Origin of the sequence: Persicobacter psychrovividus, from assembly GCF_036492425.1 — a bacterium.
Taxonomy (GTDB): Bacteria; Bacteroidota; Bacteroidia; order Cytophagales; family Cyclobacteriaceae; genus Persicobacter; species Persicobacter psychrovividus.
In genome coordinates, this window is sequence record NZ_AP025292.1 from 1,959,050 (window position 1) to 2,074,392 (window position 115,343).

The window sequence follows — 115,343 nt, forward strand, 5'->3', positions numbered from 1 at the left end:
TTCAATCAGCTCTTTAGGAATGGCCGCAATGTTTACCGGCACGAAAGGTTTAGACCGACGATTGGAATTAAAATGTATCGCTTTAGCAACCAACTCTTTACCTGTTCCCGTCTCGCCTGTTATCGAAACCGTGATATTGGTTTTTACGGCCTTTTCCAGCAGCTTGAAAAGCTTATGAATGGCGGGCGAATTACCAATAATGGTGCGCTCAAACTCATATTTATTGGCCACCTCCCGACGCAGATTCTCCACCTCCGCTTTTAAGGAAGCGCCGTCAAGAGCATGCCGCACCACATGCCACAGTCGATCTTTGGTTTCCCCATCTTTCGGCAGGTAGTCGTAGGCTCCTTTCCTGAGGAGCGACACCGCCGTTTTTACATCTTCCTGCCCACTGATAATAATTACAGGGACATCAGGTAACTGAGATTTAATGGTATTCAAAATATGCTCACCGTCCATGTCTGGCAATGAGTAATCGAGGGTAATCAGGTCGGGCTTCTCATTCAGGTGATTGATAAGTTCTGTCCCAGTATGAAAAATTTTGAGCTCATAATCGGGGTTCAATGACAAAATATGACTTAAAAAAACGGAATAAGACAGATCGTCCTCCACAATAAATATCGTCGCTTGTTGATTGTCGGGCATAGTTACAAGGTTTGTATTATTACCGAAACCTAAAGAAAATTGTTTGCTGATTTCATCATATATTTCCCATAATGGGAATCAGTATTCCAAAATTTGAACAGGAGCAAAATCAGCAAAAATGCTTTCACGATCGATAAGATATGATTATCGCTATTGAGCTTAAAAAAAAGCAAGTTTTTACTTACAAAAGGTCAAGATATTCATGTAACTTTCGAGCTGATTTTGCAATCAATATCTTTAGCATCATTATGGAATTTGACATTATTATTGTGGGCGGCGGCATTGTTGGCCTGGCCACAGCCTTAAAAATACTGGAAGCCGAACCGACGACCAAGCTGCTTATTCTGGAAAAAGAAAGCCAGCTTGCCGCACACCAAACAGGTAATAATTCCGGGGTAATTCACTCTGGCTTATATTACAAACCTGGTAGCCTGAAGGCGATCAATTGCAGAAAAGGTTATGACCAACTCCTGGCTTTTTGCGATGCGCAACAGATCGACTATGAGCTTTGCGGAAAAATTGTGGTGGCTACGGAGGAGAATCAGGTTCCGTTGATGCATAATCTTTATGAAAGAGGGTTGCAAAATGGCCTGGAGGGGATGAAAATCCTCTCTGCTGACGAGCTCAAGGAATACGAACCGAACGTTAATGGCGTGGCGGGTATCTTTGTACCGCAAACGGGCATTATCGACTATAAAGAGGTGTGCCTGAAGTATGCGGATGTGATCACGGAAAAAGGCGGGCTGATCCATTTGAACGAGAAAGTTGTTGATGTCAAGGAGCACAATGGCCAGTGCATTATCAAATCCGATAAACACGAATACCGCTCCAAGCTATTTGTAAACTGCGCGGGATTGTATTCAGATAAAATCGCACGAATGACGCAACCAGAGGTAGACCTGAAAATCATTCCTTTCCGTGGTGAGTATTACAAACTCAGCGAAGAGAAATCAGCATTGGTCAAAAACCTGATCTACCCTGTCCCTGACCCTAACTTTCCATTTTTGGGAGTGCACTTTACACGCATGATCCGAGGTGGTGTAGAGGCGGGGCCCAATGCAGTTTTAGCCTTCGGCCGTGAAAGCTACAAAAAGCACCAGATCAATATGGGCGAACTACTTGAAATCCTATCTTTCAAAGGGTTTCGGAAGGTTGCTTCAAAATTCTGGAAAATGGGCATGGGAGAAATGTATCGTTCCTTCTCTAAATCCGCCTTCACAACTGCTCTTCAAGCACTATTGCCTGCCGTAAAGCAGGATGATTTAGTCGTTGGTGGCGCGGGCATCCGAGCACAGGCCTGCAACAAAGACGGTAGCCTTGTCGATGATTTCCAGATTTTTGAAACAGACCGCGTGGTGAACGTTTGTAACGCCCCATCACCTGCCGCTACGGCCTCTTTGGCAATTGGTGAGACCATTGCCAATAAAGCACTGAACAAACTGAAGGCAAAAGCGCTTTAAGCCCTTCTTTTTCCTGACTGACAAATACTGCACTCAAGTTTATATTAACAACAAAGCCGCCTTAATGGGCGGCTTTGTTTATTTATTCTTCACAAACTTACTACTCCTAACCATCCGTTCCAAAAGGGACGGAAAAAAGCGCTTAATCCAAACGCCGAGTTTTTCTTTGGACCGTCCTAAAACAATCTCCTGTTTATCTTTTTCTATGGCTTTAATAATGGCCTGTGCACAATCCTCAGGGGCCATTCCCAGTTTTTGACCTTTATCCATTTTCCGATTTTCAGTACCATCACCTTTCACAGCGTTGATCGAAAATCGGGTGCGAACGTAAGCCGGGCAAACCAGTAACACTTTGATCAATGGGTAACATTCTGCACGCAAGCTGTCGAAAAAGCCATGGAGGGCATGTTTGCTTGCCGCATAGGCGGTGCGGTTGGGAATACCAAACTTACCTTGCACACTACTGATCACCACAAATTTTCCGCCTTTACTGGCCATAAACCGAGGCACAATCAGTTTGGTCAAATATGAATAGCTCATGAAATTCACCTGCATAATTTTCTCAAACACCCAATATTCCAACTCTTCAAAAGAGGCTCGTTGCCCCAGGCCTGAAGAAAAAACGACGACATCTATTTTCCCATTTGCCCATTCAAAAACCTCTTCTACAATATCAGGAAATGCGTCGGGCTGTTCGAGATCCAAGGGTTTGACCAACAAATCTTTCTCGACGTACACGACTTCCTTTACAGCGGAATTCAGCTTTCTTTCATCGTGAGAAGAAACTATGAGGCGGTCCTCATTACCCAGAAACTGATGTGTGAGTGCCTGCCCGATACCCGAGGAAGCACCAATTACCCAAACTGTTTTAGAAGCCATAAAAGATCAAGTTAATAATTACCACAAATTTCGAAAAAAAATTCAGCATTAGCCCATGCGATAATCATTCAATTTACAAGCATTTCAGTGACAAAGCCCATTTTATTATTGTGATAAAATTAATACAAAATAGGCTAAATTCAATATCAAGACCGATTAATATCCAGGCTGCCTCCAGCGGGGATCAATCTCCAGAGAAGAAAAAGACTGAAAAATTGTTTTACCAGGGTTACCTGTAAATTTAAAGTGGTGTGTCTGGTTATACTGCGCTCCAAGTTTCGACTTTAACTGAAGGTCAAAATTATTTTCTCCTGATTTTAAAGGAGCACGCGTATAATAAATCGTGTGTGGCAGGGTTTGCCAATTTCGGGTATCCGCTTTCTCGGTAAGTGCATTCAAAATTCCGAGCGCAAGTCCTGCGTTTTGATTTTGCTCGCGCATGCCATATTCGGCAGCTTTCTTAAGGGCTACACGCATCAAACTTTTACTGAACTCCAATAACATCCGTTCCTGCAAGGTTTTAAAAGCAATGGCATTAACATCTTCCACTTCATTCATTTTCAGATTCAAGCCTTCCCCAGTCAGTGTACCTCCACTGAAAACCGTTGGGCGTTCTACATATTTCGGGAATGCCACGCGAATGAAATTCAGATCTGTCAGGTCGTTGTTCTTATTATCGCCAGGAGAATATGGAAAGGCAAAATTCAGTCCCAAATCCTGATTGGCAAAGGTCACCATTCCAGTGTTCGATCCCAGGGTGAAGTTTACGCTCCATTCCGCTTTTACCGGTCCAAGTCCATTATTCCAGAAGAACACCAGCTCCCCTGCTCGCTTGCGATAATCTTTCGGCAATCTGTAGTCAATATTAAATGCTTTACGGTATTGATCGGCCTCATCGGGAAAACCAGACAGGAGCGCCGTCCGAATCAGATCTTCTTTCAACTGATAGGGCGCATCAATATTAAAAAGCTTCTTGTAATCATTCTTATAGATCTCATAAGCGTTTCGGTAGGCAATAAAGGCGTTGTTGTAGTCTTTATCAGCATCATAACAAATGCCCATCAGGGTATGAATGAAAGCGTCTTTGCGGTATTTTCTTTCCGATTTATATTTATCAGAAAGCGCATACTGACGGATATCCAGGCGGCGGCACTCTACCAAGGCCTGCTCTGTTTTACCCATCATCATATAATTCAATGCCTTATAATAAAGAATCAGCAAATGCTCGTGGTCTTCGCCTGGGTAAGTGGTAACCATAGGGTTGGAAACCATCGCCAGGGCTTCTTCGCCGACACTTTTACGGTGATCTTCCCCAAAAATATAGGCCTTCTCAAGATAATTATTACTGAGTTCATAATTGCCCATCATCGAGTTCACCACTCCCTGATTGACAAGGTACAAGAAACGGTTTCTGCCTTCCTCCCCTTTTTTGTCAGAAGAAAGCGTTTTCTCCGCGGCTTCTAATTTACCTTGCTGGAATTCAGAATTGAATTTCTGGTTGGTCTGATAATAAGTAGCACATGAGGATAAACCGATAAGGATTAAGAGTGCGAAAATACTGGAGCGAATCATTAAGAAAAATAAAGGGTGTTGATAATTTTAGTCACAATTAAGGTAGCCAAAAAAGCACAAAAGGAAGAAAAAATGAAACTTCATTTTCCCTTCCTTTCAAATTTATCAATGACTACGAATCATTAGTTATTGATATACTTTTTAATCTCTTTATCGTTCAACCAAACTTTTTCGTTGGTTTCAAGATTTACCAATTCCAAATTCACTTTGTAGTTGGTCAACTTTTTCTTTCCATACTGATCCGTTACGGCAGTCATTACGCCGAACATCATATAGTCAGCACCCAATTCTTTACCCCAACCTTTAGCGGTCTCTTTGGATGCATAATCAGACTGATCTGCACGTTCTTCACGTAATTTCTCACGGAAAGAAGCATCTTGCACTACACGAACACGTCCGGAGTTGATAAACTCTTTTTCCATATCCTTAATAAATACCTCAGGATCAATGTGCTCTGCCGTTTTATTTTTCACAGCACCGATAATCACAACAGGCTTTTTACCGGTTGCTTTCAGGTGCTCTTCCGCCCATGGACGAGTCATAACATCTGAAATCATTTCCTGAGCCACCATGCGTGAATCGGTATCATTCCAGCGGCCACTCAAATCAATTTGCTGATCAGGAGAAACACGCGTAACAGTGTGTGGCTGGCATCCCCATGCCAGGGTTGCTACAATTGCAGCAAACAGAAAATTACGAAGGGTTAATTTCATGTTAATAGGTTTATTGATTTAAAAATTATATTTAATCTTTATATTCCAGAATCTGGTGGTGAGTGTATTTGGCACAGCAAATTGCGTTCCATCATTGGTTGATACCCAATTATAAGAAATCACATTATCAATACCAAAAGCATTGAGCACCTCCAAGCCTAACCAAATCGTGTTCGAATCATCTTTTTCTGCGGCTTTTTCGCTGCCCAAATGAAACACTTTATAGAAGCCTAAATCCACTCGGTTATACGGCCTACCTTCTAAAGAGTTACGATTTTCTAAATTGTTTGGCGGACTGAACGGTAAGCCGCTGCCATAGAAGTACCTTACAAAAACCCGCGCAGTAGGAATGTTCGGTAGATGATCCTGAAAAAACATGCCAAATCGAAATCTTTGGTCAGTAGGACGCGCCTGCCACCCTATTTCGGGAATTTTCTCTTCTGTCTGCAAAACGCCCAAACTCACCCAAGATTGTGTTCCAGGAATAAATTCACCACTCAAAAACACATCAGCGCCAGCGGCATATCCCCACGATTGGTTCTCTCCCCAATATCTTAGTCGTACATTATCGATATCATAAGGCACCAGGTCAGTCATATACTTAAACCACACCTCAGACACCAATTTAAAAGGCCTATCCCACATGTCAAAAACATGATCGAAGCCCGCTAAAGTGTGCCATGATTTTTGTGATAATAAATTTCTATTGAGGCTTCCGTCGAGTCTTCGCATTTCCCGGTAAAATGCTGGTTGATCATATTTTCCCGTCGAAAACCGCAATACCCATTCTGGGGCAGCAGGCAGCTGATAAGAGGCCTGCAATCTCGGGTTCCACAGTAATTCACCACTTTGTTGCACATAAATCGAGCGCAGGCCAGTGGTCAGTACCAGGCCTTCTGTCGGCGTCCAGCGGTGCTGGAGGTAAGTCGATAAGGTAAATTTATGAATGACATGATGCTCATCAATTTTATCGTTAATCGCAAGGCTGTCGGCCTGCTGGGTAATCTGATATTCATCCACCCGATCGTCAAAAGCTTGCCCGCTCCATTCCATGCCGAAAGTCAGACTGTTTTTATCGTTCAGCTCCACGGCGTGATGACTCTGCAAATTGGCGACCTCACCAGCCAGGGCATTTCGGGCATAATTGAAATCCGAGCCCGCCCCAACCTGCGTTGCACAACCGTTAATGCTATTGTCACCAGCCACATCACAGAGTCTGTAATAACTTTGCAAATTCACATATTCCCGTTCACGGGTCAAAAAGCCCGAGGCAATAAATTCTGACCGCCATTTACTGTTCCATTGGCGGATTAACCTAAGCCCCGTCTGAAAAGTACTGTAAGTCATTTGCTCCCGTCCATCAAATGCTACCAGGAAGTTAAACATTTGGTCCAGCGTCCCGAAAGAAGTCCGCTTTGTGGTGGGCGCTACCGAGTACTGATTATTCGCATAGCCCATCAGCACCTCTAAATCTGTGTATCGATCCGTGGCATGTGCATCCCCCGAAAGGCGATAATGCCCAAAAGCCTGCACATCAGTAAATCGCGGGCGGTATTCTCCTTGGGTATCGAGCCCACCGAGCAAATAGTCTGTTCTTTTATGTCGAGCACTGACAATCCAGCCTCCACGGTCATTGATCTTCTGCTCAAAGAAAGCGTTGCCTCCCAACAAGCCCAGCTCAACACTTCCTCCCGTTCTTTTGGGCTGACGGTAGGAAATATCCAAAACTGAGGCCATTTTGTCTCCATAGCGCGATTGCCATCCCCCTGCGGAAAAGGTCAGGTCGCCAACCATATCCGCATTCACAAAACTCAACCCCTCTTGTTGCCCCTGACTTGCCAACATCGGACGGTAAATCGGTATATTATTGACATAAACCAGGTTTTCGTCAAAACTCCCTCCACGTACAGAATAAGAAGATGAAAGTTCAGAATTACTCGACACACCTGGCAATAGCGCAATAACCTGATTAAATTCCCCTCCGACTGAAGGCATATTCACGGTTTGCCGTGCATCTATGGTTACTGCTCCTGCCTGCTGCCGCACCTCTTCCCATTTTTGGGCATCGATCCGGACATCCTCCAACTGCTTGGTTTCAAGCTGAAGCGTAAAACTCTGGTTTTTACTCCAATCATCTCGCGCAACGGAGAATGTGGCATCTTTCACATTCAAATAATAAAACTGAAGTTTAATCACCGACAATTCATCGGGCACCTGAATTGAAAATCGGCCCAGGGAGTCGGTTTGTGCAAGGCCTTTAAAGTTCATCGCTTTAATCTGCACCCAGGGAAGGGCTCCCCCCTCCTGATCCATCACTTTCCCTTTGAACATCTCCTGACCGAAAGTCAGTGATGGAAAAGATAAAATCAATAAGAAGGTAAGTACAAAAACAAGCCCATTCGGGCGTTTAAAAAATGGCAATGACATACAGGACGTTCAAATAATCAATAAAAATCAATCCGTAAAAATAGAAAAGGCGATTGTATTCACCACAATCGCCTTCGCTTTATTTTTAATTTTAATACTAAAGTTGACTCAATGATGCTATTGTCTCTTTAGGATCATCAGAACCAAAAACGTAGCTACCTGCTACCAAAGCATCAACTCCTGCTTCAACGAGCTTGGGAGCGGACTCCGCATTCACGCCGCCATCAACCTCGATCAAAGCTTTACTGCCCGATTTTTCAATCAAAGCCTTCAACCGTTTCACTTTATCATAAATTCCAGGAATCAACTTCTGCCCACCAAAACCTGGGTTTACGGACATCAGTAACACAAGATCCAAATCAGCAATCACCTCTGTGAGCACCTCTACTGGCGTATGTGGATTCAAGGCCACACCCGCTTTCGCCCCAGTACTGTGAATTAACTGAATATCCCGATGCAAATGGCGACACGCCTCATAATGCACAGTGATATAATCTGCTCCTGCTTTGCGGAAATCCTCCACATAGCGGCCAGGATTTTCGATCATCAAGTGAACATCCTGTATTACCTTGGCATGCCTGTTAATAGCATGACACACTGGAATACCAAACGAAATATTGGGAACGAACACGCCGTCCATAATATCAATATGCACCCACTCGGCTGCACTTTCATTAACTAACTCTACGTCTTGCTGCAAATTTGCGAAATCAGCAGCCAATAAGGAAGGGGATACGATTGTACTCATATTGTAAAGATAAATAAAAGCTTAAACGATTTCCCAACAAACCGATCGTTGTTTATCCACCAAATCCTTTAAATCCGACTTTCTTTTCCTCGATTCAACTAAATACACCCTTTTTCGCCACTGTTCTGCAGCAGCAGGAGGGCAATTGGGCTGATCAATTGACAAATACTGAAGAGATATTAATATCTCCCAAATATGGACTTAGCAAGTCTGGGTTTTTAAAAGATTTGATATCGGTGAGCAGGTTAGATTCTGGATCGTACCATACTTCAACAAAAAACTGACCTACATAATATAGGTTCACTTTTTGTTTTTCCTCATCACGATAGGCGATCAAGCGACCAAACTCTTTTGTGTATTGGTACTTAACCTTAAAAGACAATTGATTGAAATAATATAATAGCATCATGCCTTTATAATTATAAATATGATGCCAAACGACAAGCAGGCCAACTTGAGGGCTGAAACAAAGTATATTAATGACGAAATGGGATAGTCTCGTCCCGAAAAAAAATTACTTTTCCCATATTGGGAACATTTTATTGGCTCAAAGCCGTTTTGAAGCGGCAAAAATTTGGTATATTCATTAAACTAAAAATAACAGCCCAACATGAGTCAAGCACTAAAAGCGTCTTTTCAGGACGCAATTTCCGCATCACAGCAACTTAAAGAGCGACCATCAAATCAAGATTTATTACAACTTTACGCCCTTTACAAACAGGGCACCGAAGGCGACAATCAGCAAACGCCACCAAGTGGTTTTGATTTTAAAGCAGCAGCCAAACATAAAGCCTGGCAACAACTTGAAGGATTGGCACAGGAAAAAGCCATGGAACAGTATGTTGCTTTGGTTGAAAAACTCAAAGGCTAACCACCTGCAAACAGTTTGATCGGCCGACCCGCGCTGAACTATAACTATATTTATAATATACATAAAATTATTAAAAATACGAATCCTGCAATCCGCTAAATTGCAGGGCATCAGAAAATACGCCGATTGGTTTCGGGGTATTTTTTTTTATTTTTGCGGGAAATCAAATCGTAATAATGTGGCACTATTTTACCAGCCTGAAATTCGATCGGGCGCACATTTCCTGGAGATAGAAGAATCGAAGCACTGTATCAAAGTGTTAAGGATGAAAGTGGGCGACACTTTCCACCTGACCGACGGAAAGGGCTATATGTTCAAGGTGGAGATCACCGATGCGAACCACAAAAAAGTCGCTTTCAAAATTCTTGATCAAAAAGAGCTTACCTTCCTCAATGATTTCCATCTTGAAATTATCGTGGCGCCAACCAAAAACCTGGATCGCCTGGAATGGTTTGTTGAAAAGGCAACGGAAATTGGTTTACATCAGCTGAGTTTTGTGATCTGCAAGCATTCAGAACGAAAAATCCTGAAAACCGACCGACTGATCAAAAAGGCGGTTTCAGCGATGAAACAATCCAAAAAAGCCACTTTACCTTATATTAAGGAAGCGGAATCGTTCAAAAAATGGATGTCGGACCATACCGATGAGCAAGCGGAAAAATTTATTGCCTATGTTGACAAAGGACATGAGTCGCATTTAAAAAACGCCCTGACTGCTGGAAAAAAATACCAGATCCTGATTGGCCCTGAAGGGGATTTTGCACCAGATGAAATTGAATTAGCCTTTAAGCATGGCTTTCAGCCGGTCAGTCTTGGCCCGAGTGTATTGCGCACAGAAACCGCCGCACTGATGGCCACCACGATTGCCAATTTAATCAATCAATAAAAAAAGCGAATGGAAAAGAGCTCTTTCCATTCGCTTTTTGTTTATAGCCCCTCCAGGTGGGACCGATCATCAAAAACCTGAATTTTTGCACCACTCCCCTCTTCCCAGTCAACCACATAAAGGGTCAGGTTGGAATGCGTGAATTTGTCCATATTCGTCAGGCTGTCATTTACAAACCAGCCCAGCAGAATCCGAATCGCCCGCCCATGCATGGCGATCAGCACCTCTTTGGTATCTGCTTCGGAAAGAATCTTTTTCATCGCCTCCTGTTGCCGATCTGCCACTTCCTGCAAAGTCTCGCCACCTTCATAATAAGGCGTTAAATCGCCCGAAGCCCAAGCATTAAGCAAATTTTTATATTTGGCTTTTTGTTCATCAGAAGGTGTTTTCCCTTCGCACACTCCCCAGGAAATTTCATTCAGCCCCGCATGCGCTTCCGTCGGGAAACCCGCAGCGGTAAACTGAGCGACCGTTTCTTTGGTGCGCTTGAGTGCAGAAGTATAAACCTTATCAAAAGGGTGATTCTTATACTTCTGATAAAATGCATCCGCTTGCTTCCTTCCCAAATCATTCAGGGAAGAATCCACACCGCTTCCCTGCACAATTCCCTGCTTATTGAGGTCGGTTTGCCCATGACGAATGATGTAAAGTCTTTTGCTGTTCATAAATTGGCTATTTTCTTTCTGTTATTGCTATACCACGAGGGAGGAAATATTATATTTACCTTTTCACTGCGATTTAGACCACAAAACTAATACGGATGTTTCGAAATAACCTAAACCTTGAAACTTTAAATCAAATGAACCAAGGGACCCTCATGGAAACTTTTGGCATACAATATACTGAAATAGGAGAAGACTTCCTCAGGGGCAGCATGCCCGTAGGGCCAAAAGTGCTACAACCGATGGGTTTATTACATGGGGGTGCGGCGGTGGCTTTTGCAGAATCCCTGGGTTCAATGGCCGCTTATTTATGTGTGGACTTCAACAAGCAACACTGTGTTGGGCTTGACATTAATGCAAATCATATCCGTGGTGTTCGGGAAGGTATGGTTTTTGGGACAGCTAAGGCAATTCATATTGGACGTACCACCCAGGTGTGGGAAATAAAAATTACTGACGAGCAAGAGCGGCTTGTGAGTATCCATCGTCTGACGGTTGCGGTGATTGACAGAAAATAAAACAGAATGCCTTAAACTATTGGTTATTGCTTACATGAATAAAAACCTTTGCAAATCCACAACGGAAGTCAATATTAATATCAGCACCTTCGAAAATGCCATAGCCTGGGCATTGAACGAGGGCTATGGCATTGCCTGTTACCGCCTGCCAGAATCTGCCTGTTTTCAGCTGATGATCGACATCAGTGGCAAGCCTATGCGTTGCCAGGAAGAAATTGAGCAGCTCCCCACGGGGTTTATCTTCAGCCCTTTTGATAATCAGGAGCCCAGAGATGCCTTTTACCTGACTGCCCACCTGATGCTGAAAAGCGGCGAAAACGAAGCTTCTTGTAATGCTGAGGAGTATTATCCGCAGCGTGATGCGCTGAATCAGTACTTACAAAACACCGCAGAAACACCTCCGTTTCGCTATCATCAGCCGACAGAAAACAGCGACCCGGCCATTACGCCGAGAGCGGAATTTATTCGCCTGGTTAATGAAGGCATTGAGCAAATAGAAAATGGGCACTTTTTGAAATTTGTACCCTCACGGACAAAAGCAGTTTCGCTGGCGCAATTTCAGCTGGTGGAAAACCTCAAGCAAATGGCTACCGAGTACCCCAATGCTTTTGTGTCCTTCGTTTCGATTCCTGACGTTGGCAGCTGGATTGGTGCTACGCCCGAAATCCTGATGCATATGGATCAGCAGTCGGTTTTTCATACCGTGGCATTGGCAGGTACACAGCCTTTCCCTGAAGATGGCGACCTGAAGAATGTTGCCTGGCGCCAAAAGGAAATCGAGGAACAGGCACTGGTGAGCAGGTATATTATTAATATCCTGAAAAAACTAAGAATTCGGGAGTTTATTGAAAAGGGACCAAAAACCGTGAAGGCAGGCAACCTTATTCATCTGAAAACCACTTTTGAGATCGACACCAAGACGATCAGCTTCCCCGATCTGGGCAATGTTATGCTGCGCCTCTTGCATCCCACCTCCGCCGTTTGCGGCATGCCTTTGGAGGCGAGTGAGCAATTCTTGAAAGCGGAAGAAAAATACGACCGCGCATTTTTCGCTGGTTACCTTGGGCCTATTAATGCCGAGGGAGAATCTTATGCTTTCGTAAATTTAAGATGTATGCAAATACTGGGTGACCACGCGATTCTATACGCCGGTGCAGGCGTTACGGCAGATTCTTCCCCAGAAAAAGAATGGACAGAAACAGAGCTGAAGTGTAATACGGTTGGCAAAATTATTCAAACACCACGTGAGTCAAACTAATCTTCGGCAACAATTATGTACCGCTGAAAGCACTGAAGAACAAAGTGCTGTTCTAAAAAACACCCAGGCATTTTGTCCAATGCCCTGGGTTCACCTGCATGTTTACACCGATGGAAAGGTAACACCATGCTGTTCAAATTTCCTGCATTACGGGCGGGTGAACGAACAATCGCCAACAGCCATTTTTAATGGGCGCCCCATTCGTGCTTTTCGGCTGCGAATGCTCGAGGATAAAAAAGAAAAGCGTTGCCAGTCCTGCTATCAAATTGAAGCGGCGGGCGGAAAAAGCATTCGTCAGGATACGATTGAAAGATACGCCGGGCAGCTGCCTGAACTCCTTCAAAACACCGATGAAAAAGGCACTTTAAAAGGTGGCACCCCGCTATTTTACGACCTGCGGACTTCAAATCAGTGTAATTTACGTTGCCGAACCTGCTATCATGGCAATAGTTCCAAATGGTTCAAAGAAGCGGAGTTACTGGGCAGAACTGCCGCTCCTCAGGCAAAAATTTCAGCTTTCGAAAAAATTTCCTGCGCCGATTATATTGCAGAAACCCTCCCTGGCGTTGAAGAATTTTATTTTGCCGGAGGCGAACCACTCATGATGGAGGAACACTGGCAAATATTGGATCAGCTGATTGCCATGAAAAAATTCAATACCCTGCTTCGGTACAATACCAACCTTTCGACCCTCCAATACAAAGGGCGCAATATTATCCCCCTATGGCAGCAATTTGATCATTTAGCGCTGGGCATTAGCATCGATGCCTTTGGGGCCGCCGGTGAATATATCCGCAAAGACCTCCGCTGGTCTAAATTCATGGAAAACATCCAAACGATCAAAACACTGCTGCCAAATGCCGTACTTCGTTTCGAACCGACTGTCAGTCTGCTCAATATTTTCCGACTGACCGCTGATCATCAGCAGGCGATCGATCAGGGGTGGATCTCGCCGAACGCCTGGCATTTGAATATTCTCCAACGACCTGACCTGTTCAGTATTCAAACTTTACCTGCCGAGCAGAAGCGTCAGGTAGAAACACAAATCAGGACATTTTTGGATCGATCAGACAGTGTCCTCAATAATAGTACAAAAGAAGCTTACGAGGGCGTCATCGCTTTCATGAAACAGGCAGATCTATCGTCATACCTACCCGCTTTTCAGCAAGAAATAATACAACTCGATCAGCTTAGAAAGGAGTCGTGGGCCGATGAACTACCGGAACTTTCGGTGCTCATGCCAGCCGATTAGCAGACAAAGGAAGTTAAGGGCAAATGCTGAAATGATCACATAGGGACTTCCCTGTGGCCAAAAACTTTGCACATATTTCCCAAATCCACCAACCACTCCGCCGATCACCATTCCAGCTTTCACCCAGTTCGACGAGGCACGAAAACCCGCAATACCGAAAGCAAGCGGCAGCACAAAAGCACCGGCATACACCGACAATCCGAGCAGTAAAGTGCCGATCACAGAGTTAATTTTCCAGGCAATGATAAAGCTCAGCAGGGAAAATATCAGCATCCACCAACGGGTACTTCTGATCCTTGGCTCATGCTTCCCTTTTCTGATTTGCTGAACCACCAGGGCGGCGGTTAGCAAGGTGGTATCCGCAGAGGAAAGCACTGCAGACAGCAAGGCCAAAATCAGCCCCAGGCTAAGCCAAACGGGCAGATGATGCTTGGCCGCAAGCACAAAAGCATCAAAAACATGGGCCGCCTCCGGATAGAGGGCCGCGGCGTGCATTCCCAGATAGGGAATGATAAATGCCAAAGGCAGGATCAGTAATGCCGACGCTAAAACCGACTTCCTGGCGACCTTTTCATTTTCAGCACAGAAAATCCGCGAATAAATATCTGGCCCCACCACAAAAGTACTCGCATAGGTGAGCAGTAATAACAGCAGATCAAGAGGTGAAAAATGAGCATCAAAAGGAAAAGATGCAGAAATATCGGGCAGCGGCGCGGCAGCAGGGCGGTTCCCCCACATAACAGCGGTCATGATTAACATGGACCAGATCAAAAGCCCTTGCCAAATATCTGTTTTTAAGACTGACCATTGCCCACCCAAAGCGGTATAGCCAAAAATAAGCGCCGTCGCCCCTACCTGAGTAGGCAAAACAGGCCAGTTCATCCATACCGAAAGAATTTTGGAAGCTCCAATAATCTGAGCGGCCACAATCCCCAGCCAGGCCAGGGCAATCAAACCGCTGGAAAGGCGCTCGGCACCGCTTCCATAAAAGTCCCCAATCATCTGTGGCAAAGTAAGCTTCCCCATTTGCTTGATCCGTCCTGCAAAAGGGTACAAAACAGCCAAGCCCAGGGCACCACAAAGCAACAACCAAGCTGCCGACCAGCCCTGTCGCTGCGTAAGCTCCATGGTTCCTATAATGGCGGAGCTCCCCAATACCGTGGCCAGCAAACTGCCGGTCACATTAAAAGCCTTTCCGGCTCCTCCTGCCACAAAAAAATCCTTTGGCTCGGTAATTTTCTTTGCTGACCGCCAGGCAACCAACAATAGGAGGACCATGTACGCCCCCAGAACAATCGTTAACATTAATCTCTTTTTCTCTTAAAATATCTGCTCAAAGGCGTAAAATAAAACAAAAATAGTGACATTTAAGGCTAATTTGACTGCTTACAGTGCCAAAGATCATATGGATTCACAATCAAAAGAGTTTTTAATCGCCGAATGCCCCCTGAATGCCGATGATGCGGCAGCAGATAAAGTGTACCTGTCGGCCGTCGCTATTTGGGTGTTTGTCAAAAGCAAAAGTTACTCCTTCCCGCTCAACAGCCTGAAAAGCCTCTCGGTAGAAGTGCGAAAAAAAATGGGCTGGGTGTTTGTCGGAAGCATCCTTATTCCTCTGACCACCGTGGCCTACATGACCCACAATCTTGGCGGTGGCATTACCGCCCTGATGATTATGACCGCAGGAATTCTGGTCTTCTATTATGGATGGGTGGGACAGCCGATGCTCATCATCAATGGGGAAAATTATGAGCGCAGGTTCCCCCTCAGCACGCCACATCATGCACTCAAAAAGTTCATCCCCTGGACCAACAGGCATGTCGAGCCGTTGAAGAAAAAAACCGTCTTCCTCGAATACCCCATTCAATTTTGGGCACAGGCACAGCAAGAACAGGCCATTATGCTGCCGCCACAGTCCCCCCTGCACTTTCGGCCACCACACCCCTCTGCGCCTGAAAGCATCCTGCTGAAGCTCAATTACACTGGATTTGACGAACAAATCACCTTTATTATTGATGACAATAACCAGCAATTACAGCTTTTTGGGCAAGGTGTGTTCCCCTTAACACATTGCCAAACCATCAATAAAACAGGCTTTTAATCACGCCCGAAGAAGATAAAATCAAAATTGAATACACTTTTCACTCAAATAAAGAAAAATTAAGTAATTTTGTAACTTGATTGAATTGTGGGTTACGACCAATTGTAGTCGGTATCCATCTAAGTTTTTGAATGAATCAACAGCTTGTCTGTTTGTAAATATTACCCTTGAAGTCAATGGCAAATAGCCAAATAAAATCTGATTACCAACCGATTGAGGAGGATTTATCTCGGTGGCCAGTTGTAAAATTGGCCCGAAATCGAAAGGAGTTTGTACAGTCGGTAGCTGAAGAAAGTATCGAACGACTTCTTAAAAAGAGTAAATCAAGTGCCGCAATTATTGAGGAGTTGGAAACGACCGTCTTTAAAGAAAGGCTACGTGTAAAGCAAAACCCCTGGGATGTTGACCCTGAGGACGACCGCCGATTTTGGAATAGCCTGCGTTCTGAGTTGGCAAAGATCTCCACAAAACCAATTGCCGAAGAAGAAAAAATCGGCCAATTGCGTATCATGGTACGCAAAATTGTCGAGCGGTATGCGGAAGAAATCGCCGGGAACTTCAAAACTTCCCATTACCGCCTGGCACGTACCGTCATTACCTTCGGACTTACCCGCCTGCTTAATGCGGCAAAACTGCACAAATTCAGCGGCATTTTCCGAAACGATTACTCTCTTGGCGACAAGATCAAAATAAAAGGCAACAGCGAAAAAATCCGTGAACTTGCTAAAAATGGAACAATCATCCTCGTTCCTACCCACTTCTCGAATCTGGATTCCGTACTGCTCGGCTATGTGATCAACAGGTTGGGCCTGCCTCCTTTTATCTATGGCGCAGGACTGAACTTGTTCAACATCAAGATTTTCGCCTATTTCATGGACAGTCTTGGTGCCTATAAGGTTGATCGCCGCAAGAAGAATCATATGTATTTGGAAACGCTGAAGACCTATTCGTCGCAGGCGATCCGATACGGGGCACACAGCCTCTTTTTCCCAGGAGGAACCCGCTCGCGGTCGGGAAAAATGGAAGACAAACTCAAGCTTGGCTTGCTCAGCACCGCTTTGGAAGCCCAACGGGTAAACTTCACCGAGGAAGGCGACAACAAAGATCGCAAGGTCTTTATTGTGCCGTTGGTTATCAACTACAATTTTGTGCTTGAAGCCCCCGAACTGATTGACCAGTATTTGAAAATGAAAGGTCAGGAACGTTATTATGTGGAGAACGATCAGTATTCAAACTCTTATAAGATTCTGAAATTCTTGATCAAATTTTTCACCAAAGGCTCCAGCATTTCTGTTTCTTTGGGCGACCCGATGGATGTTGTCGGCAACCAGGTAGATGATCAGGGCATAAGCCTCGACGCTAAAGGAAACAAGGTGGATATCCGCGACTACTTCCTGAAAGATGGCGCCATCAATATTGATGCGCAGCGTGAGCACCAATACACAAAAATGCTCGGCAAAAAGATCTCGGAAGCCTACTATAAAAATAACTGTGCAATGGGCAGCAACCTTTGTGCTTTTATTGCTTATCAGATACTGAAAAAACGCCACCCAAGGGTTGACTTCTTCAATCTGTTGCGTTTGCCTGTGGAAGAACTGATCCTTGATTATGATCACTTCAAGGAGAATTTTATCCGTCTTCGCTCAGAAATTATTGCCATGCGCGACCGTGGAGAGATCAGTATTGCCAATCATTTGGAGAACAAGGATTTCGATATTGAAAAAATGATTCAGTCGGGCATAAACAATGTGGGTATGTACCATACAAAACGACCGCTGATCATGGCTAAAGATGGTAAAACCATCACGACCGAAGACATGAACTTACTTTTCTACTATCATAACCGACTTGACGGTTATGGCTTGGAGAAATTAGTCAAAGCGTAATTCTACTGATTAGCGAAACAATTATGAGCAAAACGAATAACAGCAAGCCCGTTGGCGTAATAGGATCTGGTAGTTTCGGTCTCGCAGTAGCCAATTTACTGGCGGAGAATTCCGATGTACTGGTTTTCACCCGTAAAGAAAAAGTGGCGAACACCATTAATCAGGACCGATTTTACAACAACCAAACAATTTCAGACCGCATCACGGCGATCAACAGCTATGAGCAGATTGCCAATACCTGCGACATTATCTTCCCGGTGGTCCCTTCCGTCAATTTCCGGGAGATGATGCGAAACCTTTCACCCTTTCTGCGCCCATATCACATCCTGATTCATGGCACCAAAGGGCTTGATTTGCCAACGCATATTCTTGAAGATACCGAAGCCAAACAGGCGGTAACCCGCGCCAATGTTAAAACAATGAGCGAGGTGATTCAGGAAGAGTCTGTAGTCGTTAGAACAGGTTGCCTTGCGGGCCCCAACCTGGCCAAAGAGCTCTCAGAAAAATACCCTGCCGCTACTGTGGTGGCCAGCTATTTCGATGAGGTCATTCAGGAAGGACAAAGGTTGTTGCGTTCCGAACGGTTTCAGGTTTTTGGTTCCAAAGAATTAATTGGTATTGAGCTTGCGGGTATTCTGAAAAATATCCTGGCGATTGCTTCAGGTGCCATATCTGGTTTAGGCTTTGGCGAAAATGCCCGAGGCCTGCTCATCAGCCGTGGGTTGGTGGAGTTTATCTATTTGGGGAAAATGCTCGGAGGTAATACCGAGGCCTTTTTGGGCGTGGCCGGTGTAGGCGATTTAGTAACGACCTGTACGAGTAAGCTGAGCCGTAACTACACGGTAGGTTATCGTTTATCAAAAGGCGAAAGCCTGAAAGAAATTATGGAGACCATGGACGAGGTCGCTGAAGGAGTAAAAACCGTCCGGATTGTAAAAAAACTTTGTGAACACTACGGTGTTCGTGCCCCAATTACGGAAAGTATCTATCGTGTACTTTATGAAGATGAGACCGTTGAGCTCGCCCTTCGAAAACTGATGAAAATCCCTTTTCATAACGATATTGACTTCCTCTAATTCATCTAACAAAAAAAGCCAAACAACCCACGTTTGGCTTTTTTTAAACCTTTCCGCTTATTTTTTTCGTTTGGCATTGAAATAAATAAGTGCTACTTGATCATTAATTCCTCTAATTTTATATCTTGATTTAAGCATTTTTTAAGTGCCACTAACAATCACCTACAAGAAAACGTTATTGTTGTTGGACAAAATTAAGATATTTATTGGATCACCTTTACCAAAAATCACCACTCCGCACCCTGTTGCTAACAAGTATTTTGTTGGCATTTTTCAGTGTGCTTCCGGGGATCCAAAACCTTGCACTTGCCCAATCTGGGATGGGGCATCATACCTATCCTCCTACTGATCAATTTTCCATCGCTCCAGACAGCACCTCAAAGCAGTATTATCATATCCCAAAATCCGAAGTTATGAAACCCGAAGAGGTTAACCGTAACTTTTACCTCAAGCTCAAAAACAACTGGAGCAAATCCTGGATTGGAAAAGGGATCATGGATGCTTTCATCACCATTCCTGCGGCAAAAAAAATTGTATCAGATAAGCAATCCACCGAGCGATTTAGTGAATACGAAGGAAAAACCATTTCCAAAATCACCATCAAAAAGGTGGGCGTATTTATGGAGGATGTGGATGACACCACCAAAATCGCTACCGATAAATGGATAAAAACCTATAATAAATCGCACATCAATACGGTAAACTGGAATATCAAAACCAACCTAATTGTTCAGGAGGGAGACCAGGTGGACAAAGAAGTTATTGCTGATAATGAACGGATTCTGCGGAGTTTATCTTATATCCGTGATGCACGATTCATGATGAAACCCGACCCTATGGACAGTACGCAAGTACATCTGGTCGTCGTTACGCAGGATATTATGCCACTGGAAGTCGGGCTGAACCCACAGGGCTTCGACCGTGGGAATTTCACATTGGGGCACCGTAATATGCTTGGTACGGGAATCAGGCTACGGAACACCGTTTATCTTGAACAGGAATTTCGGGAGGCCACCAGCGATACCGAGGCCATTCAGCGAGGCCACTGGGGGTACAGTGCAGCTATGGCGATACAGAACATTCGTCGATCATTTATTGACGTGAACCTTGATTTCAGAAAAACTTTCACCCAGGACCGCCTGGCTTTCAATGCCTATCGGGGCTATGTTACACCCGAAAACAATTATGCCGGTGGAACAAGCCTTGAGTATCAAAGGCATAATGCCAATATTTATGTCAAATCGAAAGAAGCCTTTGAAAATATTGATTATAATTTTGTAAGCCATGATTATTGGGTCTCCAAAGCTTTTCGGTTTCCCTGCCGGAACCCCACGGATAGAAAACGACTCATTGCAGGTGCCCGTTATGCACAAATTCAGTATTTCATGCGCCCTGAAGTTAATGACACCCTGAATTTCGGCTTCCATAATCAGGATGCTATCTTCTTCAATTTTGGTTATTCCAACCGAAATTATTATACCGATAAATTCCTTTATGAATTTGGTCGAAATGAGGATATTCCCTTCGGGATGAGCATTGAGGTGATTGGCGGAAAAGAATTTGGCGAGTTTAATCACCGGCATTATTTGGGCTTCAAATATGCCCATGGTCGCCCGTTTAAAAAACTGGGCTACCTACGCTGGAATTTTGAACTCGGTCAATACTTCGGCCCTCAGTATTATAATGAAGGGGTATTAAGAATGGGGACTCAGTTCTTCTCCAAGCTGATCAATAAAGACGGGCTGAGAATGCGACAGTTCCTGACAGTAGAATATGTTTCGGGCCTTAACCGTCGTCCGGATGATCAGCTGATCCTTAATGATGAAGAACTCAGAGGCTTTAGAACCAACACTGTCGGCGAACAGGAGCAATTTATCATTAAGCTTGAAACGATCAAATACACCAATTTCCAGCCTTTCGGGTTCCGGATGGCCTTTTATGCCTTTGCAGATATGGCGGTGATTTCGCAACAGAACTCACAACCATTCAAAGGGGATTTTTACGGCGCTTTTGGTGCGGGAATCAGGATGAGGAATGACCATTTCACCTTTAAAACCCTGCAAATAAGATTGGTCTATTACCCTAAAACTCCTGCCGGATTGCCGAACTTCAATCTACATATGGACAACCGAATCTCCGAACCCTTCCGAGATTACCGTGTAGAAAAACCATCCATCGTTCGTTTTAATGAGCGATTTATCCAGTAACAAAAAAGGAGTGTAACCATTCGTTACACTCCTTTTTTTGTATGCTTTTATTTGCCGAAATCTATTGGTACATCGTCAAATCAACCAGTCTGATGTCCACCCTTCGGGCTTTTTCTTTACTCACCTGCTCATCTTTAACGGCTCCGTAGCCTTTGGCCTTAATTCGTCGGCGCACAAGCCCACGATGGTTAAAATAATTCAGCACCTCGATCGCTCGTTCATTGGACAGCTTTTCATTGAGGGCCTGATCACCGTCTTGTGAGGCATGGCCCGCAATTTCAATCCCGAGGTCTTTATGCTTATTCAGTTGCTCCAAAAGCAACTTCAGTTCAGCAATATATTTTTGATCCATTTTTGAGGAGTTTGGCGCGAAGAACACCTGAAATTTCTTACTCAAAAGTTGTTTATCAAACCTTGACTCCAATACTTTTGGCGCTTGTTTATTTGCACGGTATTTCGCCGCCTCCTCTGTTACAGAGAGCGTAGGCAAAGTAAAAATCTCTTGCCCATCGACCACTTTCTTTTCCAGGTGATCCAAATCTGATTCGTCATAATAGTAAATGCGCTTGGCAACATCCATTTGCTCATCCTCAGCTTCAAAATTCACCAGATCAATCGGCTTCACCTTAAAGGCCAAATCAAGGAGATAATCCATGGCCACGCTGTCTTCAGAAGCCACGATCATATCCATCATATCATACATATCAAGGCTGTCGTTCTGTACCAGTTGGGATTCTTTGAACAACTTCGAGTTTATGACTGATTTGGTCTTTTGCTCCACATCGTAAAATTTATTCTTCACACTGACTTCCTGCCCTACTGTTACCCCAAATTGCTTGATGGCCTTCAGTTGAATCATTTGGTAAAGTTCATAAAAATACGTCTGGTTAGGGATATTGACATTAATTGTGTAAGGCATAAAATCCTCAGACTCAATGATCATATCATAATTCTGTCCGGGAGGCAAAATAATCAAAAAGTTCCCGGTGTTTGGGTTGGGATCATAAACAAAATCCACCGACTCTTTCGTCTTTTTATTGACCATTTTGATCGATGTTTTAATCGGGTTACCATCCTGATCAACAATTTTTCCTTTCATCATCGTCAGTGGAATATTGGCTTCCTGCTCTGGCATATTGAAATAATAAATATCCTGAAGCCCCTTTCCTCCTTTGCGGTTGGAAGAGAAATAGCCTTTTGAGCCATCGGCAATTAAAGTAAAATAGCTGTCGTCGGCAGGTGTGTTGATCGGATAACCCATATTTTCCGGACGGGTCCATTCTGTTCCTCGAAGTACTGATCTGAAGATATCATTTCCTCCCATGGTCTCATGTCCATTGGAAGTAAAAAACAGGGTGATATTATCAGGGTGAATAAATGGCGCATCCTCATCAGCGGCACTATTAATTTTCGGTCCGAGATTTTTAGGGCGTCCCCACTTTCCATTAGTATCCTTATCCACACGCCAGATGTCCATCCCGCCGTAGCCACCTGGGCGATTACTTGCAAAATACATCGATTTGCCATCAGAAGTTACCGACAGGGTGGTTTCGTGAAAGGTAGGGGTATTAACTACCGAAAGCGATTTTGGCTTGGTCCAGCCGTCATTCGTTCGCATCACTTCATAAATATCCCCTGTATTCGATGACCCTCCCATATAAATCAGCATCTGTTCGCCATCCGGAGAGATACCCGCAGTACCAACATTAAACCGGGCATTGGTTTCGATCTTCACTGCTTCGGGCGCTTTCCAATTGCCTAAACCATCCTTGGTGGTCATCATGATGCTCTCCACCATCGTGCGTTTTTTAGCATCCGGGTGCAGCACGGTATAAGCCATAATAGATTCGTCAGCAGAAACAACAGGATTGTATTCCGTAAATTCACTATTCACCTCGAAACCAAAATCATGCACCTCAATTTTCCGTGCCTTACCGATAAATTTCTTTGCGTTTTTCAGCGCTTTTTCGAAAGCCTTCGCTTCTTCTCTCACCTTAGGATCCCGCACATCCATGCGCTTTTTATAAGCACTGAAGGCTGTTTGTGCTTCCGCAATTTGTTCGTTAAGATGATAGAGTTTAGCCAAATCAAGATAAGCCCAACGGGGGAACTGATCGGCGTTTAGCGTCAGTGCTTTTGACAATGCCGGAATTCCTTTGATCCGCTCATTGACGTTATCCGACGAAGCATAACTCATTCCAAGTCCATAAAAAGTTTTAGGGTTTTGCGCCCCCTTTTCAATGGCTTGCTCAAAGAAATTGATGGCCTCGGTATATTGACGTGTACGATAGAGCTTTTCCGCTTTGGACTCCAAAGAGCTCACTGATTGTGCATGAACATTCAGCGACATTGCTATCCATGCCAATAGCAATACCAAAAAACATTTAGGTTGATGCATATTGAGTATCTCTTTTTTATTAGGGTTGAGTAAGTTGTTTTTTATTTTCCTCCGCCTTTATTGCCCGAATTCGGTACAGTAACGGCGGATGAGAGTAATTTAATGCTACAAAATATGGATGGGGATTCAAACTACTCAGGCTTTTTGTTGATATTTTTTTCAAACCTGAAATTAAATCATCACCCGAATGGGTATGCGTTGCGAAGGCATCTGCTTCGTATTCATTTTTTCTGCTCAACAGGTTGCTGAAAAAACCAAGGATATAATTCAGCGGAGAGAACAGCAGGCTGAATACAAACAAATTAATACCAATCGCATATCCCTGCCCACCCATTGCTTCGGTGAATACGGGTTCAGTAACCATGTAAAAGAACAGAAAAATCATCAGTCCCATTTGAATGGCACCCAGCAAAAAACCCTGATAAATATGTCCTTTTTTAAAATGGCCAACCTCATGGGCAAATACCGCAACAATTTCTTTTTCTTCCAGCTCGTTCATCAGCGTATCAAATAATACCAATCTTTTGAAACGCCCCAATCCGGCAAAGAAAGCATTCGCCTTCGTAGATCGCTTGGAGCCGTCCATCACAAATATATTCTGCAAAGGAAAGGTAACCGAAGCGGCGTAATTGGTGATGGCAGAACGCAGCTGACCATCTTCAAGCGGTGTAAACTTATTAAACAATGGCATGATTACCGTCGGGTAAAGCACATTCATAGTAAAAAGGAACACCACCAATACCAACCAGAACACCGGCCAGTAAGCGGTACCATAACCTTCTACAAAAGCCACCAACAACGACACCAAAGCGCCGGCCAGCAGACCACCGATGATATAGCCTTTGAGTTTATCCAGCCAGAAGGTTTTCGGGGTCATCTTATTGAACCCATACTTTTCCTCAATACGGAAGGTAGAATACCATTCAAACGGCAAAGAAATAATGTCGGAAAAGATCGCGATAATGCCAAAAAAAGCAAGTGTTTCTAAAATAGCACTGTCGGTATATTGATGGATAAGTGCGATCAGGTCACCAAAAAGGCCAGTGAAAATCACCGTAAGTGTAATGGCCAGCGAAAGCAGTCCCGACCAGAAGCCGACCTGTTTCAATGCTTTATGGTAAGCCAATGCCCGCTGACGTTCGGAGGCGTCATATAGCCCTTCAAGCTCCTGTGGTACTTGCTGTAATTCATGACGACCATTCAACCACGAAAGCCACTTCTCTACGATATAATTAAACAAGAGCACCCCAACAATAATCCACTTCAACAAAAAGGCATCCATAAAGAACAAGACAAAAAGTTTGATAAATTTTGAGCAAATTACTTCAAAATTTATTACATCAATAGATCAAAAAAGAAATTATCGTTTTTTTAAATCACATTTCACTTAAAAAGCCGGACAAGGAATCTGTCGGATGTGCTTTGCAGGCTTTCTTTTATCGCCCAAAAACACCACATAAGTCACGGATACTTCATGTGCTCCACCCGAACGACTTGACAGTCCTGAAATGGTATAGTCATAACTGTAACCGAAATTGAATCCATTCCACTCAAAACCTACAAGCCCCACCATCGAATCGCTATTATTATGATCACCGGTCGTTCTTACGGGAATCCCTCGGTACCAAAGCCCAAGAACTATGGGCGAAAGATGTGCATACAACCCTAAATCGAGCTGATCAAATTTCCCTTGTAATTTGTACTGAAAAGTTGGCGTAATGGCATAATCCCGAGCCGAGTACCCGCGGCCCGCTTTTTTACTGATCACAAAGCGGTACCCACCATGAGCACTGAATTTCATCGGTAATTTATCGTCTGAATTATCAATTGCGGAAAGATTGGGTTGCAGTAAATGATAGGCACTCACCCCAAGCCAGGCACTTTTCGAATAAAGCACTCCCCCGAGCCCCAAGTCCATAAAGCCATTATTCACCCCCGTCAGTGAGGGGTCAATCCCCTGCCCCGGAGGTAAAATCTCTCCCGTACCCGGATCTATCTGACTGCCGAATACCAGATTAGAATAATTGGCATTCTGTGAGGTATAAGACAGCTGCACTCCCGGGCGAAAAGATAAATTTCGTGAAATCGGCAATTGATATGCATACGTCATGGCGATCATGTTTGAACTGACCGAGCCGAGCCCTATTTGGTCGCCAACGGCCAGCAATCCAATCCCACTGTTATAATCATCAATATAATGATCAACATAGGCGGAATAAGTTACAAAACTCCCGGGCAATGAAGGCCACTGGTTTCTGTAATTTAGACCGAAACGGGTCATTTGGGTATTGCCGGTAAATCCGGGATTCAGGTACAGCGGAGCCGCATAAAACTGGCTGAACTGCGGATCCTGGGCATGGGCTGAAAACGCCCCACAAATTAGAAGGCCGAACAAAAAAAGATATCGAAGAGGCTTCAATAGCAACATAGAATTAAAGTTGATGGGCATGATATTTTTACGAGATTGATGTCCGTAAAAGACAATCCCCTCCTAAAAACCTTTTACAAAGATAATAGCTCTGTGAATGAAAACTAATCTGTAATCAGATTACAATAAGAAAAAAAATACTTTACATTCCTTAATGTTAATGATTATTTTTACATTTCAGATCTTCAATTAATACCATAATCCGCCAACCTTCGTTACTTAATTGAACGAATTACACGATTTTTACATGAACATCCGCCTATACCACCTGCTCATCACCTTACTGATGATCCCCTCATTTGTCTATGCACAAGGGCAAAGCCAACGCCACTGGTTTCTTCACAACCAGCAATGGGATTTCTCCAAAGGAGGACAATTCCCTCAGGCGCCGCAAAATATCAACGCCCTCAACACCTCGGGAAACACCTCCGTGGCCATTGATGGGTTTACTGGCGACTGGTATTTCTATACCGATGGGCAAAACTTTTTCTACAGGGATGCCTCCGGAGCCACACAAACCGTGAACCTGCCTCAGAAATCCACCAACAACAATCAGCGGGTGGTCTCGGCGCCTGAAAATGGAAATGTTGGGGCTGATTACCTGTTCTGGGTCAATAACAATGGCAACCTTTACCAGTATCGCGTAGCAATTGATGATGCCACCAATACGGCTTCCGCTCCTGTGCTCGACCCGGCAACGCCTATCAAAACCAATGTAGGCCCTGCCATGACGGTTATTTCTCAGGTGGCGCAAGGCAACACCCTCCTGTATCTGCTGATACAAAACACCACGGACCGCTCATTGGCCTTGCTTGACATTTCAGATAATCTAAACGAATTAGAACGAACTGAAACTTACGGTGCGACCTTCCAAAATTTTGAATGGACACCACCCACCACCAAGCAAATTCCAAACCCTGCCGACCCTTCAGGGCAACCGCTAACGATCTTTATTGCCGGTAAAATCGCCCTCACTCCCCTGTCAGCAAATAATATTTTCTTCGCTGATTTTTGGTTTGAGGTGGATCCTGCTATCGGTGCAGATCAGCTGATCTCCAAAGCCGACGAGGAAGTATTCAACAGGGATGCAGTCAGTTTTTATGACACCGAATGGGCGAATGACTCTACCCTGCTTGTTAGTGCGGACAATGCTATTTTAGAGGTGGACATTAACGCCATGGTCAGCAATGGGAATTATAACAATATCCTCGAAGGAACAGGCGCAAACAATATTAAGGGGATTCAGATGGGGCCCGATGGTTTCATCTATTTTCTACATGGTGGTAATCAGCTCGGCCGACTGCGCACCACAGACGACGGCCGGATCATCGATCGTTTCATCGATATCAACCACACTTTTGGCAATGGCAGTGCGGTATCCAATAATGCAGATCAGTTTCCGCAATTTGCCCCTCCACGTGTTGAGAACATTCAGGTCGCTTTAATCCCAACAGACGAAACCATCTGCGATAAACAAAAAAATCAATTACATGCTGAAGTTACGCGCAACGGTGCACCCATCAGTGCCGACAACTATTTTTGGCTGGACGACATTGGTATTGCCGGAGTAATCCCCACTTTCACGCCACAGGATGCCCCCTCGGGCAATGCAAACATTGCGGTAGAGGTTGGCGGCGTGATCTACACTGGAGGTGGCACTTATAATACCGCGCAGAATGAGCTCGATGAGAACAGCATTATCAAAGACACCAGTCAAGACCTGAGCCAGCAACAAGGCGGAGGAGGCCAAGGCGGTGGCGGCGGTGGAAATGCCGTAGGGATGAGATATGTACAGGATACCCTGATGTGTGCACCGCCTTTTGTTGCTTGGGCCAATGACAGCAATATTGATGCGGTGTATTGGTATAATCGAAGCCAAAACCCGAGCGACAGCATTATGGATCCAGGCAATTACTGGGTAAAAGCCTATAGCGGCGGTTGCCATGTAACTGCAACGGTACAGGTCAGGATGATCAAAGAGGAAGATGGCGGTGGCTATGTGAATGACACCACGCAAATGGACAATATCGGCCAGTGGTATTTTGGAAATACACCTGGGCTGGATTTTAATACAGACAAATTTGGCGATCAGGCACCACAACCCATCACGGCTGAAGGTTTAAACATGAGCGCTGAAGATGATGTAGAAACCGTTTATGATGCCAACGGACGGGCATTTTTTGTTACTGACGGTGATAGGCTGTGGATAGCTACGGATACCTCAGGCACCAACTTTCAAGAAGTGACCGGCCTGAAAATTGGTGGAGATGCCCAGTTGGGGTCATCTGTTGCTGTGGTTCCTGTTCCAGAAGACGACACCAAATATTATGTTTTCGCCACCAAAAAGAAAGACAACACCCCTGCGGAAAGCCGAGAATATGAGGTACGCTACTCCTTAATTGATATTGCAACTTTCGACCAAAACACCCGCTCCATTGTGATTAAGGCGATTGCAAATGATATTCTGCTGATGGAAAGTGCTTCACGGCGACTGATCAGCGATAATAATTACCTGATCGCTCATGAGTACAACAACAGTAATTTTCGTGTTTTCCCCGTTTCGGCGCAAGGGCTCGGTAATCCCGTGATCAGCTCTGTTGGCCGAAGCCATACCGACGAGCTATTGGTCAACTACGGTGAAATTGGGATTTTCGACATTCCTGATGTTGGTCAAGTTACAAAGGTGGCCCTCGCCGTTAAAGATGAAAACGACGGAAAAAACTACCTGGATCTTTTCGATTTAAACCCCAAGCTGAATGATTATGATTCTACCTTGGTTACTGGCGACAGTGCCCCCGCCTATATCCCTACTGTTGGTGAAGATATGCTTTACAATCCAATTGCTGTTCCTTTGGGAGAAGATGCACTCGAAGCCTACGGTCTTGAATTCAATGGAAATTTTGTGATGGTTTCCCTGAAAGGCAATGGAAACTCCAAAGTTTTTGGGGCAAGTCTCGACTACCCTATTTTCAGGGAAAATGCACAAGACGAGCTGAAATCCGAAGCAGAGCAAATCAATGCCATCATCAAAACCACCTCGGATGCTGGCGGAACGATTGGAGAAATATCTACAGCACCCAACAACACTATTTATATTGCCAATCAAAACAGCACGACCCTTAAAGAGATCAATGGTATAGGCCTCACAGAAGGTGGGCAACTTAACCTGACCATCTCAGATAGTCAGCTCACCCTGGATTCAAACAGCAAACTGGGACTGCCGGCATTTACTTTACAGGGCGGATCGGGATCGGGAGGCGAACCATCCCTTGAAGCGGAGGATGTTTGCCTTGGAGATTCGGCCACTTTTTCCCTAAACATGGGGGATTACTATACCACCGCACCAAATTACACCCTTGAGTGGAGCTTCGGCGATGGTAACAGTGCCGTGATTGATTCCACCACGGAAGCAACACACCTTTACGCCAATGCCGACACCTATTTCTACATCGTCAATTGGAAAAACCATTGCAGTACTGGAAATTACAGTTTCAACCCTGTTTTAACCGACACCATCACGATCAACCCTGCCGTTCCTGACGATCAGTGGGGAGTGCTTGATGGCGAGAAAATTTGTCAGGACAAAGAATTTACTGCCTTTATTGGTGATGACACTGGGTTTTCTATCAGCTGGGAAAACCGAGGGCTCCCAGTTTTTGATACCAACACCATTCAGGTAGATACTGAAAATGAACTTTTCCATAATGAATTTTTCCTCATCAAGGTAGAAGATCCCAATGGTTGCCTTGCGGAGAAGGAAGTCTTTTTTGAATCTCCGCTCGTAGATGCTGGCTTCCCCGACTCCACCTATTGTAAAGGCACCTCAGATGTTATTCTGAGTTCAGGTATCTCTGTTTTATACGACTACCGGTGGGCGGTAGAGAACAACCCTGCCAACACGCCTAACTATGGTCCGAAGGAAAATAAAAACACCTTCCCGGTGGATACCGATGTTCCTGGTGATTTTGTTTACTATATGGAAGTGACCGACCCTGACGACCCGACCTGTATGGTCGAGATCAGTGCAGCTATTAAAGTGGTCGATATTTATGATGAAGAACCAACCATTACCGATGCTACAAGTTGTGGGGATTTAGGAGAAGCTGTATTTCAACAGGGAAATATTCCTTTTGACCGATTGACCTTCCTCTGGAGTCCTGATGCCGTAAATCAGACACAGGCTTCGGCCTCAACAGTAACTTTCGAGGCTGAATCTGGAGGTTATACCGCTACCCTTACGGATAATCTCTACAAATGCGAAACCGTTGTACCGGTCAACATTGGCAACGACGACATCACATTTACATTATCCATCGAGGAGAATTGTAGCAGTGCAAACTATGGAAAGATTACCATTAACGGATTAGCAGACCCCGGCACCTATACCATTGCGCTCAAAAATGTAACCACAGGAGATTCCACCATCGTTGCGATCAACAATATCTTGGCAACAAACCCTGGTGATTATCAGGTGGTCGCCTTTAAAACGGCCACGCCAAGCTGCCAGTCAGCCGAAGGCATCAAATTAAAAGAACCCGACCTAAATTTGGCCTTATCTTCTGAAGACCTCAAAGGGTGTATTGACACACAGGGTGTAGCGTTTAATGTGAGCGCTTCAGGCAGTGACTTCTCAGCCACTTCCACCTTCAGCGGGACTTACCTCCCAGACAACAGTACGATTGTGCTTCAGGATGGCGAGAATTTCCTGACCAATGAAAATGCCGACTCGCTGATGGTAACCGTAAAAAGTAATCAGTGTGAAGTGAGCAAATCAATTCCTGTCGAAATTTCGGCTGGTCCTGAAGATTTCAACATCGACCGTCAGGGGGACAAATGTGACGGTGAAATTACCCTTACAGCCGATCAGCCAGATTATAGTTACTCCTGGAAAGATCCCCTGAATAATATTGTTGCACAAGGCGCCACTTTCATCGCCACGGTCAATGCGGAAGTTGGTGATTACACCATCACGGCAAGGGATAAAGCCACAGGGTGTACAACTGAGAAAACCGAAAATATTGAGATTGCACAAAAAATTGGTTTGGCACTTACAGGAAAAACACGCTGTGAAGGGTCTGATGAACCCATCAATGTGGCATCCAATACGGATTCCAAATTCAATGAGGAACTGAGTTATGAATGGTTCGAAGGCATATTACCTAATGGCAACAAACTGAACGATAGCGAGAACACGATTAATTACACCGGCGCTGACTCTGTCGTTTACCTGATTGCTACTTCTACGGCTTCTCAGTGTAAAGATACCGCTACATTCAACATTCTTGAACTGAAAGCAACCCTGATCAATCCACAGGTGTTGGGAATCAACCCTGCTTATTGTTTCTTTGACGATGAGCAAATCCCATTGGACTCCGTGATTTATCCTGGAAAGTTTGAAACTTACGAATGGTTTAATTTAGACAATAATAATGTCATCAGTATTGAACCTGCACTTCCGATCGATGAAAACGAGGACTTGATCGGTCAGATAGAAGGAACCTTCAACAACGCTGCGGGTTGCCCCGCCACCATGGTGTTCAATGTCATCAACCGATGTACCCCGACGGTGGTTTTCCCAAATGCTTTCGCACCAAAAGGGAACTTTACAGGGGACAAAGCGGAGCGAGGGAAAATATTCTCCGTGGAGTATGAGAAAAATCTCGACCCGAATAAGTTTGTCATTGAAATTTATAATCGATGGGGAGAGAAAATTTTCCGATCTGATGATTATATCACCTTCAAAGAAGATGGTTGGGACGGCTTCGACCGTTCGGGCAAAGAGATGCCTGCTGGCGCATACTCCTATGTGGTCAGGTTTGGAAGCATCACCGAAAATTCTCCCATTGAAGAAAAAAGAGGAAGTGTGTTGCTGATCAGATAATCAATTTCAGTGATAACACATGGTCTTTTTCAATAAAGATAATAAGCGAAGGGAACCGATAATTCCCTTCGCTTTTTTATTTTTGCACAAACAATAACACTATGATCACAATAATATCTCCTGCCAAATCTCAGGATTTCACTATCGATATCAGAACTGAAACGGCCTCTCAGCCAAACTTCCCCAAAGAAGCGGAAAACCTGATCAGTGCCCTAAAAAAATATAAAAAAGAAGATCTGATGAGCCTAATGGACATCAGCCACAATCTGGCAGAGCTCAACTTTGACCGCTACCAGAATTATCAGCCCGCTTTCAATACCGAAAATTCCCGTCAGGCATTATTGGCCTTTAAGGGTGATGTGTATACAGGCATTGATACTTCATCCCTCAGCGATGAAAATCTTCTGTTTGCTCAACAACACCTGAGAATCCTCTCTGGCCTGTATGGTTACCTTCAGCCCCTTGACCTTATTCAGCCCTACCGCCTGGAAATGAAGATCAAGCTGCCTGCAAAAGGAAAAAATAACCTTTATGAATTTTGGGATGACAGGATCACCAAAGCACTCAACAAAGACCTTAAAGCGCAGAAATCTCCTGTGTTAATTAATTTGGCCTCTAATGAATATTTTAAGGCCGTCAAGAAAAAATTAGTGGAGGCGACCATCATTACGCCAGTATTTAAAGAAAAAAAAGGCGACAACTATAAAGTGATTGCCATCTTTGCCAAGAAAGCAAGGGGGAAAATGGTGCGCTATATTATTGATCATGAAATTGAATCCGCAGAAGAGCTCAAAGCTTTTGATGCCGATGGCTATCAGTTCAATCCATCGCTGTCAAAAGGTAATGAATGGGTATTTACCCGCGGATAAAAAAAACCTGAGTCTTTCGGCTCAGGTTCTTTTTTAGTCTTCTATAATCACATTCACCTTATTGATGCGGTGATGAATCAGCTTTTCGATATAATCGGCTCCCCATTGATTGCTCATCTCACCCTTTTCAGCACGCACATAATAGCGTTTTGTGTCGAGTTTCTTGAAGGTCACGCGTCCTTTTTGGTCAGAAACCTGTGTTTCCTGAATGGGGTTTATATTTTTGGTGTAATCGGCTTCATTGTTATAAAGGGTTACTTTCGCCCCTTCTACGGGATTACCATTTTTATCCAAAATGGTCATTTTTACCTGTGTGCTGATAATCTGTGCCTGCGCCATCATACCCATCAAGCAAAAACATAGAAAAAAAGCTAACTTTTTCATCGTTGTACGCTATGTAGTGAATAATATTAAAAATCATTACAAAGAAAACATGAAATAGGCATTCAAGCAAGTATGCCTATTTTTGATTCCCCTTTTTTCGGTCGAAAAACACCTTCTGAATCCATCGTGGAAGAAATACCGCCCCCAAAAACAAGTAAGGGTAATAGGCCAGAAGCCGCCACAACAGGCTGGTACCAAAAGTAAACTCGCCCAGAAAATGCTGAAAAAACAGCCCGTAAAAATACTCCGCAGTACCGCTGCTTCCTGGCGTGGGTGATATCAGCATGACAATCCACATGATCAGCTGTCGCCCAAAAATAAACAGGTGTTCCTTAATGCTCAGCAGAACATACCCCCCCATCACCGCATTGAGCATCAGGTAGCGGGCAACCCATACAAACACCGTAGCAAGCACCACTTTAAACCAATAAGTTGCAGGCTTACCAATCAATTCTTTGGCGCCAAGGATCATTTCATCACCTTGCTTATTGGCCCTGGCACGGTATCTCCTTAAAAATCCCCAACTGGTGATTTTCAATAAAAGCCACTTGAAGCCTCTTGGATGCACCAATAAAGCAAAAGACATGACCAAAGTATAAATGGCAATCAAGGAATAGGAAGTCCAGAAAATGACGGGTAGGCTCTTCCCCAGGGCATCGGTCGTAATGCCATCAAAAATACTCCCATGAGCAAGGACAATCACCAATGGGGCGAAAACGACGAAAAACAGATTATCCAGAATGGCCGTCAGCATCACATAAGCCAGCGCGCGCCCGAAACTTAGGCCTTCTTTCATCAGAATAAAAACAGCCACCGCACTGCCTCCAACAACAGAAGGCGTAACGGCACTCGAAAACTCCCAAAGAATAATGACATAAAAGGAGGAGGTCCAGCTGAGTGATTTCCCCGTAAGGGTCCGAATACGATAGATGTATCCCGCATCCCGAAAAAGAATTACTATCACGGCAAGCACGAGGGAAAAGACCGACAAGGGTTGCAGCAACACTTGCAGGTTTTCCACACTTACGTGATCATCTGAAAGAAATAACCAAACAGAAATTGCCAGTCCGATCAACACTGGAATCCATATTTTATTCGGGTTAAGCGTCGAAAATGCTTTCTTGTTAGAAATTTCCATTATTTATATAGGTTCAACCCAAAAACTGTTAAATCCTGCACCGATGGTCAGGCTTAACTCCTGCCACTGTGCCAATTCCAAGATGGCCAGGAACGTGAAAATCATCCCTATACGATTACCCACTGCCATGAACAGCTCTTCAAAATTTTGCTTACCCTCCGCTTTCAGCAGGCTCAGCAGCCATTCCTTTTGACCTGAGATGGTATAATCATAAGGCGTAATTTGATGTACGTGTTCTTCCTCCTGGGCTTCCTTTCTGCGCATCACTTGCTGATAAACTTTCAATAATTTATACATATCAAGATTGTGCATCTCCATTTCCGTGGCGTATTCAGAAGCCAGTTCCTGCTGCTCGGCGATGATATTCCCCCGCTTTTGCTTGCCCAGCTCCCGCTCCTCCATCTTACGGAAATCTTCCATAACAGATTTATACTTTTTATAAGCCAGCAAATGTTGCATCAATTCCTCCCGTGGGTCGATCTCCTCCCCTTGCTCATCAAGCTCTGGGCGGGGCAACAACATTTTGGATTTTATTCGCATCAGCGTCGCGGCCACCACCATAAAATCGGAAGCCAACTCCACGTCCAGTTTGTTCATCGCATCGAGGTAGGATAAAAAGTCGGCAGTGATCTTTGCGATCGGAATATCATGTACATCCAGCTCATCGCGCTGGATAAAAAATAGTAATAAATCGAAGGGTCCCTCAAACAAGGGTAATTTAATTTCGAAAGACAAAAGATATCGTAAATTATAACCGTGAATAAAATTTAACCGCAGAAGACCTACAAATTTATCACTCCAAAGACAATTTTCAGCAACTTGCCAGATAAACAGTCATTTTAAACAAGTAATTAAAGATGTAAGAAAGTAAGTGATTATGGCTTTCAGCAAAGAAATTAACCGATAAAAAACTTTCATCGAGGATTTCTTGCCCTAATTTAGTACATTCTAAAAACATCACCTATTTTTGTATGTTCAAGTCCACTTAATTTTTAGGACTGAGAATTTATAAATTGCTCGCTTAGTCGGGCAAGGAAAAATAATTCATTATGCTTATAGAGCCAGGTAAACTATTAAAAACAATCAACAGTCCGGAGGACCTAAAGAAATTCGATAACAAGCAGCTCCATCAGGTACGTGATGAGTTGCGCCAGTTTATTATCGATAATGTTTCGGTCTATGGAGGGCATTTTGGTGCAAGCCTTGGAGTCGTTGAGTTGACTACCGCTTTGCATTATGTCTTTGATACCCCAAAAGATCAGTTGATCTGGGATGTGGGGCATCAAGCCTACGGACACAAAATCTTGACTGGCCGTCGTGAGCAATTTCATACCAACAGACTATACGGAGGGCTTTCGGGATTCCCCAAACGCAAAGAAAGCGAATACGACACCTTTGGGGTCGGCCACTCCTCTACCTCTATTTCTGCGGCCTTGGGAATGGCTGTTGCAAATAATCAATTCAAAGACGACCGTCATCACATTGCTGTAATTGGCGATGGAGCCATGACTGGCGGAATGGCTTTTGAAGGCATGAACCACGCCGGAGATCTTCAAGACTCCAATTTATTGATTATCCTTAATGATAATAATATGTCGATCGACCCTAATGTAGGGGCACTGAACGACTATCTGACTAATATTACGACCTCAAAAACTTACAATAAAGTAAAAGATGAGGTCTGGGATTTGCTGGGCAAAATTTCCAAATTTGGACCTAATGCGCAAGAACTGGCCTCAAAAATTGAGAACAGCACCAAGGCGTTTTTCATGCGCCACAGCAATCTTTTTGAGTCTTTCAATTTGCGCTATTTTGGGCCTGTTGACGGGCATGATCTCGATCATCTCGTTACCGTCCTCAAGGATCTGAAAGATATCAAAGGCCCGAAATTATTGCATGTCATGACCACCAAAGGGAAAGGTTATGCTCCTGCAGAAAAAGATCAGACCAAATGGCACGCCCCAGGAACTTTTGATAAGGTTACGGGCGAAATCCGCAAAAAAATCATTACGGATCCACAACCCCCAAAATTTCAGGATGTATTTGGCCATACCTTAGTTGAGCTGGCCAAAGAAAATGAAAAAATTATGGGAATTACCCCTGCCATGCCGTCGGGTTGTTCTTTGAACATCATGATGCGGGAAATTCCTGATCGTGCTTTTGATGTTGGTATTGCTGAACAGCATGCCGTTACATTTTCTGCGGGCTTGGCCACACAGGGAGCGGTTCCATTTTGCAATATCTATTCTACTTTTATGCAAAGGGCGTATGATCAGGTGATTCATGATGTCTGTATTCAGAATTTGCATGTGATTTTCTGCCTTGACCGTGCGGGATTTGCGGGTGCAGATGGGCCAACACACCACGGTGCTTATGATTTGGCTTTTATGCGTTGCATTCCAAACATTACGGTAATGGCACCAATGGACGAACAGGAATTGCGCAATATGATGTATACTGCGCAACTGAAGAAGAATGCCATGCCATTTTCTATCCGATACCCTCGAGGGCAAGGTAGTATGCCAAACTGGAGAACACCGATGGAAGAAATTCAGATTGGACAAGGTCGGACGGTTAAAGAAGGAAATGATATCGCTATTTTGTCCGTAGGTCCGGTGGGTAATTATGCTTTGGCCGCGGCAACGCAGCTGAAGAAAGATGCCGACATTGCCGTTTATGATATGCGATTTGTAAAACCCCTTGACGAAGCCATGCTTCACGAGGTGTTCTCAAAATTTGACAAAGTAATCACGGTGGAAGACGGTTGCCTGATGGGTGGTTTTGGGTCTGCGGTCTATGAATTTATGGTCGATCACCAATATCACGCAAAAATCAAACGTCTGGGTATTCCAGATGCCATTGTAGAACACGGTACGCAACAAGAGTTACACAAAGAGTGTGGTTTTGATGCTGAAGGTATTGCTGCCACTGTATGTGAAATGCTTGAGTTGGTGCCCACCTCTCAAAATCAATTAATTTAAAGGGAAAGCCCTTTTAGCCGAAAATATGTCTAAAATTAATTTTTATACCCAAGGAGAAGGATTCCCTGTAATCCTTCTTCATGGGTTTTGTGAAACTTCCAAAGTCTGGGAAGCATGGGTAAAATTGTTACCCAATAAATTCAAAGTTTACGTTCTCGATTTACCAGGTTTTGGTAAAAGCCCTCAGGTAGATGCCACCTCATTAGCGGACATTGCCAAAGAGGTGAACGCCCTGATGGAGGCTGAAAACATTGAAAAAACCATTATGATAGGCCATTCGCTCGGAGGCTATATCACTTTAGAGTTCGCGCAGCTTTTCCCTGAGAAGCTTAAAGGGTTTGGGCTTTTCCACTCCACTGCCTACGAGGACGATGAAGAGAAAAAAGCTAATCGTACCAAAACGATTGAATTTGTGGCAGAGAAAGGTGTCCGAGCATTCTCTAAAGGATTTGCCAAAAATCTTTTCGCCCCACAAAATATTGACAAATGTGCTGAAGACATTCAGCTGGTTGCTGACCTCTGTGCTGAAACTTCAAAAGAAACTTTTTGTCAATATGCCAGCATGATGCGCGATCGTCAGGACTACAAACCCACTTTAGAAGCCTTTGACCGACCGATATTTATCATCACGGGAAAAGAGGACCCTATTTTGGACCTGCAAGAGCAGAACGTTCAGGCTCGTTTGAGTCAATACATCACCCTTCACCTGATCGATGAAACCGGCCACATGGGTATGTTTGAACAACCAGAAGAAACGGCCGCCATGGTCAGTGGCTTTGTAAATGCAGTGAGTAAATTTTAATCGCATACAATCCCTTTATTTCCTTATGAAAAAATCCTTATCATTTTTTCTCATGCTCCTGTGCATGGGCTCAGTCGCGTTCGCTCAATCCAAAAAATCACCCACTTTAGATCAGATTTTTAAAGAAGGAATCTTCCGTGGGCATTCTGTCTATGGAATCAACTGGATGAAGGATGGCCAATATTACAGCAAATTAGTTCGTGAAATGGGGGCTGAAAAGGTCGTCAAAATGGACATTCAAACGGGCCAACCTGTCGGCACGCTGGTTTCTTCCAAAGTACTTACCGATTTATTGGGTAAAGAACTTCATATCGATGGCTACCACTTCAGTGCCGACGAGCAAAAAGTGCTGATCGAAACGGAGCATGAAGCCATTTACCGTCGTTCCTCAAAAAGTCACTATTTTGTATATGATCGTCAGGCCAACACGGTTGTACCTTTGGCCAAAGGGGAAAAGCAGTCTTTTGCAACTTTTTCTCCAGATGGGAAAATGGTGGCCTTTGTAAGAAGCAACAACCTCTATGTAACAAACCTGTCTGATATGAAAGAGCAGGCCATTACCACTGATGGCCAGTTTAACAGCCTCCTGCATGGTATGGGTGACTGGGTTTATGAGGAAGAATTTTCATTGGCTAAAGCATTCAAATGGGCACCAGACAGTAAAAGCATTGCTTATTTGTCTTTCGATGAATCGGAAGTCAAGCAATATACAATGCCAATTTATGGCACATTGTACCCTCAGCAATATACCTTCAAATACCCAAAAGCTGGGGAAAGAAATTCCGAGGTATTCCTTTCAGTTTACCACTTGGACAATCAGAAAAGTACCGAAATTCAAAAAGGGAAAGAAAAGGACATCTACATTCCTCGCATTTACTGGAGTGCTGACGGCAAGTCTTTATCCTACATTTGGATGAACCGCCTGCAAAATCACCTGGAGTTACGTAAAGCCAACGCCTTCACCGGGGAGTATAGCCTATTACTGAAAGAAACCAGCAAAACATATGTTGACCTTGATTTCAACGATCAGATTTACTTCTTAAAAGATGGTTCTTTTATCAGAACCTCTGAAGAAAGCGGCTTTAAGCATATCTATCTTTTCAATAAAGAAGGGCAGCAGCTTCGCCAGATTACCAACGGCCAATGGGAGGTTTCTTCTATCGTTGGTGTTGATAAAACGCATAAGAAGATTTACTATTTGTCAAAAGAGGAAAGTACTATTGCTGACCAATTTTATGTTATCGGGTTTAATGGCAAAGGCAAAAAGAAATTAAGTACTCGGGAAGGAAATCACTCCGTTAATTTCTCCAATGATTTTAAATACTACATTCAATACCAATCCAATATTCACCAGCCATTGCGCGTTACCCTTCACAACGCCAAGGGCAAAGAATTGAAAGTACTTGAAGACAACCAGGCGCAAAAGGCTACTTTTGATAAATTCGATCTCGGACATAAAGAGTTCATGACTGTAAAAGCCGCAGATGGCCAAACGGATTTGAATGCTTACATGATCAAACCTTCAAATTTTGACGCCAGCAAAAAGTACCCTGTACTGATGTTTGTATATGGTGGCCCAGGAAGCCAGATGGTACAAAATAAATTTCCTTCTTACCGTGACGCATGGTACGGTTACCTTGCTAACCAGGGCTATTTGATCGTATGTGTTGATAACCGTGGTACAGGAGGAAAAGGTCGTGATTTCAAACATATCACTTATAAGGACCTCGGGAAATATGAGTCTGAAGATCAGATTTACGCAGCAAAACAACTGGCCAAGAAGTCTTTTGTAGATGCGGAAAGAATCGGTATTTGGGGATGGAGCTTCGGTGGTTATATGTCGTCATTGTGCTTAATGAAAGGTAATGACATCTTTAAAACCGCTATTGCAGTGGCTCCTGTTACCAACTGGAGATACTATGACAGTATTTATACGGAGCGCTACCAATCTACGCCACAGCTGAACCCACATGGTTATGATGATAATTCACCAGTATTCCATGTTGATCAACTTAAAGGAAATTTCCTATTGGTGCATGGTACTGCTGATGATAATGTTCACTTTCAGAACGCTGTGGAATTGGAAAACGCATTGATCAGCGCCAACAAGCAATTCCGTACTTTCTATTATCCGAACAGAAATCACGGAATTTATGGCGACAATGCCACAAGGCATTTATATACAATGATGACGAACTTCCTTTTGGAAAAACTTTAATGGCCATCATTGATTAAGGAGAAAGGGATGCTTTTAAAGTGTCCCTTTTTTTATGGGAAAAAGTGGAGGTGCTCCCCCACTCTGTTAATTTTGACGATTTTGAATCTCCTCAAATAAATTGATTGCCGACAGTTGATCGTCCAGTTTTGGTTGCTGAGCTTTGTGATAGCTCATGATCTCGTCAGCATAATTAATATCCTCTGAAAGCTTTTTCACCAACGACTCCAAGGCCTCGTTTAAATCTTTCATTGAATTCAACAGGTGGTCTAAATTGTTATCTTCCATCGTTTTAATGTTTTTGTTTGATAATGTAATTGCAATAACTTTGCCTAAAGCTTATGAACCATCAGCAAACAGACCAACAAAACAATATTGGGACATAAGAACTTCTATTTTTACCATTAGAGGATTGAGCGCATTAGACCATGAGCACTGAAGAAGAAAATTTCCCAAAAAAGTACGCGATTATTGATATTGAGACTACAGGAGGGAATACCAAGGGAGAAAAAATCACAGAAATCGCCATTTTTATCCATAATGGAACGGAGATCATTGACGAGTACAGTAGCCTGATTAATCCCGAAAAAAAAATCCCTTATAATATCACTCGCCTGACGGGGATTACCAATGAGATGGTCATGGATGCCCCAAAATTTTATGAGGTGGCCAAGAAAATTGTGGAAATTACTACGGGCTGTATTTTTGTAGCGCACAATGTGGGCTTCGATTACCAGTTTGTGAGAAGTGAATTTAAGAGCCTTGGCTTTGAATACAAACGAGACACCCTCTGCACTGTAAAACTCAGCAGGGCTATTCTTCCTGGTTTCCCATCGTACAGTCTGGGCAAATTAACACAGCAGCTTGGCATCAATATCACGGATCGCCACCGAGCCTTTGGAGATGCAAGAGCAACGGTATCCCTTTTTGAGATTTTACTTCGCAGGGGGGAAGGCAAGATTCAACAATCGTTACCAGACATCCATGCTTACAAGAATCATTTACATCCACAGTTCGACCGTAATTCACTCGATCAGGTACCTGAGGAACCTGGCGTCTATTACTTCAGGGATGAAGGTGGTCACCTGCTCTATATTGGCAAAAGTATCAACCTGCACAAAAGGGTGCTCAGCCACCTGTATAATACCAAAACCAAAAGGGCCATTGATCTAAAGTCAAAATTGGTCTCTATTGATTTTGAACGTACAGGAAATGAATTGTGCGCGCTGCTTTTGGAAAGTAACGAAATCAAAAAATTCAAGCCACCCTATAATCGCGCACTCCGCAGAAGTAAGTTTAATTATCAGCTTTATGCGGGTTATAATTTACAGGGCTACATCACCTTCAGTATTAATAAAACAGACCCGAATGCCACTCCGCTATTTCAGTTCTCGAACCGACATGCTGCTCAGGAGTTCTTGTTCAAGGCCATCGAAAAATACCAGCTGTGCCAAAAGCTGTCAGGCGTTTATAAATCAAAAGCGGAATGTTTCAATTACACCTTGAGGCAATGTTTTGGGGCCTGTATCGGCGAGGAAGCGGTAGAAAGTTATAATGAGCGTGCGACAAAGCTGATTGAGCGGTTTCAATATGATCACCCCAACTTCATCATTATTGAAGATGGGAGAAATGAACAAGAATGGGCGCTTATCAGCGTTGAAAATGGGCTGTATCATGGGTTCGGATATATTGAAAAGGAGTGCTATAAAAATGACCCTGCCTACCTGCTTGATTTTATTAAGACCTACCCGAACAACCGTGACGCTCATACGATCCTGTTGGGGTATATTCGCCGAAAAAAGAAAATACGAAGCCTGAAATATTAATTGTCCTGTTACTGCTCAGGCAAAAAAAGCCCTTGAAAGATCATTCCTTCAAGGGCTTTTTATTTATTTCAACAGGGTGACATCCCCTACTTTGCTTACTCTATTTCCGTCTACTGTTCTTGCACTCAGCTTAAAAATATAAACACCAGCAGGCAGTGCATCTCCACTATTAAAGTAGTATCCATTCCATCCGATTCCTTTTTTCTCGGTCTGGAAGATCAACTGCCCCCAGCGGGTGTACACTTCGAGCTTATAACCTTCCTCTACCACATTTGGTGCGTAAGGCGCGAATACCGAGTAGTTACGGTCTTTACTGCTGGTCTCGGAAATATTACCAGAATTCGGACCGTCCTGACTCGGTTGGAAAGCATTCGGTGTTTCCACTTTTCCACCTTCCCGAATCTCTACAGGCTGCTTGATGGTTGCGGAACCAACACAGCCAAATTCGTTGGTGGCACTCAGCGTAATGAAGAAATCACCTGCCTTACTGTAACTGTGCTTCACATCAGAAGGCACATCTTCACCTGATGTTCCATCTCCCCAATCAATATCATAAATATTATTGGATCCTGTTGTAAAGTTGACGATCTGAATATCGGCATCAGGTAAGAATACCCGCTCACGATCAACCCTAAAGTTTACCGTTGGCGAAGGATATACGACGATGGTATCCCGCTTGAAATAAGCACCATCGGTAATAGAGTTCGTCGCTTGCAATGAAACATAATAAGTTCCAGGGTTTTCATATTGGTGTTTCGGGCTTTCATCTTCAGAAAAATTCCCGTCCCCAAACTCCCATCGGTATTTGGTGAACTCATCAACATTACGTGAGGTGTTTGTGAAGTTGACATCCACAGGAGCACAGCCTACTTTAGGATCAGCGATAAAGTCCACAATTGGGTTCGTGCTTTGCAAATTAACCAACTGCGTCACCTCTGCATTACAGTGCTCCGTTGCCACCATCAGCGTAATATTATATACGCCTGGCTTATCAAATTTCACCGCACCAATCTGAGGCCCCACATGCGCTTCCTGCCCTGCAACAACCCATCTGTAAGTCCAGTGCTCAGGCACCTCTCCATTGTAAGTAGTGTTCACAATATTGAATTCATTATCAGGCCATAATTGGGTGTTGTCTTTTGCATCAACATAAAAAGAAGATACCACCTGCGGATAAACCGTGATCAATTGGGAGCTTCTATCAGTACAACCAAAAGCATCGTTAGCCACCAAAAGGACTTCAAACATAATATCCTCCGTTGTATTATTCTGCAACTCAAGGAAAGGGTTTTCGAGGTTTGAGGTAAAGACCACTTCATCGGTCAGTACATTTTTCACCGTCCAGGTATAGGTGTCTCCTTCCGTTTTATTCACCAATTTTGATTCATTTTCGGCACTTGCTCGGAAAGGTGCACAACCCTCCGTCGAAGTCAAATTAAAATCTACCACTGGTGTAGGATTCACTCGAATATCCTGACTGCTACTCGCCGAACATTCAGTGACTGGATTAGAAACCGTCAATTTAATGGCATGTCGGCTTTGCAGGAATGGAGAACTGTTGGTATAAGTATGGGTAACCTCTTCGGTATCCAATACCTCAATTGTTCCGTCCCCAAAATCCCAGGTATAAACCAATGCAGGATTAAATGCCTCAATTTTAAACCTGCTCACAAATGGAGAACAACTGACAGCCTCACCCACCACTTCAAAATTAGGATTAAGCATATCCACCTGCTGAATTAAGACTGGGCTCACACCCACACAACCACCCGTAAAGGTAATAGCTTCAGCATAAACTTCGTCCTGATCATTGATGCGGCTATAAACAAAGCTATTTCGATCCTGATTTGCCGTGAACTCCTCGCCGCTTACATGAAATAGGAAGGTTTGAATATTCAAATCAGCATCAGCGGTAAATAATACCTCTTCCCCTGGACAAAGAATCTTTCCTTCTTTGTTTCTTACCAGTTCAACTTCAGGCAAAGGATAAACACGAATCTTTAAGGAATCCGAAATTCGGGAACAACCCACACCTGCAACCTGAGTTACTTTCAGTGAATAAATTCCTGATGTATTCACCGTGATCTGATCAGCAGTTTCACCCGCAATCTCTTCTTCATCCTTGAGCCACTGATAAGTTACCGCTTCGGCAACTTCGCTCGTCAGGTTTACATCAAGCCCTTCACAGAAAGCTTTAGGCCCTCCAGCAGCAATAGAGACTGTCGGAGAAATTTGTAGCTGAATTTCACTTGTTGAAAGGTCAGTACATCCAAAACTGTTGGTTGTCTCCAGGGTAATGGTATAATAACCCGCTTCCTTATAGGTATATTCAAGGGTTTCTCCATACTGATTTAGGGTATTGTCACCCATATCCCAACGGTAACTTTCGATATCGCCGATAGAAGTGGAAGCATCAAAATTCGCTGGCGCTCCCTCACAAAGTAATGCATCATTCACGAATTGACTGACAGGTCGAGGAGTTACAGTGATTAATTTTGACTGTGAAATATCTGGACAGCCAAACTCATTTTTGGCAAAGTATCTAACTTCCCAAATTTCTACCGCCTGGGTAATATTATCGAAAATAGCCTGATCGTCTGCTACCTCAAAGTCTATCCAGTCATCTGTTCCCTGAATTCGTTTTTGATATACTCCAAGCTCAGGCGCATACCCACGAGAATTATTGAGGAACTTCACATTTAAAGGTGCGCAACCCACATTATCCAACAGCTCTATATTGGAAAGAATCTGAGGGTAAATTTTAATCTCCTGCTCCTGTACTGATTGACAAAAAGGAGCCGATACCGTCAAGCTGACGCGATAATTCCTAATATTGGCATAAGAAGGGTTTTCATAAATATGTTTCACCTCAAGATCATCCGTAACTACAGAACTACCATCTCCAAAGCTCCAGGTATAAACCAGGCCGTCAATTTTATCGGTATTCCCAAGATTCTGACGACGGAAAGTGTATTCCGTACCAGAGCAAGAAGGTTCCGGATGATTGTCTGGCCCGATAATGTTAAATTCAAATTCCAACTCAGGATTCACTTCTATTGTAGCAACTTCTTCACGCGAACAATTTAAATCGGTTGTTGCGGTATAAATCACCTCATAAGAAATTAGCGCTCCAGATTTATTTTGGAAAACAAACTGTCCTTCTTCATCCCAAACTAAAGGAGCCTGTGTGCTTGGGTCACCAGCAATCTGATAAACCCAGTGATCCTTGGCAGGGTCATGCCCTTGCGAGGCATTCACCAGTTTCACCTGCAACGGCGTACAGTCAGAGGTTGGGAGCAAGTTAAAAGCCAACAATGGCTTGGGGTTCACGGTGAAAGTAACTTCTACAGCTTCAGACTCACATCCATTCACCGTTTGTGTGGCATAAATGGTGTAAGTTCCCGCGTATTGCGTATCCACATCTTCGGCATCCGGTGTAAAGGTATTTCCTGCGCCAATCAATGAACTTGCGCCAAGGTAGCTGCTGCTATACCATTTAATGTCTGTACCTGTGGCCTCCAAGGCCGCAAGTGGCTCTTCCTGACAGTAAACCAATTGACCTGAGATTTCAGGCTTTTCAGGTGTAGGCTTCACCTTAATATTAAATGACATTGGGGCGGTGTAACACCCCTGGTTACTACCAATCACTGTAATTTGAGCAATCACATCGAGGGCTGTTTCATTAATACTGGTAAAAGCAGGGATATTTCTTTGTCCGTTTTCACCAAGTCCAATAGAGGTATCGGTGTTCGTCCAAGTATAGGTTTCTGCGCCAGAGAAAGGAGGTACAATAACCAAATTATCAGGGCAAACTTCCATATCATCAAGCGCTGTTACATACAGGGTTGGACGGACAAAAATCGCCACCTCTTTTTCCTCTGATCGACATAATTCCGCACCGTCCTTGGTGATTAATAAGGCAATACGATATACCTGTTCCTGAACGGTAGTGGAACTGTTCACCAACTGATCGGTAACGATTAACTCTCCAGCGCCATCAACAGCCTGCGTACCACTCGAAGCACCCGAAACATTTGAATTGTCCACCTTCTGATAATCAAACTTCACCTGATATCCCGCCAAAGCAGTCACGGCGGTATTCATTTTAAACGTTCCTTCCTCTTCATTACAAATACGGTCAGTCACGGCGGTTACATCAAAAATCAGGCTTGGCCAAACGACCACCTTTTTCTCGATCGTCTCCCCTTGACAGCTCCCATTTTCGGTCATGGTTTTAAAGAAATAAGTAACCGTCTGAGGTGATGAAGTCAGGTTCGTCAATTGCTCTGCAACAATATCGCCTGGCTGTCCAAAACGTTCAAAATTGGAATACCCCAACACATTAGGGTCAGGACATTCTGCCCGATATGAGATTTTCAGTCCTGCAACATTGGTCGTCGAAGATAACTCAAATGCCGTTCTGCTTTCAGAACAAATTATTGGCTGCTGATTATCTACAGCCACCTGCATGGTAGGGTAAACTTCAACAACCGTTGCTTTAGCTTCTCCGGAACAATCATCAAAATAAGGTGCCAAATTATAGGTTACCGTTTGTACCTCATTGGAAGCGTTGACCAGTACGTCGTTAATGTGTACCTCTCCACCAATAAATTCAATATCAATATTCGATGTAAAACCGGTCACATCAGCACTTGAAGCTACGGCTGTCCCCTTCAGGCTAACCTTACTTGTTGGCAAATAAGCATTGGTAACATTTGGAGAGCTGACCATAATATCTGTCGTTCCATTGTTACACAATATCTCCACTTCATTCTTCAGACTGATTACAGGTACTGGACGAACGATCACCTCCTTGGAAACCGACAATACTTTATTGTTATCACATCCTTGTACAGATGGCGTTACCGTGTACACCATTTTCTGAGGCTCACTGGTTTTATTTCCCAACTCACCAGAAAAGCTGTATTGATCTGCCACGGCAAAACTATTTTGAACGCCACTTCCCAAAATGGTACCGAAGCCATTTTCAGACTCCGAGGTATAAGTATAAACCATTTTAAAGTCAGGTAACAATTCGGTATCTGAAGTCATGTTTACAACCACATCGTCCCCAGAGCAAATTTCAGTTTTGTCCACCGTAAGTTGTGCTATTGGTGTTGGATTGACCTTCACCGTTGTACTTGCCGACAAGCCGGGCGTTGAGCAACCTACCCGCCAAGGAGTTACTTCAAACTCAAAATTGATCGGTGCCTGAGTTGTATTTTCAAGCACCTGAGCGATGGACGAATAGTTTGTCAATTCGATCACATCACCATTTTCATCCACTTGCGGAACGCCGTCTTTAGTAAAGGTAAAGTAAGAGTTATTCGCAGGTGTAATTGGGGTTTTTACCAAAACAGCGGTAGTTCCTTCATCGCAAATGTCTGCACGATTATTTTCCAATTCCACCACTGGTGTTGGGTAAACCGTTGCTGTAACGGCCACAGGCTTTGACACACAACTTGCTGATCCATCGATACTGTTAGCTGCCGTAAAAATAATTTCAAGCCCCTGATCAAAAGTGGTGCTATTGGCGAGTACAAAATCAAAATCACCCGTTCCACTGTCAGCAACAGGAAGCCCATCAATATTTGCATTTCTTACCAGTTCCCACTGAAAAACCTCTGCTCCCTGGCCTGTTTCCGCCGTAGGCGAAATAAGCAGTTGCGTACCAGCGCACACCTGATATTGAGTAATCATGTCTGCTGCGATTCCTGGGCGTGTAATAAGGTCAAAAGTAACCTTTGTCCCGTTTTCACAGGCCTGTCCGTTTACAACCAAAGGATAAACCTGATCCTGATCCCGAACTGGGTGAGCAAACTTATTACTCACCTCTGTCTGGTAAGTATCATCCAAAAACCATTTAACAATAATTGCGGCATCATTTGTTCCTTTCACATCCTCATCATAGGCTGTCAGGTTAATCGTTGAAATCTCGCCACCAGCGTCATCGGAACACACTTCATAGGTTTGCTCAAAAGCCTCAGGCAAAGGAAGAACCGTTAGCGTTGCCTCCTCTCCTGGCTCAGGTCGGGCAGTGGAATTACAAGTATTGGACGCACTACCAATGACAACACTGTATCTGAAGCCGTCTTTATTACTGACATTTTTCACCAACAGCACTTCTTCATCAGCACCTTCATAATCTGGGTTGGTAACATCAATATCGGTCCAGGTTAACCCGCCATCGGTACTGACTTCCCACTGATAAGTTGGCAAAAAGGTATTCAACGCATCGGCAAAAAACTCTGCTTTTTCACCATAGGCATTACAGACCGTCTGCGAGACCAAAGGCACCCGCAAGGAAGGCTTTTTATTAATGGTCAATACGGCGTTTTCTGATCGTTTCCAATCATCATCACATTCCCCCTGGATCATTGCCCTGAAATTGGCATTGTTATTTTCGTAAACAACAAAAGGTGTTTCAATGGTTAGGGTTAGCGTATTGGTTCCTGAAAAGTCTGATCCTTCAGGCAGATCGACCCATGCACGCTGACTGGAGTCGTAACGTTGCCATTGAATTCTTGGCGGATTGGAAGGATCATAAGGCTCAATTTCAATGAACAACTGAACCGAAACATCCTCACAAATCTCCTGATTCTGAGGATCTTTAATGATTTCTGTCCTTGGCTTAATATTAAGCGTAACGATATTACTCGTTTCAATTCCCTTACAGCCTTGGATTTCCAGACGGAACTGAACATCATTCAGCACCTCGTAAACGGCATTTCTGATTTCCAGCGTTGGCTTGTCAATATTCGCAAAATAAGTTGCCCAGCTATTTCCATTGCCATCATCAAAATCAAGGATGGACTCAAAAGTTGCTCCATCATCCATACTGAACTGCCAGTAGTAAGCAGAGCCTTCTGTTATATCTGCCTCAATGGTTACATCCCGTGCGCCATCACAAATATCTACAGGAGCAATGGCAATTGTCGGTGTCGAAATTGAAGGAACAACTTCAACCCGCACCTGCTTTTCGGTTTGACATTTATAAGCATCTCCCGTAATTTCTGTGGCAATAATATCGTAAAAGCCTTCCTCTACGGTAACTTCCGTATGGCTCAATTCATCCGTGATTAAGAAGTTTGTTTCATTATCATGTGTTCCGCTGCTACCTCCAGTTACATTGGTGGCACTGAAAGCATAAGAATAATCATAACCTTCACTTGAGGAAACCAATAAATCAATTTGTGTATCACTACAAATTTTACTTTCAGCAAGGGTGGTTTCAAAAACTGGCGATGGGGTAACCTCCACTTGTCGTTTCACCAAAACGGTACAACCCGTAATCGGATTTCCAGACCCATCGACCAATATATTTCCACTACCATCCTTCTGAATCGTTTTCACATTCACCAGAATGTCAATCAAGCCTGTATTACTGAAGGTTAACAATTTCTCATCACCAGTAGCACCATTTTCTATGATATAATCAAAAGAAGCTACCCATTCATAGACATAATCATCAGTGATATATGGGCTAATCTTGAATGGAATTTGCTCCCACTGGCAAAATTTATCTTTATCTGAAATAATATTATGTTCAATTGGCTCAGGATTGACTACAATTTGTTTTTGCGCCACTGGGGATGCACAAACCAAACCACTCGAATAATTTTGCTTAATCTGCAGCTCCAAATCAAAAACACCCGCATCCTGGTATTCCACAAAAAATGCTTTGGCAATGGTAATTTCGGAATAGATGACCTTTGCCGGGTCGTCAGGAGAAATACTGTATTCGTAAGAATAATCTGGCGAATAAACACCATTATTAAAGGCGTAAACAAAGTTTGGCTTAAGGCCTGAATCCATACAGAAGCTTTCCTCCCCTGAAAGCAAAGGCATTTCAGGAACTGCATTTACTTTAACTTTTTGGGTAATTGTCGCAATGTCACTTCTTAACGGACTCACACAACCGTACTCATCCTCTACCTGCGCAAAAAGTGTTTTTTCACGGCTGGTAGGATAAGGAGGAGTATCTGGGTAGATGGCGGCATAATCAGCATGATTCTTATCGATGACCAAACCTGTGGCCTTCTGAACGAAATTCCCACCGGTGAATTCACTCCATCTCACTTCAGCCAAAGCACGACCGTCTGCAGGAAGGTTTACTTCCGAGCCTACAATAATGTCATCACCATAACAAACATCTAAATTATCGTCTGCCTTTATTTGAGGCAATGCCAAAGCGGTAATATCAATATTAAATTCCGCATAACACTCATCGCCTACGGTAGAGATAAAATTATCCTTAACAAAAAATTTCAAATCATACGTTTCCCGAGCATCAGCAAAAATCACCTCCTTTTGGAAATTATAAATTTCAGAAGGATTTGATTCTGTAATGTTATTCAAAAACCAATCATAAGTATAACTATTATTTCCACCTGATACCTCGGCACGGAATTGTTCATTAACATTTGAACAAATATTAACATCGCTTACCAGGCCTGCAATTTCAATTTTAGCATTATGCTGAACCTCAACAGTTTCCCCGAAATTAGCCTGAACATCGACATCACAAACAGCCACAACATTGGTAGGAAAAACCCTTAAATGTGCGTGTACAGAATCAGTAAACGCTGTATTCGGGGTATACTGATTACCTGCGATTGTTCCAAATTTATTGGTATCATCGGAAAGTAATACCCAGTCAAAATCGTCCGTATTGGCGTTCACATCGGTACGCTCTGCATTCAGTAAAACCTGCGCGTCATAACAAAAACGCTCATCAACAATTGGATTTACTGCAGGCGTTGGATAAACATGAACTGGAATTTCTATGGTCGCCACCTGACAGGCAGGTTGGTTATCCAGGTTTTTAGCATGGAATTCAAGAATAATGTCTTTGTCTTCGTCATTGACTGAAGGCACATAAAAGTTCTCGAAATGCTTGGAGGAAACCACCGGGGACTCATTTCCATCGTCATCCAATTTATACTTTCCATTAGCAGACTTCAATGACCAGAGAATTTCTTTCTGCCCTGTATAAGTCAAATTGATGTCCGTCGCCATTTGCTTCAAATCCAATTCAAAGGCACCACAAGCATCAATGAAATCTCCTGTTACCAAATCCGAAGAAACAATCGGTGACTCATCAACCACCTGCTCTCCTACTACTTTGGAATAATGACAACTGATCCCATTTGGAGAAGTAGCCTCCACAATTACCCGAACTTCAAAAACTCCAAAATTATTGTATTGATAGCTCGCTTCATTGTCTGCCCCAGCGTTATTGCCTGGTACCACTGCGACAACCGTGTTGTTGGCTTTATTTTTTATCTCCCAAGAATAATGGATTGGGCTTAAATTTCCCCAAGCTGTGTTCTCCTCAAAATCAATGGTAATCCCCTGACAGATTGGAGAGAAAGAAAGCACTTCGATATCTGGCAATGGCAAAACATGGATCGTTTTGTTAACGATTGCTTCGCTACATTCTCCTGAATTATTTGAATTTCGAAGGCGCATACGCACAACAAATTCTCCTTCCTGGTCAAATTTATAACTACTCGACTGGCTGTTATTATTATTAAAGGTATTACCCGCCAATTGATGCTCCGCTACCAATACGGCAGAAGTCACTTTATTAATCACAGAGAAATGCACTTCGTCGTAATTGCTCCCTGGAATATCATTTTTCCAATAAGCCTCCGTGCCAACATAATAAAACTCATCTGTCGCACAACTATTATCAAATGCCGTTCCGTCGCCATTCAACAAACCTGCGGGAATGCTTACGCCAGATTGGTCTGCAAAGGTCAATATCGTTCCTTTAGGCGCATCAGGATCAATTATAATTTCTTCCGAAACCGTGGCTACGGTACAAAAATGACCATCTGCATGTGTTTCTGTAACCGTCAGGGTAAAAATAAAGCTCCCGTTCAAATTTCCATCAGGAATAAAGAAAGGGGTTTCCATGGTTGTGGCTCCCTGACCATTTCCTCCATTGGTGGTAAACAAATAATCAGAAATCGGGAAATCACCTTCCCGGTCCCAGCTCCATTCAAAAGTAAGATTTCCATTGTCTCCCTTATTAATGGTTGATACCATTTCAACAGGAAAACCAGGACAGATGGTCTGAGCTGCAACATCTACCGAAGCAGAAGGGTTTTCATAGACTTTGACCGTAATATCCTCTACCATTTGGCAGGATGCCCCACCCATAGAATGATTAAAGCCTTTGTCTGTGATGGTTAACTGATAAACATTATCAATATTGAGATCAGGGTATTGGCCATTCGGAACATTAACAGGATTACCTGTTTGAGCAAACCCTTTCGGGCCCGTCCATCGATACTCCAAATTCTCCGTTCCTCCTGAAGCTGTACCATCAAGTGTGATGGTCTCTCCGTTACAGAGCAGTTGATCTGCCCCTGCATCAATAAGAACTTCGGGGTTTACAATAATATTAAGTTCCGCAGACTCCTCTTCACATTTCGACGCAAAATCATCGTCCTCTACAAAGCGCGCCCGGATCGAAAATTTTCGATCTCTATCCTCTGCGCCATAAACAAAAGAAATATTAGCACCCTCACTTGCAGGTACTGTCCAGGTTTTACCATAATTCCCCGAAGCAAGGTCATAGGGTCGATATTCGATCAGGCGCTCTTCGCCATTGACCGTGAAAGATCGTTTTGCCCCGCTTACAACAAAAGTAAAAGGTTCTTCAAAACATATTTTCGCTGTTTGGCCAACGTTTGTAGATTGAATTTCTATATAAGCAGCAGGTGTTGGCACCACTGGACGAACATGCGCCGTAATTGTGTTTGAAGTCAGGACAGCATCACACTCATCTTTGGCGATACGCACAAACTCATACACCCCTGGTGTTAAATCTGGTGAATTGTTATAATTTCTGTTATTGGAAACTACGACAGGTGCAGCACCATCTTTGGAGCGAGTCCAAGTATAAGTTATATTACCACGGCCACCTTTTATTTCAGCCCCTTTCAAATCTCCAGGGGAAGTGTTAGCGCAGAGCTCAATCACCGATTGATCGTTATGATCAAAACGGATGTTGTTACTTCTCATTCGAGGATGAACGATAATATCAACCTCTGCTGAAATGGACTCACAAAGGTTATTCACACACTCATTCCCTGGCGTTCCGCCATTATCACAATCTCCTGAAGATACAATTCTTCTAAAGGAATAAGTAACGGCATTATCTGTCGTATTGTCCAACACAGGCGGGTCATAATTAACATCATTTGCGCCTCCGATATCCGACCAAGCGCCACCATTATAGCGTTGTTGCCACTGATAAACATAACTGCCATCGCCACCAGTTGGGGTAGAGCCTGTAATTAATGCAGGGTCAATTCTATTTCCCGTCTGATTTGTATAACAAAGTTCCTGATCATCATTGATGGTGTTGTTTTTTACTTCAGGGTAAATTGTCAAAATAACCTCACGGGGCAAACTCTCACAATCTTCTCCTGCACCAGCATCGTAAGCTTGTGTTACCCAATAAGTGTAGGTTTTGACACTTCCTGGATTAGGATTGAAAGGATCTGAAAGTGTTCTATCGGGGTTAGCGGGATCGAAATTAGCCCCTGTACGAACAGGTGTTAATGCTACCGCAGAAAGAGTTGGATCTTCTTCATACCATCGGATTACTGCTCCCGCCTGACCGTTGGCCCTCAGCGTTGGATCTCCACCAACACAAATTTTCAAGTCCGCTGCCAATGGAGGGTTTGGCGCTTCCACGGTACAAATGGTTCTTGTCCACAAGTCCACGGGATCCTCTTGCCATGCGAAATCGTTTTCATTAAACGAACCAACAGGGACTTCAGACCCTGCTGCGCCATAAGGGTTACAGACGTTCCATGAACGAAGACGAACCGAAAAACATTCATTGGCTCCAGCATTTGCTGGAAAACGAATTGGAAGCGTCTCGCCACCGGGGTCAGTCGAATTTGCAATCCAAGTTACTGGACCATAATATACCCCAGTCATGGGTACACCTCCTACGGTTACATTACCACCAGTAACACCATTGGTCTCTCCATATACATATTGTACCCAACGCCCGTGTGTGTTGGGGTTCAAATCTTCCTGCGGGTTCGTTGTACAGTTCCACACGGTTAAATCTGCCAAAAAATGAGCATTGGTATTACCCGCACACATATCGTAATCTCCACCTGCTGGAGAATTAAACAAACCTGAGCCCCCATTTCGAGCATCCTCTTCAGCGATCGAATTTAAAAGAGCATTATCCTCTGTGTCCCAAACGGTTACACGGTTACCTTCGGCTGAAATTAAACATACTGTTCCATTTACGACAAGGGTTACTTTTGGAAGATAAGTACAGCTCTGTTGCGCCGCATCAATATTATTGCCTGATGGAGCAGCACTACCATTGTCATAATCGTAGGTATGTTTCCGATCCACAATACCATAATAGGCGGTATTAAATGAAATATTGGTAAGATCGATCCGTTCTATTGTACCATCATCCCAATTGATTTCGATTTTGCAATTGGCGGCCTCAGCAGCTGACAAACGCCAACCAAAAGTCCAGTTTACCTCCGCCGAACCGGAACAATTATCGATTGGATTTTCAAAGTTATTAAAAATCGACGGTGCCCCTGCGGGTGAACCGATCGTGTTACAATCTTGCGCATACACGGGATTATAGGTACTTAAAAATACCAACGCAAAAAGAAGGGACAGAAAAACAGGTAAAGTCTTTCCCATAGTATATAGGTCAATGTTGATTACAAAATAATTAAACAGGCTACTGTATATAGCCTTAATACTCAGAGCGGGCAAAATAATAACCCTTCAAAAAAGTTGGGCTGATGCAAGACTTCCTGTTTCTTTCAACAAAAGAAATAATGCAATCCCAAAAAAAGGCTTTAGCCCTTAACAACATTAAAAATTAATAAGGTAACAATCAATACTATTAAAAATTAAATGTCCTGAGCCATCAAATCATTGATATTGTATTAATTTTTAACAAAATATCACCAATGAATATTGACTTGAAAAGTGTGAAATTTTGGGGAAGCCAATTGCCTTACGAATTGATAAAAAAATGGACGAAGTATGGTTTAGCCCTCAATTAAGCGCTTTAGCTAAAATTAAAGTAGCGTTTCCTGTTTACGACAAGAACTTTTACGCCACTTCTTCCCGTTCCTTTGCACTCTCCCAACACTCAACGCCTTCTGTTATGCCAACCTCGTCAGCAACAAATACAGGTGACTTCCCGGTCTTTTTTTGCATTTTGTAATCGGCTAAAGCTTTGAATGCTATTGGGGATAAACGAATAATTGCATAAATATTGACAATCGCCATCAGGGCCATGAACAAATCAGCCAAAGCCCAAACCGTTTCGGCATTCACCATTGCTCCGAAAACCAACATTCCCAAAACCATCAGGCGATACAACAGGCTCAGTTTCTTGTCTCCTCGGTGCATAAAACTGATATTCGATTCCCCATAAAAATAATTGCCCACAATAGAGCTGTAAGCAAAAAGCAAGATACAAAGCGCGATAAAACTGCCCCCCCAATCACCTACTTGGGATTGCAGGGCATTTTGAGTCAGTTTTATGCCATCGTGCGTTCCGATGGTATCCACACCTGAAACCAAAATCAAAACTGCCGTCGCGGAACAGATCAGGATGGTATCGGTAAATACACCCAACGTTTGGATTAGCCCCTGCTTCACAGGGTGACTTACCGAGGCCGTTGCCGCTGCATTAGGTGCTGAACCCATACCTGCTTCGTTGGAAAACAGTCCCCTTTTAATTCCCTGCATCAAGGCCGCTCCTAATGCACCAGAAGCCAAGGGACGCAAGCCGAGCGCTGAATCAAATATCAAAGAAAAAACCGCTGGAATAGCTTTATAGTTAATCGCCAACACATAAAAAACCACCATCAGGTAGGCAATGGCCATTACAGGAACAATCATTTCTGAAACGACTGCGATACGCTTCACCCCACCCATAATCACCGGCGCGGCTACCAGGACCAATAAAATTGCCATATAAGAGGTTTCGATACCGAAAGCGCCATGAAAAGCGGCAGCGATTGTATTGGCTTGAACAGCATTAAAAATGAAGCCAAAACAAATGGTGATCAATACTGAAAAAACCACTCCCAGCGAACGGTTCTTCAGGGCCTTTTCAATATAGTAAGCCGGCCCTCCACGGTACCCGTCATCCGTTCGTTCTTTATAGATCTGCGCCAGGGTGCTTTCTACAAAAGCGGAGGCTGAACCGATCAGCGCAATAAGCCACATCCAGAAAACAGCACCGGGTCCACCTGTACCAACGGCAATTGCAACACCTGCCAGGTTCCCTGTACCCACCCTTGAGGCGGTACTCATACAAAAGGCCTGAAAAGAGGAGACGCTGTTTTTTCCACCTTCGGAACGGCCGTCAGCCAGCAACCGAACCATCTCCCCGAAAAGCGTAAACTGCACAAATTTGGAACGGACCGTAAAATACAATCCGGCTGCAATGAGTAACACGATTAAGACATAAGACCAAAGAAAATCATTGGACGCATTGATAAAAGCTACTGAATAATCGCTAAAAGTACTCATTAAGGATGTTAGCATAATTGATAAAAAAGGTAATGGATTTTAATGAAGCCACAAAAATACGTTTTATTATTAAAAAGGCGCCTATAATGGTGAATTATCAGCATATAAAATACGCCCACCTTTAATAGCGTATTCAAAATTTGCCTGCCCTCCTGCAAATTCAATGAACACAAATTGATTTTCACCTATTTTTCAACAGCAGCAATATCTCAAACACCAAATAATCCCTCCCTACTGCCCCAATACACCAAATTTCCATGATGAATCCCCAATTTTAAACCCGCTCTAATCTGGCCTGTCTGTCGTTAATTTCCTGCGCCGCCATCGCCCATTCAACGCCTGTATCCTCCCTTCGCAGGCCAATAAAACCTTTCAGAAGATAGTTAATTCCATTTTGGATTTATCCGCTTATATTTAAATAAAAAAACAGCCTTTATGAAAAAAATTTGTTTTGCAATAGCACTGCTATTTTGTGGTATGACCAGCCATGCACAAAAGAAAAGTGCCATTGATGCGCAAGTAACGCCCAACATCCTAAAAGGGCAGATGAATTTCTTTGCCGCTGATGAGTTGCAAGGTCGCGACTTGGGATCTGTGGGTATTGATATCGCTGCAAGGTACCTATCAACCACCATGCAAAGTTTTGGTGTATCCCCTTATAAGGAAGGAAAAGACGGCTATTTTCAACCCGTGGAATTGCAGGAATTCAAGGTACCGAAAGTGCAGTTTGCAGTAGAAGGATTAATGGGCACTTCTGCCATTACCATGAATCAGAAAAATCTGAACTTTGACGGTGACGCCCTGTTTTTGGGCTATGCCACACCCGATGAATTCAAAGAGTCCCTCGTCAAAGGCAAAATCATTTTAACCTTTTCAGGTACAAAAACTGACCAAAGTATTGGAGCCGCAATGAAGCAATACCAAATACTGGAAGCCGCTGCAAAAAAAGCCGGCGCCAAAGCTCTGGTACAGATTTTCAGGGGGGCAGTGACTGACTGGCATAAGCTTGACCATTATTTCAACAGCCCAAAAATGGTCGTTAAAGGACAGGTGCCGAGGGTAAGAAATGATTTCACCTCGATTTTCGTGCATGAAAACGACCAGCCTTTTCACGGCATCCTGGGGCAGTATTACAAAGTACAGCTGAAGGTGGATGCTTCTGGGCTACACATGGTTCAGGATGTTCCAGCAAAAAATATCATTGGGATTGTGGAAGGAACAGACAGCAAGCTGAAGAATGAATATGTTATTTATACGGCCCACTATGATCACCTTGGTCTGGGAGAAAAAAATGCAGAGGGCGATTCCATTTACAATGGCGCAAGAGATAATGGTGCCGGCGTACTTTCCGTGCTGAATGCGGCTGCTTATCTGGCCAAACACCCCACCAAAAGATCGGCAATGTTCCTCTTTCTGACAGGCGAAGAGAAAGGCTTGCTCGGAAGTCAGTATTATGTTGAAAACCCAGTGATTCCACTAAAGCAATGTGTCTATGTGATGAATAATGACAATGGCGCCTGCAACGATAAAAGCATTATTACGATTGTAGGGCTGAACCGCACCACGGCAACGCCTCACTTCCTGAAGGCAGGAAAAACCTATGGACTCAAACCTATGGGTGACCCTACCAAAGAGGGCCTTTTCAGAAGATCTGACAATATTTCCTTTGCTGAAAAGGGGATTCCTGCCCCAACACTCAGCTTAGGCTTTACAGGTTTTGATGAAACGGTGATGCATTATTACCATCAGACCGACGATAATCCCGCAACCATTGACTATGATTACCTGACTAAATTTGTGCGAACTTATATTTACGCTGGCGCACTGATAGGCAACGACAAAAAAACACCTGAATGGACCGTTGGCGACCCGTATTTTAAAGCGGGGCAAAAATTGTATCAACCATAAAGGCTGACAATGCAAAATAAAAAAGGGGCTGTCGCATGACGCTTTTCATAAATCAAGACACCAGATCATCTTTATTCACGCTTCAATTTCCTCCGCACAAACTCCATATCTATTTTAAAAACCCTCTTTGGGAAAATGTCCCATTAGGACAATTTAAAACAGCTTCGGCTTATGGCTCAGCGAAAAACGACGGAATAAAACTGGTGACTAATTACGAAAAACGAATAATGCAACAGCCCCTTTTACCTATACTCTGAATATCTTAATCCAAAGCCTCCACAATCAAATTGTGGTTGGTATAAATACAAATATCTGCAGCAATGTGCAACGACTCCTCTACCATCTCTTTGGCCGTGAGGTTTGGCGCGTGTTTTTTCAAAGCCAATGCCGCCGACTGCGCATACATTGACCCTGAGCCAATCGTTGCCACACCATTATCTGGCTCCAGCACATCACCCGTTCCGCTGATCACTAAAACCTCTTCTTTATTGGCGACAATCATCATGGCTTCGAGGCGGCGCAAATAGCGATCCATTCGCCAGTCTTTGGCCAGCTCAATCGCTGCACGTTTCATATTGCCTTTAAAAGCCCCAAGTTTTTCATCAAAGCGCTCCATAAGCGTGAAAGCGTCGGCAGTAGAACCTGCAAAGCCCAGAACAATCTTGCCATCCTGTAATTTACGGATCTTGCGAACGTTGCTCTTGGCCACCGTATTACCCATCGTCGCCTGACCATCGGCACCGATCGCTACCTGACCATTATGCACAACGGCACATACCGTTGTTGATTTTATTTTTGGTAAACTCATGTTTTTCTTTTTTTATTTAACCAAAGCCATAGCATTGGCTTAACAGACATCACCTATTGCAATAGGTTGATGTGTTGGTTTAATGAATTCTTTCAGCAACTAAAAAAACCGCATATTTTCGCTCCCCAAAAGACCGCTTCATGCCACAATTTTCAAGTCAAAAACTGTGGAAATATGTATCATCCGTGGATCGAAAAACAGGGTTGAGCACCGCAGACGGTGCCCCCACAATTATCGGTTGTTTATTTAAACTTGCCCTTGAGCATCGCTAATTTGGCTTGCAAATCGCCGTCGGCAGATTGCTCCTGACGATTACTCCCCTGGCGTCCTCGTGGTCTTTCATTATTACGACCTTGATTGCGCCCTTGTTGCCCACTTCTTTCGTTGTTTCGCTGTCCCGATCTTTGACCACCACGCGAAGGTTTTTCATTGCTGAAAGGATCCGACTTCATCGACAAACCAATACGTTTGCGGCCTTCATCCACCTCCATAACCGTAACCGTTACCTGCTGATGAACCTTCACCACTTTAGAAGGGTCATCGACAAATTTATCCGACAGATGACTAACGTGCACCAGGCCATCCTGATGTACCCCAACATCTACAAAAGCACCAAAAGCAGTAATATTGGTCACAATACCTGGAAGTTTCATACCCATTTTCAGGTCCTTGATTTCCGAGACATTTTCATCAAAAGAAAAAGCTTCAAACTGCTCACGCGGGTCACGGCCCGGCTTGTCAAGCTCCTGAATAATATCCTCAAGCGTTGGCATACCCACCGTTTCAGAAACATAGTTTTTCAGCACAATCTGCTTGCGCAAAGCGGCATCTTCCATCAGTTGCTTCACCGAAACCCCCAAATCTTTGGCCATCTGCTCCACGAGTTTGTAGCGCTCAGGGTGAACCGCTGAACTGTCCAAAGGATTTTTGGAATCGCGTACGCGCAAGAATCCTGCCGCCTGCTCGTAAGCCTTTGGCCCAAGGCGAGGGACGCTTTTCAATGCCGAGCGGTTCGCAAAAGCCCCGTTCTCATTTCGGTATTTAATGATATTCTCCGCCAGGGAAGGTCCAAGGCCAGAAACGTAAGTCAGCAATTCTTTTGAAGCGGTATTCAGCTCTACCCCAACGGCATTTACACAAGAGGAAACCGTATCGTCAAGGCCTTTCTTAAGGAGGGACTGATCCACATCGTGCTGATACTGGCCAACACCAATGGATTTGGCATCAATTTTCACCAATTCCGCCAATGGGTCCATCAAACGGCGACCAATAGAAACAGCACCACGAACCGTAATATCATGGTCAGGGAATTCCTTCCGAGCCACTTCCGAAGCAGAATAAATAGAGGCGCCACTCTCGTTCACCACTACCACCGTTACGTTCGGGATTTTCAGTTTTTTAACAAAGGTTTCCGTTTCGCGGGAAGCCGTTCCGTTGCCGATTGCGATGGCTTCCACATGGTATTTTGCAGCCCAGGCCATCACGGTTTGCTCCGCTTCAATTTTCTGACGTTGCCCACCAGTAGGAAAAATGACCGTGTGGTCTTCCAGTTTACCCTGTGCGTCAAGCATCACCACTTTACAGCCTGTACGGAAGCCTGGGTCAATCGCCAGAACACGCTTCTGCCCCAAAGGAGAGGCCATCAGTAATTGGGCAATATTCTCCCGAAAAACGCGAATGGCTTCCTCATCCGCCGACAACTTGGTGGTCATGCGGATCTCCGTTTCCATAGACGGGCGCATCAAGCGTTTGTAGGCATCGCGGGTGGCCTGTTGTTGCTGCTCCCCAACGGCGCCTCCGCGGGTAACGAACATTTTCTCGAGGGTGAAAATCGCATCCCCTTCCTCAGGTGTAGATTCCAGGGTAATAATTTCCTCTTTCTCCGCACGGCGCATGGCCAAAATACGGTGAGAAGGTGCCGACTTCAAGTCTTCATCCCACTCAAAATAATCTTTATATTTTTCTCCGGCAGCTTCTTTCCCAGGAATCACACGGGCATGGAATCGCCCAGATTTCTGGAACAGCTCACGAATTTCGGCACGGGCTTCCTGGTCTTCATTCACCCACTCGGCCATAATATCCCTTGCACCGGCCAATGCGGACTCAAGATCTTCTACGCCTTTTTCTTCATCAATGAAGGTTTGCGCCAAAGCCTCAAGGTCAAATTCTTCCTCTCCGAAAATCTTTTCCGCCAAAGGCTCAAGCCCCTTCTCGCGTGCAATGGTCGCACGGGTTCGGCGTTTAGGTTTGAAGGGCAAATAAATGTCTTCGAGTGCCGACATGGTTTCAGCCTCCATCAGCTGAGCGCGCAGTTCATCCGTCAATACTTCCAAATCCGTCATCGACTTCAAAATAGCCTCACGGCGCTTATCAAGCTCCCGAAGTTGCTCCATCCGATCCCTCACCGAGGCGATCTGCACTTCATCAAGTGTGCCGGTAACTTCCTTTCGGTATCGAGCAATAAAAGGTACCGTCGCACCTTCATCCAACAAGTTTGCCGTATTGGCCACCTGTTGTTCTGATATATTTAACTCCTGCGCAATGGTCAGGAAATATTGTTTTGACATGTTGGTATTTTTGAATGCTTAGTTTGCAAAAATAACCAAAAGGGGCAATGGTCAAAATCTTCATGCACAGTATTGCCTCAGAAATATTCGTTTTATGAGAAGTGTCGGTATGAAAAACACCCCGCTCAGGGCGAATTTTGCCTGTTAACCACGCGATAAATCCTGAGGTGAGATTTTTTTCCCAATGAGGTACCTTCCCGAGCTAAAAAGGTCAATATTGGTCTTTTGGCGGACGCCCAAAACCACATAATCTTCCTTAATTTGCTGAAAAGAATAAAATGATGACCACCCTCGACCGACTAAAAAAACATTGGCAGAATATCCTGATCGGGATTTTCTTTGTCCTGATGCTCGTGCTTCCTTCATTTAGAATGTTTGTTTCCAGTAATTTTCAGCGACTGTTACTGCAATCGAGGATTCTTCAGCCTGAAGAAGTACAGGCTTCCGCAGCCCTGCCGAGGGTTCCCTATCAGTGGAGCATCACCGATCAGGCAGGAAAAGAAGTGCCCATGAGCCAATTCGAAGGAAAAACAATCTTTCTGAATTTTTGGGCGAGCTGGTGCCCTCCCTGCGTGGCTGAGCTACCGGATATTTTGTCGCTGATGGAAAAAACTGACCGTTCAAAAGTCGCCTTTATTCTCCTGAATATGGACCGGAAACCCGAAGCCCTTGAGCGGTTCATGAAAAAGAAAGGCTATGATTTTCAGTATTACCGCATGCATTCCCCGCTGCCAGAGCTCCTGCAAAGCCAGTCATTGCCGACCACTCACATTATATCTCCCGAAGGGAAATTGCTGACCACCAAAAAGGGCATGGCCTATTATGATACGGAGCACTTTAAAAATTACCTTGAAAACGGGGGAAGATAGTCTTTAACAAGAAAGAACAGCTTTTTCAGCAGGGATCAAGGGCTTATTTTTGCGAAATCGGTGTTTTTATACCATTATTGCAAAGAGGACCATCATTGCTACTGTGTCAGTAAAAATAAAAAATCTAACCCGAACATTTGGCCAACAAAAGGCGGTCAATAATATTTCCTTCGAGGCGCATCCTGGGGAAATCCTGGGATTTCTCGGCCCGAACGGTGCGGGGAAATCCACCACCATGAAAATCGCCACAGGCTACCTGAGCCCTACCGAAGGCACCGTGGAGGTTTGTGGGATTGATGTGGTGAAACACCCCCTGAAGTCGCGATCAAAAATTGGCTACCTGCCCGAAAGCAACCCGCTGTACTATGAAATGTATGTGCATGAATACCTGCGTTTTGCCGGAAAGCTACACGGCTTGAAGGGCCCCTATCTATCCAAAAGAATCCATAAGGTGATTTCCCTTTGTGGGCTGGAGCGGGAGCAGAACAAAAAAATCGGTCAGCTTTCAAAAGGCTATAAACAGCGCGTGGGGCTTGCTCAGGCGTTTATTCATGACCCAGAGGTGCTTATTCTTGATGAGCCCACCACAGGCCTTGACCCCAACCAGTTGATTGAAATTCGGCAACTGATAAAAACGGTCGGCAAAGATAAAACGGTAATCTTTTCCTCCCATATTATGCAGGAGGTTCAGGCACTTTGCGACCGAGTGATTATCATTGATCAGGGAACAGTACTCACCGACCACCCCATTGATCAGCTTCAATATAAAGCCGACGAACAACATATATTACTGGAAACACAATTTGAGGCCGACCTCTCCCCGATTCAGGAAATAGATGGTGTGGATCAGATCGAGGAAATTTCTCCTTTGAATTACCGCATCATTGCACATAGCAATCAGGATTTGCGCTACTTCATTTTTAAAGTTTGCGCACAACAGAACATCCCCTTGGTGGGGCTTGCTCAGGAAAAATGGTCCATAGAAAAAACTTTTCAGGCCCTTACAGCACATTAATACGGAGTGGCTATTTGCCCACAGATTAGGCAGATATTCACAGATCATTTTTTCGGTCCATCACTATTTCGGGCATCTCGCCTGGAATCGCCCAATGGTTGCAGGCTTTAATGCTTGACTCAAATCCCCCTTTCAATAGAAGAGGACAAACCAAAATAAGGTAAAACTAACTATAAATCATGCTTCAGATATTTGCTAAAGAAGTAAAAAATTTCCTCAGCTCCCTGATTGCCTATATGGTGATGGGGGTGTTTCTGGTCATCACCGGGCTGATCGTCTGGGTTTTCCCCGAAACGAACGTCCTCAGTTATGGCTATGCTGAACTTGGCCCGCTTTTCAATCTTGGCCCCTATGTACTGATGTTCCTCATTCCAGCCATTTGCATGCGCACATTTGCTGAAGAAAAGAAAACAGGAACCCTTGAGCTTTTGCTTACCAAACCCCTGAGCGACCTGCAAATCATCTTGGGGAAATTCACCGCCTCCTGGTTCCTGGTGCTTTTGGCCATCCTGCCCACGAGCATTTATTGCTACTCCCTTTACCACCTGGCATCACCTGTGGGCAACATTGATTCCGCAGGCATAACAGGCTCCTATTTTGGGCTGATCCTCCTGGCGGGCGTATTCACAGCCTTTGGCGTACTGGCTTCCTCCATTTCCGAAAATCAGATTATCGCCTTTATTTTGGCTGTTTTTATGTGTTTCATGATGTATGCTGGCTTTGATTCGATCAGTAACATCAACATCTGGAGCGATTATTCCCCTATCATTGCACAATTGGGTTTACTGTCCCATTATCAGGGAATGAGTAAAGGACTGATCGATTCGAGAGATCTGTTTTATTTTTTAACAGCTATGATCGTTGCTTTGCAACTGACACGCATGAGCCTTGGAAGTAGAAAATGGTAGATTTTAAAAAGAAATTCCACAGTCTAAAAGTCAGAGATATTCTGATTACTTTGATTGTCATTATGCTGGCCACCAACCTGAATCTGCTGGTGAGCAAGCACTTTTTTCAGGTGGACCTGACCTCAGAGGGACGTTACACCCTTAGTAATGCCACAAAAAATATTCTTAAAAAGCTGGATGATATCGTGTATGTCGATGTGTACCTCGATGGTGATTTCCCGGCAGGATTCAAGCGCCTGCAAACCAGTATCGAGGAAACGCTTGACGTTTTTCATTCTTATGCAGGGGATAAAATCCAGTACCGATTCATTGACCCTTCTTCAGCAAAAAGCAGCCGGTCAAAAAACGAGTATTATCAATACCTGGCCAATATGGGCATTCAGCCCACCAATATCCATGCGACGGAAAATGGCAAGAAGATCGAAAAAATCATCTTCCCGGGGGCTATTATTTCCTACGGCGGTAAAGAGCTCGGCGTCATGCTTTTTAAGGGCAACAAATCAGCGCCACCGCAGGAGCGTCTAAATCAGTCGGTGGAAGGAGTGGAATATGAACTGATTTCGAGTATAAAAAAACTGACACAACGAAAGCGCAAGCATGTGGCGATTTTGAGCGAAGACAGTCATATTCGTCCCAATGAATTGGCGGGGCTTCAGGCATGTCTGAAAGACAACTACGAGCTCACCATTTCCACCCTGCAACAGTTACCAAACCTGATGCCTTTCGATGCCGTGCTATTACTCCGTCCGAAATCCAGCTACATTCCACGTCAGGAATATGAACTTGACCAATATGTAATGAATGGTGGTAAACTGCTCGTTTTTGGCGAAGGGTTTAAAATTGATACCGACAGCCTTAAATCAAGCGGACGCGCCTTCGCCACGCCTATTCAGGGCGGTATTGACAATTTGCTTTTCAAGTGGGGCATCAAAAAAGATGGCAACATCATTCAGGACCTGAATGCCGGAACCTACCCGATAGTTACCGGAAATATGGGAGATCAGCCTCAAATTCAGCTGATGCCTTTCCCCTATTATCCATTGATCAATCAGTTTGGGAAAAACCCGATTGTCAATAACCTTGACGCCATCAAGATGGATTATGCCTCGGCACTGGATACCGTGAAAGTTGCCGGAATCCGAAAAACGCCACTGATGTTTTCATCACCATATTCACGGACCGTTCAGGCTCCGGTACTTATTGAATTGACCAATATGCGTGGGCAAATTGACCCGAAGAAATTTAATCAGGGGCCCTTCGCTACAGCTTATCTTTTGGAGGGGAAATTCACCTCTATTTATAAAGACCGGTTCCTGCCGGGCTTTGCCAATTCAAAAACTTTCAAAGCGGAAACCGCCGACAACAAAATAATGGTGGTAGGTGATGCCGATATTTTGCTGAACAAAATCAACCCCCGAGATGGGCAGCCGGTTCCGCTTGGGGTAGATCCGTACAGTCAGCAGGATTACGCCCATGCCGATTTTATTAAAAACAGCCTGAGTTATTTACTTGATGACAATGGGATTATTATCGCCAGAAACAAAACACTGAAAATCCGTCCGTTGGACAAGGTGAAGGTGCTCGAAGAACAGACCTTCTGGCAGACCCTCAACATTGCCTTGCCAGTACTTTTGATACTCCTCCTTGGAGTGATATGGTATTTTGTCCGTAAACAACGCTATTCAAAATTTTAATCCATGCGTACCAACACACAATTACTGATCATACTTATTGGGCTGATCGCCTGGCTGGTGATTGACCTGACGATGGATTTCGGTAAAAAAACCGAATTTGCCAATTTACAGGAATTTGCCGTAACGGATACTGCCGACATTCAGTCCATCACGATCCAAAACCAACAACAGGTGTCCTATCTCAAAAGGGAACAAAACTCCTGGACGATCAACAATAAACCTGCTGAAGATGGCATGATTAAGGTGCTCCTGAGCATTTTGCATCAGGTAGAAGTAAAGCGACTGGTGCCTAAAAATGAAGTTCAGCAGGTCAATGCCACTTTGCAGAAAAGGGGAATTCAGGTAACTGTAAATACCGATGGCAAGGACTTTTCCTTTGTTACCGCTGGTAACCAGGACCGCACGGTTTCCTATGGCCAGATTGATGACCAAAGGCCAGCGACTCTTTACCTGCCAGGCTACAACAGTTATGTTACTGGAATTTTTGAGGTACAGCCCAACGATTGGCGACACCGCGCAATCTTCCGCAGCAGTGCCCATTCACTGAAATCTGTCACGGTTTCCTATCCGAACAATCCCGCTGAAGGCTTTACCATCCTGCCCGACGAACAAAAGTGGAAGGTGGATCACTACCCGGCAGCCGACCCGAAAAAAATCTTTGAATACCTCTCGCAATTTGGCTATTTTCAGGTGGATCAGTATATCGATAAAGGGCAGGTTCCTCAGGTGGATGAATTACTTCAAGGTGAGCCATCGCTTGTACTGACCATTGATGATATCAACCCTCAACAAAAGGGAACGCTCGAACTCTTTGAGACCCCTACCAAAGAAAAGCTGATGGCCGGTTTACTCAACCATCAGCAAATTGTGCTGATTGATAAAAAGCGTGTTACGGGCATCTTCAAGAAGAAACAGGACTTTAAAGCCGACAGCAGCAAATAGCCTTTCGGGAACATCACATTTAACAAGCACCTTCATTTGGAGGTGCTCCTTTTTTGATATAATTCTGCGGATTTACTTCGGTTTACTCCTACACATCGTTAAATTAAGTAAAGAACAAAGCTTAATACAGCCATGACGACAAACAACATCAAAGACCTACTGGAGCAAATGTGGCGGGATTATTCCACCATGAATCCGCAGGCCTACCGCATTTATCACAGCCTGCTGGAGAAGGAGGACAAGATTGTCAATGACCACATTGCCCTCCGTACCTTCAATGATCCGCGCATAGGCATCGACGTCCTTAAAAAGCCCTTTATCGAAAGCGGATATGTATATAAAGGGGAATACCATTTTACGGCAAAAAAACTGTATGCCCAGCACTTTGAACACCTTGACCCACTGATGCCGAAGATTTTTATCTCGGAACTGAAGCTCGAAGAATTTTCTGATGAGCTGCAACAGACCGTCCGGGGGCTTATCGACCAGGTGCCCGAAGAGCTTTATCAGCGGTTTGATTTCGTGAATATTGGCCGACCGTGGGATTTGGATTTCAAGACCTACGAAAAGCTGCTCGCAGAAAGTGAATATGCCGGATGGGTATCGGCTCATGGCTTCCGCCCGAATCACTTCACGATTTTCGTTAATCATTTAAAATCCATCCCTTCGCTTCGTGGGGTGAATGATTTCATCAAACGCATGGGCTTTAAGCTTAACGACAGCGGAGGGGAGATCAAAGGCTCTAAGGAAGTGATGTTACGACAATCTTCCACACTTGCTGATCGTGTGGCTGTGGCCTTTAGTGATGGTGAGCACGAGATTCCGGCTTGTTACTATGAGTTTGCTTACCGTTACCCCAAAAGCAATGGCGTGCTATATACCGGCTTTGTGGCACAGTCTGCGGATAAGATTTTTGAGAGTACGAATAAAAGTCAATAAATGAAAAAAAGGGCACTGAAATTAATCAGTGCCCTTTTTGTTGTCTTTAAACCTCAACTTAATCTACATTATCATGCAGAAAACGGTTGTTGTTTGAAAGTTTGTTATTTGAATTCACCTGATAACGCGAACGTTGCTCTTCTTCCTGTTGCGTACTTGGCGTAGGATTCAAAGGCGCATTACGGCGCATATAGGCAGGTTTGGAAATCAATTCCTTATAGTCTTCTTCTTCGTCATTGCGTGGCACCTGATGCCCTTGCATTTCCAGCTCACGACGACGGCGGTCAGCTTCAAGTTTTCTGCGACGTTCCGCCATGATATCTACATCTGTAAATCCGGCTTCATTGCGCTTCACCTCAATCGTCTTGTCGTCATCACGCAAATCGTAAGTAACAAACGGGCTGCCTTCTGGCTCCTTGGATTCCACTACTGGAGGGATTCCAAAACCGTTAGGGTTGGTCAGTTCCGTTGGCGCTTCTTTTTTCTCAATTTCAATTTGCCCTACAATCGGGGCAGCTTGCGGCTGTGCTATTGGCTGCTGCTGTTGCTGTACCGGCTGCGCCTGAGGAACAGGAGCTGCTACGGGCTCAGGAACAGCGTTCGTCATGTTCACTACCTGCTCGTGCGCTACTGGCTCAGCAGGAATTTGCTCCGCAACGGGTGCCGGAGGTGTAACAACAGTAGCCTGCTGAGGTTCAACCACTTCAGTAGCTACTGCCTGACGGCCTGCTACATCAGCAATTTTTTTTTTAATTTCATCAACTGCAGGATGATCTGCCTCTCCAGAATTTTGCTCATCGTCAAAACCGGTAGCAATCACCGTAACACGAATCTTCTCTCCCAACTCAGGAACAATTCCGTGACCCCAGATGACATCATCAGCATCCTCGCCGGCACGTTCCTGAATAAATTCAGTGATGTCCGCCAATTCCTGCATATCTAATTCCGCATCTTCACCAGACATGATCGACAATAGCACACGGCGTGCGCCACGAATGTCGCGGTTGTCCAATAATGGAGAAGCAATGGCCATTTCTGCTGCACGCAAGGCACGATCTTCACCGTGAACCTCTGCAGAACCCATTACCGATGCCCGAGAATCTTTCATGACAGTTTTAACATCCTCAAAATCGACGTTAATCTCAGCATGTACAGAAATGATCTCTGCGATAGATTTAGACGCTGTGGTCAGGATTTCATCTGCTTTAGCGAAAGCTTCACGAACTTTCATGTTCGAGTAGATGTCTTTCAGCTTATCGTTCAAGATAACGATGACCGTATCACAATATTTTTTTAGCTCTTCGATTCCTTCCTGGGCACGACGCTGTTTTGAACGCCCCTCAAACTTGAATGGGAACGTAACAATACCAACGGTAAGGATGTCCATTTCACGGGCAACTTCAGCAATAACCGGAGCTGCTCCAGTACCTGTACCTCCACCCATACCAGCGGTAATAAACACCATTTTGGTATGCTCGCCAAGCAATTCGCGAATCTCATCTTTGTTTTCCTCCGCTGCCTCACGGCCACGCTCAGGTTTTGCTCCGGCACCCAAACCGGCAGTCAGACCAACGCCAATTTGAAGTTTGTTAGGAACAGGGTTATTTTTCAATGCCTGTGCATCGGTATTACACACGATAAAATCAACATCGGTAATACCGAGATTGTACATGTGCTTCACGGCGTTTCCGCCGCCACCACCGACACCAATCACCTTGATGATCGACGATTTCTCTACGGGTATATCAAAAGTATAGGAAGTATCACTCATTATGCTATCTCTTTATTGCTGTAAAACAGCCCTTTTTTTTCTAATAATAAAAACCTCAAGGCTTAAACCTCTTCATCTTCGACCAAAAAAGTTCTCACCTGATTGAACAGCTTATTGAACACGTTGGTCTTTTTCTCTGGCTCCGGTGCCGCTGCCTGAGGTTGTGGTTGCGCCACTGGGCGGGTCGTTCTTCGCCCTCCCTGGTGGGTGGTTGTCGTTGTGGTTGCTGTTCTTGCTGCAACAGGTGCAGGACGAACAGGTTCCTGCTCAATAGGGGCAGGCTGTACAACGGCAGGTTCACTCACCTGTGCTTTCTTCGATCGGATTCTGATGTATCGATCCTGACGCTCATCAATGGATCTGAAACCTGCCAAAACCAATCCCATTGCGGTGGCAAAGATTGGGCTTTTCACCTCTTCGGTTTCACTTTTGCCAAGGTACTCGTTCGGGTATCCGATCCGTACTTCGAGGCCTGTCATGAGTTCCATCAGTGGTTTCAGGTTATGAAGCAAAGCCCCACCGCCTGTAATGACGATTCCTGCGGAAAGTTGCTTGGCGCAACCGCTATCCAGAATATGGTGATGGATCAGCTCAATGATTTCTTCCATTCTTGAACCAATCACACTTGAGAGGTTTTTCACAGAAATATCCTTGCTTGCCCGTTCACGAAGACCTGGGATAGTCACCAATTCGTATTCCGAAGCTTCATCGGGCATGGCCGAACCAAATTTGGTCTTCAGTGCCTCTGCTTGCTGGGTCATCACCTGCAAACCTTGTTTGATATCATCAGTGATAATATTACCTCCCAAAGGAATGACTGCGGTATGTCGGATAATATTATCATGGAATATAGCGATGTCCGTTGTTCCACCACCAATATCGACCAAACAAACACCTGCTTCCTTCTCCTCTGAACTCAAAACGGCCATTGCGGATGCCAAAGGTTCAAGGATTAACTCCCCTCTTGTCAGTGCTGCTTGCTCAACACATTTATCAATATTTTTAATTGCGGTGGTTCTTGCCGTAATGATATGGAAGTTACCTTCAAGCTTGATGCCCGTCATACCAACAGGGTCACTCACCGACTCGTTATGGTCTACCACATAATCCTGTGGCATGGCGTGAATAATCTCACAACCGGGCTGCACCACAAGGCGGTGCATATCGTTCTGAAGATTTTCTACATCTTCTACAGAAATAACCTCCTCAGAATTTTCACGGGTAATCGACCCATGCTGAAAGCTACTGTTGATGTGTTGCCCTGCAATACCTACATTCACTTTGGAGATATTGACATTGGATTCTTTGGAGGCCTGACTGATCGCCTTTTCAATGGCTTCAGTGGTACGGTCAAGGTTACTGACAATCCCACGGATTACACCGTCGGAAATTGCCTTGCCCACACCGAGTACTTCAAGCTTCCCATTTTTATCTTTGCGCCCAACAACCGCGCATATCTTTGTTGTCCCGATATCTAATCCGACAACAATTTTCTCTGTACCTTCCATTTACCGCAATTTATTTTCAGGAGGAATAACCTCTGTAATCAATTGATATTATCAAAAAAAGACCATTCTGTCTATAAGTAATAAAAGTAATTCATTATTCACAAACTATTTGATCTTTATATTTTAAATTGATTTTATCATATACCCCCCAACCTTTAGAGGGGATGACATAATCATAATAGGCTTTCAATTTTTTGAGCTTTTCGTCAATGGAAACGGGTTTCCCGAAGACGATCCGCTCGTCCCCCACTTGGGGGTACATCGTGATCTGGCAATCCTGATCCACATGCAACTGAGCAATCTGCGCCCGCAAAAAACGGTCGTTATGGATATCAGTTACCAAATCCAGCAGCTCTTTGCGATATTTCAAAGTATCCTGATTTTGCAGGATAATTTTATCGACAAAAGCGCCATCAATCAATAAGACCCTTGCCGTGAATTTATCAGAAGTTGGCAACAACTCCCGGTGTTCACTCAGGTAGGCATCTTTGGCCACCGGCCGAATTAATCGCGCCATCAGCCGTTTTTGTTCCACATCAACGTAAAGGTCACCATCATAATCCCGACTGACATCCGCTTTCGAAACAAAAGGATGATCTTTGATTCGGCTCTCCAGCTGTCGCAGGTTTACCTTGCCATTTTCCACCCCCAAAAGCTGTTCCCTGCCTTTGTCCGTCATCAAACGCTCGACCTCCTTATCATTGATAAAGAACTGGTCAAAAGATTTATCTACATTGATTTTCACATGGTTTACAGGCCTTTCACTTGGACGCACAATCACCAAAAAATACCCCAGGCCAGCCACTACAGCAAACAGGATTATTTTGGGAATCAGCTTTAATTTTATCCGACCGCTCATGTATTAAATTCTCCGTATGTTAATCTTAAAATATACTGCAAAGCGCCCTAAAAACCCTTCTACATCAAAATATAAGACGATTTTTAAAAAAGAGGAACTGTTCATTTATTATTCGGATAAAAAAAATCAAAGGCAGTGCCTCTTCATTATTATAACCCTTAACAAATCAACTACTTAGCCAATTCATTTTCAAAAATCGCTTTGATTGGCAGCACCAAACGATCGATATCTCCCGCTCCGAGGGACATTAACAGGCTGGGCTGATCCAAGATAATTTGTGGTACACAATCCGCCTTTTTCAGAATTGCACAATCACAATTTTTCATCATTTTTTTTATAGCCGCTGAAGTCACCCCTTCTATCGGTTGCTCCCTTGCCGGGTAGATGTCCAAGAGGTAAACTTTGTCTGCTTTCGACAGCGCCTCGGCAAATTCCGCCATAAAATCCTTTGTTCGGGAAAAAAGATGGGGCTGAAACAAAACCGTCAGTGGTCGTTCGGGGAACAATGCCCGCACCGACCTGATCGCAGCCTCGATTTCTTCCGGATGATGGGCGTAATCGTCGATATATACCGCTTGCTCTTGCTGTACAATATATTCGAAACGACGCTTGACCCCACTGAAACTTTCCACACCATGTTTCACCTGATCGGGAGTAACGCCATTTTGCAAGGCAATCGTGATGGCCGCCAACATATTTTCAACATTATGAAAACCGGCCACCTTGAGGATGAGCCCCGCTATTCGAAGATCGTCAGCAACATAATCAAACACAAAACAACCATTGGCCACATGTACATTCTGGGCATGCACCGCCCCGCGATCAAGACTATAGTCAATCACCTTTAAATCCGGACGGTGATCTGCGAGCGAACGGATCGACTCATGAATGACCAGTCGCCCATTTTCTGGAAGGCGGTCAATATATATGCTGAAAGCCTCCAAAAGTGCCTCATGTGTTCCGTAGATATCCAGGTGATCGGCACCTGCGGAAGTAATAATGGCCTCATCGGGAAACAGTCGGTGAAAGGAGCGATCAAACTCATCGGCCTCCACCACACACTTCACCTCATCGGTACCTTCAGGCAATAACAAATTAGACTGATAATTGACACTGATCCCACCCAAAAAAGCGGCGGTATCCACTTTGCCGTCTGTCAGAAGGTGTGCCAACATCGTGGAAGTAGATGTTTTCCCGTGTGTACCGGCAACGCCTATCGTATGTAACTGCTGCGTAATTAAGCCCAGCACCTCAGACCTTTTATAAAGGCGATGCCCCTGCTGCTGCAAATAAACCAACTCTTGGTGATCGGCAGGAATAGCTGGGGTATAAATCACAAGGCTGTCCTCCTGCTTGGCTTTTACTGCTGCAGGAATCTGTTCGACATCTTCTGTATAATGAATCCGCATCCCCTCTGCTTCCATTTGCAAAGTCAGTGGGCTTTGGGTCTTGTCATAACCGGACACCTGTGCCCTCTGATGCTGATAGTAACGAGCGAGCGCACTCATACCGATCCCTCCAATTCCAATAAAGTAAACGGTACCGAATTTATTCGTTTTCATCTATGATTCTATAATGCGTTCAACCTGATCAACAATGTCAGCCGTAGCAGAAGGCCTGCCCTGCGCCTTTATGGCCGTGCCAAGTGCCTGCTGTTTTGCAGCATCGGCAAGAAGGTCGAGGGTAACAGTCGCCAGCGATTGCTTGGCCTCCACATCTTTGACCATCAGTGCGGCATTTACATTCACCAACTGCAAGGCATTCTGTGTCTGATGATCCTCAGATACATTCGGTGACGGCACAAAGACAGTCGGCTTGCCCACCAGGCACAATTCAGAAACAGAAAGTGCTCCGGCGCGGGAAATCACCACATCTGCAGATGCATAAGCCAAATCCATTTCACGGATAAATTCATGGGGGTGAATCCCCGCTGTATCCATTTGGGAAAGTTGCGCCTGTATGTTGCTGAAATAAAATTTACCGATTTGCCATAACACCTGAACCCCTGCCTGCTGATATTTATTCACATCCTGCAGCATGGTCTCGTTGATCGTCCGCGCCCCAAGGGATCCGCCCAAAATCAACAATACCGGCTTTGTAGCAGAGAGTCCGAAATGTGCAAGTCCCGCTTCACGCTTACTTTCTGCCCCGATAATATCAGAACGTACCGGATTACCCGTAATCACGATCTTCTCTTTCGGAAAAAAGCGCTCCATATTGGGCGTTGCTACACAAACGGCATCCACTTTATCGGCGAGCCATTTGTTCGTCAGGCCTGCAAAAGCATTCTGCTCCTGTATCAGTGTAGGGATATTCATTCGGGTGGCCATTTTCAGCAATGGTCCTGAAGCATACCCGCCAACACCAATGGCTACCTGCGGCTTAAAATCTTTAATAATGCGTTTAGCTTTCATCATGGAACTGATGAGCTTGAAAGGAAAGGCCAAATTATCCAAAGTCAGCTTGCGCTGAATACCACTGATCCAGAGCCCTTCGATTTTGTAACCGGCCTCGGGAACTTTGGTCATCTCCATACGGCCTTGCGCGCCTACAAACAGAATAGACACCTTGGGGTTTCGCTTCTTGATCTCGTTGGCGATAGCGATAGCTGGGTAGATATGTCCTCCGGTACCACCTCCGCTAATAATCACCCGTTCAAGGGGAGTTGACTGGTTCATTTTGGTTATAATTATAACTTCGAGAAATTTTTTTCATGGCAAATTACGATACTGCAATAGGAATACCAAAAAAAAGGCATCATTGAATGATGCCTTTTTTATTATATGAAAAAGATGAATTAAAATACACTTTTCTTTATGTTCTCATGCTGAATTTTTTTGAACCCATTCGTACGGGTGCAGTCTTCTGCTCTTCAGTATCACCTTCTTCAACTTCAAAGTCAGGTGTTTCAGCACTGCGGCTTACACCCAGAACAATTCCTATAGAAGCACCAATAAATAATAGAGAAGATCCCCCCATACTAATCATAGGCAAAGGTAAACCGGTAACAGGCAACAAGCCCACGGTTACCCCCATATTCAGGAAGGCCTGAAAAACAATACTGAACCCAATGCCCGCCGACAATAAGCCGCCAAAGGGCTGTTGGGTATAGGTTATCTGCGCAAAACATCGCCACAGAAAAAGCAGGTAAACTGCAATAACGAGGAAGGCGCCAAAGAGCCCATACTCCTCGATGATGATGGCAAAAATGAAGTCGGAGTAAGGGTGCGGCAGGAAGTTTTTCTGTTCACTGTTCCCCGGCCCCAGACCAGTAACCCCTCCATTACCAATGGCCACATAACCCATTTTCGACTGAAAGCTCGCCTGTGTCGGATCATGTACTGCCTCCCAGTATTTTTCAACCCGACTAATGGCCGTATTTCCCCTTGACCCGAAGGCATAAACGATGGTTACTGCCATCGGAATGACCACACAACAAATCAGGAATGGTTTCATCAGCGGCACACGACCAACAATCATCATCACCCCGACGGTCATCAATACCATCATGGCGGTAGAAATATCCGAAAGTCCAATAAGCCCCACAGGGATCAGGGAGAAGATCAAAAACTTAATTGTAAACGGCCAGCTGCCTTTGCTTTCTGCCTGATTCTGATGGCGGGCCAGCATGGCGGAAAGGAAGATCAGCAATGCCAGTTTGGCAAAATCGGCAGGTTGGACGGTTACCCCAAAAATACTGACCCAACGTTTGGCCTCATTCAGTGAAGAACCAATCACTTGCCCTAAAATCAGAAAGGCAATAGAGAAAATATAGAGCAGGCCGTTGACTTTCCTAAACCAGCGATAATCAAAACGATGAAAGATATACATGGCCCCCAATCCGAAAATAAATTTCAGTCCGTGGGAATAAAGGTAGTGCTCTGTATTGCCATGCATTTTCTTGAAGGCAAGGGTACCAGTAGCACTATACACAGAAAGGATACTTACAAAAGTCCAAAACAGCACACAACCCAAAATATATGGGTCGCCGCTGATTCTCCAGTTTTCGTAATAGAGTAATTTCGAACTAATCCTCTTCAGTAACTTCATCTATATCAATATTTTGAATAGTTCATACTTTATTTTCCATGGCCAAAACAGCCTGACGAAAACAATCGCCACGATGCTCATAGTTGTCGAATAAATCGAAGCTTGCACATGCAGGCGAAAGCAACACAACATCCCCATTATCAGCCAATTGCTGAACTTTCAATATACAATCTTCAAGATTATTCGTATCGAAAACAGGTAATTTATCTGAAAAGAAATCCAGCAAAGGCTGATTGTCTGCTCCAAGGCAAACCAAAGCCTTTACATGCTGCTCTACCAGTGAAGCAATCAACTGATAATCATTACCTTTATCCTTCCCTCCGGCTACCCAGACGATCGGTTGTTTAAAGCTGTCCAGCGCATACTTTACAGCATCAACATTGGTCGCTTTGGAATCATTGTAATACGCTACGCCATTGATATTGGCCACAAACTCCAGACGATGAGCCACCGCAACAAAAGACTTCAGGCCTTGTCTGATCTCACTTTTGTTCAATCCTGCGTGCTGCGCCAACAATACTGCTGCCATCGCATTCTGCACATTATGAGGCCCCTGAATGGTCAGTTCGTCAAGTTCAAATTCAAAATTTGCTGAAGGAATTACCATCCGGTCTGTTTCCACAAAAGCCGAAGCATTTCTCGATGACAGGCTGAAGGTTTTCAGGTTGGCTTCCACTTTGCCTTTTTGCAACCCCTCGGCAATGGCTTCGTCTTCCTTGAGCACGATCAGCGGATGATCCACCGTCATGTTCTGAGCAATACGCATTTTGGAAGCGATATAATTTTTCATCTTATGATCATAGCGATCAAGATGATCGGGCGTAATATTGGTAATCACGGCGGCATCAGCCTTGAACCTGCACATGCCATCGAGCTGAAAGCTACTCACCTCCAAGACATACCAGTCAAATTCATCAGCAATAACCTGCTGCGCCAGGGAGTAACCCACATTGCCCGCCAATCCAACTTTATATCCTGCAGATTTCAACAGGTGATAGGTCAGCATGGTGGTGGTGGTTTTTCCATTGGTTCCGGTGATCGCCAAAAACCGCGCTTTGGTAAACTGAAAAGCAAATTCAAGCTCACTGATCACCTGAATTTCTTTGGCCACCAATTGCTGAATCAGTGGTGCAGTATCAGGAATTCCGGGGCTTTTCACCACTACATCCGCCGCCAAAATTTTCGCTTCGGAATGTTGCGTTTCCTCATAGTTCACACCCGCAGCAGTCAGGGCATCTTTGCGCTCCTGTGTAATTTTTGAAAGGTCAGAAAGAAACACTTCATAACCTTTCGCTTTCCCAAGCAATGCCGCGCCGACACCGCTTTCTCCGCCTCCTAAAACAACTAACTTTTTCATGTTAGCGAACTTTTAAGATGGTTAATGAAATCAGTGCAAACAAGATCGCCACAATTAAAAAGCGCATCACAATTTTTGCTTCTTTAATGCCTTTTTTCTGATAGTGGTGATGGATCGGCGCCATCAGGAAGATCCGTTTCCCAGTACCCGTTTTGCGTTTTGTGTATTTGAAATAGCCTACCTGCATCATGACCGAAAGGCTTTCAATCATAAAGATGAAACATACCACCGGCAACAAAAATTCTTTACGAATAGCAATGGCCAGTACGGCGATAATTCCTCCAATGGCCAACGATCCCGTGTCACCCATAAATACCTGTGCCGGAAAAGCATTATACCACAAAAAGCCAATACATGCCCCGGTAAAGGCCGCAAGGAAAATCACCAGCTCGCCAGAATGCGGGATATACATGATATTGAGATAATTGGAAAAGATCACATTCCCCGACAGGTAGGTGAATATCAGTAAAGTGGTGGACGATATGGCGGAGGTACCCGCTGCGAGCCCGTCAATTCCATCCGTCATATTGGCACCATTGGACACCGCAGTGATAATAAACGTAACGGCCAACACAAAAATAATCACTTCAAACCCTTTCGGCAGGAATGGAATTAAATCTGAATAAACGATATCATTGTCCTTCACAAATGGCATGGTCGTTTTTGTAGATTTAATATCTTTATAGGAATCAGTTACCGTTGTTACCGGCTGACCTTCAGTGCCGTAATATTGCCTTACCTCCACATCAGGGTGATAAAACAACGTCAGGCCGACGATCAAGCCAATCCCCACCTGCCCTACAATTTTAAAGCGACCAGCGAGGCCCTCTTTATTTTTTCGGAAGACCTTGATATAATCATCCAAAAAGCCGATCCCGCCAAGCCCAAGGGTAGTAATGAGCAATACTATGATATAAATATTGGTCAGATTAGCGAACAGCAACACAGGAATTACAATGGCTGAAATGATAATCAGTCCACCCATTGTAGGTGTACCAGCCTTCTCTGATTGCCCATCGAGCCCGAGCTCGCGAACAGTTTCACCAATCTGTAATGACTGTAATTTTCGGATGATTCTTTTTCCGAAGGTAATGGTAATAATCAAAGAGACGATCATGGCCATTGCAGCCCTGAAAGTAATGTAGTTAAATAATGAGGCGCCAACAAGGTCAAACTCTTTATCTAAGAAATTGAATAAATGGTATAGCATCCGAAAAATCGGTTAGTAATTTTCTAAATCAATAATTTATTTTTTGCACAAGAAACTCCTGCCTGATGTTAAACCAGAATTTCCTGTAATATTTCGCCGTCGTCAAAGTGGTGTTTCACCCCATTGATCTCCTGATAATCTTCATGGCCTTTCCCAGCAACAAGCAAAATATCTTTTGGTCCGGCAAGCATATTTGCCGTACGAATGGCCTCTTTTCGATCCAGAATCTGCAAGGCTTTTGGTCGCATGGTGATGGTCAAGCCCGCCTCCATATCTTTTAAAATCTGCGCAGGGTCTTCCGTCCTTGGATTGTCCGAAGTCATCACTACCTTGTCTGAATATTTAGCTGCAATAGCCGCCATCTCAGGGCGCTTGGTTTTATCGCGATCTCCGCCACAACCCACCACAGCGATAATCTGCTGATTGTCCTGACGCACCGCCTGAATGGTTTTCAATACATTTTCCAGCGCATCAGGCGTATGGGCATAATCTACAATCGCCACTTTATTTAGCGGATTTGGAATGAGCTGAAAACGCCCCTTTGCCCCCTGAAGCATTGAAAGTTCAAGCAAAATCTCCTGTGTTTCCACTCCGAGTAATTTTGCCACACCGTAAGCCACCATGAGATTGTAGCCATTGAACTCCCCTACCAGTCGGAAAAATACCGGCGTTCCTTCAATCTCCATTTCCAGTCCTTCAAAGGCATTGTTGACTATCTTAGCCGGAAAATCAGACAATCCCTTCAGGGCATAAGTATAATGAGTCGCCGCACAATTCTGCAACATTACCAAGCCACGTTTATCGTCAGCATTTACCAGCGCAAAGGCATGCTTTGGCAACTGATCGAAAAGCATTTTTTTGGCAAAAATATACTCCTTGAAGGTATGGTGATAATCGAGGTGATCGTGAGAAATATTGGTAAATACTGCACCATCGAAATCAAGTCCCGCAATCCGATGCTGATGAATTGCATGAGAACTCGCCTCCATAAAACAGTACCGTACACCCTGATCGGCCATATTGCGAAGCAACTGATTGATCTGCAAGGCGTCGCCTGTCGTGTGTGTCGACTGAATTTCCTGCTCATCAATCTTATTCACTACCGTAGAAAGCAAACCTGTCCGGTAGCCCAGTCTTCTGAATAAATCGAAAAGCAATGTAACCGTTGTGGTTTTGCCATTGGTGCCTGTTACGGCCACCAACTTCAGGTCCCTGGAGGGGTGATCGTAGTAATTACAGGCCATCAGCCCAAGTGCTTTGGCGGCATTTTCTACCTGCACATACACCACCCCTGAGGCGATATCGGCAGGTAAATCTTCACAGACAATCGCTTTAACCTTCCGTGCCACCGCCATTGGAATATAATCGTGTCCATCTGTCTGTGTCCCTTTTTGGGCAATGAAAACATCTCCTGCTTCCAGTTTTCGGGAATCAAATTGCAGCTGCTGAACCTCAACATCCACCTCCCCGATGACTTTTTTACAGCGTACGCCGTTTAGTATATTTTCGAAATTCATTACCACGATAGTTGTAGTTGTATTTGACTGCCCGATTTAAAAGTTGCTCCTGGCGCACGGCTCTGTTTCACCACTCGGCCCTCGCCCTGATAGCTGACCCGAAGGCCTTGATTTTCCAGTAAATAAATGGCATCGCGGAGGGTCATCCCCTTCACGTTTGGCACTTTGGATTGCGCCAACGCATTACTGACCAGCTGAATGCTATCCCTGACAATACGGGTGCGCACCCACTGTTCATCATGTGTTGATTTATCCAAGATGGGCAGTTTAAAATAATTATCATTCAAATACCTCAAATCTTTTTCATAGCCTGCCCGAATCACCGGGAAGCGTTTGTTGGTGGTGGAATCATTCAACACCAACGGCTTATGAATATCTAAATCTGTGGCAAAGATCTTATCAGCGATTTCTTTAAACACCGGCGCACAGGCAGAGCTACCGTAATTATAGCCTCCCTGCGGTTCATTAATCACCACGATACAACTGTATTTCGGCTTCTTGGCAGGGAAGTACCCCACGAAAGTGGTGTAATATCTCCGGATATAGCGGCCATTATGCAAGACCTGAGCGGTGCCTGTTTTTCCGGCAATCTTATAGTGGTTGTTCCTGATATTTCGACCCGTACCATTTTCCACTACACCTTCCAGCATCTGCTGAACTTTATGCAGGGTTTCTTCACTGCAAATGTGTTTGCGCATGACCTCCGGCCCAAATGTTTTCAGTGTACGCCCACCGTTGGAGATACTCTTGACAATCCGCGGACGCAACATGGTTCCATTGTTGGCCACAGCATTATAGAGTGTCAGGGTTTGCAATGGGGTAATTTGTACCTCATAGCCAATCGACATCCAGGGCAATGTGGTCCCTGACCAGTCCTTTTCTGTAGGCTCTTTGTAGAACGGTGTTCCATATCCCTGAAGCTGAAAACCGAGTTCGTCAAGAATCCCTGTTTCCTTCAGGTGCTCGATATATTTTTTCTCGTTGAGGCCAAACACACGGTCGATCAAACGCGACACCCCAATATTGGAAGAGTGCTCAAACACTCCCTGAATCGTCAGGTTGCCATAGCCCCCTACTTTGGAGTCGCGCATCACGGCATTTTTCGCAAAACGGTACTCCCCATCACCAGTATCGATGGTATCGGTGAGGTTCAGCTGTTTTTCTTCGAGAAGCGCGATCATGGAAGCCAGCTTGAAGGTAGAACCAGGCTCATGTTTGCCCTGCTTCCCCACGGCGTAATTATAAGATTCGATATAATTTCCGTCGGCATTTTTCGTAAAGTTGGAAATTGCTTTCACCTCGCCAGTGGCGGTCTCCATTACAATTGCGCAACCGTATTTAGCTTGCACTTTGGCCAGCTGCCGTTTCAATGCCGCCTCGGTTACATCTTGAATATTGACATTAATTGTCGTATGAATATCATCCCCATTAATAGGTTCAAGCTCATTTTCGTCGTGGATCATCCGCCAGGCACCACCTGCTACTTTACGGAATTTACCGAAGCCATCCACACCTCGCAGGGTTTTGTCGAAGCTGTATTCCAAGCCCGCCCCCACATGGTTATCATTAATATAACCGATGGTTCGGTAAGCCATAGACTTAAAAGGTGTATAACGCTTATTGATGGTTTCAAAAATTACCCCACCGCGGTTTTTCCCTCGGCGGACAATCGGCCAGGCCTCCATCTTACGGCGTTTCAGGTGATTGATCCGCTCGTTACTGATGCGTACATACCTGCGCTTTGATTTTCTCGCATTCACCAAAATGTGCTTATACTGCCATTTGGATTTTTTAGGAAATTCCTGAGAAAACAGCAACGCAAGGGAGTCAATTTTTGCATTGAAAAGCTCATCAGAAGCGACAGTAGGATCCATGGCCACCGTATAAAATGGCACAGAAGTCGCCAGCAAGCTCCCGTTGTCGGAATAAATATTCCCCCGGGTAGGCTCAATAACTTTGGAAATCTGCTTTTCGGAATGGCGGAGTTTATCCCAGGTGGATTGATCCCATTGCTGGATACCGCGCACCTGATACAAGATCACAAGCCCCGAAACAATCATCCCAAGCATCACTAAAAGAAGGCGTAGTTGAATGGATTGTTTTATGTTTTTCACTGCTCCTTGATGACTATTTTGTATGGTGGTACTTCACTCTCTTCCAACCCCAACGGCTTGACACGTTTGGCCACTTCTGACTGTTTACTGTCATACATATAAGAATATTTCATGGTCGTGTACCTTGAGCGCAGGTCAAGCACCTCCTGCTTGAGTTTATCAATCTTGCGGGAGGTTTTTTCTGTGTAGTGGCTATTAAAAATATAAATTACCCCAAGCAACAGAAACAACACCCAAGGCTTGAGCAATTGAAGATCGATCCCGTTGCGGCCCAGATAAGACTGCTTGAAAGAATCTTCAATGGCATTCCAAAGCCCTTTTTTCTTCTTCTTTTGTTTCTGCTTTTTGGTCGTTACCTTAGGCGGTGACGGCTTGGGTTTTCTGAGGGTGTTTTCGGCCATTTGATCAAATAGGTTTATCGTTTAACAGCGACACGCAATTTCGCACTTCGGGCACGGGGATTGCGTTGCAACTCCTCCTCATCCGCCACAATAGGCTTTCGTGTTACAGGATCAAGCGGACGGATATCGTTGCCATAAAGGTCCTTCTCTACTGCCCCATGAAATTTCCCTTTGGCAATAAAATTCTTCACCAGGCGATCTTCCAGCGAGTGATAAGACATTACCACCAAACGTCCACCGGGGCGGAGTGCCTCTGCCGTTTGCTCCAAAAACTCCTCGAGCACTTTCAATTCTTCATTCACCTCAATGCGAATAGCCTGAAATACCTGCGCGTAAAAGCGGTTTTCCTTGCCTCTTGGCGCAAAATTTTTCAGGAGTGTTTTCAGCTCTTCAATGGTGTTGATTTCGGTGGTTGATCGTGCAGAAACTATCGCGCGAGCCACGGTTTTGGCATTTCGGATCTCTCCGTACATGCCCAATATTTTATGGAGTTCCTTCTCTTCGTATTCATTGATCACCTCCCAGGCAGAAAATTCCTGGCTCTGATCCATCCGCATATCAAGGCGGGCATCAAAGCGAGTGGAAAAACCCCGAGAAGGCTCATCGATCTGATGGCTCGAAATTCCAAGATCGGCCAAAATCGCATCTACTTTGCCATTGACCTTGTACATCTTCAGGTAGCGCACCAAGTGTCTGAAATTGGCAGGTACAAACTGAAAGCCATCATGGTCAATCATGTCGACATTTTTTGCGGCATCCTCATCCTGATCAAAAGAAAACAATTTCCCGCCTTCTATTCCCTTCAAAATCTCCTTGCTGTGTCCGCCGCCACCGAAAGTTACGTCCACATAATTGCCTTTCGGATCAATTTCCATGGCATCGATGCATTCTTTCAGCATTACTGGCAGGTGGTATTGTTCACTCATTGTTTTCCTATCAAGATTAATATAATATTATCGAATTCATGCTTTGCCCAAAAGTAATACAGGGCGCATGTATCCCAAAATGTAAGCACAAAGGTAAAATTTCGGACAATTTTTTCATGCCTTGAATCCATATTTTCCGAAAAATTAATTTCCCACCGATTTTACACTGCAAAGATACAGGATAAAAGCCCACTCTACGGGCTGAATTAATTAATTTTATTATCTTTCTGCGAAACAGCATAAAATCTAATCGATGAAAAAACTCCTTTACCTTTTTTCGGGCATGTTCCTCCTTGGGGCTTGTAATACCCAAAATGAAACGGGCAAGCAACAAATACCTTTCGGTAATTACCGCGCTACCATTCATACCCAGCATAAAGACATCCCTTTTCAGTTCAGTATTGAAAAGAAAGATCAGCAATCGGTGGTTTACCTTATTAATGGTCAGGAAAAATTACCCATCAATGAATTTTACCTTCAAGGGGACTCCCTCCATTTGCCGATGCATATTTTCGAAAATTCGATCTCTGCAAAATGGGTAGGCGACCATCTCGAAGGGACGTTTAAAAAACCACAGGCAGATGATTATCTGCTGCCATTTACAGCCTTCCCAAATAAACGATACCGTTTCCGTCCGATGGTCAGTGATAAAAAACAGACTGGTGCCGACTTCAGCGGAAAATGGAAAACACACTTCAGCCATAAGGCAGATTCTGTTTTTGCCATGGGGATTTTCAAACAGCAAGGAGATAAGGTTGAGGGGACTTTCAGAACCACCACAGGCGACTACCGCTTTTTGGCAGGTAACGTGCAAGGCGACTCGCTTTATATGTCGGCTTTCGACGGGGAACACCTGTACCTCTTTGAAGCACAAATGCAGGGAGAAAAAATTCATGGAGAATTTTGGTCGGGGCGTGGGTTCCATACCCAGTGGACGGCAGAAAAAGACCCTGAATTTGAATTGCCAGATGCTTATTCACTCACGAAGCTGACCAATAAAAATCAGGCATTTGATTTCAGCTTCCCAGACCTGAACAATAAAATCGTTCATTTTCAAGAGGACGCCCGCTTTAAAGGAAAGCCTACTGTGGTGCAGATTTTCGGATCGTGGTGCCCGAACTGTATGGATGAAACAGCCTTTATTGCAGACTGGTACAAGAAAAACAAAGATCGTGGCGTTGAGGTGGTGGCCATTGCCTTTGAGCGAAACGACAATTTTGAACATTCAAAAAAGCGGGTGGAAAAAGTGGTGCGCAAATATCAGGCGACCTATCCGTTTGTCATTGGTGGGGCACGCAAAAATGCAGATGCAGCCATGCCTATGCTCGAAAAAATCAAATCGTTCCCAACCACTATCTTCTTAGACAAAGAAGGAAAAGTGTATAAAATTCATACTGGATTTAATGGCCCAAGTACAGGGACATACTATGAAGATTACATCAAGCATTTCAATGAAACTGTTGACCATTTGCTTCAGTAAATCATCTTTTAAAAAGGCTTTTAACTTCCACGGTTGAAAGCCTTTTTTTCACCTTCTATCCCCTGCCCCAACATTACCCATGAAAATCTATATTGTTGTACTACTGCTGTTTTTGTTGTCTTTCAGTGCAAAATCTCAGGGCTTTACCGCCGCACAGGTCGATGCTGCCAACACAGGAAAAAATGCCTGGTACATGAGCAAAAAATCCAGGCAGGTTTTACTCCACCTCAACCTTGTCCGTACCGACGCCACCCTTTACCTCGACACCTATTACCAGAGCTATAGATTAGCGCGGGAACTTCAGCACTACCCACCAAACAGCCCAACGTATGTAGCCTCCTTGAGTCGGGATGCGCAAAAGGTTAAAAATCTTCCTTTACTGAAGCCCAGCTTCTGGATGACCCTCAACGCGAAATGGCACGCTCGCTATATGGGCAGAAAAGGTAAAACTGGGCATAGTTCCCCAAACCGTCCTTCTTTCTCCTTCTGGTTGAAATTTCTTCGTGCAGACACAATGGATGAAAATTGCTCTTATGGTTTTAACGACCCAATTGCGATTAATTTCCAATTACTGATTGACGACCATACGCCCTCGCTCGGACACCGAAAAGCCATCTTCAACAAAACGAGCAACCATGTTGGGATATCGATAAAAACGCACCAGAAATATGATTACAACTGTGTGCAGGATTTTTATGGCAAAAAAAAGCGGTAAGCCCCTTGTGCTACCGCTAACCTCTAATATCTGATCACCTTTTTTCTGAATGCATCATCAGCTGAGGGCTATTTATCACGAAAGGGAAATAGGCTTCCCCGATAATGACGCCCTCAAATTATTTCTTCCGAAGCATGGTGAACTCCACCAGCTGAATCAAAGAAGTTTTATATTCCGATGCAGGGAAGTCCTCAACAATCGCCAAAGCCTCTTTAAGGTATTGCTCCATTTTTTGCTGAGCGTATGCAATCCCACCAGACTGATGCACGAAGTCTATCACTTTGCGGACTTCTTCAGGATCGTCCGTTTTATTTTTTATTTTATGGAGTATTTTTCGGCGGGTAGCCCAATCGGCATGTTTCAAGGCGTGAATCAGCGGCAGGGTCATTTTCTTCTCCTTGATGTCGATACCCCGCGGTTTCCCGATCTCCTCTTCACCAAAATCAAACAGGTCGTCTTTAATCTGAAAGGCCATACCGACCTTTTCTCCGAACTGGGTCATCTGCCCGATAACCTCTTCAGAAGCGCCAGCACTTGCCGCCCCCACCCCACAACAAGCCGCAATTAATGAGGCCGTTTTCTGGCGGATAACTTCATAATAAACTTCTTCGGTAATGTCGAGCTTGCGGGCCTTCTCCATCTGAAGCAATTCCCCTTCACTCATTTCCTTTACGGCCGTACTCACGATTTTCAGCAACTCAAAGTCCCCATTTTCCACCGACAGCAACAGTCCGCGAGAAAGCAGGTAATCGCCGACCAACACGGCTACCTTGTTTTTCCACAAGGCATTAATCGAGAAAAATCCCCTTCTGAAATTGGCATCGTCCACCACATCATCATGCACCAGGGTCGCCGTATGCAACAATTCAATCAGTGCAGCACCACGATGCGTCGCTTCTGCCACCTGCCCAACAGTGCCAGCAGACAGAAAAACAAACATCGGCCGCATTTGCTTCCCTTTGCTTTTAATAATAAAGTTGGTGATCGTGTCCAACAATAGCACCTTTGTTTTCATGGATTTTCGGAAATTCTTCTCGAAAACCTTCATGTCTGCAATGATGGGTTGTTGTATATCCTTAAGTGTCAATTCCATATGTTTGCTTCTCCACAATCGAATTTGTAACAGGACAGACCCACTGTGGGTAATGAATCTATCTTAAAAAATTACTAATCCTTTGTGGAGTTAATTTTTCTTCCTAAATCAAGGAATAAAAATACGAGCATTATTTACGATAAAAAAACAATAAAGCAATTATGAACCAAAATCTATTGAAAACCCCTATGAATAAGGAAGATGGAATTAGGCTTGCAGCGCCTGAAGAAGGCTATTTCAATGTGATCGATTACCGTTTTCGGAAAAATAACACCCCGAAGCCGATCATCGTTTTCCTTCACGGATTCAAGGGGTTCAAGGATTGGGGGCATTTCAATGTAATGGCGGACGCCTTTGCCAATGCTGGTTTTGTGTTTGTTAAAGTAAATGTTTCGCATAACGGGACTTCGCCTGATGCCCCAACAACATTCGTGGACCTCGACGCTTTTGGAAATAATACTTTGAGCATGGAACAGCGTGACTTTCGGGCCACTATCGACTGGCTCTTCAGCGGAAAATGCAGCATTCCGAAAGGGGAAATGGATTTGAGCCAGCTCTTTATTTTAGGACACAGCCGAGGAGGAGGCGGGGTGATCAATTACGCCTGTGCTGATGAACGTGTGAAAGGAACATGTGCGATGGCGCCTGTGCATTCTTACGACAGCAAATGGTCTGAAGAAGGAAAGAAAGCCTGGCAGCAACAGGGGGTGATCTATGTTTATAATGGCCGAACGAAGCAAAATATGCCCCTGAGTTATGACACGGTGCTGGATTACTACGCCAATATCGACCAGCTTGAGGTGCTCAAAAGTGCGAAAAACTGCCCCTCGCCGATCCTGATTATTCATGGCGATGCCGACGAAACCCTGGCGGTGGAACACCTTGAGGATTTTAAATTCAACAACCCTTTAAGTAAAAAAATGATTATTGAAGGGGCCAATCACGTCTTCGGAGGGAAACACCCCTACGAAGGCAATACATTGCCCGAGCACACTGAACTGCTGAAAAATTATGCGACGCAGTTCTTTATGGCCATTGCTGAGAAGTAAAATCAGCCCATAAAAAAACGGCTCAAGATCGAGGTCTTGAGCCGTTTTTCTTTGTCAGCCTAACGATCAGCTGTTTTGCAAAGCTTCCAAATCCCTGATCAGGATTCGTCGACGATCAAAGGTAATCAGGTTTTTCTCCTTCAATTCATTGAGGATCGTCGTTACCGTCTGCCTCGATGTACCCGTAAGCTTGGCAATGTCTTTATGGGTAAAGTGGTTTTTTACCATCACTTCATAACCCACTTTTTGCCCTTTTTCTTCCGCCAGGTCTGTCAGGAACTCCACAATACGTGTTCGGGCGTCTTTAAATACCAGGGCATCGATTCTGCGTTCGAGCTTCCGCAGCCTGAAACCAATCAGTTTGATCATTTGCAAATTCAACGGCTGATTGGAGCGCATCATCTCCTGCAGGTCTTCGATACTCATTTTACAAAGCTGAGTATCGTTATCCATCGCTTGCGCAAAGTCTGCACGACGGGTTTCTCCCGCCAGGGCCATCTCGCCAAAGACCTCTCCCGCACCTAAAATAGCCCGCACAATCTCTTTGCCATCAGCGGTGTACCCACCGATTTTTACGCGCCCCTGAGCAATCAAATAGATTTGATCCGAAGGATCTTCCTCCATATATATAAAAGCATCTTTGGCAAACTCATTCAGGCTGTGTTTCTCATCCATCATTGCGGCCTTTCGGGGGCACAAAATCTTGAACAGATCAACCTCTTCTAAGTACCAAATTTGACTATCTCCCATGATTTATAAGTTGTATTTCTTCTCTAAAATTACCGATAAAGGTGAACATCTTTATCAACTACGTTTTATACTACAAAATCGCCGTTTTTTCTGTATTTATTACTTCAGAATTTGAGGCCTCCCGCGTATTTTTTGTTTTTTCGATCAGTGGGCTACGCAAACTGAACAATGAATACAGGGCTGTCAGTAGCACCACTACGGCTACGGCCTGATGAATCACGCCCATAAATACAGGAACATTCATCAATAAGGTACCTATACCCAAGGCCACCTGAAGAAGAATTATTCCCATCAGTGCATAAACACCCCTGCGCTGTCGGTTGAGCAGGTCGTCGGTTCGATAAGCATAAACACTCATGCCCACAATGCCTAAAAACAAGGCTATCCCGAGGTAACGGTGAACAAACTGCACCCCTGCGCCATTGCTCAGGAAATTATTGATCCATGGCGACATTGCCGTTACGCTTTCCGCCACCCATCGCTCGCCCATTTTGGGAAAGGTATTGTAAATATGTCCAGCCTTCAGCCCAGCGACAAAAGCACCGTAAATCAGTTGCAGGCCTATTGCTCCTATAAATACCTTCATCAGGTTACTTGCTTTGCGCTGCTGAGAAAGCACCAGGCTTTTTCGGAACTGATGGTGCTTCACCTGAAGGGCAGTCCAGAAAATGACCGCCATAGTAATGAGGGCTAAAGAAAAGTGCGCCGCCAGTCGATAATGGCTCACATAAGGCCGATCCACCAAACCTGACTTCACCATATACCAGCCCATGAGTCCTTGCGAAAATCCAAGTGCCAGAATCCATAAACAGCGTTTCATCAGGCCATTTTTCAGTTTACCCATGAGTGCAAAAGCAATAAAGGGGATGAAAAACACCATGCCTATAACCCTGCCCAACAATCGGTGAATGTATTCCCACCAAAAGATCGACTTGAAATCGGCGAGTTCAAAATGGTAATTGAGCTTCTGAAATTCTGGGGAGTTTTGATATTTGGCAAATTCGATTTGCCAGGCGGTATCCGTCAGCGGGGGCAGTGTACCCGTAATTGGCCGCCAGTCGGTCATGGAAAGTCCCGACTGCGTCAGGCGGGTGATTCCCCCGATGACCACCATTAAAAAAATCAGGGCGCAACCTGAGAGCAGCCACCAATAAACGCCTTTTAGTGAGGTAGATTGATTCATGGGAGTGGTTTGTTTGATTGATTAATAATTTGTCTTCAATACAGAGAATCTTTTGTTAAAGGGGCATTCCCTATTTTCTCTCTGCTATTTTCAACATAAGGGATCATTCAAATGTAGAGCAAAAAAATGAATTTCATCCTTTTTACAGATAGAAAAAAGCCCTTGGCAGGCTAAAAAATATTGATAATGTTCATGTAATTATCTATAAAAAAAACAGGCGAAAAGGGCATCTTTCTCCCCCCACAACCCACAAATAATGGCCAGATATTGCTTTTAACCGCCGTACTGCCCATCACTTGTCCGCACAGGGATACCGCAGCGCCAACCCTCAGGCCGTAGGGTATATCCCCCTTTTAAACAATCGCCCGTATTGGCGGCTTATTAAAGCAAAAGAATCAGTCGGTAAAATTTATCTTTGAGAGTAACGCAATCTGATTCTTTGTACTATATTGCGCAAAATCATTTTAATTTAAATTATTCCAATCACCGAATGTCAAAAGTTCTTATTATTGGTGCTGGGGGTGTGGGTAATGTCGTAGCTAAAAAGTGCGCCATGCTTCCAGAGGTTTTCAGCGAAATTATGCTTGCAAGCCGTACTAAATCCAAATGCGATAAAATTGCATCAGAAATCAAAAATCAAACCGTTCGTACGGCGCAGGTCGATGCCGACAACGTGCCAGAATTGGTGGCTTTGATCAATGGTTTCAAACCTTTTATGGTGATCAATGTCGCGCTGCCATACCAGGATTTAACCATCATGGATGCATGTTTGGAAACAGGTGTTCACTATATGGACACCGCCAATTATGAGCCTAAGGATGTTGCCAAGTTTGAATACAGCTGGCAATGGGCGTATCAGGATCGATTCAAGGAAAAAGGCTTGATGGCCTTGTTGGGCTGCGGTTTCGACCCAGGCGTAACGGGTGTTTATACGGCTTATGCGGCCAAGCACCATATTGATGAAATCGAGTATTTGGATATCGTGGACTGTAATGCGGGCGATCACGGCAAAGCATTTGCGACGAATTTCAACCCTGAAATCAATATTCGTGAGATTACCCAAAAGGGGCGTTATTACGAAAATGGCGAGTGGGTGGAAACCGAACCTTTGGAATTCCACAAACCTATCGACTACCCGAACATCGGTGACCGCGAGTCTTACTTGTTGTATCATGAAGAGCTGGAGTCGTTGGTGAAGAACTTCCCAACCATCAAACGTGCGCGTTTCTGGATGACTTTCGGGCAGGAGTACATCAAGCACCTTGAGGTATTGCAAAATGTTGGTATGACCAGCATTGAGCCTATTCAGTTTCAGGGACAAGAGATTATTCCTTTGGAATTCCTGAAAGCGCTATTGCCTGAGCCTTCTTCTTTGGGAGAAAACTATGAAGGGGAAACCTCTATTGGTTGCCAGATCAAAGGAAAGAAAGACGGCAAAGATCAGACTTATTATGTATGGAATAACTGTTCGCACCAGGCGGCTTACGATGAAGTTGGCGGACAAGGTGTAGCTTACACAACGGGTGTTCCTGCGATGATCGGTGCCATGATGATGATTACCGGAGAGTGGATGAAAGCAGGGGTTTACAATGTGGAAGAATTCAACCCTGACCCTTTTATGGAAATGCTGAACAAGCATGGTTTGCCTTGGAACGAAAAAGTAGGATTGACACTCCCTCACGAGTATTAATTCTTTGCTTAACAATATTTCAGGGACTGAGCCAATGTGCTTAGTCCCTTTTTTTGTGCCCACAAGCGGACGATCGTCCTGCCCACTGATAACGCTTTAACAAATGAATGACAATCTATTAGACCAAATTCCGAGCCCCTGTTTTGTACTCGAAGAGGTTAAGCTACGAAAAAATCTCGCTGCTATTCGCCATATTATGGATCAGGCAGGCGTAGAGTTTATTGTTGCTTTTAAGGGCTATGCCATGTGGTCGACTTTCCCCATCCTGCGGGAATACATCAATACTTCAACGGCCAGCTCGCTGCATGAGGCACGGCTTTGTTTCGAGGAGATGAAAAACAAGGCGCACACCTACGCCCCTATTTATGCGCCTGAGGAAATTGATGAAATCCTCTCCTATTCGTCGCATATTACCTTCAACTCCATGAATCAGCTAAAAGCTTATGCCCAAAAAGCACAGGACGCAAAGGTTTCTGTTGGCATACGCGTCAATCCAGAATATGCTGAAATTGAAACGGATCTATATAATCCTGCCTCACCCAACAGCAGGCTGGGCATCAGAAAAGAAAATTTGCCTGCCCAGCTGCCTGATGTGGTGAAGGGGCTGCATTTCCATGCCCTTTGCGAAAACGACAGCTATACTACGGAAAAGGTCACCCATGCTTTTGAAGAACGCTTCGGCCAGTATTTCAGTCAGCTCGAATGGGTGAATTTCGGTGGTGGACATTTAGTGACCAAGGAGGGTTACCAAAAGGAGCATCTGATTGCGGTACTGAAAAAATTTCGGGCAAAATACCCTCACCTGAAAGTTTACCTCGAACCAGGGAGCGCATTTGGCTGGCAAACGGGTTTTCTGAAAAGTACCGTGCTGGATATTGTAGAAAATGGCAGTGCATCCACGGCCATGATGAACATTTCCTTTACCGCCCATATGCCCGACTGCCTCGAAATGCCTTATCGACCAGAGATTCGCAACGCACATGAAAACAATGAGGCCCCCTACCATTACCGCATTGGCGGAGGCAGCTGCCTTGCGGGGGATTTCATGGAAAGCTATGGTTTTGATGCCCCCCTGAACATTGGGGATCACCTCATTTTTGAGGACATGATCCACTACACGATGGTAAAAACGACCACCTTCAATGGTGTACAACACCCCTCAATAGGAATTATTGATCAGGAAGGGAAATTCCGACTGGTGCGTAAATTCGGCTTTGAAGATTATAAAAACCGCTTGTCATAAAAGCGGTCTGTTACTCAAGCCTCAGTGAACTATCGCTGAGGCTCGACCTTCTACTGTTGTAGATGTTTTCAATTCTGCCTAACTTTAGGCCATACGAACCTGTGACTTCTGCTTGTTTTTCAACTAAAAACATCAGATTATGATAAAACCAGCCTATTTCATTTTATGCTTCTTGCTGTCTATCGCAAATGCTTTTGGACAAACATCAGAAGGGATATTTTTGAGTTTCGAGTCCTTTGTCAGTGGAACGCCAGACCTCCCAATTCAACAGTTGGATCACGCCAGTAAGGAAGCGGTCAACTACCTCTCCATCAACGCTTCGGGGGTTATTGAAAAAATCAACTATACTGCCGCTGGAGAAAGTAAAAACCTGAATATTGAAAGTATTTTCGCTATCGCCATCAATGGTCGCCAATATATAAAGGCGGAAGGATTCGGAAAGAAAACAGGAAAGAGGAAGCACATTCTATTAAGTAAACTTTATGGCACCAACTGCCCACTGATGTCCTACACCATTGCAGAAGCCCCAAAGGCCAGCAGAAATGGCGGTGGCCCGAGTGTTGGTTTAGGCATGGGCGCCATGAGTATGGGTGGTATGGGCGGCAGCATGATGGGGACGGGCATCAGTTCAGGTGGCGGAAATAACCCGCCTGCAATGTACAACCGATCGATAAAAAAGATCACGTTCTGCCTCGACACTCAAACAGGCGAGATTATCAATCGGACACAAAACCCCAAAAAAATAATCAAGCGACTGAAAAAAATTGACCCAAGCCTCAAAGGGAAGAAAATTACCAAAGAGAATTTGGATTTATATCTGAATGATTTTCAGGCGCAGTATATGTCAAAATAAAAAAAAGCGCACCCTTGAAAAAGAATGCGCTTTCCATTTTATCGCTAAAATTGATTATCCTTTAACAGGGATATCTTTCAAAATCGCCAATAAGTAATCGTAGAAGCGGGTTACTGTGCCAATTTCTACCATTTCATCTGGTGAGTGTGGATTTTTGATCGTTGGTCCAAAAGATACCATGTCCAAGCCAGGGTAAGCTTCGCCAATAATACCACATTCCAAACCAGCGTGAACCGCATTTACCACAGCTGCTCTGCCGAACTGCTTTTCAAACAAGCTTTCCATTTCCTTCAATACCGCTGAACTTGGGTTTGGTGCCCAGCCAGGATAAGAACCTTCATGAACAACTTTACAGCCCATCAATCGGAAAGGTGCGCCTACTGAACGTGCGATATCATCTTTGGCAGTATCTACCGAAGAACGTTGCAAGGTCAATACTTCAAATTGACCATCCTTGATATTCACCTGTGCCAGGTTTGTGGAAGTTTCCACCAATCCTTCGATGTCGTTAGACATGCGGATAACGCCATTAGGGCAAGCCTGAATTGCGTTCAGCAATTGCTCCTGGAATTTGGCAGTCATCACCTGTGCAGGGTTGTTGACTTCTTCCACAGCAATTTCTACCAACGGATCTGCTTTAGAATATTCTGATTTGAAAATCGCTTCCATTTCAGCAACATGCTGTTTGAAATCTGCTGCTTTGTTGGCTAAAACTGAAACCACTGCAAAAGACTCGCGAGGGATCGCATTACGCAGGCTACCACCTTCGATTTCGCTAACAAGCAAACCATAAGTTTTGTTGGTCAACCACAACAGGCGATTCATCAATTTGTTGGCATTACCGCGTCCCAAATGAATTTCCCCACCAGAGTGACCGCCTTTCAGGCCGCGCAATGACAAGCGGAAAGATTTGTAACCTGCAGGTAATTCCTCCTGATCGTAAGTTGCCGTTACGGTAGTATCTACACCACCAGCACAACCGATCGTCAATTCCCCTTCGTCTTCCGTATCAAGGTTCAACAAAATGGTCGCATCCAAAAGGCCACTTTCCAAACCAAAAGCACCTGTCATCCCCGTTTCTTCGTCGATGGTGTACAAGCACTCAATTGGACCATGAACCAAAGATTTGTCTGCAAGAACGGTCATCATAGTCGCAACACCAATACCGTTATCAGCACCCAAAGTTGTTCCTTTAGCTTTCACCCATTCGCCATCAATAAAAGACTGAATGCCTTGCGTATCGAAGTCGAAATCTGTATCTGCATTTTTTTGGCAAACCATATCAATATGTGATTGCAAAACGACCGTCTGGCGATTTTCCATACCTGCTGAAGCAGGTTTTTTCATAATGATGTTACCGATTTTATCTTGGAAGGCTTCAATGCCATGTTCTTTTGCGAAATCCAACAAGAATGCAATCACTTTCTCTTCTTTTTTAGAAGGGCGTGGCACTGCATTTAGGGCTTCAAAGTTTGTCCAAAGCGCTTTAGGCTCCAGATTCATCACATCCTGATTCATATTCTTGTTATTTGTGTTGATTAATGTCTGGGCCTTCAAAAATGAGCCCCTGACACTGCAAATTACGATTTTTTCGTTTGCTCCCCTAATTATCTAAAGAGGTTTATGCGCTTCACTTTATCAGGCGCAATGTCCACGCCAAAAGTAAAATGAAGGTATAAAAAAACACCCACCTGAATCATCAAGTGGGTGTTCATCTGCTTTTTAAGGCCTGATTAACGAATATTGAAAGGAACGACCTTCAAGGTGTAATCATCCAAATACAGCTCTGCGGTATATTTTCCTTTTTCAAACAACTCATGGTTTGGCAAAACAAAATTGACGTTTTGCCCTGTGTTATCGAAAAGAATTTCTTTGCTCAGCGTATAGATCTGGTTTTCCCCAACGGCCTTAAACTCCCCTGAAGAACCATTAGGATCCATGATCACCTGCTGGTCATCATCCAAAATTCTAAGATAAACCGTATGTCCCTGAACTTTGGCCACCTCATTTTTCTCGAGCGTAACCGTGATACTGAGTTTATCAAGGTGACGTAATCTGAAAGGCGCATCATAAACTTTGTCGCGGCGGTTGATGGCTTCCACAAGTACCGTTCCTGCCTTGATTTTAGCAGCCACTTCCAGTTTTTCTGTCAGCTTGGACTTTTCTTTCTTCAGGTCTGAAATATTTGTTGAAAGCTCATTCTGCTTCTCTTTAAGGGTAGAATTTTCCGTCAGTAACTGATCATTCACCTTTTTGAGCTTTACAATCTCGGCATCTTTTTCCACCAACAGCTGGGTGTATCCTGCCAATTGTTTTTTCGATTCCAGCAATTTATATTTTAAAGACGACAGTGCATTGTCGATCAATTCTTTGCGCTCCTCAGGCGTATATTTTGCCTCCTGAATTTGGTTTGGATTCTCGGGATCCAGATTTTGACCCTGACGCATCGGAATAGGCTTACCATCCAAAAGAAGCATCATCTCGGTTAACTGATCGAGTTCTGTTTCCAGCTTCACTTTGGCACGGTACAGGTCATCGGCTTTACCATTGAGCGACTTAATTTCATCGATTCGTTCCTGATAAAGCGAATTCATGGAATCCAATGCTTGATAAGAGGCTTTAAGTTCCATTTTATTCTGACGCAGCACGCGGTTCTTTTCATTGAAACGATAAGTGGTGACCAACGCCACGGCAACCAAAAGTACCGTAGCCATGATGATCCATGTCTTTTTCTTCTGCATTTTATCTCTTTTACGGCAAGACCTTACTGTTGTCTTTAGCTCTTCATTTTCTTCAAGCAATTGCTTATCCATAGTCCAAATTAATAATACAGGGCCAACGCTGTAATGATAAAAAAATCAATGGTGGTGTTTAAGATTTTGGGCATCAAGCTACAAATATGATTGATGATCGTGAAAATTCCTATCTACGATAAACAAATCACTTGACAAGGATATGAAAATTGCACTATTCCAACTGATTATAACGCTATTTTCATTGTTATGCAATAAGTTTAGCTTCAAATTAATATTTACCCAATTTATTTGCATCAAAGCCCTAAGGTGGCATTTCCTGCACTTGGAAATTACCTATATTTGCAGCCAAACAATTTACCTTTAATCAGCATGGATCAAAGTCAGTCCCAAAAAGGGATCCTTCTTGCCTGTACAACAGCCTTCTTGTGGGGATTCTTGTCATTGGCCATTAAGTATGCCACCAATTTCATTCCTCCAACCACCATTATTTGGGCCCGATTTACCATCGCATTTATTGCCATGTTCCTTTACTTTCTGTGGAAATCACCACAGACTTTAAAAATTCTGATCAAACCACCCTTTTTGCTGGTGGTGGCTACCGTTGCGCTGAGTTGTAATTATCTGGGCTATACCATGGGTATAGATCTGATTTCGCCAGCAGGTGCACAGGTTATTATTCAGCTTGGGCCGATGCTGTTGGCCGTGGGTGGCGTGGTGTTTTTCAAAGAACAGCTGAGCAGGGCGCAACTGATGGGTTTTGCGATTGTAACGGTGGGATTTTTCCTTTTCTTCAGGCATCAGGTCAATGATCTTTTTGCGGGGCAGGAAGACACCTTTATTTACGGCGCCCTGTGGGTGGTTTTTGGTGCTGTAACCTGGGCGACCTACGCCTTGTTGCAAAAAAAATTGGTGATCGACCACCCACCACAACAGCTCAATTTGTTCCTTTATGGTTTGCCTGCGCTGCTGTACATCCCTTCTACCTCATTTACCGCGATTGGGCAGCTTGATATAATGGGATGGGCACTTCTGCTATTTTTGGGGCTCAATACCCTGGTGGCTTACGGTTGCCTTGCATCAGCATTAAAATACACAGAAGCCAATAAGGTGAGCGTGATCATCACCCTTAACCCTGTCATTACTTTTATTTGCCTTGCCATTATGCAGGCCTTTCAGATCGAATGGATTACAGTGCCCAAAATGGACATCTTCACCGCCTTCAGCGGACTCATCATCCTGTTTGGTGTTGCGATTGTGGTGGGCAGTAAAAAGCTGAAAAAGAAGGACTTGAAAGATAAGGAGATTAAATTATCGGAAACTCACAAAGAATAATTCCTAATATTTAATCAATAAAATGACGAACAAAACCCCCAAGCAAGTGCTTATTGATTATACAGATCAACACTGTTAGCTTATGGTTTATTTTACTCGATGACGACAAATATGTCACTATCGGATAGTTTAGTTTGTGATCGCCTGAAGTGGTATTCAGGCGATTTTTTTTGCACAAAAAAAGAGCATTCTACCGAATGCCCTCATTGCGTCTGTTGTTCTTGAATAGTGGATCAGGCAAAAGCACCTACATGCCCCAAGACCTTCTCGACTACTGTATTTTCACTTGGTGGATTAAAGTGGATCAGGGCGTGGAATTCCCAAGCTTCTTTAATCGATGAAGTCTCGATAAAATAAGGCTCGTAGCTTGGGTTCAACGAATAAAGCATCAGCTTATTCTCATCGCTTTTACCTCTGGCGATATTTTTACAAACTACCCCGTCGAATTCTGTAACCAACACATAGGTTTTGCCATGTTTGAGCTCTGAAAGATTCTCAACATATTTCCCGACGAACACCCCTCCATTCTGAAAGTATGGCGCCATGGAATGCCCTTTAATGCTGAAAGCCCGATAAGTACCATTTTTGGTTTTGGGGATACTCAGCTTCTGCAAACCAAGCATATATTCAGGATCGTTATAGCCATTCAAATAACCTGCATGCGCTTTTTCAGGGACAAACTCAATATTTTCCTCCCCCTGAAAATCCACAGACAAAGCCAAAACACGCTCTAAGGGTTTCATGATGGAATTATGATCCTGTGATTCCAGATTTTCAAGACCGATGCTCGGAATATTTTTTCGGATAAGTTCGTCAAGAGTAACTTTATAGAAATCGGCAATCTTGCATAAAACAGAAAAGTCAGGTTTCGTTTTTCCTACTTCGTAATCCTTGTAGGTCGATCTTTTTATCCCGATGGCTAATCCGAATTTTTCCTGTGTAAGTTTCCGTGCTTTACGGAGGTATTTTAAATTATCAGCGAAAAATTTCATCGTCTTTTGAGTTTGAAAATGAAGGAATCAAAGGCTTTCAATAGGTTAAATGCCTCCTTAAATATTTCAAAAACAAGGTACTAAAAAAAAAGAAAATGTCTAAATTTCCACCCAAATATTAACGAATTAAAACCCATTATCAGGCTGATTGTCAATCCATTCACTGATTTTAGGGAAATGATCATTGACCGAAGATCGGGCGGTCAACATATCGATATGCCCATAATCCTTCTGAAATCCCGCTGATTTAGCAAGCCACCAGATTTCCGCCTTTGCCGCTCCAGTTTCCGCTTTCAGTCGTTTTACATCATCAATATGCCCGAGGAGCAGGTCCTTCTTCCCCGCCAGATAAAGTGTTGGGGGCAATCCTATTTTCTGCAAAGCCGCAGCATAATCCAGCGGAATATCATGCGCCTGCCATGCCTCAGCATTCACCCAATCCACCACTTGGGTATAAAACGCCAAGGGCTCGTTGTCGGATCCAATCCGCAATTCTTTGGCAGGAAAGTAGCCTTTCAGCTGTGCATAAAGCCGAAAAATCCTTGACCAAAAAATATCGACCTGAATACGTTTCTGAAGGGTTTTAATTTTTAAACTTCTTTTGCTGCCAAAGAAAATCATGGACTTAATTTTCGGCCGCAAGGATTCGAGACTTCTTGCCATGGCCGCAAGAATTAAAACCCCGCCCCATGAATGTCCTGCAAGGTGCAATGACAGGGAGGGAAATTTTTCCTGCATCAGGATAAGCACTGCAGGAATCTCTGTGGTGATCGCAAAGGTCTGATCCGCCCGATGCCCCTTGCCTGCTGTGGGCTCGCTTCTTCCCCGCCCCGAAAGATCCACCACAAAAACCTCATAACCTTGTTGTGCCATAAAAGGCGCAAAACCACGACCGCCTTTGGAATAAAAGATCTTCCCGTTTTCCATGGCTCCATGAACACACAACATCATCGCCTTCGGTGTGGGGGCATGCCATTGTTTAATGAACAGGCGTTGATCTTCCACTTGCAGGTGCAGATCTGAAGATTGTACTAATGGCGATGTTGTTTGACTTGTCATGGGTATTTCAGACTGATTTCTAAAAATATATTTCTATTATTTTACAAATTTAGAAACGAATTAACAACCAGAAAGCACGGCAAACGTTAGTCTAATCAGAGGCAGTTTATCATTTAAAAAACTGAAGTTAATCATAAAAACTACTGTGGATCAATCTATTCGCAGGTTTGTAGGAATAATTACAAGAAAATATTCGTATAAAAAAAAGTGATTATATTGTTCAAGTTTCCTTAAAAAGACTGCAGCAAATGGTTGGATGTACCGCCTTTGGGCCTAAAACATTTATACGGGCATTACATTGCCTGTCAGCCTCAACTTATGATTCCTAGTTCGTTTAATTAAGGGCATTGGATGAGCCCCGATTCTATCAAAGTCGAAAGATAAATCCTAATTCTCTAATGATTGCTTTGCTTTCTGAACCACAGAAAGGTGGCACGGTTTCTTCAGTTGGAAACCGTGCTTTTTTTTGCCCTATATTTTACTGAAATTATGCGGTAACAACGGAGGCACAATCAGCAAGCGCTTCCGCAAGTGTCATACTTTTATCAAGGCGGACGCCTTTTTCAGTATGCTTAACAGTGCATACCTCTACCTTAATATCATGTTCCATGAACAGCAAATACTGCTGATCTGCTGCTTCTTGCAGGAATGCTTTTTTCTCATCAAAGGTAAGCAACGGGCGGGTATCATAACCAACCACCCACGCCAATGGAATATGTGCTACGGTCGGCATCAGAAAATCAGCCATAAATATCAATGTTTGATCTCCAATTCTGATTTTAGGGCACATTTGCCCTTCTGTATGCCCATCAGAAAAGATAATCTCAAAAGGGAAATCAGCCCCGTCTTCTACAAAATGCATCTGCCCGAGGGATTCAATCGGTAAGATATTTTCCTTCAGAAAGGAAGCCGCCTCCCGTGGGTTAGGTTTCGTGGCCCATTCCCAATGCCTGCGGTTGGTCCAGTATTTTGCATTTGGAAATTGGTAGGCAGGTGTATTGTCTGGGCCATGGTGTACGATGGCTCCGCCAGCATGATCAAGATGAAAATGAGTGATAAAAACGTCGGTAATGTCTTCAGGAGAAACCCCTACTTTCTCCAGGGACCCCAAGAGGGTACCGTCGCCAAACAAATGATAATGCTTGAAAAAGCTTTCCGCCTGCTTGTTTCCCAGGCCCGTGTCAATTAAAATTTTACGATCGCCATCCTCGATTAACAGGCAACGCATTTTTAGAGGAACCAAATTTCGCTCATCAGCCTCCACATATCTACCCCACAAATTTTTGGGAACAACACCAAACATCGCACCACCATCCAGTTTAAAATCTCCTGCGTCTATTACGTGTAACTTCATCTTCAAAATAAATAAAATGGAAAAAGCCGTGTCCTTCAAGGAACACGGCTTTCTTGTATTTTGGTCACTGTCTTTTTTATTGCAAAATTATGCTTCCTGAACAACGCCCATGTTAGAGAATTTATCAATACGCTGAATAATCCGCTCTTCAGGAGATAAAGCATTTAATTCCGTGAATGCCTTGTGGATAGTATCCGACAAAGTCCGTGCCATCGCTTTGATATTCGTATGGGCACCACCTAACGGTTCAGGGATGATCTCATCAATCAAGCCAAAAGAATGCATATCGTCGGCAGTCAGTTTCAATGCTTCAGCAGCTTGTTCCTTGAAATCCCAGCTTCTCCACAAAATTGATGAACAAGATTCAGGTGAAATCACTGAATACCAGGTGTTTTCCAGCATCATCACGCGGTCACCGATAGCGATCCCAAGGGCACCACCAGAGGCACCTTCACCAATAACGATACAGATCACAGGCACCTTCAAAGAAAACATCTCTTTCAGGTTACGCGCAATTGCCTCGCCCTGTCCTCGTTCCTCAGCCTCAAGACCAGGGAACGCACCAGGAGTATCGATCAAACAAACAATTGGCTTGTCAAATTTCTCAGCCATACGCATCAGGCGTAAAGCTTTGCGATAGCCTTCAGGGTTAGGCATCCCGAAGCGGCGTTCCTGACGATCTTTGGTATTTCGGCCTTTTTGCTGACCAATGAACATATAAGTTTGCTCACCAATACGCCCGAATCCACCGACCATTGCTTTGTCATCTGCTACATTCCTGTCACCATGAATTTCCACGAACTCATCAGTGATCTCGTGAATATAGTCAAAAGTATAAGGACGATCAGCATGTCGTGACATTTGCACACGTTGCCATCTTGTTAAGTTACGGTAAGTTTCAACCTTTAATGATTGAATCTTTGTTTCTAATTTATGGACCGCATCCGATACGTCTACCCCGCTATCTACGGCGAGTTGTTTCATATCCGCAAGCTTGCTTTCAAGCTCTACTATGGGTTTTTCAAATTCCAAAAGCATATATATATTGAAGCCTGTTCTCAATTAAAGACACTAAGATATATTGTTTTTAATTAATATGCACCACAATTTTTAACAGAAAAATCCACTAAAAACCGCAAGCAAAACATAACAGACTGATTATCAAATCTTCACTAAACATCACTCACTACACGCAAAAACAATACTGCCTTAAAATTTACTTCAAAAAGGAAACTATGGCAATGAAAAGGCAGGAAAATGAGTCACTAATAACGTTAATATTGAACGATTTTATCGTCTATTTCACGTCCCCAAGCCAAGATTCCACCGACAAGGTTATACAATTCTTCATGCCCTGTGGTATCTTCAAGATACTCAATAGCGGTAGCACTTCGCTTCCCTGAACGGCACATCACAACGACTTTCTTGTCTGTTTCCACTTCATCAGCTCTTGCCGCTACTTCTCCCAAAGGGATCAATTCTCCTTCAATGTTGGTCAACTCATATTCATGTGGTTCGCGGACATCGACAAGCTGAAAGTCCTCGCCTGCATCTATCATACTTTTGAGTTGCTGTACTGTAATTTCTTTCATGGTGATAAGGTTTTTTCAATAGGTTTAAAGGTAGATGTCAATTTAGGCAAAAATGAATAAAGCCTAAGGAATTTATCAATAAATCCGCTGAGGAGTGAAAAAATAAACCCCACAAAGCGCTTTCCCTGCTTTTGGCTCACCAAACATTGGCCACAAGAAAATAATCAATGTCAGGGAAAATTCAAAGCACTGCTGTTGTCAGACCACAAAAATGGTGTTGGTTAATTTTTTCGGCAGGTGCCCAAATTTACCGATTAGCGGACACATCAAGTAAAAACGAGCCCTGATAAAGAAAACCAACCAAATTTAGGCCGTCATTTCCGGATGAATTTTACTGACAGACCAAATTTTCGATGGCAAGATTTCACATCAATCATTATTTCTGTTTTTTGTTGTCCTCAACTTTGCTATTCCTGCTGACGGCAACTATTTTACACTGAATAATAATATCAAATACAATATGGAACTATACAGACTTGACGACGCCTATCATATGAAAGCCGATAACGGCGAAGGAAACACTATAGAATTGGATGGGTCGCCAGAAATTGGTGGAAAAAACCAGGGGATGCGCCCGATGCAACTGTTGCTTGCGGCGGTTGCGGGTTGTTCAAGCATTGATGTGATCAGTATCTTGAAAAAACAGCGTCAGCCATTACAAGATCTTAAGGTAAGTGTTTCTGGCGAACGCAGCCCGGAAGGCAAAGCCAATGTTTGGACAAAAATTCATTTACATTATAAGGCATTTGGTGAACTTGATGCCGCCAAGGTAGAAAAGGCGGTCAAGCTTTCCAATGAGGAATACTGTTCCGTGGGGATCATGCTTTCGAAAACGGCTGAAATCACCTACAGCTTCGAGATCCTCCCTGCTTAATTACCCAACAACAATCAAACAAGCCATCAACCCTCATGGAAAAGAAGAAATTTGAAACCAACGCTATTCGTACTCAAACAGAACGAAGCCCACATGGCGAACATGCTGTTCCGATTTACACCACAAGCTCCTTTGTGTTTGATGATGCCGAGGATGCCCGAGCGCAGTTTGCCAGTGAAAAGGAAGGAGACATTTACACCCGTTACTCCAACCCGAACAACAATGAAATGATAGCCAAACTGTGCCAAATGGAAGGCACTGAAGACGGCTTTGCCACCGCTTCTGGTATGGCAGCCATGTTCACCAGTATCGCCGCATTTGTTTCCTCGGGGGACCACATTCTTGCCAGCCGATCGCTTTTTGGCAGTACGCACCAAATCCTGACGCAGATAATGCCCAAATGGGGCGTAACACACACCTATGTGGATGTGAACACCCCTATCGAAGAATGGGAGCAGCATATTCGCCCAGAAACGAAAATGATTTTTGTGGAAACACCTTCCAACCCTGCACTGGACATCCTCGATCTTTCGGCTTTAGGGCAGCTCGCGGAGAAGCACCAGTTGATTCTTAATGTGGACAATTGCTTTGCGACGCCTTACCTGCAAAATCCTGCCGAATTTGGCGCACACATTGTAACCCATTCAGCCACAAAATTTTTAGATGGGCAAGGACGAACAATTGCAGGGGTGATTTTAGGTAAAGCGGAATTGATTGAAAAGGTGCGTTTCTTTGGCAGACATACCGGCCCGGCTTTAAGCCCTTTTAACGGATGGATTATTTCAAAATCTTTGGAAACACTGGCTGTACGCATGGATAGGCATTGCGCAAATGCTTTGCGGATGGCTGAGATTTTGGAGGAGAACGAGGAAATCAATTGGGTGAAGTACCCACACCTGCCTTCTCACCCACAGTATGCCTTGGCGAAAAAACAAATGAAGCTTGGCGGCGGCATCGTGTCTTTTGAAATCAAAGGAGGCGTGGAGCGTGGCCGGAGATTTTTGGATTCACTAAAAATGCTTAGCTTAACTGCCAATCTTGGAGACAGCCGAAGCATCGCGACTCATCCAGCTTCTACAACACACTCCAAACTCTCTCCAGAAGAGCGCGCTGTTGTCGGAATCACCGATGGGCTTATTCGAATTTCCTGTGGTCTTGAGCACATTGATGATATCTCCGCAGATATCCTACAGGCTATTGAAGCAAGCAATGAGATCATCGCATAGCTAAAAATGAACACATAAGGCCCACCCCTACATACAGCAATTACTACCGATGATTGTTTTTAAAGGGCATTTCATCAGACTATTTTAAGCTGATTATTTCTCAGCACCACAAAGAGACCTAAGCAATAAGCTTGGGTCTTTTTTTGTCTAATTAAAGAATCTCCAAATTCTGGCAATCATGAGGGTTACTTTTCTGGACACTGCGGCATCCACTCGCAACAATAAATTAATGTAAGATTATTCAATATTAAATAAGCTACATTCAATATGTTTTTAGTAATTAATTGATTCTAACTCATCTAAAAACTGGCCTGTTGATCCTTTTTTTTACAAAAATATAGAATCTATTCATTATTCTTACACGTTAATTTTAATCACAGATCAAATCAAACCTTACACCACCACCTATACTGATGTTAAAAAAACTAATCATTGGGCATTGCGCTATTCTATTAATAGCCGCAACCTCAATGCCTTGTACTGCCCAACGGCAACCTACAAGGCAATCCATCGAGCGAACGAACTCGGCCGCTTCTTCAAGTGCTGCGAGAGCGCAAAGATCACAATCTCAAGCCGATCGAACGACCTCTTCAGGAGCAGCTATGCCGCCCGCATTTTGCACCACCAGTGTGCCTATTGACACAGACATTGCCTATTTAATTATTTTGGGCGTAGCATTCGGCGCCTATCAAATTCATAAAAGCAGTAAAATGAACACCTCCGCAGAATAAACAACAGCCTATTTACTTTTCATTTTTGAAAAAAATCTCACGCCGCCAAATGCCTTGTATTTTTTTGCTGCGCAAGCATCGATAAATACAGGACATCACTCTTCAGGCATTGTAATATTTAGAATGAAAATGAACCCTAACCGTTAGTCAAACGACGGGATGATCAGGCTTAACTCCCCTACTCTGTCCTCCAACGCAAAGCTTAACCTACTTTTTAAAAACCCTGCTGAACCCACTCAGGATTCCTATCTTTTTGGACATAAAAAAACCTCTGACCGAAATCAGAGGTTCTTGAAAAATTGTCAGGCCTTACGATTAACGCAAGAATAACAATTCACGGTATTTTGTCAATGGCCAATCCTCATTGTCCACGTATAATTCCAATTTGTCAACTGCGTGGCGGATATCTTCGAAATATTTCTCTTTGATACCGAAGCAGTATGCTTTCGCTTTTTCAGTTGCATCCTCAATCATGTTCACTTCCTTACGGGCGTTAGTCATGTTGGTGATCGCTACTTTCAAAGTAGAAAGGTGCTTGTTGATTTTCTCAATTGTTGAAACGATATCCGTATTGTCCAAACCAAGTTCTTTCAATCCTTTAGCGTTTGTGATCAATTTGTTTTGATACTGAACTGCTGTAGGAATGATGTGGTTTGCAGCCAAATCAGCCATCACACGAGACTCAATCTGAATCTTGTTGATATATTTCTCCTGAAGGATCTCCACACGTGCATGTAGCTCACGCTCAGACAACACACCATGCTTTCCGAACAATTTCACTGCGCGCTCAGAAGTATAAGCTTGCAATGCTTCAGGCGTAGTTTTGATGTTTGGCAAACCACGTTTTTCTGCCTCAACAACCCACTCGTCAGAGTAACCATCGCCTTCAAAACGAACAGCTTTAGACTCCTTAATGTAACGACGAAGTACTTCAACAATCGCCAAACGCTTTTCTTTACCACCTTCTACTGCAGCATCTACCTCATCAGCAAATTGCTCCAATTGGTCAGCTACAATCACATTCAATACAGACATTGGTCCTGCACAGTTTGCGTCGCCACCTACTGCACGGTACTCAAATTTGTTACCTGTAAATGCAAATGGTGATGTACGGTTACGGTCAGTATTATCCAACAAGATTTCAGGAATCTTATCGATACCCAATTTCATATACATGTTGTCACCTTTACCAACTTCAACATTACCATTGTTCTCCAACTCATCCAATACAGCAGACAATTGCTGACCGATGAAAGCAGAAATAATTGCTGGAGGTGCTTCATTTGCACCCAAACGGTGATCGTTACCTGCAGATGCCGTAGATGCACGAAGCAAATCAGCATGCTCATGAACTGCTTTGATCGTGTTCACGAAGAAAGTCAAGAACTGCAAGTTTTCACGTGCCGAAGAAGAAGGCTGAAGCAAGTTAACCCCTGTATCTGTAATCAAAGACCAGTTGTTGTGCTTACCAGTACCATTCAAGTTGGCAAATGGTTTTTCGTGGAACAATACTTTCAGGTCATGGCGCTCTGCCACTTTGTCCATCAAGTCTTGTAATAATTTATTATGATCCGAAGCTTTGTTTACTTCCTCGAACAATGGCGCTACCTCAAACTGAGAAGGTGCTACCTCATTGTGACGAGTAGAAACAGGAATACCCAGTTTCAAAGCCTCGATTTCGAAATCTTTCATGTAAGCCAATACACGCGGAGCGATCGTACCGAAGTAGTGATCATCCAACTGCTGGCCACGTGCTGGAGAATGTCCGAACAACGTACGGCCCGACATTACCAAATCAGGACGTGAATAATACAAGCCTTTGTCGATCACAAAGTACTCTTGCTCACAACCCAAAGAAGCTGTAATATGATTCACATTGCGGTCGAAGTAACGAGCCACACGTACAGAAGCCTTATCTACAGCTTCGATTGCCTTCAATAATGGTGCTTTGAAATCCAAAGATTCTGAGGTATAAGAAACAAATACCGTTGGAATACAAAGTGTATTAGAGAAGATAAAGATTGGAGATGATGGATCCCAAGCCGTATAACCACGTGCTTCGAAAGTTGAACGGATACCACCGTTAGGGAATGAAGATGCATCTGGCTCTTGACGAACCAAAGCCTCACCTTTCAAACGCTCAAGACCTGAAAACGCGTCGAAGAATGAATCATGCTTCTCTGCAGTAGAACCAGTCAATGGCTGGAACCAGTGTGTGTAGTGCGTAACCCCCTTTTCCATCGCCCATAGTTTTACTGCGGCCGCTACGGCATCAGCAGTTTCCATGTCGATTTTTTTACCATTCTGGATCGCATCCTTTACTTTTTTGAATGTTTCAGGAGCCAAGGTGCGCTTCATTTTGTCTAAGTCAAATGAATTTACGCCAAAATAGGAAGAAATTGGTTGAGCAGGTTCGTCCACTGCTACTGCGGATCTTTTAGAAAGCTCTTCAAGCGCTTTGAATCTCAAATGTGCCATTTCAGTTCTTGTAGGGTTGAAAATTAACGTGATTTTCCGAATTTGAAATATCACGGCTGTATTTACGGCTCAAATATAAGCCTGATTTTATTACATATGCAATATATCAATCACAATTGGTCAAAAAAACACCCCACACAAACATTTACCATCTTTTTAATATAGCACTCAAAAACTGCTATTTTCTTAATGTTCACAATGGGAAGTCGGTTGTATTTCCAAAATCGCAATTTGAGGTATTGAATGATATAAATTTAAAAAATAATAATTCTAACAAGCCATCATCTTCCTGTTATTTTCAGTACATAATCGGGTGAATTAGAGTAAAAAACAACTACCTTTGCAGGCTATGAAAAAAGTTGCGTTTTATACTCTCGGCTGTAAACTTAACTTTTCGGAAACTTCTACTATTGCTCGAAATTTCGAGGAAAGAGGTTATACTAAAGTTAATTTCGAAGCCAACCCTGACATCTTTATTATCAATACCTGTTCGGTAACCGATAATGCGGACAAGAAATGCCGCAAGGTTGTACAGGAGGCGATGAAGATCAACCCAAGAGGATATGTTGCCATACTGGGCTGTTTTGCTCAGCTCAAGCCTACGGAAATTGCGACCATACCTGGGGTGGATGCCGTATTTGGTGCAAAAGAGAAGTTCCGTTTACTGGATATTCTGGATGAGAATTTCCAGCCAAAGATCGACCCTTTTACACAGGAAAAACTGGCTCAGGTATATTATTCCGATATCGAGGACGCCCTTGAATATCACAATGCCTATTCTTTGAATGACCGTACACGTACGTTCCTGAAAATTCAGGATGGCTGCGATTACCCATGTACTTACTGCACTATTCCTATGGCACGTGGCGCGAGTCGCTCCGACACCATTAAAAACATTATCAAGTCGGCGAATGAAATTGTAGCGGCAGGGGTAAAAGAAATTGTACTGACAGGCGTTAATACAGGCGATTTCGGTATTCGAAATGGCAAGCGTGAGGATAAGTTTGTCGATTTAGTGAAAGCCTTAGACCAAGTAGAAGGCCTTGAAAGGATAAGAATTTCAAGCATTGAGCCTAATTTACTGACCGACGAACTGATTGAGTTCACCAAAGCATCTAAAAAGTTTGTCCCTCATTTCCACATTCCTCTTCAATCGGGAAGTGCGGAGATCCTCAAACTGATGAAGCGCCGTTACAAGCGAGATCTTTATTCAGACCGTGTCGAGAAAATCAAATCATTAATGCCGCACTGTAGTATTGGTGTGGATGTTATTGTTGGGTTCCCTGGGGAAACAGAGGAATTATTCCTGGAAACCTATAATTTCCTGAACGAATTGCCGATCTCCTACCTGCACGTGTTCCCTTATTCTGAAAGACCCAACACCGAGGCCGTCGAGATGCCTGGTACGGTACCTGTAAAAGAGCGGAGCCGTCGGGCAAAAATGCTACGCATTCTTTCTGAGAAAAAGAAAAATCAGTTTTACCAGCAGCATATCGGTGCAACCCATACCGTCTTGTTTGAAGACGAAGTGCATGATGGCCATATGCTTGGTTTTACAGAAAACTATATCCGCGTTGCGGTAAAATACGACCCTGTTTTGGTCAATGAATTAAAAATGGTCAAGCTTAAGGCAATTAACGATGCAGGCCAAATGGAGGCGATTGAGCTTCCTACTGTTTACGAAAAGCATTAAGTATTTTCATTAAAAAAGTAAGGGCACCCCACCAAGGGTGCCCTTTTTACATGATGCCCAGTTCACCTACATAAGGGCATCAGCTCACCACCTCTCATCTTCAGGATACTATCTCATCCTAAAACTTTTTAGCATCCGTGAGTCCAATCAACTAACCAAAATTTGTTTTCTTAACTATACAAAGTGTTTTGTTAACCTCTGTGATTAGCAAAGCGAAATTGAAAATATTAAGTTAGGAGCGCCAACCGCTTTAGGATGCAAGATTCTTATCAGATTGCAGCCATTTTTTGTCATTTATTGCCAAACACCCCTCTGAGTGGCATATATCACCTTTCTGGCAGGTCCCCCCGAATAGCAAATAGCGTCTCAGCGAGGCACCATTTTATTTTTTTTGACTAAATTGGGATACAATTTTACCCTGAAATCAACTCAACGGATGCTTATTCCTTCCATCTCCCCCTATCTCGGCCTTCCAATATCTATGATTATCGCCCTGGTTGCTTACAAAAAAAAGAGCACCACTATTGACGGGTGCTTCGCTATGGTGTTGCTGGGAACAGGAATACATTATTGCGGCGGGCTGACGGCCGACCTGCCGCTTTTACTGTTCTTTGTCATCGGCTCAGCATTATCAAAGTTTCACCCCAACCCTATCCAAAATATTCATCAGGAGGAACACGCGCGAACAGCTCAGCAAGTCTTGGCTAATGGACTAACACCCCTACTTGCCATCATCCTATATTATATATATATGTCGGTGCCACTTTTAATATTATACTTCGGCACAGTGGGCATTCACCTTGCCGACACCATGAGCTCAGAAATTGGCACCTATAAAAAACGTAAAACTTTTGACCTCCTCAGCTGGAAGCCCATCACCCAGGGTTTATCAGGTGGCGTAAGCCTCATCGGCCTGGTTGCAGCTGCAGTCGGTGGGCTAATCATGGGCATTTTGGCTTTTGCACTGATTCCTTCCGCCATGCCCGTCACCATACTCACGATCACGGCCATCAGCTTCTCAGGTGCTTTACTCGACAGCCTACTTGGCAAAATTCTGCAAGTAAAATACCTTTGCAGAAATGGCCACCTGACTGAAAAAACCCATTGTCATAATGCAGCCACACAGCACTTTAGCGGGCAAGCCTGGGCGAACAACTCTACCATCAACCTCCTGAGTGCATTGCTCCCCTGGCTCATCCTAAGCCTCCTGATGATTTAATCAAACGAATTGCATTATGCTACATCAGCAACAATAGTGACGCATTCAAAAAAATATTTAAAAATAAGTGTATTTTTTTAGCCTCATTTTTTCATTATTACAAAATTAAGTTTACCTTTAAAGTGTTGAAGGCTGAGGATCATGAACAAATCCTCAATTTGCTGATTTCCGTTCGAAAAGGTGTTAAAGAAGAAAGCCATTGGTATCTACCAATGGCTTTTGTTTTTTTCAGGAATATTATTCAATCGCGAGGCGCAGTCGATAGATCATCCACCGATAACAGGAATATTATTTTCTGAAGCAAAGGTAAAAATTGCTGATTTCACCTCTTTGGACACCTCAGCATCTTCGGTTGCAATGCTGATAATCAAACGATCCTGCTCGAAAAAATCGACGATCACCTCAAAAGAGGCCAAATGTATTTGCTTGATATCGCTGGCATAAATCGTATCCCGTCCACTGATCTCATCATTGATAATCAAAATCTGATCATCATCTACTTCGTATCGAGGCATCGAGCGAGAACCTGGCCGCAAGAGATAAGCATCTGCAAGCATAATTCCCCCAGCAACTAACAACATCGACATGAAGGCAATGAAGATCCCATCTTTATCACTCATGAAAATTAAGGATAATATACTGACCGCAACAAAAGCGGCACCAAGAATGGCCAACAAGAGAAATCTTGCCCTTGGGGACATATATCCGTTCGTAAGATAAATCACCTGACGTTGCATAATATAGGTTCATTTAAGGATAAAACGATAAATTATTACATCGGATCATTGCTGCTGACCGAGGACTTACGCCCTCTGTAAAATTCCACAAACTGAATACCGACACCTATATAACAGCCGAATAAGTAAAATGGCTTTCCCAATCCCCTAAAAATATGCTAAAAAGCCATTTTAAGCACCTACTTATTATTATGTAACCCAAACAGACCTATTAATTGTTCAACTTCTACAATTCTACACAAAAAAGCCTCAGGCAGAAAAGCTACCTAAGGCCATTGAAAACTTAGAGCATGTTTACAAAACTTAGTCCCCTCCTGCAAAATCAGATTGCAGAAATTGATTTAAAATTACTTTTGAAAACGCTTGGCGAGCTTTTCCGCCTTTCTACTTTCTGAATAATCATAAAAGCCTTCCCCCGATTTAACGCCACACTTCCCTGCCATCACCATATTTTTCAATAAAGGAGCAGGTGCATATTTCGGGTTTCCAAGGCCTTCGTGCATCACTTCCAAAATACTTTGACATACATCCAGGCCTATGAAATCTGCTAATTGCAAAGGCCCCATCGGGTGCGCCATTCCCAGTTTCATGACGGTATCAATTTCCGCCACACCAGCCACCCCCTCTTGCAAACTGATGATCGCTTCGTTGATCATGGGCATCAGGATTCTATTGGCTACAAAGCCCGCATAATCATTCACCTCCACGGGCGTCTTCCCCAGTTGTGCGCTTAATGCCATAATGGTCTCAGTTGTCTGGTCAGTGGTATTGTAGCCACGAATAACCTCCACAAGCTTCATAATAGGCACAGGATTCATAAAATGCATACCGATCACGCGTTCAGGCGCCTCGACCTGGCTGGCAATACTGGTTATTGATATCGAGGAAGTATTGGTAGCCAAGATCACCTGATTTCCGACCAGCTGCCCGAGCTGCTTAAAAATACTGAACTTTGCCTGAATGTTCTCTGTTGCAGCTTCAATGACTAATTCTGCCTCCTGAACCGCCGTTTTCATATCCGTTTGCAGCGTAATATTGCTAAGGGTCAACTCCAGTTGCTCATTCGTGATTTTCTCTTTTTCAAGCAAACGATTAAGGTTTTTACGAATGGTATTTATGGCCTTTTCCAGCGCATGATCACTGACATCAAGCAAACATACCTTAAAACCACTTTGCGCAAAAACGTGAGCGATGCCGTTGCCCATTGTCCCGGCACCTATTACTGTAATATTCCTCATAGCGTTCCTATTTATTTTTCTAAATAATATAATCATTAATCCTTAAAACATGCTCGCTGAGGCACACAGAATCCGCTGCTTATTGATGAAAAAAATTTAAATAACCATAAAGCATCGATTTATTTGATCCTTTAAAACTTAAATTCATCATATTAGTTAATAAAAAATGATTAGTCATTGTCTGTTGTGCCTAAACAGCATATATAAACTAAATTAGTTACTGCGTTTAATCTACCTAAATCTTCAGCCTTGTATGTCCGAAAGCGCTACTTTTCAATTAGAAAATAACAACACCTTAATTTCAGACCAAGCCAGAAAAACCAAAATTTCGAATTTTATTGGTATCATTTTGGGGCTGATCATCTTCCCCTATACTTTTTACTTTAATCAATCCGTTGAATACGAATACCTCGCGGTGGCCTGCCTGTTAACCTCATTAACATTTCTGACCATTCCACTGATTAATCACCTAAAAAAAACCACCTTTGCCCGCTATCTATTAATCATTCTTTCCACTTTTTCCGTGGGAATGTTTTCGATTATCCTGGAGGCAAAATCACATATTTTCATCTTTTTCTTCCCCATTATTTTATTGCCCCTGCTGTTTTTTACTTACAAGCAGCGCACGCACATCATCATATCGTATTTTATCATTTTCACTGGATTAGTTTGCGACATCTCCTATAAGATTTATCAGCAAGACCCTGCCATTGCCAATGAATTGATGCCATTAGTGCTCAGTAATATCATCTTTTGTTTTTTGCTGATTTGTGTCTACAGCTTCACCATACTGAAACAGAAACAGTATTTTCATGAAAACCTGGAAAAGAAAAACCAGGAGCTACTTTCCCAAATTACCGTTCGGAGGCAAACGGAGGCCTCTTTAAGAGAAGCAAAAAGTGCCGCGGAGGCCATGTCGAAATCCAAAGAAAATTTTCTTTCCTCAATGAGCCATGAGCTCCGTACCCCTTTGAATGCCGTGATTGGAATCACCAATTTGCTCATTGATTCCGACCCTAAAAAGGAACAGGTGGAGAATTTAAACATCATGAAATTTTCGGCAGACAGCTTGCTTTCTTTGATCAATGACATCCTCGACTATAACAAGATATCGGCAGGAAAATTAGACATTGAACATATCCCCTTCAACCTGGTGCAGCACCTGAAAAACATCAAAGAGGCCAATACTTTTAAAGCCACTGAAAGAAACAATACCATAAAATTGATGGTCGATCCAGCGATTCCAAAAATCCTCAAAGGAGACCCAACAAGAGTTGCGCAGGTCATCAATAACCTATTGAGCAACGCGGTTAAATTCACAGAGGAAGGCCTGATTGAAATTCGGGTATTTATGAACGAATCCATCGGCGATAATCATATCACTTTTGAAGTTGAAGATCAGGGAGTGGGGATTCATCCAGAGAATATCGATAAAATATTCATGGATTTTGAACAGGCGGAAAGCTCTACCACCCGAAAATTTGGCGGTACGGGGCTGGGTTTGAGTATTACCAAAAAACTGCTGCGACTGATGAACTCCAATATCGAGGTGAGCAGTACTTTGGGGGCAGGTTCCACTTTCCGTTTTACCCTTGAGCTACTGCCAAGCAGCGAGGAGGAATACGAAACCCTGACCAAGCTTGATCAGGAGGAGGAAAATGTCTCTTATGCGCATAAAAAGATCCTTTTGGTCGAAGACAATCCATTTAATGTGAAGGTGGCTACGCAATTCCTGAAAAACTGGGCCCTGCCCTATGAGGTTGCTGAAAATGGGCAGATAGCGCTGGAAATGGCGCAAAAGAACAATTATGATTTGATATTAATGGACCTTCAGATGCCCGAAATGAATGGTTATGAAGCAACCACAGAAATTCGGAAATTCAACACCAACACGCCTATTGTTGCCCTGACGGCCTCTGCAATTGCGGAAGTCAAAAGCCGTATTGAATCCGCAGGAATGAACGGCGCCATCACCAAACCTTTCGTCCCGAACGATCTTAAAAA

General features: G+C 44.0%; 81 protein-coding genes (2 of these 81 running past the window's edge). 36 read left to right on the forward strand and 45 right to left on the reverse strand.

Features of this window, described 5'->3' with window-relative positions:
* A protein-coding gene (locus AABK40_RS08405; RefSeq protein WP_332919109.1) for a sigma-54-dependent transcriptional regulator crosses the window boundary here: on the reverse strand, positions 1 to 645 show its 5' end (the start). 723 nt of this gene lie to the left of the window's left edge; 645 of the gene's 1,368 nt are visible here — the first part of the coding sequence; it begins with the start codon at positions 643 to 645; the stop codon falls past the left edge of the window.
* Between the two features lie 248 nt (positions 646 to 893).
* Here AABK40_RS08405 and lhgO point away from each other — a divergent pair, with 248 nt between their 5' ends.
* The gene (lhgO, locus tag AABK40_RS08410) at positions 894 to 2,105 is read left to right on the forward strand and encodes an L-2-hydroxyglutarate oxidase (RefSeq protein WP_332919108.1); all 1,212 of its coding nucleotides are present in this window, start codon (positions 894 to 896) and stop codon (positions 2,103 to 2,105) included.
* Between the two features lie 78 nt (positions 2,106 to 2,183).
* Here lhgO and AABK40_RS08415 read toward each other — a convergent pair whose 3' ends face one another.
* From AABK40_RS08415 to AABK40_RS08440, 6 genes are all read right to left on the reverse strand, one after another.
* Positions 2,184 to 2,984 carry an SDR family NAD(P)-dependent oxidoreductase gene (locus tag AABK40_RS08415; RefSeq protein ID WP_332919107.1) on the reverse strand — a complete coding sequence of 267 codons (801 nt, stop codon included), beginning with the start codon at positions 2,982 to 2,984 and terminating at the stop codon, positions 2,184 to 2,186.
* A gap of 156 nt (positions 2,985 to 3,140) precedes the next feature.
* On the reverse strand, positions 3,141 to 4,556 hold the full coding sequence (locus AABK40_RS08420) for a COG3014 family protein (RefSeq protein WP_338396752.1): 1,416 nt from the start codon (positions 4,554 to 4,556) through the stop codon (positions 3,141 to 3,143).
* Between the two features lie 122 nt (positions 4,557 to 4,678).
* Positions 4,679 to 5,269 (reverse strand): penicillin-binding protein activator LpoB, encoded by a 591-nt coding sequence (locus tag AABK40_RS08425; protein ID WP_332919105.1) that lies wholly within the window; start codon positions 5,267 to 5,269, stop codon positions 4,679 to 4,681.
* Positions 5,270 to 5,287: 18 nt separating this feature from the next.
* Complete coding sequence (locus AABK40_RS08430; RefSeq protein ID WP_338396753.1) at positions 5,288 to 7,696, reverse strand: TonB-dependent receptor plug domain-containing protein; 2,409 nt, start codon at positions 7,694 to 7,696, stop codon at positions 5,288 to 5,290.
* Positions 7,697 to 7,793: 97 nt separating this feature from the next.
* Positions 7,794 to 8,444 (reverse strand): ribulose-phosphate 3-epimerase, encoded by a 651-nt coding sequence (rpe, locus tag AABK40_RS08435; protein WP_332919103.1) that lies wholly within the window; start codon positions 8,442 to 8,444, stop codon positions 7,794 to 7,796.
* A 154-nt stretch (positions 8,445 to 8,598) separates the two neighbouring features.
* Positions 8,599 to 8,853, reverse strand: coding sequence for a hypothetical protein (locus AABK40_RS08440; protein ID WP_332919102.1), 255 nt, complete (start codon positions 8,851 to 8,853; stop codon positions 8,599 to 8,601).
* A 201-nt stretch (positions 8,854 to 9,054) separates the two neighbouring features.
* On the opposite strand from AABK40_RS08440, the gene AABK40_RS08445 reads away from it, so the two are divergent.
* Positions 9,055 to 9,315 (forward strand): acyl-CoA-binding protein, encoded by a 261-nt coding sequence (locus AABK40_RS08445; protein ID WP_332919101.1) that lies wholly within the window; start codon positions 9,055 to 9,057, stop codon positions 9,313 to 9,315.
* Positions 9,316 to 9,493: 178 nt separating this feature from the next.
* Entirely contained in the window at positions 9,494 to 10,201 is a 708-nt protein-coding gene (locus tag AABK40_RS08450; RefSeq protein WP_338396754.1) for a 16S rRNA (uracil(1498)-N(3))-methyltransferase, read from the forward strand.
* Between the two features lie 41 nt (positions 10,202 to 10,242).
* Here AABK40_RS08450 and AABK40_RS08455 read toward each other — a convergent pair whose 3' ends face one another.
* The gene (locus AABK40_RS08455) at positions 10,243 to 10,866 is read right to left on the reverse strand and encodes a histidine phosphatase family protein (protein WP_338396755.1); all 624 of its coding nucleotides are present in this window, start codon (positions 10,864 to 10,866) and stop codon (positions 10,243 to 10,245) included.
* Between the two features lie 134 nt (positions 10,867 to 11,000).
* Here AABK40_RS08455 and AABK40_RS08460 point away from each other — a divergent pair, with 134 nt between their 5' ends.
* Genes AABK40_RS08460 through AABK40_RS08470 form a run of 3 tightly spaced genes read left to right on the forward strand, consistent with a single transcriptional unit; the run spans position 11,001 to position 13,891 of the window.
* Entirely contained in the window at positions 11,001 to 11,381 is a 381-nt protein-coding gene (locus tag AABK40_RS08460) for a hotdog fold thioesterase (RefSeq protein WP_332919098.1), read from the forward strand.
* Positions 11,382 to 11,415: 34 nt separating this feature from the next.
* Positions 11,416 to 12,639 (forward strand): chorismate-binding protein, encoded by a 1,224-nt coding sequence (locus AABK40_RS08465; protein ID WP_338396756.1) that lies wholly within the window; start codon positions 11,416 to 11,418, stop codon positions 12,637 to 12,639.
* Positions 12,626 to 13,891 (forward strand): twitch domain-containing radical SAM protein, encoded by a 1,266-nt coding sequence (locus AABK40_RS08470; protein ID WP_338396757.1) that lies wholly within the window; start codon positions 12,626 to 12,628, stop codon positions 13,889 to 13,891. Before AABK40_RS08465 ends, AABK40_RS08470 begins: the two co-directional genes overlap by 14 nt.
* On the opposite strand, the gene AABK40_RS08475 is transcribed toward AABK40_RS08470, so the two are convergent.
* Positions 13,856 to 15,196 carry a sodium:solute symporter family protein gene (locus tag AABK40_RS08475; RefSeq protein WP_338396758.1) on the reverse strand — a complete coding sequence of 447 codons (1,341 nt, stop codon included), beginning with the start codon at positions 15,194 to 15,196 and terminating at the stop codon, positions 13,856 to 13,858. The genes AABK40_RS08470 and AABK40_RS08475 overlap by 36 nt on opposite strands.
* Positions 15,197 to 15,296: 100 nt before the next feature.
* On the opposite strand from AABK40_RS08475, the gene AABK40_RS08480 reads away from it, so the two are divergent.
* The 4 genes from AABK40_RS08480 (at position 15,297) to AABK40_RS08495 (ending at position 21,161) form a co-directional block, all read left to right on the forward strand.
* Positions 15,297 to 15,992, forward strand: a complete 696-nt coding sequence (locus tag AABK40_RS08480; RefSeq protein WP_338396759.1) for a hypothetical protein — start codon at positions 15,297 to 15,299, stop codon at positions 15,990 to 15,992.
* Between the two features lie 176 nt (positions 15,993 to 16,168).
* Complete coding sequence (locus tag AABK40_RS08485; protein WP_332919093.1) at positions 16,169 to 17,878, forward strand: 1-acyl-sn-glycerol-3-phosphate acyltransferase; 1,710 nt, start codon at positions 16,169 to 16,171, stop codon at positions 17,876 to 17,878.
* Positions 17,879 to 17,901: 23 nt separating this feature from the next.
* Positions 17,902 to 18,954 carry an NAD(P)H-dependent glycerol-3-phosphate dehydrogenase gene (locus tag AABK40_RS08490; protein ID WP_332919092.1) on the forward strand — a complete coding sequence of 351 codons (1,053 nt, stop codon included), beginning with the start codon at positions 17,902 to 17,904 and terminating at the stop codon, positions 18,952 to 18,954.
* A gap of 263 nt (positions 18,955 to 19,217) precedes the next feature.
* Positions 19,218 to 21,161, forward strand: a complete 1,944-nt coding sequence (locus AABK40_RS08495) for a BamA/TamA family outer membrane protein (RefSeq protein ID WP_338396760.1) — start codon at positions 19,218 to 19,220, stop codon at positions 21,159 to 21,161.
* Between the two features lie 61 nt (positions 21,162 to 21,222).
* On the opposite strand, the gene AABK40_RS08500 is transcribed toward AABK40_RS08495, so the two are convergent.
* From AABK40_RS08500 to AABK40_RS08510, 3 genes are all read right to left on the reverse strand, one after another.
* Entirely contained in the window at positions 21,223 to 23,559 is a 2,337-nt protein-coding gene (locus AABK40_RS08500) for an OmpA family protein (protein ID WP_332919090.1), read from the reverse strand.
* 19 nt (positions 23,560 to 23,578) lie between these two features.
* On the reverse strand, positions 23,579 to 24,841 hold the full coding sequence (locus tag AABK40_RS08505) for a M48 family metallopeptidase (protein ID WP_338396761.1): 1,263 nt from the start codon (positions 24,839 to 24,841) through the stop codon (positions 23,579 to 23,581).
* A 105-nt stretch (positions 24,842 to 24,946) separates the two neighbouring features.
* Positions 24,947 to 26,008, reverse strand: a complete 1,062-nt coding sequence (locus tag AABK40_RS08510) for a PorP/SprF family type IX secretion system membrane protein (RefSeq protein ID WP_338396762.1) — start codon at positions 26,006 to 26,008, stop codon at positions 24,947 to 24,949.
* Between the two features lie 226 nt (positions 26,009 to 26,234).
* Here AABK40_RS08510 and AABK40_RS08515 point away from each other — a divergent pair, with 226 nt between their 5' ends.
* Both AABK40_RS08515 and yaaA read left to right on the forward strand, forming a co-directional pair.
* Positions 26,235 to 31,868 carry a T9SS type B sorting domain-containing protein gene (locus tag AABK40_RS08515; RefSeq protein ID WP_338396763.1) on the forward strand — a complete coding sequence of 1,878 codons (5,634 nt, stop codon included), beginning with the start codon at positions 26,235 to 26,237 and terminating at the stop codon, positions 31,866 to 31,868.
* 101 nt (positions 31,869 to 31,969) lie between these two features.
* The gene (gene yaaA, locus AABK40_RS08520; protein WP_338396764.1) at positions 31,970 to 32,737 is read left to right on the forward strand and encodes a peroxide stress protein YaaA; all 768 of its coding nucleotides are present in this window, start codon (positions 31,970 to 31,972) and stop codon (positions 32,735 to 32,737) included.
* Positions 32,738 to 32,770: 33 nt separating this feature from the next.
* Here yaaA and AABK40_RS08525 read toward each other — a convergent pair whose 3' ends face one another.
* The 3 genes from AABK40_RS08525 to AABK40_RS08535 form a co-directional block, all read right to left on the reverse strand.
* The gene (locus AABK40_RS08525) at positions 32,771 to 33,121 is read right to left on the reverse strand and encodes a carboxypeptidase-like regulatory domain-containing protein (protein WP_332919085.1); all 351 of its coding nucleotides are present in this window, start codon (positions 33,119 to 33,121) and stop codon (positions 32,771 to 32,773) included.
* A gap of 76 nt (positions 33,122 to 33,197) precedes the next feature.
* Entirely contained in the window at positions 33,198 to 34,259 is a 1,062-nt protein-coding gene (locus AABK40_RS08530; RefSeq protein ID WP_338396765.1) for a lysylphosphatidylglycerol synthase transmembrane domain-containing protein, read from the reverse strand.
* Between the two features lie 3 nt (positions 34,260 to 34,262).
* On the reverse strand, positions 34,263 to 34,994 hold the full coding sequence (locus AABK40_RS08535; RefSeq protein ID WP_332919083.1) for a segregation and condensation protein A: 732 nt from the start codon (positions 34,992 to 34,994) through the stop codon (positions 34,263 to 34,265).
* Positions 34,995 to 35,308: 314 nt separating this feature from the next.
* Between AABK40_RS08535 and dxs the strand changes: the two genes are divergently transcribed.
* The 3 genes from dxs (at position 35,309) to AABK40_RS08550 (ending at position 40,260) form a co-directional block, all read left to right on the forward strand.
* Positions 35,309 to 37,240: a 1-deoxy-D-xylulose-5-phosphate synthase gene (dxs, locus tag AABK40_RS08540; RefSeq protein ID WP_332919082.1), complete on the forward strand. Its 1,932-nt coding sequence runs from the start codon at positions 35,309 to 35,311 to the stop codon at positions 37,238 to 37,240.
* 25 nt (positions 37,241 to 37,265) lie between these two features.
* Positions 37,266 to 38,042: an alpha/beta fold hydrolase gene (locus AABK40_RS08545; protein WP_338396766.1), complete on the forward strand. Its 777-nt coding sequence runs from the start codon at positions 37,266 to 37,268 to the stop codon at positions 38,040 to 38,042.
* Between the two features lie 64 nt (positions 38,043 to 38,106).
* Positions 38,107 to 40,260, forward strand: a complete 2,154-nt coding sequence (locus tag AABK40_RS08550) for a S9 family peptidase (protein ID WP_338396767.1) — start codon at positions 38,107 to 38,109, stop codon at positions 40,258 to 40,260.
* An 84-nt stretch (positions 40,261 to 40,344) separates the two neighbouring features.
* On the opposite strand, the gene AABK40_RS08555 is transcribed toward AABK40_RS08550, so the two are convergent.
* Entirely contained in the window at positions 40,345 to 40,545 is a 201-nt protein-coding gene (locus AABK40_RS08555; protein ID WP_332919079.1) for a hypothetical protein, read from the reverse strand.
* Positions 40,546 to 40,685: 140 nt separating this feature from the next.
* Here AABK40_RS08555 and AABK40_RS08560 point away from each other — a divergent pair, with 140 nt between their 5' ends.
* Positions 40,686 to 42,083: an exonuclease domain-containing protein gene (locus AABK40_RS08560; RefSeq protein WP_338396768.1), complete on the forward strand. Its 1,398-nt coding sequence runs from the start codon at positions 40,686 to 40,688 to the stop codon at positions 42,081 to 42,083.
* A gap of 63 nt (positions 42,084 to 42,146) precedes the next feature.
* Here the strand turns inward: AABK40_RS08560 and AABK40_RS08565 are convergent, their stop codons facing one another.
* Together AABK40_RS08565 and AABK40_RS08570 are read right to left on the reverse strand one after the other, a co-directional pair.
* Entirely contained in the window at positions 42,147 to 54,785 is a 12,639-nt protein-coding gene (locus tag AABK40_RS08565) for a PKD domain-containing protein (protein WP_338396769.1), read from the reverse strand.
* 420 nt (positions 54,786 to 55,205) lie between these two features.
* The gene (locus AABK40_RS08570) at positions 55,206 to 56,639 is read right to left on the reverse strand and encodes an alanine/glycine:cation symporter family protein (RefSeq protein ID WP_338396770.1); all 1,434 of its coding nucleotides are present in this window, start codon (positions 56,637 to 56,639) and stop codon (positions 55,206 to 55,208) included.
* A gap of 435 nt (positions 56,640 to 57,074) precedes the next feature.
* Between AABK40_RS08570 and AABK40_RS08575 the strand changes: the two genes are divergently transcribed.
* Positions 57,075 to 58,547 carry a M28 family metallopeptidase gene (locus AABK40_RS08575; RefSeq protein WP_338396771.1) on the forward strand — a complete coding sequence of 491 codons (1,473 nt, stop codon included), beginning with the start codon at positions 57,075 to 57,077 and terminating at the stop codon, positions 58,545 to 58,547.
* A 262-nt stretch (positions 58,548 to 58,809) separates the two neighbouring features.
* On the opposite strand, the gene hslV is transcribed toward AABK40_RS08575, so the two are convergent.
* Positions 58,810 to 59,355, reverse strand: coding sequence for an ATP-dependent protease subunit HslV (hslV, locus tag AABK40_RS08580; RefSeq protein ID WP_332919074.1), 546 nt, complete (start codon positions 59,353 to 59,355; stop codon positions 58,810 to 58,812).
* A gap of 242 nt (positions 59,356 to 59,597) precedes the next feature.
* Entirely contained in the window at positions 59,598 to 61,922 is a 2,325-nt protein-coding gene (locus AABK40_RS08585) for a Tex family protein (RefSeq protein WP_338396772.1), read from the reverse strand.
* Between the two features lie 278 nt (positions 61,923 to 62,200).
* Here AABK40_RS08585 and AABK40_RS08590 point away from each other — a divergent pair, with 278 nt between their 5' ends.
* The 6 genes from AABK40_RS08590 (at position 62,201) to AABK40_RS08615 (ending at position 68,289) form a co-directional block, all read left to right on the forward strand.
* Positions 62,201 to 62,791, forward strand: a complete 591-nt coding sequence (locus tag AABK40_RS08590) for a TlpA family protein disulfide reductase (RefSeq protein WP_338396773.1) — start codon at positions 62,201 to 62,203, stop codon at positions 62,789 to 62,791.
* 103 nt (positions 62,792 to 62,894) lie between these two features.
* Positions 62,895 to 63,806 carry a gliding motility-associated ABC transporter ATP-binding subunit GldA gene (gldA, locus tag AABK40_RS08595; RefSeq protein WP_332919071.1) on the forward strand — a complete coding sequence of 304 codons (912 nt, stop codon included), beginning with the start codon at positions 62,895 to 62,897 and terminating at the stop codon, positions 63,804 to 63,806.
* 179 nt (positions 63,807 to 63,985) lie between these two features.
* Positions 63,986 to 64,714 (forward strand): gliding motility-associated ABC transporter permease subunit GldF, encoded by a 729-nt coding sequence (gldF, locus tag AABK40_RS08600; protein ID WP_332919070.1) that lies wholly within the window; start codon positions 63,986 to 63,988, stop codon positions 64,712 to 64,714.
* Entirely contained in the window at positions 64,708 to 66,408 is a 1,701-nt protein-coding gene (gene gldG / locus AABK40_RS08605; protein ID WP_332919069.1) for a gliding motility-associated ABC transporter substrate-binding protein GldG, read from the forward strand. The genes gldF and gldG overlap by 7 nt, the downstream gene beginning before the upstream one ends.
* A gap of 3 nt (positions 66,409 to 66,411) precedes the next feature.
* Positions 66,412 to 67,350, forward strand: a complete 939-nt coding sequence (locus tag AABK40_RS08610; RefSeq protein ID WP_338396774.1) for a DUF4340 domain-containing protein — start codon at positions 66,412 to 66,414, stop codon at positions 67,348 to 67,350.
* A gap of 132 nt (positions 67,351 to 67,482) precedes the next feature.
* Positions 67,483 to 68,289: a DUF1338 domain-containing protein gene (locus AABK40_RS08615; RefSeq protein WP_338396775.1), complete on the forward strand. Its 807-nt coding sequence runs from the start codon at positions 67,483 to 67,485 to the stop codon at positions 68,287 to 68,289.
* Between the two features lie 58 nt (positions 68,290 to 68,347).
* Here AABK40_RS08615 and ftsZ read toward each other — a convergent pair whose 3' ends face one another.
* The 12 genes from ftsZ to rsmH form a co-directional block, all read right to left on the reverse strand.
* Positions 68,348 to 70,060 carry a cell division protein FtsZ gene (gene ftsZ / locus AABK40_RS08620; RefSeq protein ID WP_338396776.1) on the reverse strand — a complete coding sequence of 571 codons (1,713 nt, stop codon included), beginning with the start codon at positions 70,058 to 70,060 and terminating at the stop codon, positions 68,348 to 68,350.
* A gap of 62 nt (positions 70,061 to 70,122) precedes the next feature.
* Positions 70,123 to 71,568 (reverse strand): cell division protein FtsA, encoded by a 1,446-nt coding sequence (ftsA, locus tag AABK40_RS08625; RefSeq protein ID WP_332919065.1) that lies wholly within the window; start codon positions 71,566 to 71,568, stop codon positions 70,123 to 70,125.
* 94 nt (positions 71,569 to 71,662) lie between these two features.
* Positions 71,663 to 72,427 carry a cell division protein FtsQ/DivIB gene (locus tag AABK40_RS08630; protein WP_338396777.1) on the reverse strand — a complete coding sequence of 255 codons (765 nt, stop codon included), beginning with the start codon at positions 72,425 to 72,427 and terminating at the stop codon, positions 71,663 to 71,665.
* Between the two features lie 170 nt (positions 72,428 to 72,597).
* Positions 72,598 to 73,989: a UDP-N-acetylmuramate--L-alanine ligase gene (murC, locus tag AABK40_RS08635; protein ID WP_338396778.1), complete on the reverse strand. Its 1,392-nt coding sequence runs from the start codon at positions 73,987 to 73,989 to the stop codon at positions 72,598 to 72,600.
* Positions 73,990 to 75,105, reverse strand: a complete 1,116-nt coding sequence (murG, locus tag AABK40_RS08640) for an undecaprenyldiphospho-muramoylpentapeptide beta-N-acetylglucosaminyltransferase (protein ID WP_332919062.1) — start codon at positions 75,103 to 75,105, stop codon at positions 73,990 to 73,992. It abuts the gene before it with no gap.
* Between the two features lie 136 nt (positions 75,106 to 75,241).
* Entirely contained in the window at positions 75,242 to 76,477 is a 1,236-nt protein-coding gene (locus AABK40_RS08645; RefSeq protein ID WP_332919061.1) for an FtsW/RodA/SpoVE family cell cycle protein, read from the reverse strand.
* Positions 76,478 to 76,499: 22 nt separating this feature from the next.
* Complete coding sequence (murD, locus tag AABK40_RS08650) at positions 76,500 to 77,834, reverse strand: UDP-N-acetylmuramoyl-L-alanine--D-glutamate ligase (protein ID WP_338396779.1); 1,335 nt, start codon at positions 77,832 to 77,834, stop codon at positions 76,500 to 76,502.
* Position 77,835: 1 nt separating this feature from the next.
* Complete coding sequence (mraY, locus tag AABK40_RS08655) at positions 77,836 to 79,044, reverse strand: phospho-N-acetylmuramoyl-pentapeptide-transferase (protein ID WP_338396780.1); 1,209 nt, start codon at positions 79,042 to 79,044, stop codon at positions 77,836 to 77,838.
* 68 nt (positions 79,045 to 79,112) lie between these two features.
* Positions 79,113 to 80,561 carry a UDP-N-acetylmuramoyl-L-alanyl-D-glutamate--2,6-diaminopimelate ligase gene (locus AABK40_RS08660; RefSeq protein ID WP_338396781.1) on the reverse strand — a complete coding sequence of 483 codons (1,449 nt, stop codon included), beginning with the start codon at positions 80,559 to 80,561 and terminating at the stop codon, positions 79,113 to 79,115.
* On the reverse strand, positions 80,561 to 82,675 hold the full coding sequence (locus AABK40_RS08665; protein ID WP_338396782.1) for a penicillin-binding protein: 2,115 nt from the start codon (positions 82,673 to 82,675) through the stop codon (positions 80,561 to 80,563). The genes AABK40_RS08660 and AABK40_RS08665 overlap by 1 nt, the downstream gene beginning before the upstream one ends.
* Positions 82,672 to 83,076: an FtsL-like putative cell division protein gene (locus AABK40_RS08670; RefSeq protein WP_332919056.1), complete on the reverse strand. Its 405-nt coding sequence runs from the start codon at positions 83,074 to 83,076 to the stop codon at positions 82,672 to 82,674. Before AABK40_RS08670 ends, AABK40_RS08665 begins: the two co-directional genes overlap by 4 nt.
* Before the next feature lie 14 nt (positions 83,077 to 83,090).
* Positions 83,091 to 84,002: a 16S rRNA (cytosine(1402)-N(4))-methyltransferase RsmH gene (gene rsmH / locus AABK40_RS08675; protein WP_332919055.1), complete on the reverse strand. Its 912-nt coding sequence runs from the start codon at positions 84,000 to 84,002 to the stop codon at positions 83,091 to 83,093.
* 253 nt (positions 84,003 to 84,255) lie between these two features.
* Here rsmH and AABK40_RS08680 point away from each other — a divergent pair, with 253 nt between their 5' ends.
* Both AABK40_RS08680 and AABK40_RS08685 read left to right on the forward strand, forming a co-directional pair.
* On the forward strand, positions 84,256 to 85,482 hold the full coding sequence (locus tag AABK40_RS08680) for a peroxiredoxin family protein (protein WP_338396783.1): 1,227 nt from the start codon (positions 84,256 to 84,258) through the stop codon (positions 85,480 to 85,482).
* A gap of 79 nt (positions 85,483 to 85,561) precedes the next feature.
* A complete protein-coding gene (locus AABK40_RS08685) occupies positions 85,562 to 86,197 on the forward strand; it encodes a CAP domain-containing protein (RefSeq protein ID WP_338396784.1) in 636 nt (211 codons plus the stop codon).
* Positions 86,198 to 86,315: 118 nt separating this feature from the next.
* Here the strand turns inward: AABK40_RS08685 and AABK40_RS08690 are convergent, their stop codons facing one another.
* Positions 86,316 to 87,290 (reverse strand): polyprenyl synthetase family protein, encoded by a 975-nt coding sequence (locus AABK40_RS08690; protein ID WP_332919052.1) that lies wholly within the window; start codon positions 87,288 to 87,290, stop codon positions 86,316 to 86,318.
* A 161-nt stretch (positions 87,291 to 87,451) separates the two neighbouring features.
* Between AABK40_RS08690 and AABK40_RS08695 the strand changes: the two genes are divergently transcribed.
* Entirely contained in the window at positions 87,452 to 88,339 is an 888-nt protein-coding gene (locus AABK40_RS08695; protein WP_338396785.1) for an alpha/beta hydrolase family protein, read from the forward strand.
* A 66-nt stretch (positions 88,340 to 88,405) separates the two neighbouring features.
* Here AABK40_RS08695 and AABK40_RS08700 read toward each other — a convergent pair whose 3' ends face one another.
* Together AABK40_RS08700 and AABK40_RS08705 are read right to left on the reverse strand one after the other, a co-directional pair.
* A complete protein-coding gene (locus tag AABK40_RS08700) occupies positions 88,406 to 89,089 on the reverse strand; it encodes a Crp/Fnr family transcriptional regulator (protein WP_338396786.1) in 684 nt (227 codons plus the stop codon).
* Between the two features lie 70 nt (positions 89,090 to 89,159).
* Entirely contained in the window at positions 89,160 to 90,272 is a 1,113-nt protein-coding gene (locus AABK40_RS08705; protein ID WP_332919049.1) for a COX15/CtaA family protein, read from the reverse strand.
* Positions 90,273 to 90,762: 490 nt separating this feature from the next.
* On the opposite strand from AABK40_RS08705, the gene AABK40_RS08710 reads away from it, so the two are divergent.
* From AABK40_RS08710 to AABK40_RS08720, 3 genes are all read left to right on the forward strand, one after another.
* Entirely contained in the window at positions 90,763 to 91,962 is a 1,200-nt protein-coding gene (locus AABK40_RS08710; RefSeq protein WP_338396787.1) for a saccharopine dehydrogenase family protein, read from the forward strand.
* Between the two features lie 103 nt (positions 91,963 to 92,065).
* Positions 92,066 to 93,205, forward strand: coding sequence for a carboxynorspermidine decarboxylase (gene nspC / locus AABK40_RS08715; RefSeq protein WP_338396788.1), 1,140 nt, complete (start codon positions 92,066 to 92,068; stop codon positions 93,203 to 93,205).
* 139 nt (positions 93,206 to 93,344) lie between these two features.
* Positions 93,345 to 94,058 carry a hypothetical protein gene (locus tag AABK40_RS08720; protein WP_338396789.1) on the forward strand — a complete coding sequence of 238 codons (714 nt, stop codon included), beginning with the start codon at positions 93,345 to 93,347 and terminating at the stop codon, positions 94,056 to 94,058.
* Positions 94,059 to 94,112: 54 nt separating this feature from the next.
* Here the strand turns inward: AABK40_RS08720 and AABK40_RS08725 are convergent, their stop codons facing one another.
* Positions 94,113 to 95,576 (reverse strand): aminoacyl-histidine dipeptidase, encoded by a 1,464-nt coding sequence (locus AABK40_RS08725; RefSeq protein WP_338396790.1) that lies wholly within the window; start codon positions 95,574 to 95,576, stop codon positions 94,113 to 94,115.
* A gap of 215 nt (positions 95,577 to 95,791) precedes the next feature.
* Positions 95,792 to 96,871: a hypothetical protein gene (locus tag AABK40_RS08730; RefSeq protein WP_332919044.1), complete on the reverse strand. Its 1,080-nt coding sequence runs from the start codon at positions 96,869 to 96,871 to the stop codon at positions 95,792 to 95,794.
* A 312-nt stretch (positions 96,872 to 97,183) separates the two neighbouring features.
* On the opposite strand from AABK40_RS08730, the gene AABK40_RS08735 reads away from it, so the two are divergent.
* The gene (locus tag AABK40_RS08735; RefSeq protein WP_338396791.1) at positions 97,184 to 98,146 is read left to right on the forward strand and encodes a DMT family transporter; all 963 of its coding nucleotides are present in this window, start codon (positions 97,184 to 97,186) and stop codon (positions 98,144 to 98,146) included.
* 233 nt (positions 98,147 to 98,379) lie between these two features.
* Here AABK40_RS08735 and AABK40_RS08740 read toward each other — a convergent pair whose 3' ends face one another.
* The 5 genes from AABK40_RS08740 to AABK40_RS08760 form a co-directional block, all read right to left on the reverse strand.
* Entirely contained in the window at positions 98,380 to 99,138 is a 759-nt protein-coding gene (locus tag AABK40_RS08740; protein WP_332919042.1) for an XRE family transcriptional regulator, read from the reverse strand.
* Positions 99,139 to 99,264: 126 nt separating this feature from the next.
* A complete protein-coding gene (locus AABK40_RS08745) occupies positions 99,265 to 100,197 on the reverse strand; it encodes an alpha/beta fold hydrolase (RefSeq protein ID WP_338396792.1) in 933 nt (310 codons plus the stop codon).
* A gap of 487 nt (positions 100,198 to 100,684) precedes the next feature.
* The gene (locus tag AABK40_RS08750) at positions 100,685 to 101,551 is read right to left on the reverse strand and encodes an MBL fold metallo-hydrolase (RefSeq protein WP_332919040.1); all 867 of its coding nucleotides are present in this window, start codon (positions 101,549 to 101,551) and stop codon (positions 100,685 to 100,687) included.
* 87 nt (positions 101,552 to 101,638) lie between these two features.
* Positions 101,639 to 102,589: an acetyl-CoA carboxylase carboxyltransferase subunit alpha gene (locus AABK40_RS08755; protein ID WP_332919039.1), complete on the reverse strand. Its 951-nt coding sequence runs from the start codon at positions 102,587 to 102,589 to the stop codon at positions 101,639 to 101,641.
* A 236-nt stretch (positions 102,590 to 102,825) separates the two neighbouring features.
* Positions 102,826 to 103,143 (reverse strand): rhodanese-like domain-containing protein, encoded by a 318-nt coding sequence (locus AABK40_RS08760; protein WP_338396793.1) that lies wholly within the window; start codon positions 103,141 to 103,143, stop codon positions 102,826 to 102,828.
* 460 nt (positions 103,144 to 103,603) lie between these two features.
* Between AABK40_RS08760 and AABK40_RS08765 the strand changes: the two genes are divergently transcribed.
* The 3 genes from AABK40_RS08765 (at position 103,604) to AABK40_RS08775 (ending at position 105,974) form a co-directional block, all read left to right on the forward strand.
* Entirely contained in the window at positions 103,604 to 104,017 is a 414-nt protein-coding gene (locus tag AABK40_RS08765) for an OsmC family protein (protein ID WP_332919037.1), read from the forward strand.
* Positions 104,018 to 104,052: 35 nt separating this feature from the next.
* The gene (locus AABK40_RS08770; RefSeq protein WP_338396794.1) at positions 104,053 to 105,243 is read left to right on the forward strand and encodes a trans-sulfuration enzyme family protein; all 1,191 of its coding nucleotides are present in this window, start codon (positions 104,053 to 104,055) and stop codon (positions 105,241 to 105,243) included.
* Between the two features lie 470 nt (positions 105,244 to 105,713).
* Positions 105,714 to 105,974 (forward strand): hypothetical protein, encoded by a 261-nt coding sequence (locus AABK40_RS08775; RefSeq protein ID WP_338396795.1) that lies wholly within the window; start codon positions 105,714 to 105,716, stop codon positions 105,972 to 105,974.
* A gap of 315 nt (positions 105,975 to 106,289) precedes the next feature.
* On the opposite strand, the gene AABK40_RS08780 is transcribed toward AABK40_RS08775, so the two are convergent.
* Positions 106,290 to 108,452, reverse strand: a complete 2,163-nt coding sequence (locus AABK40_RS08780) for a glutamine synthetase III family protein (protein ID WP_332919034.1) — start codon at positions 108,450 to 108,452, stop codon at positions 106,290 to 106,292.
* Positions 108,453 to 108,801: 349 nt separating this feature from the next.
* Here AABK40_RS08780 and mtaB point away from each other — a divergent pair, with 349 nt between their 5' ends.
* Both mtaB and AABK40_RS08790 read left to right on the forward strand, forming a co-directional pair.
* Positions 108,802 to 110,145, forward strand: a complete 1,344-nt coding sequence (gene mtaB / locus AABK40_RS08785) for a tRNA (N(6)-L-threonylcarbamoyladenosine(37)-C(2))-methylthiotransferase MtaB (protein ID WP_338396796.1) — start codon at positions 108,802 to 108,804, stop codon at positions 110,143 to 110,145.
* A gap of 436 nt (positions 110,146 to 110,581) precedes the next feature.
* A complete protein-coding gene (locus tag AABK40_RS08790) occupies positions 110,582 to 111,364 on the forward strand; it encodes a DUF92 domain-containing protein (protein WP_338396797.1) in 783 nt (260 codons plus the stop codon).
* A gap of 266 nt (positions 111,365 to 111,630) precedes the next feature.
* Here the strand turns inward: AABK40_RS08790 and AABK40_RS08795 are convergent, their stop codons facing one another.
* Positions 111,631 to 112,101: a hypothetical protein gene (locus AABK40_RS08795; protein ID WP_338396798.1), complete on the reverse strand. Its 471-nt coding sequence runs from the start codon at positions 112,099 to 112,101 to the stop codon at positions 111,631 to 111,633.
* A 347-nt stretch (positions 112,102 to 112,448) separates the two neighbouring features.
* Complete coding sequence (locus AABK40_RS08800) at positions 112,449 to 113,339, reverse strand: 3-hydroxyacyl-CoA dehydrogenase family protein (RefSeq protein WP_338396799.1); 891 nt, start codon at positions 113,337 to 113,339, stop codon at positions 112,449 to 112,451.
* 253 nt (positions 113,340 to 113,592) lie between these two features.
* Here AABK40_RS08800 and AABK40_RS08805 point away from each other — a divergent pair, with 253 nt between their 5' ends.
* On the forward strand, positions 113,593 to 115,343 hold the 5' portion of the coding sequence (locus AABK40_RS08805) for an ATP-binding protein (protein WP_338396800.1). Its footprint extends 76 nt past the window's final position; only the first 1,751 of its 1,827 coding nucleotides appear in the window; its start codon is at positions 113,593 to 113,595; its stop codon lies beyond the right edge, outside the window.

What these genes read in the sequence shown, in the direction of transcription:
- AABK40_RS08460 (WP_332919098.1), top strand. Translation starts at nt 11,001, where the DNA reads ATGAACCAAGGGACCCTCATGGAAACTTTTGGCATACAATATACTGAA.
- AABK40_RS08735 (WP_338396791.1), top strand. Translation starts at nt 97,184, where the DNA reads ATGGATCAAAGTCAGTCCCAAAAAGGGATCCTTCTTGCCTGTACAACA.
- AABK40_RS08790 (WP_338396797.1), top strand. Translation starts at nt 110,582, where the DNA reads ATGCTTATTCCTTCCATCTCCCCCTATCTCGGCCTTCCAATATCTATG.
- AABK40_RS08780 (WP_332919034.1), bottom strand. Translation starts at nt 108,452, where the DNA reads ATGGCACATTTGAGATTCAAAGCGCTTGAAGAGCTTTCTAAAAGATCC.
- AABK40_RS08570 (WP_338396770.1), bottom strand. Translation starts at nt 56,639, where the DNA reads ATGAGTACTTTTAGCGATTATTCAGTAGCTTTTATCAATGCGTCCAAT.
- AABK40_RS08630 (WP_338396777.1), bottom strand. Translation starts at nt 72,427, where the DNA reads ATGAGCGGTCGGATAAAATTAAAGCTGATTCCCAAAATAATCCTGTTT.
- AABK40_RS08530 (WP_338396765.1), bottom strand. Translation starts at nt 34,259, where the DNA reads ATGGAAATTTCTAACAAGAAAGCATTTTCGACGCTTAACCCGAATAAA.
- AABK40_RS08445 (WP_332919101.1), top strand. Translation starts at nt 9,055, where the DNA reads ATGAGTCAAGCACTAAAAGCGTCTTTTCAGGACGCAATTTCCGCATCA.
- ftsA (WP_332919065.1), bottom strand. Translation starts at nt 71,568, where the DNA reads ATGGAAGGTACAGAGAAAATTGTTGTCGGATTAGATATCGGGACAACA.
- AABK40_RS08525 (WP_332919085.1), bottom strand. Translation starts at nt 33,121, where the DNA reads ATGAAAAAGTTAGCTTTTTTTCTATGTTTTTGCTTGATGGGTATGATG.
- AABK40_RS08700 (WP_338396786.1), bottom strand. Translation starts at nt 89,089, where the DNA reads ATGGGAGATAGTCAAATTTGGTACTTAGAAGAGGTTGATCTGTTCAAG.
- hslV (WP_332919074.1), bottom strand. Translation starts at nt 59,355, where the DNA reads ATGAGTTTACCAAAAATAAAATCAACAACGGTATGTGCCGTTGTGCAT.
- AABK40_RS08710 (WP_338396787.1), top strand. Translation starts at nt 90,763, where the DNA reads ATGTCAAAAGTTCTTATTATTGGTGCTGGGGGTGTGGGTAATGTCGTA.
- ftsZ (WP_338396776.1), bottom strand. Translation starts at nt 70,060, where the DNA reads ATGAGTGATACTTCCTATACTTTTGATATACCCGTAGAGAAATCGTCG.
- AABK40_RS08430 (WP_338396753.1), bottom strand. Translation starts at nt 7,696, where the DNA reads ATGTCATTGCCATTTTTTAAACGCCCGAATGGGCTTGTTTTTGTACTT.
- AABK40_RS08750 (WP_332919040.1), bottom strand. Translation starts at nt 101,551, where the DNA reads ATGAAGTTACACGTAATAGACGCAGGAGATTTTAAACTGGATGGTGGT.
- AABK40_RS08500 (WP_332919090.1), bottom strand. Translation starts at nt 23,559, where the DNA reads ATGCATCAACCTAAATGTTTTTTGGTATTGCTATTGGCATGGATAGCA.
- AABK40_RS08800 (WP_338396799.1), bottom strand. Translation starts at nt 113,339, where the DNA reads ATGAGGAATATTACAGTAATAGGTGCCGGGACAATGGGCAACGGCATC.
- AABK40_RS08545 (WP_338396766.1), top strand. Translation starts at nt 37,266, where the DNA reads ATGTCTAAAATTAATTTTTATACCCAAGGAGAAGGATTCCCTGTAATC.
- AABK40_RS08415 (WP_332919107.1), bottom strand. Translation starts at nt 2,984, where the DNA reads ATGGCTTCTAAAACAGTTTGGGTAATTGGTGCTTCCTCGGGTATCGGG.
- AABK40_RS08745 (WP_338396792.1), bottom strand. Translation starts at nt 100,197, where the DNA reads ATGACAAGTCAAACAACATCGCCATTAGTACAATCTTCAGATCTGCAC.
- AABK40_RS08420 (WP_338396752.1), bottom strand. Translation starts at nt 4,556, where the DNA reads ATGATTCGCTCCAGTATTTTCGCACTCTTAATCCTTATCGGTTTATCC.
- AABK40_RS08720 (WP_338396789.1), top strand. Translation starts at nt 93,345, where the DNA reads ATGATAAAACCAGCCTATTTCATTTTATGCTTCTTGCTGTCTATCGCA.
- lhgO (WP_332919108.1), top strand. Translation starts at nt 894, where the DNA reads ATGGAATTTGACATTATTATTGTGGGCGGCGGCATTGTTGGCCTGGCC.
- AABK40_RS08660 (WP_338396781.1), bottom strand. Translation starts at nt 80,561, where the DNA reads ATGAATTTCGAAAATATACTAAACGGCGTACGCTGTAAAAAAGTCATC.
- AABK40_RS08440 (WP_332919102.1), bottom strand. Translation starts at nt 8,853, where the DNA reads ATGATGCTATTATATTATTTCAATCAATTGTCTTTTAAGGTTAAGTAC.
- AABK40_RS08560 (WP_338396768.1), top strand. Translation starts at nt 40,686, where the DNA reads ATGAGCACTGAAGAAGAAAATTTCCCAAAAAAGTACGCGATTATTGAT.
- AABK40_RS08705 (WP_332919049.1), bottom strand. Translation starts at nt 90,272, where the DNA reads ATGAATCAATCTACCTCACTAAAAGGCGTTTATTGGTGGCTGCTCTCA.
- AABK40_RS08680 (WP_338396783.1), top strand. Translation starts at nt 84,256, where the DNA reads ATGAAAAAACTCCTTTACCTTTTTTCGGGCATGTTCCTCCTTGGGGCT.
- AABK40_RS08480 (WP_338396759.1), top strand. Translation starts at nt 15,297, where the DNA reads ATGGATTCACAATCAAAAGAGTTTTTAATCGCCGAATGCCCCCTGAAT.
- AABK40_RS08795 (WP_338396798.1), bottom strand. Translation starts at nt 112,101, where the DNA reads ATGCAACGTCAGGTGATTTATCTTACGAACGGATATATGTCCCCAAGG.
- AABK40_RS08555 (WP_332919079.1), bottom strand. Translation starts at nt 40,545, where the DNA reads ATGGAAGATAACAATTTAGACCACCTGTTGAATTCAATGAAAGATTTA.
- AABK40_RS08515 (WP_338396763.1), top strand. Translation starts at nt 26,235, where the DNA reads ATGAACATCCGCCTATACCACCTGCTCATCACCTTACTGATGATCCCC.
- AABK40_RS08645 (WP_332919061.1), bottom strand. Translation starts at nt 76,477, where the DNA reads ATGAAGTTACTGAAGAGGATTAGTTCGAAATTACTCTATTACGAAAAC.
- mtaB (WP_338396796.1), top strand. Translation starts at nt 108,802, where the DNA reads ATGAAAAAAGTTGCGTTTTATACTCTCGGCTGTAAACTTAACTTTTCG.
- dxs (WP_332919082.1), top strand. Translation starts at nt 35,309, where the DNA reads ATGCTTATAGAGCCAGGTAAACTATTAAAAACAATCAACAGTCCGGAG.
- AABK40_RS08565 (WP_338396769.1), bottom strand. Translation starts at nt 54,785, where the DNA reads ATGGGAAAGACTTTACCTGTTTTTCTGTCCCTTCTTTTTGCGTTGGTA.
- murC (WP_338396778.1), bottom strand. Translation starts at nt 73,989, where the DNA reads ATGAAAACGAATAAATTCGGTACCGTTTACTTTATTGGAATTGGAGGG.
- AABK40_RS08575 (WP_338396771.1), top strand. Translation starts at nt 57,075, where the DNA reads ATGAAAAAAATTTGTTTTGCAATAGCACTGCTATTTTGTGGTATGACC.
- AABK40_RS08455 (WP_338396755.1), bottom strand. Translation starts at nt 10,866, where the DNA reads ATGAACAGCAAAAGACTTTACATCATTCGTCATGGGCAAACCGACCTC.
- AABK40_RS08485 (WP_332919093.1), top strand. Translation starts at nt 16,169, where the DNA reads ATGGCAAATAGCCAAATAAAATCTGATTACCAACCGATTGAGGAGGAT.
- AABK40_RS08755 (WP_332919039.1), bottom strand. Translation starts at nt 102,589, where the DNA reads ATGCTTTTGGAATTTGAAAAACCCATAGTAGAGCTTGAAAGCAAGCTT.
- AABK40_RS08695 (WP_338396785.1), top strand. Translation starts at nt 87,452, where the DNA reads ATGAACCAAAATCTATTGAAAACCCCTATGAATAAGGAAGATGGAATT.
- AABK40_RS08585 (WP_338396772.1), bottom strand. Translation starts at nt 61,922, where the DNA reads ATGTCAAAACAATATTTCCTGACCATTGCGCAGGAGTTAAATATATCA.
- nspC (WP_338396788.1), top strand. Translation starts at nt 92,066, where the DNA reads ATGAATGACAATCTATTAGACCAAATTCCGAGCCCCTGTTTTGTACTC.
- AABK40_RS08465 (WP_338396756.1), top strand. Translation starts at nt 11,416, where the DNA reads ATGAATAAAAACCTTTGCAAATCCACAACGGAAGTCAATATTAATATC.
- AABK40_RS08770 (WP_338396794.1), top strand. Translation starts at nt 104,053, where the DNA reads ATGGAAAAGAAGAAATTTGAAACCAACGCTATTCGTACTCAAACAGAA.
- AABK40_RS08740 (WP_332919042.1), bottom strand. Translation starts at nt 99,138, where the DNA reads ATGAAATTTTTCGCTGATAATTTAAAATACCTCCGTAAAGCACGGAAA.
- AABK40_RS08550 (WP_338396767.1), top strand. Translation starts at nt 38,107, where the DNA reads ATGGGCTCAGTCGCGTTCGCTCAATCCAAAAAATCACCCACTTTAGAT.
- AABK40_RS08615 (WP_338396775.1), top strand. Translation starts at nt 67,483, where the DNA reads ATGACGACAAACAACATCAAAGACCTACTGGAGCAAATGTGGCGGGAT.
- AABK40_RS08610 (WP_338396774.1), top strand. Translation starts at nt 66,412, where the DNA reads ATGCGTACCAACACACAATTACTGATCATACTTATTGGGCTGATCGCC.
- AABK40_RS08760 (WP_338396793.1), bottom strand. Translation starts at nt 103,143, where the DNA reads ATGAAAGAAATTACAGTACAGCAACTCAAAAGTATGATAGATGCAGGC.
- gldF (WP_332919070.1), top strand. Translation starts at nt 63,986, where the DNA reads ATGCTTCAGATATTTGCTAAAGAAGTAAAAAATTTCCTCAGCTCCCTG.
- AABK40_RS08775 (WP_338396795.1), top strand. Translation starts at nt 105,714, where the DNA reads ATGCCTTGTACTGCCCAACGGCAACCTACAAGGCAATCCATCGAGCGA.
- AABK40_RS08475 (WP_338396758.1), bottom strand. Translation starts at nt 15,196, where the DNA reads ATGTTAACGATTGTTCTGGGGGCGTACATGGTCCTCCTATTGTTGGTT.
- AABK40_RS08725 (WP_338396790.1), bottom strand. Translation starts at nt 95,576, where the DNA reads ATGAATCAGGATGTGATGAATCTGGAGCCTAAAGCGCTTTGGACAAAC.
- AABK40_RS08510 (WP_338396762.1), bottom strand. Translation starts at nt 26,008, where the DNA reads ATGCCCATCAACTTTAATTCTATGTTGCTATTGAAGCCTCTTCGATAT.
- rpe (WP_332919103.1), bottom strand. Translation starts at nt 8,444, where the DNA reads ATGAGTACAATCGTATCCCCTTCCTTATTGGCTGCTGATTTCGCAAAT.
- murD (WP_338396779.1), bottom strand. Translation starts at nt 77,834, where the DNA reads ATGAAAAAGTTAGTTGTTTTAGGAGGCGGAGAAAGCGGTGTCGGCGCG.
- mraY (WP_338396780.1), bottom strand. Translation starts at nt 79,044, where the DNA reads ATGCTATACCATTTATTCAATTTCTTAGATAAAGAGTTTGACCTTGTT.
- AABK40_RS08690 (WP_332919052.1), bottom strand. Translation starts at nt 87,290, where the DNA reads ATGGAATTGACACTTAAGGATATACAACAACCCATCATTGCAGACATG.
- AABK40_RS08730 (WP_332919044.1), bottom strand. Translation starts at nt 96,871, where the DNA reads ATGGATAAGCAATTGCTTGAAGAAAATGAAGAGCTAAAGACAACAGTA.
- AABK40_RS08670 (WP_332919056.1), bottom strand. Translation starts at nt 83,076, where the DNA reads ATGGCCGAAAACACCCTCAGAAAACCCAAGCCGTCACCGCCTAAGGTA.
- AABK40_RS08590 (WP_338396773.1), top strand. Translation starts at nt 62,201, where the DNA reads ATGATGACCACCCTCGACCGACTAAAAAAACATTGGCAGAATATCCTG.
- AABK40_RS08490 (WP_332919092.1), top strand. Translation starts at nt 17,902, where the DNA reads ATGAGCAAAACGAATAACAGCAAGCCCGTTGGCGTAATAGGATCTGGT.
- AABK40_RS08425 (WP_332919105.1), bottom strand. Translation starts at nt 5,269, where the DNA reads ATGAAATTAACCCTTCGTAATTTTCTGTTTGCTGCAATTGTAGCAACC.
- gldG (WP_332919069.1), top strand. Translation starts at nt 64,708, where the DNA reads ATGGTAGATTTTAAAAAGAAATTCCACAGTCTAAAAGTCAGAGATATT.
- rsmH (WP_332919055.1), bottom strand. Translation starts at nt 84,002, where the DNA reads ATGAGTGAACAATACCACCTGCCAGTAATGCTGAAAGAATGCATCGAT.
- AABK40_RS08765 (WP_332919037.1), top strand. Translation starts at nt 103,604, where the DNA reads ATGGAACTATACAGACTTGACGACGCCTATCATATGAAAGCCGATAAC.
- AABK40_RS08505 (WP_338396761.1), bottom strand. Translation starts at nt 24,841, where the DNA reads ATGGATGCCTTTTTGTTGAAGTGGATTATTGTTGGGGTGCTCTTGTTT.
- murG (WP_332919062.1), bottom strand. Translation starts at nt 75,105, where the DNA reads ATGAACCAGTCAACTCCCCTTGAACGGGTGATTATTAGCGGAGGTGGT.
- yaaA (WP_338396764.1), top strand. Translation starts at nt 31,970, where the DNA reads ATGATCACAATAATATCTCCTGCCAAATCTCAGGATTTCACTATCGAT.
- AABK40_RS08685 (WP_338396784.1), top strand. Translation starts at nt 85,562, where the DNA reads ATGAAAATCTATATTGTTGTACTACTGCTGTTTTTGTTGTCTTTCAGT.